The following is a 115,343-nucleotide window of genomic DNA, read 5'->3' as shown; positions in this document are numbered from 1 at the left end:
ATTTGGGATTGGAATATTGAGCGTGACCGTATTGTTGTACATCCAAACATGGCAACCCTTTTTGGTACTGAAATTCATAACCTCAATGGACCTATGCGCAACTGGATTTCAGCCTTGCACCATGATGATCGTGAACGCTTTCAAGCCGTATTAGATATCATTCTTAAAAATAAAAAAGGGCGCATTGATCAAATTTTTCGGCTTTCTTCCGGTGGTGGTTATTATCATTGGTTTTCTCTTCGTGCACGTCCGGCTATGCAAAAAGATGGGAAAATCACACGTGTCATTGGAACCATTGTCAATATTACTAACCACAAAAAATCCGAAGAACGCTTATTGCATGATGCAATCCACGACAGCTTAACCGGCCTTCCTAACCAACAAATTTTCTTCGATAGACTACAAAATTATACCTCTTTGGCGAAAGCAAATATCAAAATTAGACCGACTGTCTTTATGATTGATTTTGACAATTTTCGCCAAATTAATCGCAAATTAGGCATAGCAGTTGGGGATACTGTACTGCTTATAATCGCACGTCGTTTAAACCGTCTCATTAATTTTCAAGACACCTTATCGCGCCTTTCAGCAGACCGCTTTGCAATTATTTTACTCAGTGAAACTGAACCACAAAAAATTGCAGCATTTGCAGATCATTTGCACAAAACAATTTCAGCACCTATTTCACTTTCAGAAAACAAAATAATCCTTTCAACGTCTATCGGATTGGTTACATGGAGTGAAAGCCGATCGACGGCTAAAGATATTTTTAATGATAGTGAATTAGCGATGATTCGTGCAAAACAAATGGGTGGAAACCATATTGAACCTTTTCGTCCTAATTTTCGCACTTTGGGTCTCGAACATAATACTCTGGAGAAAGATGTTCATTATGCCATAAAACGTAATGAGATAAAAATCCTCTACCATCCTATTCTTAATTTATCAGACGGACATATTATTGGTTTTGAAACAATTGTAGAATGGCATCATCCCACTTATGGAAATTTAAATGTCTCTGATTTCATAAAAATCGTAGAAAACGAACAAATTGTTATGAATTTGTCACAATTTATCATCGATAATGCCATTATCGATCTTATAAATGTACAAGAAAAGTTTTCCCAACAATCTTTCTTTATTTCAATTAATTTACCAAGCGCAGAAATGATTCATCCTCGTTTTATCAGTCAATTGCGCGCCGCTTTGCTTCGTCATCCGCTCCACAAAGGACGTTTGATGATTGAAATATCTGAATTTGTCTTAAGAAATAATCCTGAACAATCAGCGCACTTTCTCGAACAAATTAAAACACTTGGAATGAATCTCGCACTCGATAATTTTGGAACAGGTTATTCGTCTCTGACCTATCTCGTACGTTATCCATTTGATATGGTTAAACTTGATCGTTCACTTATTTCAATCGACTCCCTTAAGAAGAAAATTGTTCTCAAGTCTATCATTAATATGGCAACAGATCTTAATTTGCAAATTATCGCAGAAGGTGTTGAAAATGAAAAAGAAGCGATCTTCCTCCGTCAAGAAGGCTGTAAATATGTTCAAAGCACACTTGTAACGAAACCGATTGCCATAGAAGAATTAATTACGCTCGTTCAGAGCCATTTCCCTTATAAAGTAAAAACATAAGGGATAAAATAACGTGTAAAGTTAAAAAGCTTAGAAAAAACTCTATGCATGTCCCATTTCAGAAGCAAGATAAGTTGGATCGATACCCATGCGTGTTAAACTTTTATCATACTTGCAGCTTAAATCGCTTTCAAAAAGAAAACTAGGTGATGTAGAACTGATTAGCCAACCATTTGTAGAAATTTCTGCCTCAAGTTGCCCCGCTTTCCATCCAGCATAACCTAATGCTACCAGTGCATGTTGCGGACCTTGTTCGCAACTGATCGCTTTTAATATATCAATTGTCGCAGTAAAACAGACCTTATCTGCAATAAAAACAGTTTCTTCACAAGCATAATCATCTGAATGAAGGACAAAACCACGCGAAGGATCAACAGGACCACCATAGCGAACTGGAAACTGTTTTATTGGTTCAGAAAGACTTTTTTTTTGGCCACTGTCTATGACTCCCAAGTGAAGCAAAAGCTCTGGAAAATCAATATGATGCAATTGATTGAGAATAATGCCCATCGCACCGGCATCAGAATGCGCGCAAATGTAAATAACAGAACGAATAAAGCGTTTGTCATTCATCCCAGGCATTGCTATGAGTAATTGTCCACCTAAAAAGCCATTACACCGCTTCATTAATTTGTTATTCTCCATAATTTACATGATAAAAGTTTGTTCATTTAGTACACTAGGAAAATAAAACTCCAATGAAAAAAAGTCATATATTTACAAATTTACAAAATATCGCAACTTTCTTTTATAAAAATCTTTTAGTTACTTTAAGCTTAACATTCATAGTTTTAGAATTACTTAACATTCCTGTAAATGCTCAAAAAGGACAAAAACTCCAGCTTTTCGCAACATCTTGGTATGAATCAGATGGTGGTCGTATCCGATTAGCGATCACCGAACCTTCTCTTTCTGGAATAAGAGAAGGCATTATTGAGATTGTGCTTAAACCAGGATGGAAAACTTACTGGCGTAATCCAGGTAATTCTGGCATGGCACCGTTTTTTAATTTCAACCAACAGGTTTCTTATGAAATCTTTTATCCTACCCCACAGCTTTTTGAAACAGAAAATGATTGGTCATTAGGCTATAAAGATAAAGTAATATTGCCCTTCAATCTTTCTGGTTCAAGCAAAAATTTAAGTGGTGCTTTCACTCTTGGATTATGTAATAAAATCTGTCTTCCATTTACTGTTAACTTTGATTTTTCGCCATCTGCTCTTAAAAATAAACATCTTCCTGCTTCCTTCTTAAAAAATGCCCAAGATTCTTTGCCCCGCATGATGCAGAATGCACTAAAAATAAGTGCCGAAAAAAATAACAGTACCCTTCTTATAAAAATACAAAATAACAACAAAACCACTCCTTCCTCTCTCTTTTTAGATGGAGGAGAAATGCAAATTGGAGCAGCAAAAAAAGTCAGTGATAACGCAGAATATACACTCTTCAGTGCTCCACTCTATTTCGCTCCAGAAGAAATAAACCAAAAAATTTTTTATACAGTTTCTTTTAAAGATTACGCCTTAAGTGGAACATTCATATTCCATACGCAGCCAACCCCTCTTGTGACTCCGTAATAAAAGAAAAAAGCTATCAAACAGCAATTATGCTGTAAAATGTCCATTTTCGCGATATTGAGTAATTGCTTTGCGAGCAAGGGCATCTGCGCGTTCATTTTCTGGATGTCCCGCATGCCCTTTTACCCAGTGCCATCTGACTGTATGACAAGAACAAGCATCCTCAAGAGCTTGCCATAGCTCCATATTTTTAACAGGCTTTTTTGATGCGGTGCGCCAATTATTCTTTTTCCAATCTTCAATCCACTTAGATATACCGTTACGCACATAAACTGAGTCTGTATAAAGGTCGACCAAACAGGGCTCTTTAAGCGCCTTTAATGCACAAATTGCCGCCATGATTTCCATTTGATTGTTTGTCGTATGGACCTTACCGCCATAAAGCTCACGTTCATGACCATTCCAGCGTAAAATTGCTCCCCATCCTCCAATTCCAGGGTTCCCTGAGCAAGCACCATCTGTATAAATTTCAACGACTTTTTGTTGAGTTGCCATAAAATTTAAAAACCTAATTCACTTAGCGAATTTACATTACTGAAAAAACAAAGCTTGTGCCAATACTCCCATGGATCTTTCTTAATAACAAAGCTATTAGGCGGTGTATTAAACCAATCATAAAGACGTGTGAGTAAGAAACGTAAAGACGCACCACGAGCTAACAAAACAATCTTGTCCAATTCTAAAGGGATCAATGGTCTTATTTTTTGATAATTTTCCAATAACTTACGTGCTTTGGCCAGATTATAGGAATGATCAGGCTCAAAGCACCAAGCATTTAAACAGATCGCTAAATCATAAGCAAAAAAGTCATTACAAGCAAAATAGAAATCTATCATCCCAGAAAGACGATGATTCACAAAAAAGACGTTATCATTAAATAAATCTGCATGGATAATGCCTATTGGTAAATTGAGCGGCCAATTTTCCTGTAAAAAAGCCAATTCAAACTCAATTTTTTGTCCAAATTCTTTTAATAATGCATCTTCTTTTGTTTGACAACGTTGCCACAATACCTGCCAATCCATAACAGAAAGAGTATTTTTACGACTGAGTGTAAAATCCTGTCCTGCTAAATGTAATTGTGCGAGCCCCGTCCCCACTTCACCACAATGATCTATAGTGGGCTGGCAGACCCACTCTCCTTCCAGAAAAGTAATAATAGCAGCAGGGCGTCCTGCTAATTCACAGATCATCATTCCATCATTTTGAATAACAGGTTGAGGACAAGGAATTCCACGCTGTCCTAAATGCTGCATCAAGCGACAAAAAAAAGGTAAATCATCTTTTGAAATACGTTTTTCATAAAGTGTTAAAATAAATCGCCCTTGTGTTGTCTCTAACATAAAATTAGAATTTTCAATCCCCTCCTCTATACCTTGATAAGACAAAAGTGACCCTATTGCATAACGTGTTAAAAACACTTTTAAATCATTTGAATGAATATCTGTATAAACGGCCATTATTCTGCTTTCGTTGTAGACATGTCTGTATTCTGATTTTCATTTTTTGCATTATTTGCTTGACCATTGACGAAAGCCATATCTTGAGACGTTAAAATGACGTCACGTAATTCGCGACTCACTAAAAATTTTTCCGTTTCTACCGCTGTTTCAGCTAATTCTATTGTGACATCATAACGCTCACGAAACGCTGAAATAATTTCATCAATAATAATTTCAGGAGCCGAAGCCCCTGCTGAAAGACTGACAATAGAAAGAGCTTTTAGGTTTTCAAAATTAATTTCATCAGCGCGCTGAACTAAAATAGCTTGCCGCGCACCAGACTTTTCGGCAACCTCTACTAAACGTCGTGAATTAGAAGAATTTGGCGCTCCAACAATCAAAAACAAATCACTCCCCTTTGCTGCTGCCTTAACCGCATCTTGTCGATTCGTTGTAGCATAGCAAATTGACTCAGCCGCTGGGGCCGCTAATGTAGGGAAACGTTGTTGTAATATATCGAGAATTCCTGCAGTATCTTCAACAGAAAGCGTTGTTTGTGTAACAAATCCTAATTTATCTGGATCATTGGGTTGGTAATGCAAAGCATCTTCTATCGTTTCAATAAGCGTCACAGCCCCTTCTTCAAGCTGTCCCATTGTCCCTATCACCTCAGGATGACCAGCATGACCAATCAATATAACATGACGACCATGACGTTGATGTCGTATCGCTTGTTTATGAACTTTCGAGACCAACGGACATGTTGCATCGAGATAAAACAAATTATAGCATCGTGCTTCTTCTGAAACAGATTTTGGTACACCATGAGCAGAAAAAACAACCGGTTGATTGCGATGTTCTTCTGGAATCTCATCAAGTTCTTCAACAAAAACGGCTCCCCGTTGTTGTAATCCCTCAACCACGTAGCGGTTGTGTACAATTTCATGACGAACATATACTGGAACACCATATTTTTTTAATGCAAGGAGAACAATCTGGATAGCACGATCAACCCCTGCACAAAATCCACGTGGACCACAAAGACGTATCGTTAAAGGGGGAAGTCCAGACATAAATCATCCTTAATCTCTACAGTTTTAGCTATATATTCAAACAACCTATCGTTATACACGAATAAGCAATGTAAAAAAACTGGCAATACCATCTTTTGCATAAGAACACACTCTATCGTGTTTTCTTACAATATGTTCTTGCAACAAAGCTCTTTTAAAATTTGTTCTTTCATTTTACGCGACTAAAGAGCGATAAAATACCAAACAAGAGATTCAATCAAAAGAACTCCAAAGATAGCTGCCAAATAAAGTAATGAAAAGAAAAACAGTTTTTTTGCCATCAAAATAGTTTCATTATGTGTATCAGCTTTCCACAAACGATAGGCAAAATAAACAAAGATAATGCTTAAAATTGTTGAAAAAATACCATAAAAAATTCCACCAAGACCAGTAAAGCAAGGAGCAGCTGCGCATAATGCCATCAAAATAGTATAAAATAAAATCTGTTTTTTTGTTGAATGTTCACCTCGTACATTAGGCATCATAGGGATACCTGCTGCCTCATAATCAAGAGATGAAAATAAAGAAAGAGACCAAAAATGAGGGGGGGTCCACATAAAAATGATTAAAAATAATAAAAAGCTATCAATACTCACTGTCCCTGTTGTCACGGCCCATCCAATCATTGGTGGAAAAGCCCCAGAAGCACCACCAATAACAATATTTTGTGGTGTGATACGCTTTAACCAAATTGTATAGATAACAACATAAAAGAAAATCGTAAACGCAAGAAAAAATGCCGCAAACCAATTAATGAAGCTCCCCATAACCAATACCGAAAGCATAGAAAGAACCATGCCAAAAATAAATGCTTTTCGGGAACTGATTTTACCCATAGGAATAGGACGCTTTTTGGTCCGTTCCATCACGGCATCAATGTCAGCATCATACCACATATTCAGTGCTCCCGCACCGCCACCACCGATAGCAATACATAAAATCGCTAAAAAACCATACAACGGATTGATAGAAACAGGCGATACAAGCAAACCAACCAGAGCCGTAAAGACCACAAGAGACATAACACGTGGCTTTAATAACGTGATATAATCACCAATACCGGATTTTGGTGGCGTTGATTTACCATTCACAACCGATAACTCTCCTGAAACTGACATTCCGCTCAAAGCCCTTTTCCATTTCTGTCATTCACAAACCAATATTATCTAGCGTATGGAAATGATCAATTAAGACCAATCGTATTTTTGAGAAAATATGAAATACCTCGTTCGCACGTATCCCCTAAAAATAGATGGAAATATTGGCAACAAAAATACATTTTTTCAATCAACATTCTCTCCTACATTACAAATGTATCATAAAAATATATCCTATGGATTAATATATTTGGGTAAATACTGATTTTGTGTTATAGTTTTTATGTGGGGAATTCATTTTTTTATGTAAATCTATGCATGGTTGTGTGTGTGTTGAGTCGGATAGGATTTTCTGTGATACTTCATAAATTACTCAAAAAAAGTTTTTTTATTGGTGCTGTTCTTTACACACTTTATAGTAGTTTTATCAATCATGCATTTGCACAAACACCCTATGCGCAAAATGTCCCTGCTCCACAAACCTATGGTGCATGGACAAAAGTTTGTACTCTACCGCCAGGTACACCTAACATGCAGTGTGAAGTTGTACAAAACGTTCATACACAAGGTCGTCATGATATTACCTTGCGCGTTACATTTTATAAACTTCCTAAAAAGCAAGGTGCTTTGATGCGTGTTTTTGTTCCGATTCGCGTTGAATTACGTCCTGGTGTTGGAATTAAAATTGACGATAAAAATATGGGCAGAATGGAATATCGTCGTTGTCTTGGTGATAATTGTGTTGCTGAAGCCTTTCTTAAAGAAGACATATTGCAGCTCTTTTTAAAAGGAAAAATGGCAACTTATTTTATTTTTACAACTCCTGAACAAGGGATTGGAGGTTTCGTTGACCTTCATGGTCTTGGCGACGCCTATGCAACCTTACCTACATGAATGAAATCGATACACTTTATACGATTAAAATCTCATCGTATATTTTGAAAGCTTCTTAAATTAGATTAATAAAAATCTTCTAAGTCCCCATAAAAATAGGATAATTCTTATGAAATCGCTGATTGATCATTTTGATATTACTTCCTCTAAAGTGCAATCACTTGTACAAGAAACGCTTCATCATGCTGATGACGGTGAGCTTTACCTTGAGTATACAGAAAGCGAAGCTCTTTTATTTGATAATGGACAGCTTAAAAACGGCTCTTTCCATCAAGATATGGGATTTGGTCTGCGTGTCGTTGCTGGAGAAGCTACCGGATATGCATATTCTAGTGAATTATCAGCTGCTGCACTCAAACGTGCCAGCGAAGCAGCTAAAGCTATTACCTATAATAATCATGCAGGGACTTATAGCATAGCACCTCAACAAACAAACAAGAGACTTTATCAACCGCATAATCCCCTTGATGCTCCATCATTTGAAGAAAAAAGTGCTCTTTTGCAAAAAATTGATGCCTATTTACGTGCTAAAAATGATAAATTGCATCAAGTGACTGCTTCTCTTTCCGGCTCGCTACAACATGTTGAAATTTTACGTGCAGATGGTTATTTGGTTCGTGATATTCGTCCCCTTGTGCGGCTTTCTATATCTGTAGTCGCAGCTGAAGGCAATCGACGTGAAAATGGTTTTTATGGATGTGGAGGGCGACAAGCATTTGACCAATTTATTCATGAAGACAATTGGAAAAAAGCTGCGGATGAAGCCTTACGTATGGCTTTAACAAATTTAGAAGCAGAAGCAGCACCTGCAGGATCTTTTGATGTTGTCTTAGCCAATGGATGGCCTGGCGTTATGCTCCATGAAGCCGTAGGTCATGGTTTAGAAGGTGACTTTAACCGTAAAAAAACATCCGCTTTTGCTGGACTTTTAGGACAACAAGTTGCGGCAAAAGGTGTTACAGTTGTTGATGATGGAACAATTCCACAATGCCGTGGTTCTCTCACTGTCGACGATGAGGGGACCCCTTCAGGATATAACGTTCTCATTGAAAATGGAAAGCTCGTTGGTTTTATGCAAGACAGGCTTAATGCACGGCTTATGGGAAGTAAATCAACTGGGAATGGACGGCGTGAATCTTATGCTCATGCACCAATGCCACGAATGACCAATACAATCATGCTAGGAGGAGATAAAACACCTGAAGAAATCCTTTCTTCACTCAAACATGGTATCTATGCTGTTTCATTTGGTGGAGGACAAGTTGATATTACTTCTGGAAAATTCGTCTTTGAATGTACTGAAGCATACCGAGTAGAAAATGGTAAAATTGTAGCACCAATCAAAGGCGCAACTCTTATTGGAAATGGACCGGATGCTATGAAACGTATTACAATGATTGGTAATGATAGTAAACTTGATAATGGTATCGGTCTCTGTGGAAAAGCTGGCCAAAATGTCCCTGTTGGTGTTGGTCAACCTCATCTTCGAATCAATAATATGACAATCGGTGGAACTGCGCTTATAAAGGAATAAGCGTTCTCATTCCTTCCCAATATTGCCTCCTTCTCGTCTATCACGACCACTTTGTGAGGGGGGGGTACAATGCGTTGATTTATAAAGATAATCTATCGTTTTTCATATTGAATTAGAACCTTGAATTCCATAAGATTCTCTCATTTCAAATCTGTTCCATGTTGAATCAATCAAAATCTTTCGTTTGTACGTTACAGGTGGGGGGAGTTATATGAATAAAAACTGTAAAAGACAGGACCAAAGATTCCTCTTATGTCCCCTCTCAAGTACCAAGAGTTGTAGAAACATTGAGAGATGGCAAATATAACACTAGCACCGGCTTGTTCAGATACATCTTCTTCGTAATACATTAGTCTTTTGTGTGGGATAATTTACCTTTTATATTTCATAATAAAAAAGTTTAAAATAAAAAACACTTTCTACATTCAGTGCTCTTAATTCAACGAGCAAAAGGTTATTATTATAGAGAAATTTTGGAGAGATTTTTATAATAATACTCAAGTAAACTTTTAAAAAAGTCTTCATGGCATTAAAAAATTTTAGGCTAAAGCTTCCAAGCTTTCTTTTTTTTCTTTTTGCTCAAAACAGCAACAATTTCGACATGTGGTGACCATAAAAATTGATCAATCGGTATGATTTTTTCTACTGTATACCCCCCTGCAACAAGAAGAGATAAATCACGAGCAAATGTAGTAGGATTACAGGAAATTGCCACAACACGTGATACTGTTGTCTTCGCTAATTCACGTACTTGTTGCTCTGCACCAACACGGGGAGGATCAAAAACAACACTCTCAAAACACTCAAGTTCCTTTACAGAAAGGGGATGTCGGAAAAGATCACGTTTTTCACAAGTGACCGTTTTTAAACCAGTTGCAAAACGTGCTGCTGTATTTAGATTTCTTAATGCATCTTCATTATCTTCTACTGCATGAACATTCATCTTTTTTGCCATACGCAAGGTAAATGTTCCTATCCCTGAAAACAAATCAACAGCATTCTTTGCTTTTTGTAAATGAGTCAAAATAATATTGCCCATTATATTTTCAGCTTCGCAAGTTGCTTGAAGAAAACCACCAGAAGGAAATTCAACACGGACATCTCCAAAGTAAATCTCTGGTTTTTCTCGTTCAACCAAAACTTCACCGTCAACAGATAAACGTATAATCCCATATGAAAGAGCAGCACTGATCATTTTCTGACGAAGTGATTCATGGTGTACAATGCAACCGCTTAAAGCAACATCTAAACCATTTTCAACACGTGTTATTGTAACATGAAACCGTTTGGCAGAGCTGCTTAGAAAAGCACAGAGCTCTCTAATATTATGCAACTGAGAAATAAGCTCTGGACGGCTTACTGGACATTCCTCAAGAGCTACAATCTCATGAGAGAGATAACGGTTAAAACCAACTTTTTGCCCCTGTGGGGTCATAGATGCTGTTAGAGTAATCCGCCGTCGGCTATAAGGTTTACATTCTATTAAAGGCGCAACAACATTATTAAGTCCATACTTTTTAAGCGCATCAACAACCAATTGTTGTTTCCATACGCGATAAGCATCCATATGCCAATGCTGAAGAGTACACCCTCCACATTCTCCAAAATGCTGACAAAGAGTATCAATGCGTTCTAATGATTTTTCTTTTAATGCTATACATGTTGCATATTTTCCATGAACAGTAATTTCAGCACACTCTCCTGGTAAAGTAAAAGGAACATAAACGAAGCCGTGAGACGTCCTAGAAGTACCATACCCATTTGCTCCGATATGGTCGATTATGACATTGTCACTCACTCTTGTTTTTCTCCGAATAGTAAATATTCCACGTTGCCATCACCACCTGTAATAGGGGAAGAAATTAAACCTTTTGCACTCCACCCTGTTTGTGTATTTAACCAAACAAAAAGCGCCTCAGCAGTTTCTTTAGCTATTGATGGATTTAATATTCCCCTCTTGCTAAAGTGTTTACGACCAACCTCAAACTGAGGCTTTACCAGTAAAACAGCTTGGGCACCCTTCTTGGCTAAAGACAAAACGGGAGGCAATGCAAGTTTGAGAGAAATAAAGCTAACATCTGAAACGATAAGATCAATTTTTCGCCCACCTAAATGTTTATGTTGAAAATCTCTAACATTCAAGCCTTCTAATAACGTTATAGCACTGTTGCCCAATAAACGTTTATCAAATTGATGATGCCCAACATCAACGGCAATTACATGAGCCGATCCACGCTCTAAGAGAACTTGTGTAAAACCACCTGTTGATGCACCAACATCAATGGCCGTCACTTTATCTGTTATAATCGGAAATGCATCAAGTGCAGCAATCAATTTTAACGCTGCCCGAGAAACATAATTCTGCGCTGGATCACAAACAGCAATCTCTGCATCATCAAAAACGATTTGCCCAGCTTTAAAAACGATTTCGCCGTTAACTTTAACAGTTTGACGCATAACAGCATCACGTGCGCGTGAACGTGTCGTAAAAAAGTTTTTTTCAACTAAGAGAATATCGAGCCTTTTTCTGGCAGCCATATCATACTCGAATTTTTTATCCTGTTCGAATCTCGCGGCCTAAAGCAGCAAAAACCGTGTTGACAATACCCATAGCATCAAGTCCGATACGTGAAAGAACTTTTTCTGGTGCACCATGATTCAAATACTCATCAGGAAGTTTTAGTGTACGAGCTTTTAAACCATGCTCTAAGAGCCCTTCTTGCGCTAAAAATTGTAATATGTGCGCTCCAAAACCACCGATTGCCCCTTCTTCAATTGTCACCAATACTTCATGCTCACGTGCCAAACGACACATCAAATCCTTATCTAAAGGTTTCGCAAACCGTGCATCTGCAACCGTTGTAGATAATCCTTCAGCCTCCAATGCATCAGCAGCTTGCAACACTTCTGACATCCGCGTTCCAAAACAAACCAAAGCGATCCTATTTCCTTCACGCAGAACACGCCCTTTTCCAATTTCTAATAACTCACCACGTTGCGGTAAATCTATACCAATGCCCTCACCACGTGGATAACGAAAAGAAATTGGTCCCTGATCATAAGCTGCAGCTGTACGCACCATATGCATCAGTTCAAGCTCATCAGAAGGTGCCATAACAACAAACCCAGGAAGAGTGGACAAAAAAACAATATCAAAACTTCCAGCATGTGTTGCACCATCTGCCCCCACAAAACCTGCACGGTCAATAGCAAAACGTACCGGTAATTTTTGAATTGATACATCATGAATAATTTGATCATAAGCACGCTGTAAAAAAGTAGAATAAATTGCAACAAAAGGCTTGTACCCTTCACAAGCAAGTCCTGCCGCAAAAGTTACGGCATGTTGCTCAGCGATACCAACATCAAACATTTTTTCAGGAAATTTTTTCGCAAAAGAATCAAGACCTGTCCCTGTTGGCATCGCTGCTGTTATGCCAACAATCTTATCATCATGGCGAGCTTCTTCTATTAAAGCTTTAGAAAATACCTTGGTATAGGGTAGAATATTACTTGATGCTTTAACCTGTTTTCCTGTCGTGACATCAAAACGATTAACACCATGATATTTATCAGGTGAGGCTTCTGCAGGTGGATATCCCTTTCCCTTATGTGTGACAACATGCACCAAAACAGGACCACTAGGATATTCACGAACATTTTTTAAAACAGGCAATAAATGCCCCAAATTGTGCCCATCTATGGGGCCAAGGTAATAAAAGCCAAGCTCATCAAATAAAGTTCCCCCAACCAAAAGTCCACGCGCAAATTCCTCTGAACGACGCGCCTTATCCAAAAAAAACTTTGGCAATTTTTCGCTCAACATCTTTACGCGTTCACGCAAATGACGATAAGAAGGACGAGATACTAATCGTGCAAGATGTGCACTCATAGCACCTGTAGGTGGTGCGATAGACATATCGTTATCATTAAGAACAACAATCAAGCGTGCATCCAAAGCACCAGCATTGTTCATTGCTTCATAAGCCATGCCCGCAGACATTGCACCATCACCGATGACAGCTATGATATTGCGTCTTGTCTCTGCTTTCAAAGCACTTGCCACCGCCATGCCAAGCCCCGCTGAAATAGAAGTAGACGAATGACCCGCTCCAAATGGATCATACACACTTTCTGAACGTTTTGTAAAACCTGATAATCCGCCCTCTTGACGTAATGTGCGAATTTTTTCTCTACGCCCCGTTAAAATCTTGTGTGGATAGGTTTGATGACCAACATCCCAAATAATCCTATCCTCTGGTGTATTAAAAATATAATGTAATGCAACAGTGAGCTCAACAACACCAAGTCCCGCCCCAAGATGACCACCTGTTACAGAAACCGCATCAATTGTTGCAGTCCGCAACTCATCAGCCAACTGTACCAAATCAGACTCAGGCAATGCCCGCAAATCTTGCGGAAAACAAATACGGTCAAGCAATGGTGTTAAGACCTGAGACAAAAAAAACCTTTCTATTATCTTAACTCAAGAAAACGAAACGATAAAAATATATCTTCTCTACTCTTATTTACAGTTTTGCATCTTTTTTACTGAAAAATGCTCTTTTCTATTTGAGATGAGCTATACTTTCCTCATTTTTTACTTATTTTATAAAAAAGAAATCAATCGATTTAATTTTCTATAAAAAAGGTTATTATATCTCCTCGTTTCACAATAAATATCCAAAATATTTAATATTATTTAGCATCAAGTGGTTCTACTCCTTCTGGAGAACCGTCTTCTGAAAGCTGTATTTTTTCAACTTTAGCTTCAGCAACTCTTAAGAGTTTTTCACAATGCTTTTTAAGCGCTTCACCGCGTTCATAAATATCAATGGATTGTTCCAAAGGCACATCGCCACGTTCCAAATTTTCGACAATAACTTCAAGTTGCTTAAGCGCTTGCTCAAAGCTTAAGGTCGTAATATCCCCCTCTTGTATCTCTTTTTTCATATGAACCTCAAAAAATATCTGTTCTAGATATACGAATTCCAAAACCTTCTAAACCTACATGATGATGCTCTTTAGCAGCATAAACAATAACAGAGCCTATTCCTAGATATTTTAAAATTTGTGATCCTAAACCAATTTTGCGCCATTCTTCTTCGCGTTCAATCGCCTGCACATGGTTTTCTGAACTGTCTCTTGCCATATTTTGAATATCAATAGTTGATTGCATAACAGATCCTTTACGCAAATAAATAAATACGCCACGTTTTTCTTTTTCCATCATACGCCGCATCACCACCATAATATCTGAAGATTGACAAAAAACGTCATTTATAATGTTTTCATGATGTAAATACACAGGAATATCCTCACCCTCACGGACATCACCAAAAACAATTGCAATATGCTGAACGGCTTCCCAAGGGAATTGATAACTTTGAACAATAGCGGGACCTACAGATGTTTCAATAGGCATTTCTCCAACATGCTTGATCAATATTTCCTTATGTTGGCGGTAAGCAATTAAATCTGCAACCGTTATCATATGTAACCGATGTTCTTGTGCAAATTTCATGATCTGATCGCCATGTTTAACGCTGCCATCATCATTGACCAACTCACCAATAACACCAACTGGTGGCAAACCAGCTAATTTACATAAATCAACAGCGGCCTCCGTGTGACCTGAACGCATGAGCACCCCCCCTTCATGCGCAATCAAAGGAAAAATATGTCCTGGACGGACAAAATCGTGAGCACCAGCATTTGGATTAGCAAGATTACGAACTGCCAATGTGCGGTCATGTGCAGAAATACCCGTTGTTATCCCATGTTTAAAATCCACAGTAACAGTAAATTGCGTCCCATGTGCAGAGTTATTATCTGGTACCATAGGAGCAAGATTAAACCGTTGTGCTTCTTTTTTTGGCATAGGTGTACACACAATACCTGTTGTGTGACGAAGAATAAACGCCATCTTTTCTTCTGTACAATACGCTGCAGCAACAGTTAAATCACCCTCATTTTCACGGTCATCATCATCTGTCACCACAACAATTTCACCGCGTTCAAAAGCTTTAAGTGCAGAAACAATTTTTTTTTCATCATACGCCATTGTTCACCTTTTCAATCACCCAATTTGACCGCGATGTCTTAGATAATGGTCAGCAATAGCACAAGCAACCATCGCTTCACCAACAGGAACGGCACGAATCCCAACACATGGATCATGACGTCCCTTCGTTATAACATCTATATCATGACCATCAACATCAATGGAGCGACGAGGCGTTAAAATTGATGAAGTAGGCTTTACAGCAAAACGTGCAACTATTGGCTGTCCACTCGATATTCCCCCTAAAATACCACCAGCATGATTGGATAAAAAAAGCGGTTTTCCATCATTTCCCATTCGCATTTCATCGGCATTTTCTTCTCCCCTCAGGCGGGCTGCCGCAAAACCATCACCAATTTCCACACCTTTTACCGCATTAATCGACATAAGTAACGATGCAATATCTTGATCAAGCTTTGCATAAATAGGGGCTCCTAAACCTGCCGGAACATTTTCTGCAACGATCTCAACAACCGCACCAACAGATGTTCCCTCTTTACGGAGTTTACTGATATAATCACTAAAAATGGGAACCATCTCTGCATCAGCTGTAAAAAAAGGATTATTATCAACCTCTGACCAATCCCACCGATCACGATTAATATTATGAGGACCAATTGCTATCACTGCTCCTCGTACAATCAAACCAGGAACGATTTTACGAGCAAATGCACCAGCTGCAACACGTGCTGCCGTCTCCCGTGCTGAAGCACGTCCCCCACCTCGAAAATCACGAATGCCATATTTAATATCATAAGTATAATCCGCATGTCCTGGACGATACTGATGAGCAATCGAGCTATAATCCTTCGAACGCTGATCTGTGTTTCGAATCAACAGAGAAATTGGTGTACCTGTCGTCACCAATGTTGTCCCATCGTCTTGAACAACAACTCCTGAAAGGACCTCTACTTCATCTGGTTCTCGGCGCTGCGTTGTATATTTTGATTGTCCTGGTTTGCGTTTATCAAGATAAGCTTGAACTTCTGCAAGAGTAAAAATAATTCCAGGTGGACAACCATCAATGACACAACCAAGAGCAGCACCATGACTTTCACCCCATGTTGTTACACGAAACAAATGACCAAATGTATTATGCGACATGAAAAAAGATCCGTTTCTCTGTCAAATATATACAACGACAACGTATGTTGTGTGCTATAAAAAAGGTAGCTCTTTGCTCCCAAATACTCTTAGCCACTTTAAAGTTGGTCAAATTACTGCTGTCCAATAAAATCCCATAAACCAAACTTTATTCTTTAACGACAGAAATGTCTGGTGCATCAACTGCTTTCATACCTATGATATTATAACCCGAATCGACATGATGGACTTCACCGGTAACAGAACGAGACAAATCTGAAAGAAAATAAAGCGCAGAATCACCAACCTCTTCAATTGTTACCGTACGACGTAATGGAGCATTATATTCATTCCATTTTAAAATATAACGAAAATCACCAATACCAGAAGCCGCTAACGTTTTAATTGGTCCAGCAGATATAGCATTAACACGAATATTTTGAGGACCTAAATCTACCGCTAAATATTTCACGCTCGCTTCAAGAGCTGCTTTGGCAACCCCCATTACATTATAATTGGGAACAACCTTTTCTGCACCATAATAGGTCAGTGTCAAGATTGACCCACCATCTGGCATCAATTTCTCTGCACGCTTCGTTAGAGCTGTTAGGGAATAAACGGAAATATTCATGGTCATCATAAAATTTGATTCGCTGATATCAATATAACGACCACTTAATTCGTCTTTATCAGAAAAACCAATAGCATGAACTAAAAAATCGAGTTTTCCCCATTTCTTCTCTATTTCTCTAAAGACCGTATCAATAGAGACACTGTCAGAAACATCACAATGTCCACAAACAAACCCCTTTAATTCTTCAGCCAAAGGCTCAACACGCTTTTTCATTGCTTCACCTTGATAGGTAAAAGCAAGCTCTGCCCCTGCGCTACTTGCCGCTTTAGCGATTCCCCAAGCGATGGAGCGATTATTGGCCAACCCCAAAATTAAACCACGCTTACCGTACAATAAACCATTACCCTTAGCCATCAGCACTGCCCCATTGTTACTTAAAATTAATATTATTCATCTGCCTATGACACAGGTCAACTTTTTCTTCAAGCAATTGGTTTAAAATCAAACAAAAACTACGCTTTTGTATATAAAAAATTTTAAAATTAATCTTGTTGCATTTGCAAAAACTGTTCTAGCGCGGCATTTTCACCTTCCGGCAACATAATGCGAACATGCACATAAAGATCATCTCTTGTACCATTTTTTAAACGAAGCCCTTTTCCTTTCAACCGTAAAACGCGATCAGAACTTGACCAAGCAGGAATCGTTAAAACCACACGTCCCTCCAACGTCTCAACTTCTTCTTTTGCTCCCAAAACAGCATGTTTAAGAGAAACTGGTAAATCAAGATGAAGTGCTCTTCCTTCAACCCGAAAACGAGGATGTTTTTGAATCTGAATGGTTATCAACGCATCTCCTGCTTGCCCGAGAGGTACCTCTTCTCCCTGACCTTTTAAACGAATAGTCTGTCCGTCTTCAATATAATCTGGAAGTTTAATTTTTAACTTTTTTCCATTTGGAAAAACAGCTTCCACCTTTTCTGCGCCAACCATCTGCTCTAATGTTATGGCAAGATTAGCACGAACATGTGCTCCTTGTTGGGGACGGTTATAGTGTGTGGAATTCGAAAAGCTACTACCTCCTCCAAACAGATCCCGAAAAATATCACTCGCATCAAAACCTGCACCACCTGAAGAGGAAAAATCAAATCCCTTTGCTCTTCCTGAAAAGGGATTTTGTTTATTGCTAAAATTTTCACCAGTACCATAAGCTTGATAAAGCGGTTTTCCTTCCATATCAATTTCACCGCGGTCAAATTGTGCCTTTTTATCCTTATCACCTATAATTTCATAAGCTTGATTAATTTCAGCAAATTTTTCTTTAGCCTTTGTATCATCTTTATTATGGTCTGGATGATACTTCTTTGCTAATCTTCTAAATGCCGATTTAATCTCTTGCGATTTTGCGGTACGTGCCACACCCAGAATCGTGTAGGGATCACGCATATTGCCCTCTTTTCAATTTTTTCGTTTTCAAAATATCAACTGATCCGTTGCTCAATATCCCTTATATCTTCATCAGTCTATTCTAGAGAATAATTTCTTCTTTCCTTTTTATATGTCTATCAATAAACTAAAATACCAGATAAAATGAGACATTTATTTAATATAGCTCATTGTAGCCTATGCTAAAGTAAAAATAATTAAACTACCATAGAAATACACAATAGCATTGGCTTTTTGATGATAAAGTAAATGAGAAAATGCCTCGCCCATGCTCACTGATATTTGGAGAAACTATGAGCAACAAAATACCAACAGATGATCATTTTATGAAAATGCAAAAACCTTTTGAACTTTTCGCAAAGTGGCTTGAAAAGGCAACGATAAGTGAAATAAATGATCCAAATGCTATGGCATTAGCAACAGTTGACGAAACAGGACTCCCTAATGTTCGTATGGTTCTCCTCAAAGACTACAGTCCCCAAGGCTTCGTCTTCTATACCAATTATGAAAGCTGTAAAGGACAAGAAATTTTAAAATCAATGAAAGCATCTTTAGGTTTTCATTGGAAATCGCTCCGTCGTCAGGTCCGAATTAGAGGAATTGTTGAAAAAGTAAGTCAACAGGAAGCCGATGCCTATTTCCAATCGCGACCACGTGGTAGTCGAATTGGTGCATGGGCATCTAAACAATCTCAACCTTTAGACAATCGTTTTGTGCTCGAAAAAGCAATTGCTCAATATACTGCGCGTTATGCTCTAGGCAATATTCCACGACCACCTTATTGGTCTGGGTTTCGTGTTAAACCCCTTTCTATAGAGTTCTGGTGCGATCGCCCATTTCGTTTACATGATCGTCTGCTTTTTACACGCGATTGTGTTGAACACAGCGATTGGAAAAGACAAAAACTTTATCCCTAATCCTTCAAACTTCATCGTTATAAAGATTTTTTCTTCCCAACAGTTAAACAAGTATTTTTTATTTGAAAAATTCTAAAAGAAGATGATTTATTTTATTTAAATAGAAGAAATTCATTTTCACTGTAATTCATTTTCACTGTAAAAGTTGATTGGTAATATTTTCTACTGTATTGCTTAAAACAGATTAGCAACAAGCTTATTTAAAAGAAAATACTGTATTCAGCAGAAACTATGATTTTAGCTAACTTATTTTTAGACCGCAGGATAAAATATCGTCCATATACCCCCACATACCAAACCAGCAAAAATCACAAAACCAATAAGCGAATTAGATTTGAAAAGCCTGAGGCATTGTGAACTGTCATCTATATCAATGACTTTAATTTGAATAAACATATGGATGCTTGCCACAAAAATCCCCAAAAAACTAAGAACAGGGACTCCAGCTAAATAAAATGCTAAACTAACGAACACCACAAAACCACCATACAAAAATACTAAAGCACGCTTGGTTCCTTTACCAAAGAGAAGGGCCGTAGAACGGACACCAACAGTAGCATCATCTTCTTTATCTTGATGTGCGTAGATTGTATCGTATCCTATGGTCCACAAGATTGATCCCACATAAAGCAAGATTGGTGCCCAGCTTAAACTTCCAAAGACAACAGCCCACCCCATTAATGCCCCCCAATTAAACGCAACGCCTAAAAAAAACTGCGGCCAATATGTTACGCGTTTCATAAAAGGATAAAATGCAACAGCTATCAATGACGAAATACCTAGAAAAAAACTAAACCTATTAAATTGTGATAAAACGACTAAACCAACCAAACATTGCATAAGTATAAAAACTCTTGCTTGAAACCGACTCACATGACCTGTCGGCAATGGGCGAGAACGTGTCCTTTCTACCTGAGCATCAATTTTATGGTCAATAAGATCATTCCAAGTACATCCTGCCCCTCGCATAGCAATAGATCCCAGAAAAAAAAGAAAAAGATACCAAACCCAGTGAAGAAACATTGATAAAAGAGTATCATAATGCATGTTATAAGAGAAAAAAGCCATTGTTGTTGACCAAAAACAAGGCCACATCAACAATTGCCATCCGATAGGCCGATCCCAACGCGCCAATTGCGCATAAAACCATAAAGAACAGGGAAGGAAATTGTAGACCCATTGTTTGGAAGATGCATCCATAACCCGTCCCTGACTCTCACAGGATTGAACATGCGCGATATTTTTATTTTTTTTCATCAAATGATTTACCTTTGGTCTTGCGATAGAGACATTTCATTCTTATGAGAAGGAGATGAGATTAATCATCTTTTATGAGAGGAGCAAGCAATGAATATTCTTCTTATTGGCTCAGGTGGACGAGAACATGCTTTAGCATGGAAAATAGCTGCATCACCACTGCTAACAAAGTTATATTGTGCTCCTGGAAACCCTGCAACAACAGAATTTGGTGAAAATATTAATTTAAACATTGATGACCATCCCCTTGTTATTGATTTTTGTAAAAAACATTCTATTGATCTTGTGATTGTAGGACCAGAAGCACCATTGGTTGCGGGTATAACAGACTCTCTTAATAGCGCTAACATCTGTGTATTTGGTCCTACTCAAAAAGCTGCTCAACTAGAAGGTTCTAAAGCTTTTACAAAAGATTTATGTCGTAAGAATAACATTCCTACAGGAAGTTACCAATGCTTTAATGATGCCTCTAAAGCTAAAGCTTACATTCATCAACAAGGTGTTCCCATTGTTATTAAAGCTGATGGCTTAGCAGCTGGCAAAGGTGTCGTGGTTGCAACAACTATGGAAGAAGCATTTAACGCAGTCGATGCCTGCTTCAAAAGTGCATTTGGAGATGCAGGAAACAAAATTGTTGTAGAATCTTTTCTTGAAGGTGAAGAAGCAAGCTTCTTCTGCCTTTGTGATGGTAAAGTTGCTCTTCCTTTTGGTTCTGCTCAAGACCATAAACGTGTAGGTGATGGCGATATTGGAGCAAACACCGGTGGTATGGGTGCTTATTCACCAGCGCCCATCATGACCCAAGAAATAGTGAATCGTACCCTCAAAGAAATTGTTGAACCAGCTTTAAAAAGCATGAAAGAAATGGGCGCCCCCTTTAAAGGTATTCTCTTCGTCGGATTAATGATAACGCAAAAAGGACCCGAATTAATTGAATTTAACGTACGATTCGGTGATCCTGAATGTCAAGTTTTAATGATGCGCCTCAAAGATGACATTTTGCCAATTTTTCTTGCTGCAGCTCAAGGAAAACTTGAAAATAAGCCTCTTCGGTGGTCTGAAAAAACTGCTCTCACCGTTGTTATGGCTGCCAATGGTTATCCAGACTCTCCCCAAAAAGGTACTGTTATCCGTAACGTTGATAAAGTAAACAATCTTCCCGATGTGAAAGTTTTTCAAGCTGGTACAGTATTGCGTGATGGAGAACTCATTGCAAATGGTGGACGTGTCCTCAACATAACAGCAACAGGAAAAACGATTACGCACGCACAAAAACGTGCTTATGAAGCTGTTGATTGTATTGATTGGCCAGAAGGTTTTGTTCGTCGTGATATCGGATGGAGAGCCATTGCGCGAGAAAACTAAATCCTTTGAATATTCTTTTTTCCGATTTGATTATTTTATATAAGAGCATGATACACAAATTTTCTTACTGTTTTACGTTGACCATAATTTTGAAAAAATGAGTGTGCTTTCCTTTGAACAATCAAATATTGTAAATAGGATATCTACTCATGATAAAATAGGAAATTTCTCTGAATATAACACTGTGATATAAACTGATCATTTTACTGTTGTATTTAATTTAAACGTATTTTCTCATCATCTTTATAAATACTTTCTTTCTTATAAAACCCTGAAGAAAAACATATATACTATCATTTCTCTTATTTATTGCGTTTTTTAATGAAATTCCGCTTTTACGAAAAATAAAATGCCAAAAAAAAGATACTGATGTTATTCACGTACAAATTCTTAAACAATATCTCTCATGCTCGTCACTCCCATTTTACGACACTACCTGCAAATAGTATAAATCCATTCTGCCATCTTTCTGAAATAAAGATAAAAACCGATACTATCATTGTATTTTCCAACTCCCAATATTACGATAACCCTTTCTATCTAAACGCTTTATCAGAGAGTGTTTACTCTTTTTTAATGATTTTTATCCACACTCTACCCCTTCTTATAACGTGCAAAAAAATGATTTTGATTATAGGAGAGAGATGAAGTAAGAATATTTTGCAATATTCAAAGCTCTCATTCAACATGGAGAAATGATTTATAAAAAAGTAAAAAACACTTCCAGCAATCTGCTCGTGTTTTAATGATGTGGCAAAAACCAAAAATTACACCGCCAAAAAAACGGTTTCTATTGTTATGAAAGCCGTTTTTACCTCTCCGAGAAAAGCGTTTAACATAACCGATTCCTGCTGCCAATGTATGGTGTCAAAAAACTCTCATTTACAATCATTGACTTCCTCTTTGCCTTAAAGAACCAAAAGTCACACCAAATCCCATCTGTAAACGTCCGGATTCTCATTGAGCGGGTTCCTCTTGGTTCCTACTCATATGCTTCACTTACACAAAGATCGACAAGCAAACTTAAGAATATTCGCCATGTCCTCTAAAAATACTTCATGTGTGAAGTTTACACGCCTTATATTACCGCCCCAAACAACGATGTTTTACGGCACAACAAGATAAATGCTTACGGTAGTACAAAAATGAATGCATATTAATATTACTGGAGTGCAATTCGATTCGCAATCACCAAACGCAAGCCTAACGGATTGCTATAACGAAGTAAAAAACGCTTTTGTTTAGAATGTGCTGTTGTACCAAAAAAACGATGTAAATCAGAACGATCTTTTACAACCAGAATGCGATTATCTTCATTGATCATAAGCATGGGGAGTCCATAAGTATCCGCCCATAATCGCCAATCCAGAAGAACATTATTCAAATCTCTGGAAACCAAAAGCGGTATACAAGCTTCCTCATCGGCATGAAGTAATTCTAATGCAACAGCTCTTTCTCCTGAACGCGTTTTCACGGTACGTGCTGCAATTCCTTGGAAATGATAAGGGGGTATTAAATGCGATAAGCTTGAAGGCATATCCGTTTTAAAAGAAACACCACGCTCATTTAACGAACAAATAACCTGATTACCCGTTTTGGATGAAAAATATGTCGTCGTTTGTGGCAAATGGCACGGATCTAACCGAAATTCAAGCACCGCTTTTGCCTGATTAAAGCATTGATTAGCCATATACATTATCCCAATTTATCTTAAATAACATACACCCTTTAGCAGCTTTTTCTCATTGGATTATTAAAAGTTTGAATAAAAAACAACTGGTTTCTTTTTTGGTTATTAAAATCTAAACAAAAATACATGATCACTATTCTTGAATTATAATACTTTTCCGGGATTCATTATCCCTAAAGGATCGAGCGTTTTTTTAATCCCTTGCATAATATCCAATGCGACAGGCGATTTAAAAGAACGAAGTTCTTCGCGCTTAAGCTGACCAATTCCATGCTCAGCAGAAAATGCACCTCTATAGTCCATCACTAAACTATGAATGCGATGATTCATTTTTGACCATAACTGCAAGAACACCATCGTATCAGCTCCTACAGGTTGTGTAATGTTATAATGTAAATTTCCATCGCCCATGTGTCCAAAACAAATCACCCGTGCTCCTGGAGCAATATCTTCAACAATAAGCGCTGCCTCAGCAATAAAATCAGGAATAGAAGCAAGTGGGACCGCAATATCATGCTTAATGGACCCTCCTGCTAACTTTTGTGCATAGGATATACTTTCACGCAACTGCCAAAAAAAATCTTGCTGTTTTAAAGATTGTGCAACAATTGCATCTTCTATCACCGCATTCTTTAAAGCTTCTTCTAAAATAATACTCAGTACTGATAACGCCTCATCATCGCCTTGCAATGATGAAATGTTCATTAATACATACCATTCATGCTTCCGCTGAAGAGGAGGCTTCTCACACATCTTATAATCTAAAGCCATTTGCAAACTGAGATTTCCCATGAGCTCAAAACCTGTCAACATCCCTCCTCCATATTTTTGAGCCAGAGATAAAAACTCTAAAGCCTTCGCCGGACTATATAATCCCACCAAAGCAACAGCTTTTCCTTTTATTTTTGGAAACATCTTCAAAACGGCTGCGGTTATAACACCTAATGTGCCTTCTGCACCAATAAAAAGATTTTTCAAATCGTAACCGCTATTATCTTTTTTAACAAAACGCAAATCATCTAAAATACGGCCATCCGGTAAAACAACTTCCAAACCAAGACAAAGATCACGCATATTGCCATAGGCTAAAACAGCTGTCCCTCCAGCATTCGACGAAAGATTTCCCCCTACTTGACAAGAACCTTCAGAAGCCAAAGAAAGAGGGAAAAAACGACCTGATTCATCCACTTTTTTCTGTAAATCCTGTAAAATAACACCTGCCTCTACAACAACAAAATTTCCCTCAAGATTTATAGTTCTAATCTTATTTAATCGTTCCATGGATAAAAGAACGCTCCCTCCTCTTTCATCTGGTTGTTGTCCCCCCACAAGCCCTGTATTTCCACCCTGTGGCACAATCGGTGTGCGTGTTTTGCTCGCTAGCTGCATAATCGATGAGACCTCTGCGCAAGAAGATGGACGTAAAAGTAAAGGTGTTTTTCCATGAAAAAGCCCACGCTCTTCAAGCAAATACGGTGCAATCAACGCTTGATCTGTTATAGCATGCTTAGCACCAACAATTTCTCTAAACCCCTCAATTAATTTCTGCTCCATGTTTGTTTCTCCTTTGGAGCCGCAGCCCGTATAAGACGATCATTGATCGCCTCCCCTAATCCGTATGATGGAATAGGTTCTACTGCGATACATCTCACTTTAAATGAATCTAATTCCTTCATATATTGAAATAAATGAAAGGCTGCCTCTTCCAACTTTCCATCTTCGCTAAGATTTAAAATAGAAACGGCATTTTCAGCCCCCATAACGCGCTTTGAACCAAATGCTAAAAGCGCTTCACCATTTTCCACCTTTTCTACATTCAAACGAATCGTAGCATTGGGAGCATAATGCGACTTTAACATCCCTGGAGCTTCAATCGCCGCCCTTTGATCTATCCGTTTTAAAGACTTCCCCACAATTTCTTCAATTTTATCAGCCGCAAGCCCCCCTGGACGCAAAAGATAAATATTTTCATCACAAATCTTAATAATCGTTGATTCAAGCCCTATTTTAGCAGGTCCTCCGTCCAATATCAAAGGAACAGATTCCCCCAAAGATGCAAAAACAGCCTCAGCTGAAGTAGGGCTAAGACGCCCCGACTGATTCGCACTAGGAGCAGCAAGTGGTCGGCCAAAATGTTGTACTACTTCCGCAAAACGACTGTCTGGAAAACGAACAGCCAAGGTATTCAAACCAGAGGTTGTTAAAGGATGAATATTATGCTGTTCCTTTAAAGGCAAAACCAATGTCAAAGGCCCTGGCCAAAATTCCTCCATTAATTGGCGTGAAAGAAAGTCAATTTTCACATAACGTTCCGCCATTTCGATGCCGCTGACATGCACAATAAGAGGATTAATTTGCGGACGACTCTTTGTAGAAAAAATAGAAGAAATTGCCCTCCCATTGGTTGCATCGCCCGCTAATCCATAAACAGTTTCCGTTGGTAATGCTACTAACTTCCCTTGTTTAAGAAGCGCTATTGCCTCTCTTATCGAAGCACTATTGAGTGGTAGAATCGTCATGACACACCATTTCTATAACACTCTTTTAGTGGTGCAAAACTATAACGATGTAATCCTATAATTGGTCCATATTTATCAAGAGCTGTACGATGCGCTAGTGTTGCATAACCTACATGCTTCTCTAAACCATACCCTTTATAAACTTGTCCTGCACACTCCATCATCCTGTCACGCGTTACTTTCGCAATAATAGATGCGGCTGCAATTGAAACCGAACGCTGATCGCCCTTAATCAACGCCATTGCAGGACAGGACAACTCAGAAGGAATATCACGTCCATCAACAAGGACATAGTGGGCTGGAATGGCTAACCCTATAATACAGCGACGCATTGCTTCTAAAGTTGCTTTTCTAATATTAGATTGATCAATTGTACGAGCACAAAGACTAGCGACTGAAACCGCTAATGCACTTTGCAAAATTTCATGATAAAGTCTATTTCGTTGGAGAAAAGAAAGTTTTTTTGAATCATTTAACCCATTAGGAATATGGTCTTTATCCAAGATAACTGCTGCCGTTACCACAGGTCCAGCGAGAGGCCCCCGTCCTACTTCATCAACACCTGCTATATGAAAAAAACCCTGTTTTTGCAAATCCAATTCGCACGAAAAATTTGGTTGAAGCGGAACATTAAACATCTTTGATAAATCACAATACAACAAACATACATCTATTTCTGTAGCCTGATCATTTTTTGCAAGCATTACAGTTTTAAATGGCTCTCCAAACATTATGCGAATTCTTGCACAAAAGATAAAAAAATACATTTCTTTGGTTACCCTCTTTCACTGTGTATAATAAAATCAGGACGAAATAAAAGCTTTTATATTTATTTATCAAATATTTCCTAAAGTCATGATAGGTTTTACAAACCAATTTGGGTGCATTGATTTGATAAAAAGAGCTGCTTGTTGCGCTGTTTGTTTATTTTTAAAAATGCCAAAGCAAGTTGCTCCCGTTCCAGATATACGGGAAAAAAGAGCCCCACATTCATCTAATACAGATAACACTTCAGCTAACTGAGGTGCTATTTTTAATGCAGAAGAAAAAAGATCATTACGCGTTTCTTGTAAAGCTTCAACCAATGAATCAACACTCTTTAAAGAATCTGTATTAATTTTTAAAGAAGGATTATGACGCTTCTCTAACGCTTTAAAAACAGTTTGTGTTGAAATCTCTTGTCCATGATTAACCAATACTATTGCAAGAGAACAGGCTCCTTTTAGTTGTATCATCTCTTGACCAATTCCTTTGACCAAAAGTGGCTGCTGATATTCTAATGCATAAAGGCACATGGGAACATCAGCACCAAGAACTAAGCTCATTTTTGCTAATTCTTGGTAAGAGCAATCAAGATTCCACTGTTGACGCAACATGCTTATAACCCCAGCTGCATCACCTGAGCCACCACCAATGCCTGAAGCAACAGGTAATGTTTTTACAAGCCGAAAAAAAGCAGGTTGAGCACATTCAGGAAAAGTCTTATGCATAAAATCCCGTGCGCGAATAACCAAATTATCTAAATGAGACACAAGGCCTTTTGCAAACGGTCCCGTCAAAACAAATTGATTATTTTCGCAAGGTGCATAGTGTAGACAATCACCGCTAAGACTAAAATAAACCAAACTTTCTATTAAATGATACCCATCAGAACGTTGCCCCACAACATGTAGAGCTAAATTCAATTTAATAGGTGTAAATAAATAGGAATGTCCTTGGAACGAAGCTTGTACATTTGATATCATATGACGTAATATTCACCTACATAGGGTTCTTTTACAAATTCCCCCTTTTATCCATACTTTTATTAGCACAAACCCTATAAACAGCTTGGAATATTCTTAATCGTTTTCTAAACAAACAATAAATATAAAGAGCACTCATACAAAATAAACGACATGTTCTCATTCGTATCATTTCAAGCCTTTTTTCTTCTAGAATCTGTTTTTAGATAACAATCCCTCTGGCTTGAATAATCCTTTCCATTACAAACCATAACGCTGCCAAAGTGCTCGCTCTTCTGCTGCCATCAATGCACTGTCAACGACTGTATAAACCGTATGTGCCGTCACTCCTGAAGGCGTTTTAGGTCCTAAGAAACTTTTTGGAGGCATAATAAGTCGAAGTTTTGCATCATTACCAAAGCGCTCCTTAATAACAGAACGTACATCATTCAATCCATCAACCAGACCAAGCTCAACGCTTTGTTTTCCACTCCAAAACATTCCTGTAAAGAGATTCGAATCATTTGATAATTTTTCAGCACGGCGTTCTTTAACCAAATCGATAAAAGTTTGATGCACTTCAAGTTGGAGAGATTTCAAATGCTCGATATCCGCCTTTTTTTCTGGCTGAAATGGATCTAATGTAACTTTGTTCTTTCCTGCTGTGTATACACGCCGTTCGATACCAATTTTCTTCAAAAGTTCCGGAAAACCAAAGGAAGCTGAAACCACTCCAATGGAACCAACAATTGAAGAAGGATCTGCAAAAATTTCATCCCCCGCACAAGCAATCATATAACCACCGGATGCTGCAATATCTTCAATAAACACAAGAACCTTTTTATTTTTTTCTTCTGCCAAGTCACGAATACGCTTGAAGATAAAACGCGATTGTACAGGTGAACCACCAGGAGAATTAATAATAAGTGCAACAGCCGGTGACTTTTTGTGTGCGAAAGCCTTCTCTAAAAGATTTGCACACCTACTGAGGGAAAGGGTACGAGATATAGACGCTGATGAATCCATAATTGCTCCTTGAAGGCGCACCACAGGAATTTCAAGTTTATCGGAAGAAAAACGACGTGGAATAAAACTTTTAATAAAATCCATCAAAACAAAATCTCCTTATAAATTAAGAACAATTAAATAGGAAAGGACAACAAAGAGGAAGAACGCGATAATATCCAAAAGCGCCAATCAATCCCCACATTACAAGCAGAAATATAATTTCACCCAAAGTCAAACCTCCCTAACAACAAAGTTTCGACTTTAAATAATAAACTAAAAAACACAAGATACTATTAGAAAAGTTCCCACAAGCTTATATATCCATTATTAATTGCATCAACTTGGGGTGAAAAAGTATGGTCATTACCTTCATGTATAACCAATGCCGGTAAAATAGATAAAGCTGCTCTGCTTCCTCGTTTTGCGTAAAATAAAAGACGAATTGCAGCTGTTTTCGCACGTGCATGCACAGGAATTATACAAATATCACCAAAACGCCCTTCTAAAGCACGCAAGATATCTGTCAGCGATTGTGGACGTGCAATGAGCCCTAAGTATCCACCTGGCTTAACAATGGCCGCTGCACTCCGCAACCAGTTATCAAACATCGCTTCAGACATAACATGTGCTTCAGATTTTTGTTTATCAGGTGTCTTGCGATCAGTAGGATTATTAAAAGGTGGATTCATAATCGCAAAATCAAAGCTATTATCTATCAAACCTGCTTTTATACGGGCATTCCCTTTGAAGGTAACATCTGCTTCTAGCAAACAAACTCGGCTAGCAAATTGTTCATTTTGTTTTAGCATAAGCGTTTTTTGAGCGTAAGATACCATAAAAGCTGAACGTTCAACTAAAGTAACATGAACTTTCAGACAACGCGAAGCAACAGCCAACCCTGCAGCTCCAGCACCTGCGCCTAAATCAACAACCTTGCCCTTTAAATTACTTGGAACCAAACTAGCCAATAACATCGCATCCATTCCAGAACGATGACCATATTTATGGGGTTGAACCAAATAAAATTTTCCGCGGTGAAAACTATCAATTGTTTCACCACTCTGATTCGTTGTTTTATCCATTTAAAAGCCTAATGTTCACCTTTATAAACTGCATTTTTGCCATTCAGCTGCTATTTTAAATTTTTTTATTATTTCATAACAACAAGATTACACTCACTAAAGAACATTTATTGCCAATAACATTCCAAGCTTACACTTCAAAGCGCCATCAAAAGCTTGAGTCAAACACAAACCCCCTTTATGCTAGTAAATAAAGTAAATTTTATATATGTCCATTGCAATACTCTAGGAGTAAACACATTGAGCGCAGCTATCAAACCAGAACAAATAAGAAATAATCAAATTTCTCTTCAATCTCTTGTCAATCTTACTCAAAAAGATATGGAGCGCGTAAATCAATTTATTCTCTCTATGGCAAAATCAGAGGTTGAGATGATCCCTGAAATTTCCAACCATCTTATTTCATCAGGTGGAAAGCGATTACGCCCAATGATTACGCTCGCTTCTGCTCATATGTTCGGTTATCAAAGTGACGGGCATATAAAACTCGCAACAGCTGTTGAATTTATGCATACAGCAACATTACTACACGATGATGTGATTGATGAAAGTAATTTGCGACGTGGAAAATCCACGGCACGGATGATTTGGGGGAATCAAGCAAGCGTACTTGTTGGTGATTTCCTGTTGGGTCAGGCTTTTAAAATGATGGTCGATGTCGGTTCCATAGAAGCGCTCTCTGTCCTAGCGAACGCTGCTGCAATTATTGCTGAAGGAGAAGTTATGCAACTTTCTGCTGCAAAAAATATCAAAACCAGCCCTTCAGACTATCTCAAAATCATCAATGCCAAAACAGCCGCACTTTTTTCAGCAGCCGCTGAAGTAGGACCGATTGTTGCTGGCTATGGACATAAAGAGCGTTCTTCATTACGTGAATATGGAACATCTTTAGGTTTAGCTTTCCAATTGATTGATGATGCACTTGACTATAGCGGTAGTGCTCAAAGCTTAGGAAAAAATATAGGGGATGATTTTAGAGAAGGAAAAATAACAATGCCTGTTATTATCGCATATGAACGTGGAAATATAGTAGAAAAAAATTTCTGGAAACAAGCACTTGAAGATGGCAATAACAATAATGAAGCCTTCGCATACGCGCAACACTTAATAGAAAAGTATGATAGTATCACAGATACAATAGAACAAGCACGCATCTACGGAAAACATGCAATTGATGCTCTTATTCCCATGAACGAAAATCTTGCTTACAATGCTCTCGTTGAGACTGTTGAATTTTGTATTGCGCGCGTAAACTGAATTCTTTGCAAGAATCGCAGTATTTCTCAATAAAGTAATGAGATATGATCTATAAACAACACCATCGATTGATTATCTTGAAAAGGATTAGCTCCATGTGCTCTGCAACGGTATCCCGAATTTTTACCCTCTTTATCGTGGGTATCATGCTGATGCCATTCCCCACCTACAGTAAAATAAGCACCGCAATTCATACAAGCTCATTTACAGGTGCTTATTTAGCTGGAAGGGTTGCAAATCATGAAAATAAAACAGAACTTGCTATCAATTACTTTAAACAAGCACTCGTTTATCAACCTGATAACATTGAAACACAAAAAGAGCTCCTTGAAGCTATGCTCTCGGTCGGAAACTTTAAAGAAGCTGTCCAACAAGCCCAAAAACTCAAAGAGCAAGATGTTATAACTCCCTTTGTTTCCTTAACTTTGTCAGTAGAAAGTCTCATCAAAAAAGACTATAAGAATGCCAATTTTCTTCTACAATCAAAAGAACCTCCGAAATCCAATAATCCAATACCTGAACTCATCGGTGCTTGGATTAAATTTGGATCTGGACAAAAATCTCAAGCAATCGCTGATCTTAAGAAACTCAAAGGTCCTGTCTGGTATGACCTTTTTATATCTTATCATCTAGCACTTATGAGCGACCTTGCAGAACAGCCAAAGGATGCAAAAAAATATTTCATTAAAGCACTTAGTAACAAACAGGGGACTCTTATCGCTCCTAATACCTATGAACGTATTATCATAGCCTATGCCTCATTCCAATTGCGCCATAATATGCGTAACCAAGCTCTTCAAACAATCCAACATGGCGAACAAATGTTGTCAGGTCGAGAAGTCCTTAAAAACTTTCGAGAAAAAATTGAAAAAAACTCTTTCTTAGAGAGAGTTATTAAAACACCTCAACAAGGAGCAGCCGAGGTATTATATAATTTTGGAACAGCCCTCAACCACAAAAACTCAGGGCGAATCGCACGTATTTTTAAGCAATTATCTTTCGCCTTATACCCTCAAAATGACGCAACACTGTTTCAGCTCGCACACATTTCTGCTAAATTGAGTGATCCTCATAAAGCAATTAAACTTTATCGCGCTTTATCCCCTAAATCTCCTTATTATAAAGATGGACAACTTCATCTTGCATTCCTTCTTGCCAATAACAATAATTACAAAGAAGCAATAAAATTACTCACATTGTTAAATGAAAAATTTCCCAATGATCGTAATATTTTGATAACGCTCGTTGCTTTTTATATGCAGGACAATAAATTTCTTGAGGCCATTAAAACTCTAGACACCGCTATTGCCCAGATAAAAAACTTTCAGCAGGACGATTGGAAACTCTTTTATCAGCGTGGTATTGCTTTTGAACGTTTAAAGCAATGGCCAAAAGCAGAAATTGATTTGAGAAAATCGCTTGAATTTTTTCCAAACCAGCCGCAGGTTCTTAATTATTTAGCCTATTCCCTTGTAGAACGTGGTGAGAAGCTTGAAGAATCGCTCCGTATGCTGCAAAAAGCTTCCGCTTTGCAAACTCACAACAGTCATATTCTCGATTCTTTAGGGTGGGCTTATTATAAGCTAAAAGAATATAATAAAGCAGTGCAAATATTAGAAAATGCTGTCAGATTACAACCTGAGGACCCAACACTGAATGATCATTTAGGTGATGCCTATTGGAAAGTTGGACGTAAACGTGAAGCAATCTTTCAATGGAACCACGCAATTGACGGAAAACCAGAAAATTCTGAACAAATTCAAGAAAAGTTGAAATTTGGTTTGCAATAAACGATGCTTAACCATAAACCACATGAAATAATAAACAGAGAAACTAAAATTACTTTGGTTTTTTGTTTAGTCCAATATAAAGAGTATAAAGCGTGAAACTGCCTGAACATCTTAACCCTAAACGTTCTTTTCAGGGACTAATCTTAACTTTGCAAAATTATTGGGCACACTATGGATGTGCAATTTTGCAACCTTACGATATGGAAGTCGGAGCTGGGACTTTTCATCCAGCAACAACATTACGCTCCCTAGGTCCACGCCCTTGGAAAGTTGCTTATGTCCAACCCTCCAGACGTCCAACAGATGGCCGATATGGTAAGAATCCAAATCGTTTACAACACTATTATCAATTCCAAGTGCTTCTCAAACCCTCTCCGCTCAATCTACAAGAACTTTATATAAAGTCGCTACAAGCTATCGGGCTTGATACAAAAATGCATGATATTCGCTTTGTTGAAGATGATTGGGAAAGTCCCACCCTTGGTGCTTGGGGGCTTGGATGGGAATGCTGGTGCGATGGGATGGAAGTCTCTCAATTTACTTATTTTCAACAAGTTTGTGGCATTGAATGCGCTCCAGTTTCAGGGGAACTCACATACGGTCTTGAGCGTCTAGCGATGTATATCCAAGGGGTTGATAACGTCTATGACCTTAACTTTAATGGTTTGGAGGGAGAAAACAAAATAAGTTATAGAGATATTTTTTTACAGGCAGAACAGGAATACTCATATTACAACTTCGAATTTGCTGATACAAAATTGCTACATCAGCATTTTATCGATGCAGAACGCGAATGCAGGGCACTTCTTGATGCTGGAAAACCAAATAAAGAAAATATATTACATCGCTGTGTTTTTCCTGCCTATGATCAATGTATTAAAGCGAGCCATATCTTTAATCTTTTGCAAGCACGTGGCGTTATTTCTGTAACCGAACGACAAAATTACATTCTTCGCGTTCGTGATCTCGCGCGCCGTTGTGGGGAAGCCTTCTTACTCACAGAAGCTGGACAAATATATACTGGAGAAGCCTAATGTCTGATCTTCTTCTTGAACTTTTCAGTGAAGAAATCCCCGCACGTATGCAACGAAAAGCTGCTGCTGATCTCAAAAAATCTGTTACAGATCAACTTGTGAATGCTGGATTGATCTATGAAGCTGCTCGTGAATATTGGACACCTCGTCGGCTAACATTGGACATACGCGGACTTTCCATACGCTCAAAAGATATCCATGAAGAACGAAGAGGTCCTAGTATAAAATCACCACAGCATGTAATTGATGGTTTTCTACGTGCAACAGGATTAAACGATATTTCTGAAGCACATATTGGACATGATGATAAAAAAGGTCATTTTTATATTGCTAAAATTGTTAAAAAAGGTCGAGCTGCAGAAGAAATTATTGCCGATATTTTACCGAATATTATCCGCAACTTTCCGTGGCCGAAATCTATGCGTTGGGGAAAAGATTCAGCACAAAGTGGTGCTCTGAAGTGGATTCGACCCTTACAAAACATTCTTTGCGTCTTCGGACCAGAAATTGGTGAAACACATGTTATTCCGTTTACAATTGGTTCTCTTAAAAGCAATAATTTAACTTATGGTCATCGTTTCTTAAGTGATGGAAAGCCATTTCAAGTGCGCCGCTTTGATGATTATGTTACTCAACTTGAAACCCATAAAGTCATTCTGGATGCCGAGAGACGAAAGAATATTATTTTAGCTGATGCCCAAAATCTCTGCTTTGCCAACGGTTTAGAACTGGTTCAAGACAATCCCCTCCTAGAAGAAGTTGCTGGTCTTGTTGAATGGCCTGTTATCCTGATAGGTGATTTTGACCAATCATTCCTTGATATTCCTCCAGAAATTATTCGCTTGACCATTCGAGCCAATCAAAAATGTTTTGTTACCCGTAAACAAGGAGAAAAAGTAAAACTTTCTCATCATTTTATTCTCGTTTCTAATATTCTTTCAAATGATGAAGGCAAAGAAATTTCAAAAGGAAATAGTAAGGTTGTCCGTGCCCGTCTTTCTGATGCACTTTATTTTTGGCAAACCGATCAGCGTGATTTGCCTGATATTCAACAATTAGAATCTTCTATAAAAAAATTTGATCTTGATATAAAAAAACCTCTCGATCAAAGAATGGCGCGACTTGATCATTTGAATGTAACTTTTCATGCTAAATTAGGTACGCAAGGTGCAAGAATAGAACGCATTGCTACACTCGCACAAGAAATTGCACCTTTGATACAGACAGATCCTCTTTTAGCAAAACGTGCAGCAATCCTTGCAAAAGCTGATTTGCAAACAGAAATTGTCGGAGAGTTTCCTGAACTACAAGGGGTTATGGGGCAAAAATATGCCCTTCTTCAAGAGGAAGATCCTCGCGTAGCTGTAGCAATTGAGGACCATTATAAACCTCAAGGACCAACAGATCGTCTTCCACAAGAACCGCTTGCTATAACCGTTATGCTCGCCGACAAAATTGACATGCTCGTTGGCTTTTGGCTCATTAATGAAAAACCAACGGGCTCAAAAGATCCCTATGCGTTAAGACGAGCAGCACTGGGAGTTATTAGGCTTGTACTTTCGCGAGATTGGAATATCAATCTTATGCCACTGTTTCAGTTAGCAATGAATCTTTTCTTACAACAAAAAAATAAATATGAAATCTCTCAAAGAGAAAATTCACAATTGCTGAATCTGCTTCCAGAAAAAACAGAATATATTTTATCAGACCTGTTATTCTTTTTTCATGACCGTTTGAAAATCTATCTAAAAGAGGAAGGTGCTCGTTACGATGCCCTTGAAGCCGTTTTAAATAAAGATTCTGATGATTTTTTATTGGTTGCACGTCGTGTCGAATCGCTTATCGCTTTTATCAATACCCATGATGGAATGAACTTTGTAGCCTCTGTAAAACGTACTGCCAATATTCTTGAAAATGAATTTCAAAAAAGCACAACAATAGCGAATGAAATTAATCCTGAGCTCTTTGTCGAGAAAGAAGAAAAGCAGCTCTATCGTGCAATCTGTGAAGTAGAAAAACAGGTTCTAGCTCCCATCAATGCGACAAATTTATCATTTGCACTCAGTGTGCTAGCGCCACTTGGAAAATTGATTGATATATTTTTCGAAAAGGTATTGGTGAATGATAAAAAACCCGATGTTCGTGCTAACCGTCTTGCTCTTCTCAAACGTATTCACATTATTACACAATCGATTGCGGACTTTTCAAAACTTGTCATTTAGAATCAAAATGTCCTATTAATTGATAAAAATAATGAAGATAAATTTTTCTTTTTTATGACTTTTATTAATTAATATTGAGAAAATTATGCAACCAAAGAGGACATTTTTTATCTCTCAAATATCATTAATTAAGATATGTTTTCATTTTGATAAATGATTCTTTCTCAAGAGACTCTTTAATAAGTTCATCTGCCTTGTTAGAATCTAATTCCTTTGCAATAAGGATACGTGCTGTAGAAATTGCCAAATCAATAGCCGATGAAGAAACCATGCGTATCGCATCCGCTTCTGCTTGAGCAATTTTTTGCTCTGCCAATTTATTGCGGTTTTTTACATATTCTTCTGCTTTTGTACGAGCCTCAGCAATAACAGATTCAACTTCATGTCTTGCTGCTGCAATAATTTCTTGCGCATCTTTTTCTGCTTCTGCATGTTTGCGTTGATATTCAGCCAATATTTCCTGTGCCTCTTCACGAAGACGCAGAGCCTCATCCAGCTCATCTTTGATACGCTTCGCGCGCGCATCAAGATGGTGTATAACCCTCTGTGGAATTCGGAAATAGACTAAAAGAGCTAAAAAAAGAACTAACCCAACAAATGCCCAAAAAGTATCAGTCATTTTTGTCTTCCTCAATAATCCGCAGTTTTAACAACTGAACGAACAGCCTCTTTGCTGATATCAACGTCAATCAATTTTTTCACAATTTCAAGAGCCACTTCTTCAGCGATAGAACCAACATTTTGCATCGCTTTATCCCGAATTTTTGCTATCTGTTTTTCAGCATCTGCGAGTTTTTTTTCTAAACTCTCTTCAATTTCTTTCCGTTCAAGCTCTGCTTTTTCTTTTAATTCTTCACTAGCTACCTGCGCTATAGCATGCGCTTTCAAACGCGCTTCTGCTAATTTCCGCTCATAAGTTTCAACAACAATGTCTGCTTCCTGCTTCATGCGCATTGCCTGATCTAAATCAGATGCGATTCGATCTCGCCGCGTTTCAATAACACCACCAATACGTGGTACAATTACACGAGAGATAAAAAGATAAAAAAGTCCGAAAGAAATCGCCAACCAGAAAAAATGCGAACCAAAATGTACAAAATCAAAAGGCGGAAACACGCGATTTGCATGCTCTGCCACCTTTTTAATATGTTCTATCGACGTTTCAGTGTTCTGTGCATAAGCGCTTGAAACAAACATCTTCTTTCATCCTTTAAATAGCTTATTAAAGCCCTCTATAACCGATGATAACTGACTGACATCTCTCTGGTTAAGAGCTAAAAGGGTAAATCTTTCCTCATGCAAGAACAGATATACCCTTTTGATGATGATTAAACCCCAAAAAGAAGTAGTAAAGCAATGAGCAGTGAAAAAATTCCCAAAGCTTCTGTTACAGCAAAACCAAAGACAAGACGTCCAAACTGACTATCCGCTGCTGATGGATTTCGTAATGCACCAGAAAGATAGCTACCAAAAATATTACCAAGTCCTAAAGCTGTTCCAGCCATACCAAAGCAAGCAAGACCAGCGCCAATATATTTTGCTGCAAGCACCATTTCCATGTTATTCTCCTTTAAAGCGAAATTGCATTATTCGACGGAAAACCGCCAGTTCTATTAATGTCCTGGATGAATTGCATCATTAAGATACATACAAGTTAAAACCGTAAAGACGTAAGCCTGAAGAAATGCGACCAAAAACTCAAGAGCAGTAATCGCTACAGTCATAATAAGCGGTAAAACCGAACCACCCACACCTACGAGTCCTACCCCAATCATTGAAACAACAAACCCAGAAAACACTTTGAGCGTAATATGACCAGCAAGCATATTCGCAAAAAGACGAAGAGAAAGACTAATTGGACGGGAGAGAAAAGAAATAATCTCAATCATTGTCACCAGAGGCAAAACCACAACAGGAACTCCACTGGGAACGAACAGTTTCAAAAAACTGACCCCATGCTTATAAAAGCCATAACCAATCACCGTCAAAATTACCACCATTGCTAACGAAAACGTGATCATGATCTGCGATGTAACCGTATAAAAATAAGGAAAAAGACCAATAAAGTTAGCAACCAAAATAAAAGTAAACAGAGAAAAAACTAAAGGAAAAAACTGCATTCCCTGTACACCAGATGATTCCCGCAGAGTCGATGCTACAAACTCATATGCCATTTCCGAAAGAGACTGCATCCGCGTTGGAACCAATCCACGACTTGATGATGAAATGAAGAGAAAAATAGAAGTTATAACAACCGTGAGAACTGTAAACAATGATACATTTGTAAACGATAAATCCATATTTCCTATGGAAATCTTAATCAGCCTTGAAACCTCAAACTGATGAATAGGATCTGGAGCGTGCGCTGTCACTTCAACCTCATTTATCGGACCTCTCATTGGCCCCTTTATCTTGTTTATCTTGGCGCAATACGCCTTTTTTTCCTAATTGACTGGAGGAAACATACCCCACAGACCGAAGAATACTCACTACACCAGCAGCAAATCCAAAGAAGAGAAAAAATACCAATCCCCAAGGATACGAACCTGCTAACTTATCAAACCCTAACCCTAAAATAACACCAACTATAACACTCGCCAGAAACTCACTGGAAAGCTTAATTGCATTTGCCATCCCTCCTTGTGATTTTTCTCGCTTATTCTTATGCTCCCGCTTCTTTAATGCCCGCTTGCGCACTAAAGCTACGCTTAAGTTCCTACTACGACATTCCAAATCCTCTGAATGAAGACACTCTCCTTGCTTTTCCTCTTCAGCCTCCTTACGGCTTATAACGGGTTTCTCGCCCATCGCCATCATTGGCTCCTTAATTAAAAAGCAAAGTAAGAATGCATTTCATAAAACCGTGTGCATCATATTGTTCCCGAATTTATTCGTCAAGATACTAAAAGAAATCTATCACAAATTATCGTATAAATTTTATTGTATAAATAACGTATTTTTTAATTTACATCTTTCTTAAAAAGATATTCTGAGCACCTAAACCGATTTCACGACAGCACCCGTGAATGTATAACGAAAAGTTCCCGTGAATGATATAAAACTCATAGAACAGCCACTTTTACGCTTAACAAAAGGTGTAAACTGATACCATCTTATTTTCCAGCTCCCAATGTTATATCAATTCTAGTTTTGAAAGAGAACATAGAAAGCTAAAAACAGTATGAGAGCGTTGTTTTGTTCCTTTTATTCAAATAAACTTGCACTTTTTATTTTATGAAAATGATTAATGGTTTTTATATGATCCTATTCGCAAAGTATTTTACATATGCCATCACAGAACCCATCACTCAATGAGCTTGAGGGTATTAAGAGAGGTTCCTTTAAATACGATAAATCTAAAATTTCAAATAGGTCAAGCCAATAGAACACAATAAAATTTAAATAAAATCACCATACTACTTTATACAATTTTAATCCACTTTTTTGAATTTCGCCCTTTACAATTGAATATCGGTAGATTCAGCAAATATTTTTGCTTTTTATTTAGACAAACTATCGTAAGCAAAAGCGCTTATTCATAATCTTTATTTTTATAAAACGATAATTTAATGCTTCTTTTCAAACGAGCATCATAATTGTATTTCCCTACCCTCATATTTGCATCTATTCTTGCATTTAAATAACCCATTAAGAGGATGATGTACTCTTTCTTAAATACTCCTTATTAAACTCTTCTCATAACATGCAAATAAATGATCTTTATCAAGATGAGAGAACTCTATTCAATAGCGCTCATGGTAAATGATTATCAATAAAATTAAAACTTTAGCAAATAAAAATTTTTTCTTTTATGAAAAGAACGATCATTGAAAAAACTTATTTTTAAGATTCTTAAGTATAGATTTCATCACTTAAAAAAATTAAAGAGTTATCATTTCTTTTTGGAACGTGTCGCAAAAGGATTATCAGAGGCTCGTAATGATATGCGAACGGGTATACCAGACATATCAAATGTTTCACGTAACCCATTGACAAGATAGCGCAAATACGACTGTGGCATACTTTTGGGGCGCGAGCAAGAAATCATAAATCCAGGAGGACGTGTCTTAACCTGTGTGATGTATTTAACCTTAAGTCGACGTCCAGAAACCGCAGGAGGTGGATGATGTGCAACAACAGTTCCAAGCCATTGGTTCAATTTAGCCGTCGAAATGCGACGATTCCATACACGGTGCATCATCATGACATTTTCCATCAGTTTATCAATCCCTTGACCATATTGTCCTGATAAAGGAACAGCTCTCAAACCACGAACTTGAGGAAGAAATCGCGCACATTTTTCATGCAAATCAATCAATGTGGTCTGACTATTTTCAATAAGGTCCCACTTATTGAAAGCAATAACTGGAACACGCCCTTCACGAATCACAAGATCAGCAATTTGTAAATCTTGCTTTTCAAAAGGTATCGTTGCATCAAAAACAATGACCACCACTTCTGCAAAACGAATAGCACGTAAAGTATCTGCAACAGATAGTTTTTCTAATTTTTCTTGAATTTTCGATTTTCGACGTAAACCTGCAGTATCAAAAAGTTTAATATGACGACCACGCCATTCCCAATCTACAGAAATAGAATCACGCGTAAGTCCTGCTTCTGGTCCTGTTAACAAGCGCTCTTGTTTCAACATACTATTGATAAGAGTGGATTTTCCTGTATTGGGACGCCCTGCAATTGCAATCCTAATGGGCTTACTTTCATCGTAAATAAGCTCTTCTTCTTCCAAATCGTTTACATCATCACCAACAGATGCAAGCTGTATCGTAATATCTTCTTCTTTGTTGTTGCCAAAAGCATGCTCTGACCCCACAGCATCTATAATTGCATCACGCAGATCACTAAGTCCCAAACCATGTTCAGCCGATATTAGGCACGGCTCCCCCAAACCTAATGACCACGCCTCATACTCTCCTCCTGTTGCCGCTCTTGACTCAGACTTATTAGCAACAAGCACAATTGGCTTTCCTGATTTGCGAACCAATGAAGCAAAATTTAAATCACTTGGTGTTATCCCGCTCTTTGCATCAAATACAAATAAAATAAGATTCGCTTCATCAATCGCAGCTTTTGTATGAGAACGCATACGCCCCTCAAGTGTATGATCACCTGCTTCTTCCAGCCCAGCCGTATCAATCACATCAAAACGTAGATCTTGAAGTTTTGCCGCATGAATACGTCGATCACGTGTTACACCAGGCTTATCATCAACCAAAGCCAATTTTTGCCCAACCAAACGATTAAATAGTGTTGACTTCCCAACATTGGGACGACCAACGATAGCAATGGTAAGGCTCATCGATTTATTCCTTATTTGCCTTGCCCTCAGCTTGTATCAGCTCAAGCATTATTCGAGCCCGATCTGTTATTTTTGAACCCAAAGCACCTTTTTCAGAAATTTTCTTAAAATAATAAACCGCCTCATCCATTTTATCCGCCTTATAAGCAGCTAAACCTAAAGCCTCTCTTGCAGACATATGCATAGGATCGGTATCACTTGTCATATCTTTGATACGCTTTTCAACATCAGCTAATGTCCCTGTATCAACTAGGATATAAGCCGCCCGAATTTTTGCAACTTTCTGCAAAATCTCTGGTGCTTTCTCATCCGCTGCAACAGAATCAAAAATCTCCACTGACTTAATAATGTCACCCTTCTCCATGAGTAAAGAAGCCTCACGTAAACGAGCAAGAAAAGGATACCCCCCAAAATGAGAGGTTTTAACAGTTTCTAATTGCTTTATCGCTTTATCAAAATGACGTGTATCCGCAAAATCAAGACTTTTTACAAATGCATCACCAATATAACCGGCTTTCTTTATTTGCTGATGATGGTAAATTTGATAAGCAACTATCATGAGTATAAAAAGAATAGCTGCTCCAATAATTGAAAAACCATACCGCCTCCAAAAAGCAAGCGCCTTTTCCTGACGAAATTCTGCATTCACTTCAGCAATAAAACTATCATACGACATATATCATACCTTGAAAAAAGTTACTTTCCCTGTGCTTTTACGCATAAATGGACAAAGATGGTAGTCCTAATTAACTAAAAATCTTTAAATTGCTCGTTTATTTATTTTAAATCAACATGTAGCCAAATCAATCGGATTTTTGCAACAGTCTTAATCGAAAATGATGTAACCGCCCTGTTTGCTCACATTACAGCTTTTATATATTGTTTTGAGTCTTATAAAAAATTCACTGTTTTAATATTTATCATGATTGCCTATCATCTCAAGCGGACTTTCTCCCCATTATATAGAGAGATAATCTTTTAAAGTCTTCAACGCAATCGTTGATAATATTGGATTATAGAATTATAATAGAAAAGACAATTCTTTTAAAAACTTGAACAAAAAATAAATTTCCACGAATACCTACTAAAACCAAATAGATGAATCTTATCTGTATCAAAAATACCGAAGTACCATAATAAAAGTGTGGTATAATTTCAAATCTTCAGTTAAAGCTCTTTATACAAAATGTATCCCTTCAACTTATCTTTATACGATTAACAACCTTTTGTAATTGATCCTTAAAGTTTCTAAAAATATCCTATTGTAGGGGCCAAACCCACATAAGCATTGGAACAGCAATAATAATGATCAACACCGCCAATGGAGCACCCAAACGTGGATAATCACTAAAACGATATCCTCCTGGTGCCATCACGAGCATATTACTTTGATGTCCAATAGGTGTAAGAAACTCACAGCCCGCACCAATTGCAACAGCCATCAAAAAAGCTTCAGGCTTATAATGTAGGGAATGAGCAAAACTTGACGCAATTGGTGCTACCATCATCACTGTTGCTGCATTATTCAAAAATGGCGTGACCAACATAGCTGTCACCAACATAAGTGCTAAGGCACCAGATGGCGGGAAAAATATTGCCAATTGGCTCAGCCATTGACCAATGAGATCCGTACATCCTGTTTTCTCTAACGCTTCACTTACTGGAATAAGAGCCGCTAATAGTACTAATATTTGGCCATCTAATGCCTGATACAGATCACGCGCGGGCAAAACGCGAAAGATAACCATTGCAGCAGCAGCAGAAAAAAAAGAAAACGCAACGGGAACAATATGAAAAGCTGTAAAAATAATTGCTATAAATAAAACAGCTAAAGAGATGAAACCATGTCGTAAATTTCCAAACACAATATTTCGTTTTGCTAGGGGCAGGCATTTCAATTCTCTTAATAAATTTGGAATAACTGCATCCTGTCCTTGCAAAACAATCACATCGCCAAGATGGAAAATAATATCATCAAGTCTTCCCCGCACCCTTTCATGTTGACGACTTAATGCAAGCAAATTTACATTATAGTGATCAAATAGGGAAAACTCTTTCGCACTAATACCAATAAGAGGTGAATTATGGGTGATGACTGCTTCAATAATATCGATGTCACTGTCCTTATCACCTGCAGCAATAGTTCGCCCCTTAGAAAACTCTAAACGAGCAGAGTTCATCACGCTATCTAACCCTGTATGCGACCCTTCCAGCAAAATAATATCATTTTCAGACAAAACAAAATCTGGTAACGGTGAAATAGATACTTTGTTTCTGATGATTTGAATCACCATAACGTCACCACTTGATGGCTTAACCAAATCAACAATATTTTTCCCTATAATCGGTGAATTTATTGGAATACGCACTTCTGCAACATAATTACGAATATCAATGGCATCATCAAATGATACACCTGAACGCACACGTACAGGCAAAAGCCAATAAAAAAAGACTAAATATACAACACCAGCCGCCGCAATAACCGCACCAACTGGTGTAAAATCAAACATAGTAAAAGGTGTTCCTGCTAAACGTTCTTGCATCGCTGAAATAACAACATTGGGAGATGTTCCTATCTGTGTCATAAGCCCCCCCAACAAAGAACCAAAGGCCATGGGCATCAAAAAGACAGAAGGAGAAACCTGAGACCGACGTGCAAACTGAAAAGCTATCGGAAGCATAATAGCCAAAGCACCAATATTTTTAACAAACATTGATAATACGACAACAGAAAGAACTAAAAAGGCTAATTGAAGACGCACAGATTTCACGTCTGGCCATATCCGTTGAATAATAAATTCCATTATACCAGAGCGCGATACGGCCGTACTGACAACAAACACACTCCCCACGATAATAACAATATCATTACTAAAACCGCTAAAAGCTTCCTTCGGACTGACAAGACCAAGAGCACAAGCTATTAATAACGTACAAATAGCAACAAGATCATAACGAAATCGATCCCAAATAAAAACAACCATCATGAGACCAATGATCGAAAAAGCCATTATTTGATTTTCTGTCATAACACTCACCTCTCCCCATTAAATTATAATGCACAAAAACATATTTTTTATGTTTTAAATATTCCTATAAACAGCAGCAAGATAAAAACAGACATCGGAATATTTTAGGATAATTTTAAAATGATAAAAAATTATGATGCGCATAAACTTACCTCTCCTTATTATGCGTTATTATGCGTTCTTTTCTATAAAGAGCTAAACTCAAAGAAAATTGATAAAAGTTGATAAAGCTCTATTGCAAAAAAGATGAGAATAACTCTAATATAGAGAGTAGATAATTGTTGAAACTGGTACACGCTATATTTAAACCTTTGTCGTTGCTTAAAAGAATTTATCTTCACTCTCAATTCAAAGAGTGATAAAAATGAAAGAAGAAAGAATGCTCAATCTTAATAGTGGGTATCAAAGTAACCTCAGATATTGGCTCACTTGCATTATTGGATTTGTTGCTATTTTGGCAATTATAATTGTTGGTGGATTTTATATCGCAAAACCCTATCTTGACAGTTTTGTAAAACAAGAAATAGCCCGTCGTGGCATAAAAGCCCGAACATCTGAAGTAAGCATTCTAGGTAGAGTCAATTTGAAGAATGTGACATTACCTGTTCCAGCTGGTACATCACTTAGAATTGGTGCCATTTCTGCCCGTCCTCCCCTTTCCTTTATTCCCGGAACTTTTACATTTTATAATGTTGATTTAAAGCATAATAATATTCATGTGCAAATTCCCCAAATTTCTCTTCGGAGTGTATCCTTAAAAGAAAAAGATAGAACGATAACATCACGGCTTTTACAATCAATGATGCGTATTGAGCTTTCCTCAATTATTGCTCCCAATATACAACTTTCTATAGAAAATAAAAACAACCGAATAGAAACGGTTGAAGTCAAGAATTTCCAGCTTTCTGATTTTAAAAATGGCCATATCCATTCAGTTAGTATTAAAAATATGGATCTTAAAACAGTTGCAGTAAATGGTGCCAAACAGATGCAGCTTATGGCTAAAAGTGATACAATAAAAGCCCATGATATCGACATCAACTATGCCTATTCTATCATTTTTGGAAAAAACAATGCTCTCAACCAAGGTAAAACCGTCACTGGCCCCATTTCTCTGAATAATGTAAGTGTCGATGTTTTAGAAGAAGCGGAAAAAAGCAGTTCTTTCTTCCTCGGACAGTTTAAAACATCTGGTTTAAAAATGAAGCCGCTTGAACAAACTCCTGAAAAATTGATCAAAGCTTATCTTAATGCAAGAAAAGAGAATAATAAAATCGCTGAAAAAATAGCACAAAATGGTCTTCTTCTAAACATACTGCTCGCCATTACCTCAGCGGATGCCAAAATTGATAATATCACCGTTGATATACCGCAGTTGAAAGCAACACTCGAATCACTCCAATTTAAACCAACCTTGTGGAAACAACCTATCCCCAAAAAGCTTTTTCTTTCTCTCAATAACCTTTCTGTTTTACCTAAAAAAATGAATGAAAAAGACTTAGAGTTCTTCAAAAATCTGAACTTTGAGCGCTTTGACATTTCAGGAAAAATTGATATTTCTTACGATGAAAAAAAACGTATGCTCCTTCTTGATGCAATGTCTTTCAATATGAGAGACGTTGGATCTGGGAACATATCAGCTAAGGTTATTGATGTTGATGAAAAGCTTTTTTCTGGTCAGAAAAATATAATGATTGCTGCGTCTCAAGACCTTGGCATCAATGAAATTGATATACAATATACGGATGCAGGTTTCATTGATAAGCTTTTTTCTTATCTTGCGCAAAATCTTAATGACAGCCAACATGATCTAAAAAAGGAACTTTATGACGATTTCTATCTAATGATGACGCAGACCCCAAAAGTTCTGCTAAAAAATCATGACGAAGCAGAAAAAATTTCAAAATCCTTAGGAGAATTTGCTAAAAATCCACAAACATTGATCGTTAAAATTAAAGCAAAAGACAATAAAGGTCTCGCAATAGTTGATCTCGAATCTGCTCTACAAAATGATCTATCTAAGGCTTTAAGCAAAGTACATCTCACTATTAAAAATGAAGCGTCGCGTTAAACATTTTGTGCTTTAAATATGATGATTTTGTCTATAAATTAAGAACTTTATTCCTCTTTTTGCTTTTATATGATACAGAAGGTATCATACAAAGTCATTTACACAGAGAATATAGAATCTAAAATTGTCGATGCTTGGAGTTGTTCATGTCTGATTTATCTTCAAATCGCCTGCCTAATCGCGCTTCTCGTGTCACCAATCAAGCGCTTTCTGCGATCGAGCGTTTTCTCCATATTGAAGCTCTTAGTGGTATTGTTCTTTTATTAGCTGCTGCTGCTGCACTTATTTTTGCCAATTCTAAATATGCTGCTTTCTATGAATCTTTTTGGCATACACCTCTTGGCTTTAATTTGGGTCATTTCACTCTTTCATGGGATTTACATTTCTGGGTTAATGATGCTCTTATGACTATTTTCTTTCTCGTCGCAGGAATGGAAATTCGACGCGAAATTCATGAAGGTGCTCTTGCCGATTTTAGACAAGCAATCTTACCAATTGTTGCCGCAATAGGAGGCGTTTGTGTTCCCGCAATTATTTACTTTATCTTCAACTTTAACGAGGGGCATATACGCGGTTGGGCTGTGCCAACAGCAACAGATATTGCCTTTGCTCTAGGTATTCTTGCTCTTCTTGGAAAAAAAATTCCTTCTAATCTTCATATTATTCTTCTATCATTAGCGATTATTGATGATATTATCGCTGTTCTTATTATTGCTTTTTTCTACTCAACAAACATTGATCCTAGCGGTTTAATGATTGCAGGAGCAGGTATTGCTTTGGTGCTATTTTTTCAGTGGATCGGACTTGCATCAGCATGGCTTTACATTTTACCTGGTGCAATCATCTGGTGGGGTTTAATGGTAACAGGTGTTCACCCATCACTTGCTGGTGTAATCTTAGGAATGATGACTCCCGCTCTTCCTACCCGTACTCTTGTGGCGCCACTCACCATGCTCAGTAACGCTATGCAAATTCTTCAAGAAAAAAATACAAAAACAGATCTGCATCATATTTCAACCGCATTGAAAAAAATGCGCAAAGGACAACGGGCCATGATTGCTCCAGTAACACGCGTTCAAAAAGCGTTGCATCCATGGGTTGCATACGGTATCATGCCGGTCTTTGCCTTCGCAAATGCAGGAGTAAGTTTTGCAAACTTTGATCTTTCTTCTGACAAATCATTCTTGATTGTTTTGGGTGTTGTCATTGGTCTTTTCGTTGGTAAGCCTCTTGGTATTATCACAGCCAGTTATATAGCCGTAAAATCAGGGCTATGCCGCCTACCCCCTCATATGACATGGACAGGTGTTTTACTCATTGGTTTTTTAGCAGGAATTGGCTTTACAATGTCTATCTTTGTTTCAATGCTCGCTTTTAAAGATATTATTCTGCTTGATGCTGCAAAAATTGGGGTCCTTTGTGGCTCTGGTTTATCTGCTCTTATCGGTCTGGGATATGGATTTATTTATATTAAGCGCAATAAAGGAATTTCTCATAGTTCCTAACAAACTAACTGAAAATACATTTTTATGCAAAACTCTTAAAAAGTGATTTTGCTCATTTGTTGGATTCGGACAATATTTAATGTGAAATCCGTTGTCTCACCTCATCTTTACACTTATGAAGGAGAAAACTAATATCATCATACTATTTACTAGTCTCTAATGTCGCAACACCTTTGACACTTAAGAAGATTCATAAGAAATATTTTTATTCCTTTCTTCAATAATCTTTTATTCATACACTAACTCCAATCGTGATATACACAAGAATGATTTTAATTGTTTCAATATAAAAGGCTTCGTGGTTTCAGAGAAGCGGCCTTTCGTCGGGAAGTTATTCACTATAAAGAAAAATTTAATTATTATAAATCAATATCTTATCTTTAATTATACGAAACAGATAAGAATAAGCAAAATTCCGTAATCAGTTAAGTAATTCCATGGCTTATTTTTTCCCAATAAACCACCCTCCTCGTTACTGATTATTGCCGGTATTCTAAAAACTTTAATTTTTATCTTCTTAAAAGGCACATTATTTTTTGGTAAAAATATTCGATTTATAATGATACTTTATCATTATAAATCTTGAATGGACTCCAAATATCGTAAGATTTGCTCATTTCAAATCTGTACATGATCAATCAATCAAGACTATTCCCTTACACGTCACCAGCCAAGGAGGAATATGGAGTCACATTATTTGAAGAAAGAAATAAGAATGCTTCATATCAACACAAGAGCTGTTCAACACGAAAACTAAAAATAAAATGATGACGACCAACTGACACCTTTGATCTAAGTAAAGGAGATGGTCCCCAATAAATTTTACGTTACGCCATCCACAAGCGCCGTAATGGGCTTGGGGAGAAATATTTATTTAAAACAAGCGCGTAAATTGGCAATATAATAGCGTTTTGTTTTACGTGAAAGGCATATACGATTTAAATAACGCAATAAACAAAACGTGAATCAATATATAATATCCATTATTTCAAAGATATTTCTGTCAATATCTTTGAAAGTTGTAAAGCAGAATTAAAAGGAAGTTGTAAAATGGAAACTGGTTTTCACTTTTATGGCTTCATATTCTCCCCCAATTAGGTTTTATCTCCATTTCAGAGGTTCCCCCAACAAGTATACGCAACACCCTTGTTCCTATCTGGCATACAAAAACAGGAGTTGCTCGTAGTCCCCTTATCCGTCTCAATATATATATCATCAAACGTGCATCTGCGCTGACATTAGATATTGATACAGGTAACAAAAAACAAAAGATTTATTGGGAATAACAACGTCATAAAATCACTACTCGATTGACAATGGAGAGAAAAAATATCCTCGTTTTTTATCATAGACACATCACTTGTCTCCCTCCATGAAAGAATTAAACTTGAAGCATTCTTCCATAGGGAGCGCTCTAGTTTACGTAATTAACTCTCGGGAAAAAAGAAAACCCTAGTCATTTAGACTATTCTAAAACATACGATCAGTGGAAAAATAAAGCATATATATCGTTGCACTCCCCTTTTCCCGCTCTTAGTTGATATTTATTTTCTTTTTGTTTACAGAGTTAGCTCTATATTTCTTGATACCATAAAATAATCTTTACAGATAATTTAAAAAACAATATTTCCGAGACTTTCGAATTATACAACGCCACATTAAATACAATAAGAGTAAAATAATATTTATAAAAATATCTTTATTGGGAATAAGTGTATTAATTACTGCACTTTGATAACATATCTTATATTCACTTCAAATGGATATCCCCATTCGAATGCATTATGCTATTAAAAAGTAATTACAAAACAAGAGAATACGTTTCACATTCATATACTGAATAAAAACAAATTGTGAGAAAAAATATTTAACAAAATTAGAATAATAAAAATGGCTATATTTCTTACAAGAAGAGTTTTACTTACAAAAACAACCATTTGAAAAATATGTAAATATGATAAGAAACTAGCACGATATACGGCACAAACGAAAGAATGTATTTCATGCGTGAGTGGCAGTATGACAAAGAAAATACTTGTAATAGAGTAGTTAAGGGAAGAAAGTTAACCTAAAGAACATATAGAGGTATCGAAAACTCTGAAAATCTTAGTCATAATTCAAAAAAAGATAAATAGACATGAGAAAAAATTTAAGTAATGAAATCATGAAAGCAGCACACTATAACATTATCATTTAATTTTGATCTATCGTTACATGATTTTATGAAAAGTGCTTCTGAAGAGCTATAAGCCGTAAACGCATAAGATATAGTAATTCTACAACTTATAGCGCAACATAAATATTGTCTATAGAGATATATTTTTATTGCCTCATAATACGGAAAAAAATAAATTTACAAGATACACATAAAGCTATAAACAACCATTTGAGACAAGCTAAATATCTCTAGGAAATACATCTTCGATTCTATTTTTGATAATTCCGTCACTAATCCAATGAGCTCAAATTTCTCTAAGATTTATAATATTAAATCTGTATTCACAAGGCTGTCCCTCATGTCACATGCATCCTTTGAATAAACGCAGTGCCATTGTTCCTTATTCTATTAAAGCTTATTGTGAAGACTTCACTATCCCTCTCTATAGGCTTTAAAACGTTTATAGACGGCATATTTTATATCCCTTCTTAAACATTTTTTACCTAAACATCTTTCTCTTGTCATGTATAAGCAACCATTTTTAAATTCATCATGAACAAGTTTAAAATGAGAGAGTTTTGCTGTATTAAATATTCTATTTAAGTTAAAAATATAAATTGTCCTTAACAAAAATTATTAATATATATTAAAGCTTTATGTTATTGAAACTTTGTTAAAACTAAAAAATGCTCATCCCTTATCAAGTGCATAAACAGCATGTAATGTTCTAACCGCAAGTTCAGTGTAAGCACTATCAATCAAAATAGAAATTTTAATTTCTGAGGTCGTAATTGCTTGAATGTTAATACCCTTTTCAGCCAAAGCCTTAAATGCTGTAGCGGCAACACCTGCATGGCTACGCATTCCAATACCAATCACAGATACCTTGGCAAGATCACTTTCAAATTGGAGAACATCAAATCCAATTTCTTTGCGATTCTTCTCAAGTAGTGCAACGGCTTTTTCTACATCTGATGATGGTACAGTAAAAGTCATATCAGTTTTTGAGCCATCTTCAGAAATATTTTGCACAATCATATCAACATTAATGCGCTCTTCAGCCAAGGGACCAAAAATTGCTGCCGAAATCCCTGGACGATCGGCAAGCCGACGAAGGGAAATTTGCGCTTCATCCTTAGCAAAAGCAATACCAGTAACATTTTGTTGTTCCACGATTTCATCCTCATCGCAAATAAGTGTTCCAGAAGAACTCATTGGATCCTCCATGCCTAACGCATCAGGATCCTCAAAACTTGAACGCACAAAGGTACGAACCTTATGAACCATTGCCAATTCAACAGAACGAACCTGTAAAACCTTTGCACCAAGAGAAGCCATTTCCAGCATTTCTTCAAAAGCTACTTTTGGTAAACGACGCGCTTTCGGTTCTATACGTGGATCCGTTGTATAAACACCATCTACATCCGTATAAATATCACAGCGATCAGCTTGTACAGCCGCGGCTATAGCAACAGCACTTGTATCTGATCCCCCACGCCCTAAGGTAGAAATCCGGTTATCTGGAGCTAACCCTTGAAAACCAGCAATAACGGCAACCTGACCTTCCTGAAAACACTCGATTAAAAAAGATCCATCAATATCAGTAATACGTGCACGTCCATGCGCATTGTCTGTATGAATAGGAATTTGCCAACCAAGCCATGAACGTGCATTCACACCCATTTCTTGAAGTGTCAAAGCCAACAAACCTGAAGTAACCTGTTCACCAGAAGCAACCACAACATCATATTCACGAGCATCTCTATGCTTGGAGGAAGCATCACACGTCCACTGAACAAGCTCATTGGTTTTACCAGCCATCGCAGATACGACAACGGCAACCTCATTGCCTGCATCAATCTCTCTTTTGACATGCCGTGCAACATTATGAATACATTCAATATTTGCTACAGATGTTCCACCGAATTTCATGACAATGCGCGCCATTAATAACACTCTTACCTTTACATCTTTTATCTCAAACGGTAATGAGAATTAGATGCTGTATCAACTAACCATTTTCTCGACATAGCGAATATCTATCATTTGTGCAAGTTTCATTATGATTATATTAATTTCTCTTGACTTTGTATAAAATCTACTGGACTTGATCATTAAAAATAAAAGGCAGGCAACATGATAGATGAAACACAAACAACTATTGATCAAAGTGAAATTGATCATTTTTCACGTATTGCTACAGAATGGTGGAATCCACAAGGAAAATTTCGACCTCTTCACCAATTTAACCCAACACGCCTTGCTTACATCAGAGAAAAAATCTGTTTAGAGTTTAATCGTGACCCTTGTTCATTTACGCCCTTTGATAATTTGAAAATTCTTGATATTGGCTGTGGAGGAGGCTTGTTATGTGAACCAATGGCACGTCTTGGCGCTATGGTCGTAGGCGTTGATGCTGCACAAACAAATATTGAAGTCGCAAAAACCCATGCAGCTCAAAATGATCTTTCCATTGATTACCGCACGATGACAGCAGAAGCTCTTGCCAATGAAGGAGAAAAATTTGATATCATCCTTAATATGGAAGTTGTTGAACATGTCGCTGATGTTAATCTCTTCATAGAAGCTACAGCAAAAATGTTGAAACCACAAGGGTTAATGTTTGTCTCAACACTCAACCGCACGTGGAAATCATGGGGGCTTGCTATTGTAGGCGCTGAATATATTCTACGTTGGCTTCCTAAAGGAACACATGATTATAAAAAATTCCTAAAACCTCTAGAACTTAAAAATTTCTTATCAAAAAACGCCCTAACTATCATTGATGAGATAGGGATTACTTATAACCCATTAAACGACAGCTGGAATCGCTCAAAAGACATGAGCGTTAACTATCTCCTTCTCGCAAAACGGTCTTAAGGATATGTAATTTACAAATATTATACGCCTTGTAATAAAGAATTGAGCTTTCCCTCAGCCTCTAAAGCATAAAGATCATCACAACCGCCAACGTGATAATCACCTATAAAAATTTGTGGAAATGTATTACGTCCATTTGCACGCTGTACCATTTCTTGGCGAAGGGATGTGGAAGCATCAATATCTGTATACTTTACGCCTTTTTTATTAAGCAAATCACGTGCTTTTGTGCAATAAGGGCAGTTAGGGCGTGTATAAATTATTATCTCTTTCATAGTATTATCCTCCAATATTTTTTAATAATATTCACTTTAAATTCCTCTTACGAGGAGGGAAAAATAGAATCTTCTTTGAGAACACGCGAAAATGTTAGCACATCAACCTGTCGCGCACCTGCATATTTTAATGCAGCAGCTGCTGCTGTAACTGTTGCACCTGTTGTAAATACATCATCAATCAGCAAAACAGAACATCCTTTGAGATATTTTTTAACCTTATGCGAAACCTTAAAAGCATTTTTTACGTTAAGTTTTCTCTCTCTCGAAGAAAGACTAACCTGCGGACGGGTATGCCGACAACGAACAAGCCAACTCGGTTTTAAAAGCTTTTTTTGTGATGCTGCAATATAACGCGCAAGCTCAGCAGATTGATTATAACGTCTCTCCCAAAAACGACGAAAATGCAATGGAATGGGAATAATAACATCACAATCATCAATAACCTCGCGTCCAGCAAACATCATCCAGTTGGCCATAAATGATGCCAATTCTATATGATCACCATATTTTAAGCGCGTTACTAAAGCTCGTGCAAGCCCTTTATGAACAATAGCAGAACGGACACGTGAAAAAGGATGAGAATTACGAAGCGCTTCACCACTGAGAAAACCATCCCCCATATCACAAACAAAGGGAGTCCCCATAACAGGACAATAAGGTTTAGTGATAAATTGAAGGTCTTTCCAACATTCGGAGCAAATCGTGCCATAAGTAGAAACATTTTGCTTACATCCAGGACAAATTGGTGGATAAAGCACCGTTTTCAAGCGTTCAATGAACTTACTTAGTATATCCCCACTACTTAACGCCGCTTCTCGAAAATACAACATTATAAATTTAGGCTTTTACAAGTTTCCCTCAGAACAAAAGTTCCTTTGTATTTCCTCAATTTATAATTTTAATTCCTTTAAAAATTCTTACCTTCTATAAATTTATTTTTCTTTTATATTATAAACTTGACAGAGCTTGCACAAATAATGAACCTTTTCAAAATATATTCTTTCATAGATCGAAAGTGTTCCACAATATGTCGCATCCTTTAATTTTTGATCATAACCGCATTGAACAATTCCGAAAACGTGCCTTTCAAAAAGCAAAAAAAGGATACGACTTTTTACTCTCTCACATGGCAGAAGATCTCTATAAACGTCTTAGCACTGTTGATCGCCTCTTTACATTAGCTCTCGATTTACACAGCCATACAGACCTTGCTGCGCAAGCTTTAATGAAATCTGGAAAAGTTTGTTCCATAGAACGTATTGAGACCAATACGCTTTATCAAAGCCATGATAAAAAATTTCATTTACGTCATCGGGAATTTCTTGATTTACCTCAAAGTTACTGTGACCTTATTGTTTCACTTCTTTCATTACAATTGACCAATGATACCCCTGGTGTTCTAAGCCAGATAAAAAACACCCTTAAACCAGATGGCTTATTTCTTGCTGTTATGGCAGGAGCTGGTACATTAAGAGAATTGCGCGAAAGCCTTCTGCAAGCTGAAAGTGAAATTTATGGTGGAGCAAGCCCTAGGATCTATCCTTTTGCCGACATTCGTGATGCAGGCGCTCTTTTACAGCGTGTTGGCTTTGCCCTGCCTGTAGCAGACGTTGAAGATATCACAATACGTTATAATACAATGTTTGATCTTATGCACGATCTTAAAGCTATGGGAATGCAAAATGCACTCATCAATCGTTCACGACGCCCTGTATCCAAACGTTTTTTTCTCCGCGCAGCTGAAATCTATGCACAACGATTTAGTGATCCTGATGGACGTATTCGTGCACATTTTTCTTTCATCTGGCTCTCTGGTTGGGCTCCTCATCCCAATCAACAAAAACCCTTACAACCTGGTTCAGCGCAAATATCTCTTACAGATATTTTACAACCCCAAAAAACATAACCTAAAATCATTTTTTAAAAATACTTTTATCTGTTGTCTGTAACATTTGACTGGTGATCGTTCCAGCTATCATTGAATCGCTCACGTTTAGGGCGGTCCGTCCCATATCAATTAGCGGTTCGATAGAGATAAGTACAGCAACCAAAGTAACAGGAAGCCCCATAATTGGTAACACAATCAATGCAGCGAAAATAGCGCCTCCCCCCACACCAGCAACACCAATAGAACTCAATGTCACAACCCCAATAAGCGTAGCAATCCAAGTAGGATCAAGAGGGTTAATACCCATAGATGGTGCAATCATGGTCGCAAGCATCGCTGGATAAAGACCAGCACAACCATTTTGTCCAATTGTTGCCCCAAAAGAAGCTGCAAAACTCGCAATGGGTTGTGGTACACCTATCCACTGTGTTTGCGCTTCAATATTCAAAGGAATACTTGCAGCACTTGAACGACTGCTAAAAGCAAATGTTAAAACAGGTAAAACCTTTTTGAAAAAACGAAAGGGATTAACCCCAGAAATACCAAGCAATACACCATGAATTCCAAAAATTAAAATAATACCGACATAAGAGGCAATGACAAAAACCAGTAAATTTAAAATATCTGCAATACGCGATATTGCTCCTACTTTCGTCATAAGTGCAAAAATACCATAAGGCGTCAAAGCAATCACAATACGGACTAACCGCATAATCCAAGCTTGTCCCACTTGAATAAATAAAAGCGCTTTTTCTCCTTTTTCTGGCTCATCTTTCTTTAAAAGAAGAACCGCTGCACCTAAAAATGACGCAAAAATAACAACACTGATAATTGACGTACGTTTAGCCCCACTCAACTCAGCAAATGGATTTTTAGGAATCATAGACAAAATCATCTTTGGTATATTCATATCTCCAAGTTTAGAAATATGACCTTCAAGAATAGCAGAAACATTTTGCCCTTCATGCACTAAACCATCGGCTGTTAATCCAAAAAAATTAATCACAAGAACACCAACCAATGCTGAAAGAGCCGTTGTAAAAAGCAATATTGAAATTGTTATTATACTCATCTTTCCAACAGCATAAACAGAATGTAAATGAGCAACTGCTGAAACAATAGAGATAAAAACCAGTGGCATAACAATCATTTGCAACAATAAGATATAGCCCTCACCAACAATGTTAAACCATTCAACGGATTTCAATAAAGTGCTTTCACCCTCTCCATAAATAAACTGCAAAACACTTCCAAAAATCAAGCCAAGGATAAGCCCTAGCATAACACGTAGTGAAAGACTCCATTGCATTCTCTTACTTTGAGAAACAAACAATAAAAAAATAACAAATAGAAATAAATTGACGAAAAAATTAAATGTCATTGTCTATGCTCACTTACTATTGTTATGATTGACGTCAATAATCTGCATAATTCAAAATCAATGCATGATATTTAAAATTAACATAAAGCTTACTAGGCTTTTACAAAATCATTATTTTTTTAATTTATAGATTAAAAGAGAATTTTTTATCTACTAATAACTGTTTAAAGAAAATAAATAAAATTATGTTCCTATTCTTTAAATTTATGCTCTCATAAAATAGTTAAAAAAGAGAAATATAAACAACATTCATTGCATCTTAATACCGAACAATTCCAGCATATCTTATCCTATCAATATCCTTACCTCTCTCTTTTGCTATTTGAACTGAAGCGAGCTTTTCAAGAAAGGATGAATTAACAATCGAACATTCATGATTTTTCTAGAAAATACCTTTCATAGATTCTTTCTTTGCTTTCAATGAACGCTTTTTTATTTTTCGATTTTTTTTATAGTCATAAAAAAAGACTTTAAAAGCCACAATGCCTATTGAACGACAATACATTGATTTATAATAAATAATTTACTATTTTGCATATTAAATGAGAGTCCCGAATAACGTAAGATTCTCTCATTTCAAACCTGTTTATCTTGAATCAATCAAAATCATTTTCTTGCACGTCACAAGCAGAGCTGGCGTGTGGATAAAAAATGTATAAGAAAGGTGTAGAAATACCTCTTATGAAACGTCTTAATGCAAGAGCTGTCGCAACATTGGAGGACGGAGCTTGGGCAGAAAATATAAATAATATGATTGCTTTTTATAATAGCGCAGTAAAACGTTTTAACGATACATATCTATATGCTGATCGAACAACACGTGTACGTGCCGTAGATAATTTTATCACTTTAGATATAAAGTTGTAGTTATAATGTTAAGCAAGAACTAATAAGAGGAAGGGTTTTTGAATTTGAAAAGACATGCCTCATGCAAAGTTCGTATCGTTCTTTTACACGACTATGGCTTTATTATAATCGTATCTTCAATGACGGAGTTTATCAGATACCACATGTATTCCCTATGGGGCAAGCAGTAGAAAATAGAGTCATAGAAATTACAAGCATAGGAGCACGAAGCGGTTTTTCTGTGTTGATAGCTAAGAATTTACCTAATCTAGATGCAATAGATACAGGCCAATGCTTTCCACGGTATCTTTATAAAAATGTTGAATCTTCTATAACTGATCATGATGAGAAACAATCCCATTTGTTTACAAATTCAATAAAGGAAAGAAAAACATCTGGTTTACAGAGGCGTGATGCCATCACTGATAAAGGATTAGCGCATTTTAAGCTGCTTATCCTAGTGAGACCATAACTAAAGATGATCTATTCTATTACGCTTACGGATTATTGCATTCAAAAGATTACCGTACTCGCTATGCTCATAATTTATGAAAAATTTATGCAAAGAATTGCCTCGTATCCCTTGTGTAAAAAGCGCTGAAGATTTCTGGATATTGTGACAACAGAGTGTGAATTTGATCACTTGCACATGAATTATGAAAGTGTGGAGCCTTATCTTGTGACCTTTAAAAAAGGGTAATCCAAAACTGACTGACATCTCTAATCCCGAAAAGTTTTATTACGTGACAGAAATGAAATTCGCAAAAATTAAAAATAGTAAGGAAAAGGATAAATCTACTTTATTTACAACAGCAATATCATCATGACAGACATCCTTCTTGAAGCTTATGAGTATATCGTTAATGGCAACCCCACTCTTGAATGGGTTATGGAGCGTCAATGTGTAAAGACAGATAAAAAGAGTGGCATTGTTAATGATGCCAATCGCTATGCTCTTGGAACCATTAGTAACCCTGCTTATCCATTAGAGTTGTTTCAAAGGATCATACTATAAATTTAGAAACAATGAAAATTATTAAGAAACTACCAAAATTAGAAGTGTGAGAAACCGAATAGACTTATGAGGTTAACACACCTCATAAAGGTCTCTTGTGTATTGCTTTAAAACGGCAGTCTATAACTTTAATCATCTTATTAAGTTTATTACCTACAATCTTAAAAGGATAGCTTATCATGCGTTATTCTAAAAAAGAAGCTTTGCACTTTTAAACACTGTTATTTGGATTGCTTTTAAAAGATTATATCGTAATCTAAAATGATAGCTTTATTGTTTTGAAAAACTCTGTTGAAAAAGAGCTTTATGTATTCATTTTACTTATAGATTTTGAAGGTGTCTAAAATCCTAAAAATCTTCAAAAATCTCAAAACTAATAACCATAATGGTCTTAATAGCATTTTTTATGACTAGAACCTATCTTTTGAAATGGCTTTAAAGAATCACATGCTTTTCATAAGATTTAATCACTCACTAAAATGATCTATTTTGTCGGTTCAATTTACTGACAGAAAACTGACAAAAATGACAAAAGTCTATTAAAAGGGAGTTTGCTGACCTCTATAATTATCAGTCTCTCTTTAGATGTTTTTATAAAAGGCAATAAAGCGCATTATCATCTTTATCATTTATCTTATGAAAATGAAAAATGGTGCCATGACTATAAAAATATAATAGCTATAGAGCATGCGTGAAAAAAGCAAGTTTTCATAATCACAATGCAAATGAACGCGTTGGTTATAAAGAGCGCGGTGCCTATTAAAGTTGTTCAAATTAGAGCCCCTTATAAACAAAATCTACAAAAATCATTAAAATCATTTAGTAAAAAACTGATACGTTATAAAGCTAAAAATACGCATGATGAGAGCGTTTATAAATATTATTAATGTTATAGATAATAAATAACGCAATTGTTTAATAAATTCCACAATATATCTTTAAAATACATAATAAAAAATAATCAAGTAATAAGCATATAAACAATATTTACACATAATATATTTAAAAAATATAAAATTATAAAATATTTATTTACAATAAATACGTATCGTGTTACATAAATTCTAGATATATTATTTTATATGTTACGAAAAAGCCTTTTCCATACCTTTAAAATACTGATTGTCTTTTATGCTTTTGTTAGTATATGAGTACTTTGTCGGGTGTAGCTATGCCATACAATACCCTTTTATGGGAAATGCAACGCCACTCGTAATCTACATATCATTCAATATAATTTGAAACACAATACCAACAAAAATATCACATATACCATTGATATAACCAAATTAAATGATATCAACCGTCGTAATAGCCCCTATTCAATACCGGCCTATTTATCGAAGATAAGGAGTTAAATCACTCATGAAACGTACCGTAACATTTATTGTTTTATCTTCTCTATTGATCATTTTGTTTGCTGTATTAATATCACTTGGATATACTAAAGTGAATGATCTGAATCCGTACAACGAACTTTATCAGTCATACCTAAAATAACAACTATAGAAATTCAGAATATCGCTACAAAAAGGAAATAGCAAAAGAATAAATTATCTGTATAGAGAAAATGATACCCTGTAATTTTCCTACCCGTTTTAGAAATACATCTATTGCCTTCATGCTGACTGTATAACTATATCGTATAATGGTACAAAAAGGTATAAGAATCCCCTTGAGATCTAGCTACTAAAAAATGGAAGAAGAAAAATTTAAAAGCGCACTAGATATGTTTAGCTAACAAAAAAGTTTTTGTTGCCCGTCTCTGCAAAAACTGAAATTTTTTATTTTTATTCCATACTTTACTCTTGTAACAACAGAATAACACATATTGATATAATATAATCAAATACATGGAGTGAGAATAATAACTGTAAAGAAAAATATCTCAAATGCTGTTTTTCTCATGCATAAAAATTCAATTTATTAATATTTAATGATGTAATTAACACCTTAATTCTATATATTATAATCTCTATTTCTATCTCTTTACATAATATATTTCTTTTTTATATAAAAATAAATTTGAGTTATACATACACAGATCTATCGGCATTTTTTCTACTGTCTTTTTAGCTTACTGAACGATTGATATCGTAATTTTTGTATAATAAAATGCTCTTTCATATAAGCATCGTACATTGAATTATAATAACGGACTATTAAACGCAAATTATATTTTTTATCCCTTTTAAAAGTGAAAAATATTATTTTCAGACCTATTCATAAGTGGGATGAGCTATGTGAATAAAAAATGTTTGATAATAAGCTTAAGTATATCTTTTATGAGCTATCTTTAGCACAAAGGCACAACATTAAGATTACGGAAATATCGTGATATTATTGGGTATAAAAATCACACTGCCCAAGAGATTTTTGTATTGTACCCTTTATGAGAAATGTTAAAAGAAAGGCAGGATATGCTCTCTAGAGCAAATGAGTGAATGAGCCACCACGGTGATATGCATTTTTTAAAAAGTAGGAAGTCTCTTTTCTTCAAATTTAATAGGCACATTCTAAAAATAAAGGTTCTACAGATTCATTCCAAATAGAATAGTAATAAGACAAAAATTTTTCAGCATCTGTTTGTCCCATTGCAACAACCTCTTCTAAAGGATTAAGAAAATTTGTTTCATCAAAACCATTCGTATCATACTGTTTGCGATTTTTTAAGCCTTTGCGGGCAATAGCAAGAGCTTGTCGTGCTAACTCTAAAAGAATAGTTTGACGAAAAGGAGTTTTTAACCCTTCTTTAGGAACGCGTTGGCGCACATCTAAAACTTCTTCAAAACACCAATCTTTTGTCAAAGCTTCTGCCTCATTAAGTGCTTCCCTATCATAAAGAAGCCCGACCCAAAAAGCCGACAACGCACAAATGCGCTTCCAAGAACCGCAATCAGCTCCTCTCATTTCTAAAAATCTTTTTAAGCGGACTTCAGGAAATAACGTTGATAAGTGATTAATCCAATCTCCCATGTTTGGAATTGAATTTGCAACTTGTCCTTTTAATGCTCCATTCATAAACTGACGAAATGTTATATGTGTACAATCATAATAACGACCATCACGCACAACAAAATACATTGGAACATCAAGAGCCCATTCAACATAATCAGCAAAACCAAAACGCTCAGAAAATATAAAGGGAAGAACGCCTGTCCTCTGATTATCCGTATTACGCCAAATTTCAGAACGCCACGACAAAAAGCCATTTGGGCGTCCTTCTGTAAAAGGTGAACTTGCAAATAATGCTGTTGCAATGGACTGTAACTTCATAGATACTTGCATTTTTCGCCGCATATCACTTTCAGATGAAAAATCAAGATTAACCTGAACTGTTGATGTGCGATACATCATATTAAGACCATTATGCCCCACTTTAGGCATATAATCAGTCATAATCTGATAACGTGATTTAGGCATTCGCGGCGTTTCAGCTAAAGTCCACTTTGGACTAGCTCCAAGACCTAGAAAACCTATACCCAATGGTTCTGCAATTTTTTTGAGAAGAGTTAAATGCTCCATCAACTCGTGATATGTATGGCCTACTGATTTTAATGGTGCACCAGATAATTCAAATTGTCCTCCAGGTTCCAAAGAAATGGCTCCCTGATCAACTGATCCTACAAGCCCAATAATATTCTCTTCATCTAAAATAGGTTTCCATCCTAAGGCGCTTTGCATCCTCTCTAAAAGCGCTTGGATTCCCCTCTCTCCTTCATAAGGAACAGGGTGAAAACCATCTTTATAAAACGGAAACTTTTCATGTTCTGTACCGATACGCCAATCATCTTCTGCTTTATACCCCCCTTGGAAATAGCTAACCAAGGAATCTAAGTTATAAATTTCACTTTCATCAGTTATATCAAGCGCCATAACTTATCGTATCCTATCATTGGTATCATCATCTTAAATGAACTGTTTAGAATGATTTTACAGATTTCTCAATCCATTGCCCAATCCCCCACGGTAGCATTAAGAAGAGCCAAAGCAGCAACAGCGGCAGTGTCAGCGCGTAAAATACGCGGACCTAATGATATTGGAACTACAAAAGGATGTTTTTTTAAAAAGCTCCGCTCTTCTTCACTAAAGCCACCTTCTGGTCCAATAAGAATACCAGGTGTTGTAACGTCACGCTTTTTAAAAGAAGGTAATGGATTATGCGATTTATGCTCTTCATCACAAAAAAATAAAGGCTGTGTCTCATCCCACCGTACTAAAAGTTCTGCTAATGATAGAGCAGATACGCATTCAGGGAGAGATAAAATGCCACACTGTTCAGAAGCTTCAATAACATTGGCTTCCATACGCGCCATATTGATACGCGTAACCTGCGTATGATGCGTTATAACAGGCTGCAAAGTCGATACCCCCATTTCAACAGCTTTCTGCACCATATAATCCAACCGAGCGTTTTTGAGTGGAGCAAAGCAATAAATAAGATTGGAATGCGTCGTTTGTAATCTTTCTTGATGGATAAGTTGAACCACAACAAATTTTTTCTTAACAATGATAAGTTTAGCAAGCCACTCACCATCCTGTCCATTAAAAAGTAAAATTTCTGCTCCTTCTTTCATACGCAGAACGTGCACAAGATAAGAAGCTTGTGCCCCCTCTATCTTTATTTCTTCATTCAAAGCCAATGTCTGTCGTATAAATAATCTTTTAAGTTTATAATTTATGCGCATAAAAATTTTGCCAATGCTCACTATCGTCATCGAAAAAACAAAGAAAAATATATAGCAAAAAGAAAAAATTATATCTATAGAACTATAATATATTAAAGAAATATAGAGTTTTTTTAGCTTTATGAGATAATAATAGGAACTTATAGATCCTTAAGTGATTCTACTTTCATAAAAGTTTAAATAATGCACCATTCATCTTTGCATTCAGTCATTGATGCATCCGTGGAGGAAAAATATGTCTGCTAAAAAAGCTACAATTATTACGATTACAACCCTCTTAGCCTTTATTTTGATTACAGTGGGAATTGGTTCTGTTGGAGCAGATGGGAAGCATACAATTACCAAAGATGGTTATGGTATTTCTTCTGGGATTCAGTAAGCACTGGCCGACATCCCCCTTAAAAATTTAATGTTTTTTAGAAACTTTTATAAGATTTGCATCAATATTATGAATTTCTTGTATTTGAAAGATTCCATAAGAAGGATTTTTATTCCTCTCTTCAATCATTTATCTATATCAACCACACTTATGACGGAGAGAACGATTTTTACTGCTTCACCACGAACGGATTTAAAATGAGAAAATCTTCCGATAGAGTGGGACCTCTGATTTAAATTAAAAGACAATTTTAAGTTGCAAAAAGACGAATTACTATTATAAGATGGAGTGCTATATAGATAAAAAACAATTCTCAATCTGCGTCAATGTCTTTTGTAACCCAAAAATTACCATGGTTTTGCCCTTTAGAGCGTAGAGAAAATGTAAAAGGCCATGCAAGGCTATTAGCGAGACATTGGACATCTTTACATAAAGTTTCTGATCTATAATTTTTGCGTAGTTGTGCCTGTAATATCAATTCATTCTGCTTCCCTTGTGCAATAGCAGTTGCAACGGTTCCTTGAATGGATAAGCTCAAGTCTTCTGTACGCATTAATGACTCTGTCACCTTCATCATACCTTCTGAAAAGCTTGTCTGAATATCCCAGTGATCAAATGTTGTTGAAAAAGTATCATTAGTCATTAAAAGAAATTGTTGTTTATTTAAAAGTCTTGTTTGTAATTCATTCAAATCATATCCTAAGAGCCGACCAGAAGACATCTTCAGTGTTAATTCACCCTGCATTTGCGTAAAAATTTCTCGCCAAGAATCAGCAAGTGTTCGTATCGTTGCAGTAAAATTCGTTTTGCTTTGTATAAATGGAATAAATCCCAAGGTTTCTAAAGTCTCCTGCATATCAATAGAAGCACCTGAAATATTTCCTCCTATCCGCACTTTCTGTCCAGCTGGCGTAACTTCAATATTACTTTGCACGGATCCACCAAAAATATTCGCATGTCCAAGATCAAAAATACCATGCCCATTTCTTATTTGTATTGCAGCAGCTAAATTTGTGAGGGAAATATTTCCTATTTTAGCTTGTGGCGCAGAAAGTCGTATATCCACGCCAATACGATCAAAAATTGTCATATCAAAGAAGGAATTTTTCTTTTTACCTGAAAAAAACATTGAACCCAAGAGGCTAAGATCTAGGTTATCAAAGGCTAACGAGCCCATAACATTTGGTACATAATCTTGAAAATCGAGTTTTAAAGCTCCTCGCGCATTGGCTTTCCCCATCGTAAATGTAACATTGTTCATTTGAATATGCATTGGCTGCGCTAAAAAATGAGATTCCCATACAATGGGTATTTTAAATTTATGTCCCCAAAACTGATTTCCACCAACCCAAGACAATGTCTGATTCCATCCCGGAGAACGCATCGATACTTTTCCGTCAAAAATATAATATTCAGATAACCGAGCCTTTCCTGTAAAAGTTATTCCCCCACGTACAGAATTGAGACTTGCCCTAATATGACTTTTTCCTCCTGCAAGAAGCAGCAATGCTTGAGAAGCATCAATTGATAACTTTGTAAATTCTCCGCGCCAACGCGCATCTGCACGTAACCGTACTTCCTGAGTCGATTCCGGCCAATGTAAAGTCGCATTTAATCCTGTTATTTTTTCTGCCATCCCCGAAAAACTATCGTGATACACAAGAACACCATTTTTAATGACAATCCGCCCAAAAGGTTGTTTTAAAAGGTGCTCTATCTCTGGATGTTCAGGATTATGTTTTAATATTTCACGCGTATTGCGTATTGCCAACCCTAATGCACCTTGTGAGCGAGAAAACCGATCAAAAAAATCTGCTATTGTTTTAACAGGCTTTTCCATAACAAATTGAGGACGCATAATCCGCGTCTCTGAAAAAGAAACATGTCCCCAAAGAAGATCGACGACAGAAAGATCAACTTCTATTGATTCAGCTTCCATTAATGGCGCAACATCATCCATTTTTGATGTTAAAGTAACGCCAGAAAGAAATGCTTTAGGATAAGGAAAAAGATGTAACCGCGGTGGATCACGCAATTGCACATTGTAACCGGTCCATACACTCAAATCCTGCGCTAAACGAATACGAATCGCATCTGTAGAGATAAGATAAGGTAAAACGAGAATCCCCACTCCAAATAAAAAGATAATTGTAATAAAAATTCCGCTCAAAAATTTTATTATTCTGATGCGCACAATATCCCTCTATATTTATCCCCCTATAACAGATTAAAAACAAACTTAAATGATCATAAAAAGTTTTTATAACCCTATAATTCACTATATCCACTTTGTATCTTCATTATTTTTGTTCTTTATCCAAAATTTATTCAAACAGCAATGTTGCTGCTTCTTTATAAAGCAATTATTTAAAAGTCTTCAAAACTATAAATCCACAACATTATAAAACCATTCTTACTGTTCTCATATGAATATTGCTATAAAAGTCTATCGTATTATTAGAAAATGCTTTACAAAAAAACAAACAGCCTTACCGAAAGGATCTCTGAATGAATAATATTATCGACGGAAAAAAACTTGCTGAAGAGATTATTGTGAAAGTTAAGGCCGAAACAACAAAGCTCCGCCACCACTATAATATACAACCTAGTATCGCTGTTATTATCGTTGGAGATGATCCCGCAAGTCAAGTATATGTCACCTCAAAAAATAAAAAAGCCGAAGAATGTGGATTTCTTTCAATCAAACATGTCGTTTCCAAAGAAACGCAAGAAAAAGAACTCCTTCAACTTATTGCAACATTAAATTCTGATCCAAAAATTCATGGTATTTTGGTACAGTTGCCTCTCCCTGCTCATATGAATACAAATCGCATAACACAAGCCGTTGCTTTCCAAAAAGATGTTGATGGTTTTCATTATATTAATGTAGGAAAACTCGCGGCAAATGCACTTGAAGATGCGATTATTCCCTGCACACCAGCTGGTGCCATGATGATGATTGAACGACACTGTGGGCAAGATTTATCTGGACTTGATGCTGTCGTTGTTGGACGCTCTAATATTGTTGGAAAACCTATGGCTGCCCTTTTAACAGCAGCCAATGCCACTGTGACAATTGCCCATAGTCGTACCCGTGACCTTGATGATGTGTGTCGAAGCGCTGATATTTTAGTCGCAGCTGTAGGCCGCCCACAAATGATTAAAAAAGACTGGATAAAAAATGGTGCAATTGTTATTGATGTTGGTATTAACCGCGTTGCTGCACCAGAAAAAGGTGTAGGGAAAACACGTCTTGTTGGTGATGTCGATTTTGAAAACGTAAAAGAAAAAGCTGCTGCGATTACCCCTGTTCCAGGAGGCGTTGGACCAATGACAATTGCCATGCTTATGGTTAATACACTCAAAGCCGCCGCGCGATCACACAATCTGCCTATACCAAAATTCTAAGAATTGTAACAATTCCTTGTATATGGTTTTATTGTACATGATTAAGCTTGTTTATTTTTGCATTTTTCATGTCATAAAAACAGATGCCCCTTGATCTGCACGATTAACGGATTGACGAAAAACATGAAAAAGTTCGCGTCCAACACCATGTTCGTTTTTTGAAAGATCAGGAGGTATGATTTTTCGCGCGTTAAATTTTGCTAAATCCTCCAAAAGAGTTAGTTTACCCTCATGAGCATCAAGAAAAACAATATCACCATCCTGCAAACGTGCAATGGGGCCATTATCCATTGCTTCCGGTGTCACATGAATGGCAGCAGGAATTTTTCCTGACGCCCCTGACATACGCCCATCGGTTATCAATGCTACCTTTTGACCGCGATCTTGTAAAACGCCTAAAATGGTCGTTAATTTATGAAGCTCTGGCATACCATTGGCTTTTGGTCCTTGATAGCGAATGACAGCGATAAAATCTTTATCATACAACACTCCAGATTTAAAAGATTTTTGTAGTTCCTCTTGATCATTAAAAACAAAGACTGGTGCTTTAATCTGCCAATACTCTGGTTTAACAGAGGAAACTTTTATAATAGCTGTTCCCAAATCTCCCGATAAAACACGAAGACCACCGTCAGGCTGAAATGGCTTTCTCCACCCTGCTAACACCTTATGATCACCACTTTCCTTGAGAGCCGCTTCACGCACCACATGACCATCAGCAGAAAGCTTTGCTTCAATTGCATAAGCAGTGAGATCTTTACCAAAAACCGTAGAAACATCTTCATGTACTAAACCTGCCTCGATAAGCTCGCGAATAATAAATCCCATCCCCCCAGCAGCATAAAAATGATTGATATCCGCTAAACCATTAGGATAAATGCGCGCTAAAAGAGGCACAGCAGATGAAATTTCTGCAATATCATGCCATGTCAATTTAATACCGCAAACAGCAGCTATAGCAATCAAATGAATCGTATGATTGGTAGAACCTCCTGTTGCATTTAATCCTACAATGGCATTTACAAAAGAACGCTCATCAATGATCATACCAAGTGGCCTATAATGATCACCAAGATCTGTCATTTCAAGTACACGTTTCGTGGCTTCTTTTGTTAAAGCATCACGCAACGGTGTATTCGCATTAACAAAAGAAGCTCCCGGCATATGAAGCCCCATCATCTCCAGTATCACCTGATTAGAGTTAGCTGTTCCATAAAATGTACATGTTCCTGGTCCATGATAAGAACGTGCTTCTGATGCTAGAAGTGTTTGGCGATCTATTTTATTTTCCGCGTAAAGTTGACGTATCTTCGCTTTTTCATCATTACCTTGACCACTTGTCATAGGACCAGCTGGTATAAAAATTCCTGGTAAATGACCAAATGTTAGTGCACCAATCAATAAACCTGGTACAATTTTATCACACACCCCAAGATACAATGCTGCATCAAAGACATCGTGTGATAAGCTTATAGCTGTCGCCATTGCAATTACTTCACGCGAAAAAAGGGAAAGCTCCATCCCCGCATTTCCCTGCGTAACACCATCGCACATCGCGGGAACACCACCTGCAACCTGTGCAACACCACCAACCATACGGGCCGACTCTTTAATTAAGTGAGGAAATTTTTCAAAAGGTTGATGAGCTGAAAGTAAATCGTTATATGCCGTGATAATGCCAATATTCCCAACGATATTTCCCTTCAAACGCTCTTTATCTATTGCACCACAAGCAGCAAAACCATGAGCCTGATTGGCACATCCTAAAAAACTTCGTTTGGGGCGATGAACTTGTGCTTTCGTAATACGATCTAAGTAAATTTCTCGTGTTGATCGAGAACGTTCATAAATCCTTCGTGTAACTGTGGCAATTGTCTTGGAAAGTGCCATATTCCCCTCCCTCTTTCATTGTTGCTTCCCCTCATTCATTGAGAGAGATTACGTTTTTATTCACCTTGTCTCTCATATTCTAATTCACTTATTTCATTATCTGCAGGCGACCAATAAACCTGCACAAGATGAGGGGAATTACGCAAAACTGCCCGAATAGGCATTTCTATTTCAGATCCATCCTGACAAGCTTTTTCAAAACAATCGCGTTTCTGAAAACCTTCGATATGGAGAATAATACAACGAGACTGCATAATAACTGGCAAAGTTAGTGAGAGTCTTGGCTCAACAGCACTCTTAGCATGAAGGGGCAAAACAAGTGCTTGTGTTCGCAGATCAAGCGCTTGCTTTAAACGATCAGCATCAGGAAAAAAAGAAGCCGTATGTCCATCACCCCCCATTCCTAAAACAACAACATCAAAGGGTTTAGGCAAAGTATTAATACGACTCGCCGCTGAAAAAGCAGCAAGTTCAGCAGTAATCGCTTTATGATAAAGCCCTACAAAACGCGCTTTTTCGGCAAAATTTTGTAACAAATGACACCGTACCATATGCTCATTTGAACGTTCATCGTGTGTAGGAACGAAACGTTCATCGACCAAAGTGATAATGATATTTTGCCAATCAATATCCGCTTTTGACAAATAATGAAAAAACAATTCTGGTGTTTTACCACCAGACACCGCTAAAACTGCTCTCTTACGCTCAAGAACAGATACACTAAGTTCTGCGGCTACTCGATCTGCTAATGCCAAGGCTAAAGTCTGAGGGGTTTCAAAATCTAAACGGTCAATATTCATTCTATACATACTTATTGCTCTAAACTAAATTGTTCCATATACGCCCATCACGTTCCATGAGAATCGTCGAAGCAGATGGCCCCCACGAACCAGCGCTATAACTGTGAAAAGGCTGTTTTATTGCTTCCCATCCCTTAATGATTGGATCAATCCAACGCCAAGCAGCCTCAACTTCATCGCGACGCATAAACAGCGTTTGATCTCCACGAATAACATCCATTAATAAACGTTCATAAGCATCAGGATTACGTTCAGAAAATGCGGAAGCAAAACTCATATCTAATGGAATGTGACGAAACCGCATACCGCCATAACTTGGATCCTTAATCATCAACCATTGTTTCACACCCTCATCAGGTTGGAGACGAATCACAAGCCGATTAGAAAAAATTTCATCTAAATCCACATTAAAAATATTATGAGGAATAGGTTTAAAAACCACAACAATTTCAGACATTCGCGTAAACATGCGCTTACCTGTTCGTAAATAAAAAGGCGTATTAGCCCAACGCCAGTTATCAATCTTAACCTTAAGCGCTACAAATGTTTCACTCTTACTCACTCTTCCCAGATCATCGAAATAAGACTCTACAGATATACCATTTGATAGACCAGAAAGATACTGCCCACGTACAGTATGCTGTCCTACATTATGTACATCAAGCGGTGTTAAAGAATGTAAAATTTTAAGTTTTTCATCGCGCACAGCATTAGCACTGTTGGTAAATGGTATTTCCATCGCAACCAAACAAAGTAATTGCAGCATATGGTTTTGGACCATATCCCGTAGAGCACCAGTGCTTTCATAATATTCTGTACGCCCCTCTAACCCTAAAGATTCAGCAACGGTTATTTGAACATGATCAATATAGTTGGAGTTCCATAGCGGTTCATAAAGTGTATTAACAAACCGCAATGCCATTAAATTTTGAACAGTTTCCTTCCCAAGATAATGATCAATACGAAAGATCTGCTCTTCATTAAAGACGCTTGCAAATGCATCATTAAGTGAAACAGCTGTTTTTACATCGCAACCAATTGGTTTTTCAATGATAATCCGTGTTTGTGGTGTCACCAAATCATTTTTTCCCAACTTCATCGCAATATCAGCAAAAAGTGACGAACTAACAGCCAAATAAAAAGCTCGAATATTCGCTGAATCTCGTGACAGAAGGAGAGCTAAATCCTCCCACCCTCGATTTGAGGAAGCATCAACAGAAACATAGCTTAAACGTGCAAGAAAACGATTGAGTTCTGTTGAATTGAGATCTTTTGGATGGATATGTTTTTCTAAAGAAGTGCGGACAAAATTTTGATATTCTTCATGACTTAAGGGAGTGCGGGAAGCCCCAATAATACGTGTTGGCTCACTGAATTGACCAACACACTGACAATGATACAAAGCCGGCAAAAGCTTGCGCGACGCCAAATCACCATTGCCACCAAAAACAATACAATCAAAAGAAGAAACTGGAATAATTTTATGCACCATGAACTTGTTTATTTTTCTATTCGATTATGAAATCCCATATCACTTATAAAAGCTTCGCTCATTAAAGCAAACAGATACTAAAGAAGCCATTAATTTGCTTCATTTCAAGCAATGTTTCCATCAAAAACGATCCATTAAAGAAAACCAACGCATTGCTAAAAATATAAGCGGATAACGCAAAACTCTTCCCCCCGGAAAAGATGAAATCTTCAAGTCTTGGAAATAGGAAAAACGTTCATATTTTCCAGTCAACCATTCTGCGTATAATTTTCCTATGAAAGGAGCCAGCATAACGCCATGCCCTGAATAACCACCACAATAAGTCATCCTTGAGAAAAGTTGTCGAACATAGGGCATGCGCTCAACTGTAATGGCAACCGTTGCTCCCCAACAATGGCTTAAATTGATAGAGTGTAATTGAGGATAAACTTCAGCAATTTGCCGTTTTATACGTTCATCTAAATTTAAAGGATGTTTATTATCATAACTTTCTACGCCACCAAATAAGAGACGATTATCAACGCTTTTGCGAAAATAGCGAACCATAAAACGGGAATCATCAACCGATTCCCCGCCTGCGAGAATTGAACTGTGCTTTGGTAATGGGTCCGTTGCTCCAATATAAGAACGAATAGAAACAATATTTTTTTCAATAAAACGCTCCAGACCAAGTTTATACCCATTTGTTGCAAGTAACACATGCTCTGCTGTTACACTGCCTTTTTCTGTTATCACTTTCCAATGGGCTCCCGTGCGCCTTACGGTCGTTACTTGTGACTTCTCATAAAGCTTAGCACCAACATCTTTAGCTTTTTTTGCCAATCCAATAATCAATTTTAAGGGATTTATATGGCCGGTATCCGCATCATAAATACCACCACAATAAAAAGACGATCCAAGTCGCCTAGATGTTTCTGCCCTATCCATAAAAGTAAGCGCATGATAGCCATAACGCTGCATCACCTCAATATGCCGTTGATAAGAGAGAAGCTCACGCCTTTTATGTGTCACAGAAAGCTGTCCTCCTATCAAATCACACGAACAATTAGGCATCGCGCATAAAGATAAAATATCTCTTTTAGCTTCTTCTGCTAAATCAAACAGAGCCTTACTTCGCTCAAAACCATACTTTTTTTCTAATGTTTCTACCCATTGCCGTTGTCCTGTTCCCAGCTGTCCACCATTGCGCCCTGAAGCACCATCACCAAAACGTGATGCTTCAAATAAAACAACATCTACTCCAGCCTTGACTAAATGATAAGCAGCCGACAGACCCGTAAATCCGCCTCCAATAATGACCACATCACACTGTCTGTTTTCACAAAAAGAAGGATAAGAGGGACGTTCTTTTAAAGTATCTTCATACCAAGAAATTCCTGGAGAAATTGAATTATAATCAATCATCGTCATAAAATTTAAACATTCAGCAGAAGATATTCACGCTCCCACGGACTAATTACTTCCATGAAAGTTTCAAACTCTTGTCGTTTGATTGCAGCATAAGTACTGACAAACACATCCCCTAAAATAGCACGTATCGCTGTATCTTGTTCAAACAAATTGACTGCCTCAATGAGTCCACGCGGTAACTCAATATTATCAGCGTTTACATTATTTGTTGCTGGCTCATCCGGCTCAATTTTTTGTTGCAAACCAATAAGACCACACGCTAGAGAAGCTGCAAGGGCTAAATAGGGATTCGCATCTGATGAAGGAAGTCTATTCTCAACACGCCGCGCTTGAGGAGCAGAACGGGGAACTCGAAAAGCTGTAGTACGATTATCATATCCCCATCTCAAATTAACAGGAGCCGAATTATCAGGGACAAGACGTCGATAAGAATTCACATAAGGCGCAAGCATCACAAGTACCCCTGGCATATGTTTTTGCAATCCACCAATAAAATGGCGAAAACAGATACTTTCTTCACCATTTTCCTGTGTAAAAATATTCATACCGGTTTTCTTATCAACAACCGATTGGTGAATATGCATAGCAGAACCCGGCTGCCCTTGAATGGGTTTTGCCATAAAAGTTGCATACATATTATGTTTTAGTGCAGCTTCACGAATTGTTCGTTTAAACATAAAAACTTGATCCGCTAATTCAATAGGATCACCATGACGTAAATTGATTTCAAACTGACCTGCTCCTTCTTCATGAATGAGGGTATCAATTTCCAATCCTTGTGCCTCTGAAAAATGATAAATATCATCAATCAAATCATCAAATTCATTCACACCGGCAATGGAATACCCCTGTCCACCACCAATTGAACGCCCAGAACGACCAACCGGTGGAACTAACGGATAATCAGGATCGGGATTTTTTTGTACCAAATAAAACTCAATTTCTGGTGAAACAACAGGGCTTAAACCCATTTTTGTGTAAAAATGAACTACCGTTCGTAAAACATTGCGTGGTGTGTAATCCACAACCTGACCATTTTGATACACAAGATCACAAATCACCTGTGCTGTGGGAGCATCTTCCCATGGAACAATGCTTAACGTAGAAAGATCAGGCTCAAGGCGTAAATCACCATCTGCTTTAGGATATTCAAAACCATGACCATCTTCAGGATAATCCCCTGAAATTGTTGCCATAAAAACTGCTGAAGGCAATGCCAATGATGTTTCCGATGTAAATTTTTTAGAAAGCATCATCTTGCCCCGTGGTACCCCTGCTTGATCAGGCGTAATACATTCAATATCCTCTACCTTACGGAAAGCAAGCCATTGTGAAACTTGTTCCCAATTGCGCACACCACGTAAACTTTTGAGAAAACGAGAGACAGGTTTAAAATTTTTACTTTTCGTTTGTTTACCATTTTTTACAGCCATAACATACCAACTTTACAAACAATCAAGTTCTATTCTTATAGTATCAGCCCCTGCATAAACGACACGAAAAAAAATTATCAACTGATATTTTTGAAGAATACTATAAGATCTATCAAGGTAAAAGAACTTTACGCTCAACAAGCTATCCTATCACCATAGTGAAAAAGTTGATATTACACGCGATACATCGGTGCGAACCTTCTTCTTATATAAAACAGCGAGAAATACCATATTGTACGTAACCTAATTCCGATTCAAATAATCATATATAAGCAAACATTGGCGAGAATAATAAAGGTGAGATATTTAATTTCCTTTTGGTTGTAGTAATGCTTAATTAAAAGAAAAGAAACTTTTCTTTTAATATGAAGCAAGTTTTGTAACTCTATTGTTATCCACATAGAAGTAAACACCCTAGGATGGTGAGTAGCCTTTACAGCTAGTGCTTACAAACACTCACCCCGCCGTAATATGCGTAAATGTATTTTCAGGACAAGACATACGCTTAGCATTTCCGACATGAAACTTAACCATCCCCTGCATAATAGAGCTATCAACCTTGTTCTGAGCGGATACTTATAGACTCTGCACTTATATCAATTCCCACCGCTTGACATTGCACTTCGCACACAATATTTAGGGCTGAAAATACAGTAGAGCATACCAAATCCAATAGATAGGATTTTTTGCTAATTGCGCCATGCGGGATCCAACATTTGATAGTCTCCAGCCCACTAGGAGGTTTGTTATTTATATCTAAAAAGCCAAAAAATCAGGATATGAGAACACAATAATATCAATTTCCTTTGAACTAACATCCTTCATCGTCGATCTTCCACCATCGTAAAATCTTTTTTGTATCAGTTGCTTTCATATACTTTGACTTATGATCTAGTGATACTGTGCATATTGAGTACACATCCCCAGAGCCCAGATTGTAATTAAGTTCGTACCATTCTGCTCTTTTATAGAGCTAATATTTGAAAATAAATAACCATAATCTTCAGATATAATACGCCTAGGTTCAATAATTACCGTAAGCTTATATAAATCACAACCCAATTGTGATAATGCCTCATAAATTTTACGAGGGTATTCGTCATTGACCGTCACGGCATCGCAAAACGCTGTGGAAATCGGATATCCCCCGCCTAGACTGATAAAACTTTTTTGATCCTTCAATGCGTAAATATCCTTTCCAGCCTTAGTTAAGGTGGATACTATTAACTCAGTCGAATTCAAATTAGAGCCCACATGCAAAGGCACCCTATTAAGCCTAGTCCTATTGGATTCTAGCAAAGATAATGCGGCACGTAACTCCGCCGCAGTCATACCAAAACGCGATCTATCCCCGTTTGCCAGTACATGGTACGATCTCAATGAGATTTTAGGTAATATGTCAAAATGGCGGGCAAGAGTGATGATGTCATGTAATTCGATAATATTATCACACTGGACATTTATATGTTTTCTAATAGATAATTCTATCTCTTCTCGAAGTTTTACAGGGATATTAAAAAATATATCTCTACCTTTAAAACCATCTTTTTGCGCTAATGATATTTCATAACCAGACGCAAATTCCAAGTCCCAGCAACATAACAATGATGCCCCGCACGTCCATTAAAATACCCTGCTTTTTCTCGCCCTAGGCATTCATAGCCCGACCACGTAAAACAGGATACCAATTACAATATCAGACCATAAGGCTGCAAGAGAAAGTTCTTTTATATTTTTATCTTTAGATTGCCTCTTAAACAAGCTAGCCTGTTCATATAGTAAGTTATATGTATAATACATATAACTTCTACAAAAGGAGGATTCATTATGTTCCGTGAAAATCTTTGGTAATACACTCGGGTGATTGGATCACCAGTCGCCCGTCAATAATATAGTGCAAGTTAAGAAATTGGGGGAGGTAAGCTATGCAACTCGTGGATCATCCTTTTGTGAAGTTCGATCAACTCAAGCCGATTTACGACTTCACATATCCGTTATTTTGCACTATTTTAAATGAATTTTACGATTACATAGACTTTAATAAACTAGCGCAAAGTAAGCAGATTCCACAAGCGCGTACCATTTCTCTTTATTTGCATATTCCCTTTTGCGAAACCATCTGTTCCTTCTGTCCCTTTCAGAAAGGGGCCTACAAGCACGTTAAGCAAATCGAATCTTATATGTCAGCGCTTACCACAGAGATCAGAACCAAAGGAAATTTCATTCGCTCGCTTAGAGGGCCCATCCGCAGCATCTATATAGGGGGCGGCACACCGTCGCTTTTGTCCGCAGATAATATCCGACACATCGGAAAAGTATTGCATGGCGAATTTGAGCTCTCTTCCTTAACCGAGTTTACACTGGAAAGCGAACCGAAGAGCGTCACACGTGATAAACTTTATGCTGCCCGTGAGATCGGCGTTAACCGGATCAGCTTCGGTATACAGAGTTTCATTGAGCGTTTCCGATCATTGTTTAACCTCACCTCAACACGTGAACAAATCAACAATACCGTGGCTTGGTCACAAGAGATCATTGGACATGTCGGTTTCGACCTACTATATGGCATGCACAGCCAGCAAGCCGAAAAACTATTATACGATTTGAAGCAAGCCAGCGAGATTCATCCTGAAACAATCAACCTCTATGCAATCAACAATCTGGCTATCACGTCGCAACTGCATAAGTCTTACGCACAAAAAGGGCTAAAGCCATCCAGCCTACAGCATCGACAGATGCTTCGCTTATTTAGCGACATTGTTATGCGCAGCTGCAGCTATGCGCCGTGTAATGGGCATTCCTATATCAAAATTGCCAATAACACTCCTCTAACGCTCGCTAAAACGAGTTCAGCTAATTATTTCCGCTATCACAAATATTTGCATGGTTATCATGACGATTATGTGGTTGGCTTCGGGGCGTCAGCACTGTCGGTTCTCGGCTCACTCGTCACACGAACCAATCCCTGTCGAAGCGGATACATTACCGACATACAACTTAAAGGCAAATCCAAAGTATACTACAATTGGGTATCAGCGGAGCAACAAGCCTCCAAGGCTTTGTGTATGCGGCTACCTTATAACGGTTATGCCAAAAAAGAAAGAATTGACTGGACCGCACTCCCCTCTTTCGTTTACAATAACCTACAACAGCTCATAGGTGCAGGTCTCATCGCAGAAAGTGATAACAATCTCCAGCTGACTCAGCGTGGTTGGCAATGGTATTCCAACCTTATGTATTTTCTTCTACCTCAGGCAGATGGGAATATCTTGGACGGCTATGTCTCAAACATGCTGAATACAACCGCCGTACTTGATGGACCTGCGGAAATCTGTGTGGCATCTTAAGGAGAAAAGAATGTTCACTCCTTTTGCCAATAAGAACATACGCTATTTTTGCCTAACCGTTAGTCTGCTCGCCTTACTCAGCGGTGCTTTGCGCACTGCCATCCCGCTATTAGCAAGACAATCTGGATATGGCGTAGTCGGAGTAAGTTGGGCGCAAGGTCTCTTCTCATTAGCGTGGCCAATTTTCGGAATCCTTGCAGGCACTTTACTTGATCGCTGCGACAAAATAAAACTTGCCACCTCGGCTCTCCTCATCTTCATGCTACTGCATATTGTACTGTTCGTACTGCTCATGATACAGATTGCTCCAGCCGAACAAATTTTCTTCTATGCAACCATTGCTGGATTCATCGTCGTTTCTGCCGAAGCTTATATAATGACGATTCCACCACTTATCATGGAGGGAGAGCGATTGATGACCTTCTACTCAATTGTCTTGTTTTTAGATTTCGGGGTCTCCTATTTTCTTGCCCCTGTCATAACAAGCAGCATTTTAGCGCATAGCACACTGCTATTTCTTGGCCTGTTAATCGTGCTTTTTATCACATTGATTTTTACCGCTCGCCATACTGTTCCGACATCGCCAACACCTGATAAAGAAAACATCACTTTTCGTTATATCATTGCCGGCTTTCGTTTTATTTTTTCAAATCGGCATCTTACCTCCCTTACATTACTCACATTCTTTCTATCGGTAGTATTTGGAGCATTCCTAACCTCGTTCATCTTCTTCGTTACCGACGGTCGGTATCTGGGCCTACATAGCAGCCAATATGGCGTGATGTTTGCAGCCTACGCGCTTGGTACAATGGCAGGTGCCCTATTTGCACCACATATACGCTATGCACCGGTGCGCCTAGCTGTTCTCACTGACGGTTTAGGGACGGTTATCTTGCTGCTGGTTCCAGCCTTTTCAAAAAGTGCTGTCGTCGTATGGGGCGTCACCTTTATCGCTGGCGTTGGAGCAAGCTTATGGTTTATTGGTGTTACCGCCTTCAGGCAGCGCCTCACACCAAAGCAACTTCTCGGGCGAGCTAATTCTGCTTTTCGAGTGATCGGCTATGCTGGAACGCCGGTCGGAAGCTTTTTGGTCGGCGTCTTTGGTTCTTTTATATCATTGCAGTTTGCTGCCACCTTTATCGCTGGACTACTATTGGTGGCTATCGCGATAACGCTTCCTTTTCTTTGGCAGGCTGATCATATAGACACACCCAACCCTGCCACAAGGTAACAGCTGCCTTTTAAAAAAGACACGGTCAAAAAAGGCACATATACCCTATTACGCAATCGATTGATCTGTTCTTTGGACGAGGAAATTATCACCGTAATGGCTGATAGAGCCAGCGGCACTAATGGAAGCAGCCAAACAAGCGTTAAAGGCAAAATAGCCCCTTTACGTTGCATTGGGCGATGATCTCAACGCCTATATGAAGAATGCAGAGAGCTTATAGCGTACGGAGCGCAATTCTTAACTAAAAACTCCACCCTAGCAATGCCCACTTATACTCCAATTAATCCGTCACCCGCTGGACATCAAATGCCTCACCCCTTTACTGCTCCTCAAAATACATTTTGCTGCACTTACGCGCCGTATTCTTCCTTTGTAATTAAAAGAGCAGCCCTCCTTTCCTAATTTAGGATCTCTGCCTACACAACGCAGCAACAGATGCGGCCATATATGCAATCACGCCTTAGGACCTGCATAGTAGAAAGCTTAGTTCGAGAGATTCATAAAGCCTATATCCCAATAAATTTGCCACCCAATCCACCTTTTAAAATGGCGGCTTTATATAAACCGTTAGAGCAAGCTATGAAATCCTTAGGTGTATTAGAAATAATTGGCGTTTTTTACCTCAGACCAATGTTGATTGACTTTTACTCGTGCATATACGCAAGCGGTGCTACTCTTTTCTCAGATAGAAAGGACATAATCGTTACCATCTGACCTATTATTGTTTGAAAATAAAGAAAAAGTATCAGTGTGACTGATGATATTGAAGAGCTATCTCATTATGTGGCTGTACTTAATTACGACATTGGGAAGCTAGACACGCAATCACCCATTTCTGCGCGCCTTCTGCATAATATTCATAAGATTTTATTACGCGGTACGTCCAAAAGCCTTGGCGAATTTCGCAAAGCACAAAATTGGCTTGGCGGTACGCAACTAAAGACAGCGTCATTCGTGCCGCCCACTCCTACCACAGCCCCCCACACTCTCTACCACCATCCCCCGCTTAGAATCGCGCCAACTCATTACCAGAGCCTCGTTAAACACCACACCAGTATCAAGGGCGGTAAAATGCGCCTTGCCGCATTTAATCTTCAGCATTTCTTTAAGGCGCAAATCAAACTCGCTATTCGTTCCTTTTGTTTCCAGTACAAAATAAAGCTTTTGCGCGCCATCTCACTCTAAAACACCCCCAAATCCGGCGTGTAAAAGCCTATGAGCGTCACGATTTTAAAGCTCCTTGGCAATTTAAAAAATAATTTTACTTCGGAGGCATTATCATTAATTTTGCGCAAATTCTTTCTCAATATTACTCTTATAAACCACATGATCATTACACTCTTCTCACTCACCAGAGCTGTACGCTCTAAATTCACCAAAAGTTAGCTACTTGCAAAACATTCTTGCACACTATAGTCTTGGCCAGCTAGTTTTAAATATTTAATACCAGCAATAGTAAGATTGACATACGCTTTATCGAGGATTTCCTCCGCGCACTCTAAAAAAGCTTGCGTTTTTTTTTGCAAAATCTAATACGCGCCCACTATTTAACAAAACATCAATATCACAAGCTTCTTGATATGCTCGTTCGCGATATTTCTGGCTAATAGCCGCACAATCATTTGGCGCATTCAAATCGGTAAGCATCTCTACTAAAAACGATGGACAGCTCTTAATTTCGACTCAATCCATATAAGGTGACCCACACACTATTTTTTCCTTTGTCTTTATGTAAGTCATAGGCAAGTCCCTATTCAACAGTATCTTCACTTTCAAACCTTCTCGTCTTTTATTAACTTTTTATCAGCATAAAGCCAAGCCAAATTAAACGGGATAATTAAACATATACAAAGCAAGGTGAAACAAAAAGCTGCTTCTATACAAACATTGTTTGCCAACCAACCAATCAGCACAAGCGCTAAAATACCAAAAATACGTGCAAGAAAACTAACAATGGATAAAACCGTATTTGCATTCTTTTGTTGAATATGTTTAAAAAATTCTGCTTCAAACTGCGTTACGGGGACAGAAAAAAAACTGTGAAATATGGTGAATAAAATAATGGGGGCCCAACTGTTTGCAACGAGAAGCAGAACAAGCATAACAACAGCACTCAGGACTAGTGAGTACAAAGTTATCGCCATAGGAGCGTATTTTTGCATAAGATATTTAATTACAAAGCGATTAAATAAGTATTTTACGAGAGTATAAGACACAAAGCACAGGCCAAGAATAAGAATTTTAGTCTTTTCTGTTGCATTGTCTAATACTCCTGTTTGTCCCAAAATAAAAGGTTGCCAAAAATGAAATATTGGCTGCAATGCAGCAACAATAAAACCACATATCAATATATAATATAACCCGATTTTTGAGGTAACTAAATAAGCAAAAGCTTCTGTTGCATGCAACAAAGAACCTGAGTCTATTGGCTGACTATCCGAAACGGATGCAATACCTATCCCCGTCACCCGACTAAACAAGAATACAAGTACGAGAAATCCGAAAGAACAAAAATAATATGCCGACTGATAATTATCCATACACAAAACAATAAGAACACCTAGCGCACCAGCAACCGTATTCATGAATGCCGTTAGTTCCCGCTTATAGGCGTTTACTTGGTGGTAAATCAAACGACCCTTGTAACCACTGCCGTCGATTAAGCCTTTAATCCATGTGCTATCAGCGCCAGAACATAAAGCAAAGCCTAAAGCATAAATAATTTCTGCCGGAATTAAGACAGAAAGATTAGGCGCGTAGATACATAAAAAGAAGAAGAGCGAAAAAAAGAAACATGATAAGATAACATTTTGTTTAACGCCGATTTTATCTCCTAAAATCCCACAAGGCACTTCAAAAATACAAATAGCTACGCTAAACACAATTTGCAATAAAGCTAACTGTGTTATGCTAACACCCATAGACAAGAAAAAAAAAGCATGGAAGGAACCTGTAATCAGCCGAACCCCGCTCATTGCCGCACAGCCATAGAGCAACTTTTTAACTTCATAATTTATCGTCATTAATATATCCAAAAGCTATAAAGCTGCCAGCTTTATATATTCTAAAACCTCAATTCAGAAGGGAGCTTCGAGCAGCCATTTTCTGCTCACTTGCTCGGGCTTTGAGCGCAGTAACATCACCCCGCTTAATTTGATTTTTTCAGTTGTTTATACATATTTTTAGTTTTCATAACTTTACCTCCTGTATTAGAAGTGTGGATTATAGCTACCTTTTGTCGATTTATTATCTTGATATAAAAAGCTTTGCTCTCTTCCCCGCGCTCACGTTAAGTATTTCATGCACCAATCATTCTGCAACAACCACCGCAGCACTTGGAAACTCATGCGCCGCTTCGGGCAAAGTACGCTTATATTCACGCCAATTTGTCACCGGCTGGTCGTTAAATGCAACGCTCGTTTGCAGTGCAGCAAAATGCGCTTTGCCGCATTTAATTTTCAGCATTTCTTTAAGGCGCAAATCAAACTCGCTGTTTGCCCCTTTTGTTTCCAGCACAAAGTAAAGCTTTTGTTCGCCATCCCGCTCTAAAAAGACCGCCCAATCAGGCGTATAAGAACCAATGGGAGTGGCTATTTTAAAACTTCTTGGCAGTTTAAAAAACAATCTGACTTCAGGATCATTTTCAAGACTTTGTGCAAACTCTTTCTCCACACTGCTTTCATAAACCACATGATCATACACACTCTTCTCACTCACAACAGCTGTACGCTCTAAATTTGCCACAAGTTCTTCACTGGTAAAAAGCTCTTGCACACTATATTCTTTCCCGACCAGCTTTAAATATTTAATGCCATCAATTGTAAGATTAACATGGGTTTTATTGAGTATTTCTTCTATGCGCTCTAAAAAAGCTTGTGGATTTTTCACAAACTCATGCTCACGACCACTCTTTGTCAAAATACCAATAATTGTCTTTGCGGTTAATTTCAACTTTAAGGTCAGATAATGTACAATGTTCGGCAGTGCACACAAACTATAATCAAGCGTACTCTGCTTTAATAACTGCTCTTCGTAGGTCACACCAGCACTATCCAGTTCTATCTCTGCTGTCTGATAAACCAAATGCGCGGGCGCAACTGGCGCCATTTTTTTCACTGCATCCACTGCTTTGGCAACAAACTCTGTACGATCAAGCTTTGCACGATAAGTGGTTTTTTTATTGATCTTCTCCCACAAGGACAAAAACTCGGGCGAAGCCACTGTTTGCTTTTTAAGCTTAACCCGCACCTCGCGCGCAGCATTACGAATAATCGGCATGGCTTGGATCGCCTCTAGCGCCTGCAGCACAGCCTGCTTTTGCCCTTTACTAAAACGTTCACTTAAATCCAACGCTCCAGTCGCCCATTGCGCTTTTAATGTATCTGTGATTTTTCCTGCTGATGTAAGCAAGGCTTTTTCACGCAACTCAACCAATATATCAGCAGCCTCTTGCAAAGACAGAATCTTTGTTTCCGTCACAGCTGTCATATAAATCAGATCTTGCAGCGTCTCAACATTAATAAGTGCGCCTGAATCAATTTTTTTCATAATTTCTTGACGTAATTCGCGTGGCATTTCCTCCGCCCCTATAGCTTCAAATTCGCTCGCCACTAAATCCTGATCTACTTTAACCATACCCGCCTCGTCAATCAAATCTTTTGCAACAAGCGTTTTAATAATTTTTTGTGCTTGTGGCACTTCCACTTTAGCGGCTGCATATTTTACATCTTCATAAATACGGCCAACCAACTCCTCCATCTGCAATGTACCAAATTTATAACCAATATCCGCCTCTAATTCTTTTTGCAATGTACTCACAAACTCAGCAAAGCTTTCATTCACCATGACATGCAGCACATTTATATTTTTATCTTCCACCCGCTCACCTTGTTGGTTTACACACAAACGCAAACCGCGACCAATCTTTTGCCGCGCGGTAAAATTCGATTTTTGCTCAATCAACATACACACTTGAAACACATTCGGATTATCCCAGCCTTCTCTTAATGCCGAATGCGAAAAGATAAAACGCAAGGGGCATGCAAAAGATAATAACCACTCCTTATCGCGCATAATCGTGTTATAAGTGTCATCATCAGCTTGGCTGTCGCCCTTTGTATCCTTATACACGCCTTTCTTGTCTTGCGAGAAATAACCGCCGTGTACGTTTCGAACATTTTGCGCAAACTTAGTTCGCAAGGAGGCATATTTCTTTTTCGCCAACAGCTCTTCATAACATTCTTCAAACATACGCTCATAAAGTGCTGGCTCTTCATCATTGCTACGATATTTAGCCACCTCATCAATAAAAAAAAGTGATAAAACTTTAATCCCTAAAGGCGCAAGCCGCAATTCTTTATCTAAATGTGTTTCTATAGTGCGATAAATTTGCGCGCGTTTAAGCTCTACTATATTCACATCACCAAGCGCGTGGCCAAACTTGACAATTTCAGTATCAGAAAACTCAACGGCTTCATCCCCCGCCATGCAATTGATACCCGAAACAATATAACCCCTATAAAGCTCACGCCCGCCCGTAACGCGATACAGATCATCGCCTTGTCTCACTGTAACTGTTTTGCGGCTCACAGTGCCATTCTTTCCCGCAATATCCAACTCTAAGCGCGCCTTAAAGCCATGTTTGTGTGATACGGATTTCAAGGCAATATAGGGACGGTTAAAATCTTGCTCTATCTGATTAGAAGAGACACAAATTTGCTTTACCAGTCCTTTTTGATAAGCATCAACTGGTGTTAAACGATATAAAAGATTAATCTCATCTTTATGCGTGGCACTATAGCGAAAAACACAAAGCGGGTTAAGGCTTGCAATAGCCTCCTTCGCTTTTGCTGTATTATCCACCGATTGCGGTTCATCTATGATCACAATCGGATTTGTGTCTTGGATATAGCGCATAGCACTTTCGCCATTCAGTCTATCTTGCGGAAGGTTGATAATATTTTCTGCTTTTTTAAATGCATCAATATTGATAATCATAATTTCAATATTGGTAGAGCTTGCAAATTGGCGAATTTGCGAAAGATCTTTTGAATTATAAATAAAATAACGATAGGGCAGATTATCAAACTCTGCTTGAAAATGCTCCCTTGTTACCTGAAGTGATTTATATACCCCTTCGCGAATAGCAACACTTGGTACGACAATAATAAATTTGGTAAAGCCATAGCGTTGATTTAACTCAAAAATCGTCTTGCTGTAAACATAAGTTTTGCCTGTTCCCGTTTCCATCTCAATAGAAAACTGCTTTTGCTCTAGCGTCTTACTCGCCAAGAGTTTATTGTTCTGTTGCACCTCTTGTAAATTTGCTAATATGCTTTCATCACTAATTAATAATTGATTACCATAACCAAATTCATTTAACGCTAATTGTCCTTGTTCTGAATGCAAGAAAATAGAAGAATTCCGTCGTGGTTGGCCTTTAAATAAATCAATGACGCTTTTAACCGCATCATTTTGAAATTCTTGTTGTTTAAATTTAAGTTTCATATCGCCGCCCCAATCGTCTCTCTATAGTTTAAATTTTATCAAAACTTACTTCATTGTCTTTAAAGATAAAGTCGCAATTAATAAGCGCCTCATCACTTTTAAAGGCCGCATCAAGCGCTACGATTTTTACGGGCAAATACTTTATCATCTCTTCCGCATCTTCGGGTTCAAAGGGCGGGTCTATGGCTATAATTACCAAGACATCGCCTTCGCTCTCGCCTATATAATAGAATTTTTTGCCATTGATTGGTAAAGAATAAATTTTAAAATCCAGTGGCCAACCATATTTAAGTATGATTTCGAAGATAATATCTTGATGAGAGCGCTCGGGATTCACCCCCTGCAAAATATGATCCAAGCGCATTTGCAATTGTTCTTTAACATCAAGTGCATTCGGATCAATCGGGCTATCGTCCCATATGGAAAAGTTGGAACTATCGAGCTCTAGAACGCGAAATCCGGTGTCTAGAGGCTGCTCACTTGTGAGTTCTGCTTCATGCTTTTGCTTGATTTGTGCACCAGCGCGGCGAATACGTTCAATACCTATATCGCAGATAGTTTTATAACCAGCTTTATAAGCTTCGCTCTTCTCATCACATAATTCAGGCAATTGCACCATAATGAATTTGCGATTACCACCATCTTCGGCATTCAAAGCCATCACTGCATGCGCCGTTGTACTAGAACCAGCAAAAAAATCGAAAATGATGTCGTTGTCACTGGTCGTCTGTTCAATCAATTGCTTTATAAGACTCACACCCTTGGGATGATCAAAAAATTGGCCGCCTAAAAGTTCTCGTAATTGTTTGGTCGCTATAAAATTCATATCTGTTTCAAGCATTGTACTAAATGGTTTAGTTTGAGATTTAACTTCTGTTTGATGACGTTTATAAGTAGGCGTACCTTGTCCGTTTTTTGGGAAGATCACCTTGCCTTCTTTGATGATGTTTGCCATTCGTCCTTTTTCATAAGCCCATACACGATTGGGATTACACTGGTAAACTACACCCGTTTGTGGATCAGTAATCGGGTAATTAAGATTTGGCCGCTCTGATGCTGTTTTATTGCATGTCAAATTATCAGCCATCCAAGGCCCGCGCGGGTCATTATCGGGGTTGGTATAATTTGCAAAACTCTTTTGTACTCCACTAAAAACAGTGTGCCTGCGACTATAACACAAAATGTAATCATGGTCTGTACTTACATTGTTTTGCGCATCATTAGCACCAGTGCGTTTCCTCCACACCAGCTGCGCAACAAAATTCTCTTCGCCAAACACTTCATCACATACTTTGCGCAAATTATGAACTTCATGATCATCTATTGAGATAAAAATCACCCCATCGTCACGCAATAAAGTCTGTGCCAAACGCAAGCGCGGATAGATCATATTGAGCCACGCAGTGTGAAACCGCCCCATTGTCTCAGGGTTCGATTTTGTCGTTTGGCTCGTCACTTCCTTATATCGCGCCAATGGGTCTTTAAAATCATCACCATAGATAAAATCATTACCCGTATTATAGGGCGGGTCTATATAGATCATCTTCACTTGGCCAAAATAAGCCCGCTGGATAAGTTTTAACACTTCAAGATTATCGCCCTTAATATAAAGATTATGTGTATTATCAAAGTTTACGCTCTCCTCGCGCTTCGGGCGCAATGTCGCAAATGAAGGCTTTTGAGCAAGCTTTAAACTTGCTCCTTTGCCCTTCCATTCAAATTTGAACTTCTCAAAATCATTATCAATATATTCGCCGCATAGATTAAGAAGCTGATCTATATTGAGCTTTCCCTCAGCAAAACATTGCGGAAAGGCTGCTTTTAACTTTTCTATGTCTGGATTAACTGGACTTTGACTCATGCCCTCTATTTTATCTTCACCTGCTATTATACTCATCTTTGCGCTTCTCCGTTACGCTTAGTATAAAATATGTCTATGAATATTTCTTTTTACTTACGCAAGTCAGCTAGATCAATTCGCATTACCACATGCGGCGATTTTATATTTTTTCTTGTGTGCTATTATGGCACTTATAAACATTATCAGTAAGCTTATCAATTGTCACAAACACATCCAAAATATGTCTATATTTTAGCATTGTCATATTTCTGACAAATCGAAGAGCTGTATCGTCAATTTGACGACATGCCACCATGGGTAATTTAAAAATTGCGTCACATGTGGCTTGGTCAAGCACATACAAGTACTATCACTGTCAATTAAAACATAAATTTCTTCATCATTTATTTCGACGCAATAAAAACCAATTTCACAAGAGATTATATCAGCATCCACTTCTAGTTCTCCCTTGTCCGTGCAAGCAAGATTTGTTAAAATACCTTTTACGGAGAGTAAGAACACCCTCAAACGCCCGACAGCATGTTGAAAATCCTCCCCATGCCATAAAACGCTTTACCTTTATAGGTCTTATACTGTGCGCCAGATTCATAATAAAATATAGCTCTTATCATTTTGTCCCTGAATAATTTATGTTGCCTTATCAATCATATAATTAGGCTCATGTGCAAACCATGCTTTTATAATCTGCCATAGGAATGTATTAATCTCTTGCACTCGCTCCTTAAATATATTGCGGCATGATTTTTACATTATCAGCAACGTTGGTATTAATTGCCAACCTTCATGACAATAAGCTTTAACAAAGCTTTCGCCTGCTTCTTTTTGTCGTCCAGTGAGCTAAACTCTTGCTCTAAGCCTTCTTCGGTGAATTTACGTCTATATATAGCGCCGCGTATTGATTTTATCGCTTGTTTAAGCACTTTTCTTGTCCCCTGTCATCCTCTCATCCACGCCTTAAAAGGACAAAAAATAAATGGCCATTCCAATTGATGTCGGTAATATGCTTGGCAATAGCTTTCAAGCTTTTGTAAATCTTTCCCTCATATTGATAGCCTTTTGGCACCACAAGCACATGATGCGTTTAGCCTAAATAATCGTCACTGAAATAAGTGTGTCATAAGGCTTTGGACTCCTGCATTGACGTATACTTTACAGTGGCTATTTCTTGCTCTAATTGCTTACAACTCATTGTCTAATCCTCTCAACACATGAATGTTCTATTTCCTCGATTAGTCAGAAATAGTGTGTGTTCACAAAGTTAGACCAAAATGCAATTATGTCGAAAAATAACCAACGCTCAGCGCAAAAAAACAATTTATTCTTTTGCATTGGATAGCTCAACCCCCTCCACGCTTAGAACCAATAAACCTAAGCTTATTGATCACGTTTTTCTGTATACCTCAATCGATCAAACACAATTTAAATAAACTCCTCAATAATGACGGTATCTGCTAACTATACACCTAAGCTTGTTACTGCTATAAGTCTACCGCGCACCCAAAACGAGAAATTTATATCCTATTGAAAAAAATAATAAATTTAGAAGATCCCTTCTTAAACGAAGTCTCGACTAAATAAGATGGTTTGGGTATTTTTAGCAAAAAGAGAAAAAAATTCACTGTCTCAAGGAACTTGAGCTACGTTATCGATCATATGCAAAAAAGGCTGAGAAGTGCAGATTTCTTAAAGAAACAAAAGAAATGAGAATAGTTTTATAAAGGAAAACGGTACTGCACGCGATACATCGGTGCTAACGTTCTCTTTAAAAACACACAGATAATTACAACCAGCTTCAAAAAACAGCCTTACCAATGAAGTACTCGCTAGAGGGTTGCGTGCACAACACAATAATGACACACTGATTCCCGCAAGCGTGCTTCACATATTGTACACGTAGCCTGTACAGAGTCTGCCGCTCCTAAATACTCAGACGTAATGCTACTGGATCGTACAGTGACCGCAGTTGCACCCTTAAACACCGGTTCCTACCCCATATCATAATGCTTGACAAAAGCATCATGCCATCATAGCAACCGCTTTGCGTAGGGGTTCCACAACATAGTTCTACAAATTGTTGACGCATTGCCAAGCTAACAGTTTTCTTGCCCACCTACGCCAATGAGACCATCACTATCCTCTTTTTGAATCGTAAAACAAAATGATTTCCCATGAGCGATAAACCATCTGCTCAAAGTTCAGCTAGCTCAAACTCATAGCATTCTAAACCTTTAGGCTCGCTCTTCCCCCAAGGGGGCATAGTCAGATATATCACTTCCCTCACCTATTCACGCGCTGGGATAAAAAAATCTGAAACTACGAGGCAACGCTGCATTTGTATGCAGCGTTGTTGTTAGGAATAAGCTTCTATTGAGATAGTTCTAATGGGAAGCACCCACAGCTAATGGTATAGGGATTAATTTGAATTCTTTCGAAATGCTATATATAAATTTAATGTGCTGCCCCAAAACACACCACCAGTGAACCCACTTAAAAGACCAAAAAGAAGGTTAAAATCAAATGCATATCTCAAATCATGTTCAATCTTGAGAAAAGCAATCAATGTGAATTTGATGACAAAAGCGATAAGAATAAATGTCAGCGTCAACCGCGTACCAGGCAGAATAATTAAATCCGTTCCCTCTTTGATTTTTAAACGCGGAGTGGCATGCCAGAGCAACCAGCCAACGCCAACGCCGATCATCAGCCCCGCCAACATTGAGATTGCTCCCCAGCGCGGGAACACCAGCTGGTTAATCACATCGCTTGCGCCCAAAAAAAGAAAGATTATCGGCAATAGAAAAAGGCGGTAAACCTTCATTTCCCTATCTTTCAATGCGATTATTCCCCTCGCGATGAGAAAAATAAGTAAAATCCAGGCCCATAAAGGGGTTCCAGTCAGAATGTTAAACAATGACATATTATGCTCCATGATGTTTGACGCGATAAAAATATTGTATGATGTTAGGAAGATATTTAGAAAAAAGAATACCAACACAAATTAAACTCATAGTGACCAACCAAATCTGGGGGGTCCATGCAAAAAAAGCCACTAGAAGACCATTGGCAAAAAAGATGATTACCCAAATCCATGTAATATATTTATTGATGAGATAAAAGAGGATATGTTTGCGTTTTTCTTCAGAAACACCAGCAGGAGCATAAAAAATGGTAAAGGGTTTCTTTACCAGCAAGCTCATCAATGAAACCAGAGCAAGTGACAGATAGCAAAAAACTGTGGGGTATTTCAGTAAAAGTGTAGACCATCCAGCGAAATAATTAACAAACAGGACAATAAATGTCAGAATGTTCGTAATCATCACGGGTTCTCCCTGTCGGATAATTTTAATATTCAGAGCAATAATGAACAATAAAAGCACAGTCAAGATGAGAGAGCGTTCGACCAGAGTTAAAACGTTTCCATTGATAACCCAGGAGTAAATACTCCACGGAAGAAAAGAGATTATTATGTTAAACATGGCGCATCCTCCTTTTTATATTTGATAGAAAACTTACCGCAAGTGCTTCGTTTTTTAGTTTCCGTATGAATATAAAAAACGCCACCCAGTTCACACTTTGTATCCTGTTTAATGGTCAACTGATAGGTATCTCTCGGATAAACTGCTTCAATGAACTTTACTTTTTTCAGCGCAACAGATGCGATATTTTTCGCCCTACCCTGCGTGGACAAAGCCAGAACCATCTCAATCAATAGTGAACCAGGACATACGGCGCGGGAGGGGAAATGTTCCTCAAAAAGCGGGTGATGCGCATTAAAGGAAAAAGTACAAGAATCTCCGGTTACGGAGGAAATCTTACATAAATCGCCTAGTAATGGAAGAGCGGCTTTCTCAGAACACGAGCTAAGGAAGCAGACCTTACTGACCATGATGATTGCCTGCGCAATAACGGCCCTGCCATTGCCGTATGGGCTGACCTTACAGTGAATACGGTAGGCCTCATTAATGCGTTCAATATGTCCTTCAACGCGCAACCGATCGCTATCAAAATGGGCGGTAGAGAAAAACTGTTCAACCATAACAGGGAGATAGCGATAAGTAAGATCCGAGTTTTTAGCCACCACGGTGGCGAATCGAACTGAAAACTGATGCAAGGCTTCGAGTAACAAGCCCTGTTTCAAATAGTTATGGGCTAAATCCCAGTGAGAAATATCGATTTGCCCGCAAGCACGCATCGGTGCGGTTAAAGTGATACTCTGACATATACCCAAGAAATTTGGCTCGGTGCGATGCTTCATAGCCATGATTGGGGGACCTTTTTATATTTTTCTCTTAAATCCTTTGATGATAAACCGAAGGAATGGCACTAAACCGCGCTTGATAGTGCGCGAGAAATATCGGCATATGACAAACGAAAAAAGCCAACAATCCCAGCTCAGAAGCAGCCCCATGTTTGCTCATGATGCTTGCAATTAGAAAATCGACATTGGGTTGCAGTCCTGTATTGTCCAAAATAGATCGCGCAAGCGAACTGAAGGGGCGCATAGGCGCCTGAAAGCGTAAAAAAAAAGAAATCAACCCGGACATCCCGTTGCATAATCGGATGACCAAACCTTGGCCAGGGTTTGTTTTTGCAATAATGCGTTACCACCGCCTCAAGATTCCCAGCTTCAATCTCATGGAGGACACTAGAAAGTCGCATGATAGCATATTTGCAAACTCCCATATGCGCGTGGCCAGTGGCACACCCTCCCCCCAATTAGTGCAGAAATGACGTCGCTCTTGGTACTGGACGCGTTACGTCGGTGCTAACCTTCTCTATTTTTTTGCAGAACAGAAAGCGCGTATCAGGCTCTCTAGCCATACTTAGAGTACGCAAAGTTATTCATCACTCTACAACACTTTAAGCGCGCAATTTTATGTTTTGTATTAAAGGATTTTTGCTTTCAAAATATACGAACAACATCACACAAAGTAGAATAAACAAGCTGCCCCCAACATTAAACCAAACCTTCTCTGTAACCAGCACTGTTGCACCGAAACAGTTAACAATAGCGTGGACAAAAAAAGGCGCACACGCATAAAATTTAGAGCGCGTAACAACACCACGATACGCCAAGCATGTATTGAAAATATGCATGAGTATGACGCTTATCAAAGCACACAAAAAAATACTCGCTTGCGTCCAGGAATAAAAAATTACATACTCATTGGCTAATAAGCTAGATCGAATAGGCCAACCATTATAAACAAGGAAAGGCCCTAGCGCCTTATGAACTAATTCGCATAAACCCCAGCCTATGCCAATATTCAGCGGCAAACGCCACAACAAACTAGGCGAGCACCGATAAAACTTAGTAACTAACCAACGACGCATAGCTTCTTCTGCTACAACAAAAAAAACCGAAAATGTTAAAAATAAAAAAACAAGCGCCAGCCCCTGCTCTGCACGACTCTTGGTTTCAACAATACTCATCATATAAAGCGTTTTTATTACAGATTGCTCCCAAAAAGCAATAAACCCGCCAGCAATGCAGCTAGCAACAAACCATCCCACAGCACCAGCGACAACCAATTTGAACTTCAGAAAATGATGAAACACACATAGAAGAAAAACAACGCCAAGCACTTGCAGTAAACGTAAGGCATCAAGTTTATGTTCTGTTTCCGAGTAACGCCATACTAACAGAACAATCACCCCAAAAACTATGCCGCTCAACAGCACATTTATCCAACTAAATGTAGAGCGAAAAAAATTATAAATGACAGCGCCATAAATAAGGCCTGCGAGAAGCGAAGTAATAAATAAAACCAACATTATTATGCCCCCTCATTTACTAAAGCGTAACTGCTATTTTTCTTCATGGATAATCTGTCTTGCACAAAATCATAAATTTGCCGCATAAGAGCAAACATAAGAATAGTAGCGATTGTATAATGCCCAATTGCAAGAAGTTCTGGCTCAGCGGCCCGCCATGAAAAGCGCGCCCAAGCCGCCAAGCATTGTAAAAGCAGGATAAGAACAAAAAAACGCCATTTCTTGTCAAGGCAAACCACAAGCATTAAAAAAGTTGATAAAAGATTCAGACCTATAATAAACGTATAATATATTACCGTCTCAAGTAAAAAAAGTAAGGCGTCCCTATCAAGACTAAAAGCCCCTTTTAGGATTTTCACAGTTTCTGGTAGAGATGTAAGCAGTGCAAGCCCTATAGCAGCCCCCCAAATCCCCATTCCCACGCCCAGTGCTGCCTCTACACCATTGCCATTATCTTCTGCCACCCAATGAGAGAGCAAAAAAAACTGCATAATCGCCATGCCTATAGGGAATAGACCAACAGCAAAAACAATATTAGGCGTACTATAAGCAGAAAAATCAAAAATCAAACTGCCTATCATACGCATAAAGCCGTATAGAAAAAAAATCAAAAGCACATAACAACCAGCGCTTGCCCCAATAATCGCCTTCGTGCCTTTAAACGTTTTAACCAAAGAGAGTAACCAGCGGTACCCCAATATAAGCGAAAGCGCCAAAACATAATAAGGAAAATAACTCGTAGCGCCATAAACATAAAGAAAAACAAGACACAAAACAACGAGCAAGAAAACCAAATGTTCAACCAATGTTTTTTTCTTCATCAAAGGGAAAATAATCAGCACCAGACAAAAAACGGCGCCGATAACAGATAATGTCAATTTGTCAAGCATTATTGCAAGCCTCAAAAATAGAATTTATTAATATTGCATAGCCTGAAGAAATGTCAAACATAAACAAAAGACCAACCGCAAAATGAATTACAAAAGGCAGATAGGAATAGACCTTGCGCTTATCTTGGAAACCAAGATACATAAAACGCGTATTTATAACATGCATCAATACAATCATGCCCGCGGCAATAAGATAGCTGATCGCTTGTGGACAAGATTCAAATGCGACATAGCCCACCATTTGTGGCGCCCTATCAACACGGTAATTCAAGTAAAGAAAAAGAGCTGGGAGGGTCTTATAGCATAAGTCTAGAACACCCCAGCCCAGCCCAAAATAAAGGACCTCACGCGCAGCTAATTCTGACTTATATACGCGAAGCAACCACAAACGCAAAAGCTCCGCAGTTAAAACTGATATCAAAAGGATAAAAAAGGGATAGTTTGCAGCAACCAAACTCATGTAATGCACCACCTGCTGCTGGCTATTATTAGCAGCAGACAAAGCAGGCAATGGCAACAAAGAGCTCAAATATACAAAACCTGCCCCAATACACAAGGCAGCAACTGCACCACAGAATCCAAGAACTAAATATTTATATAAGTAGTGCTCGTACAGAATTAAAAGCATGCCAAGATAACATACCAAAAGCAAAGATAAGTCTGTAAGCCCACTTTCACTATGTGGATAAGCGAAGATGATAGCGCAGGAAAGGCCAGCTAGCCCCCCCAAAATGACGCGCTCGCCCAACAAGCCATTGTTTTTAAGGAGACGAGGGCTGGAACTTATCCCAAAACTAAGCAGCATTCCAAAAATTAAGTCAGACATATAATTTCCTTAAAGCGCCTTGCCCTCCCAAGCATACCAAGATATTATTGCGGGAGAAAAACTCCCTGCTAAGAGGCTGATAGTGTACCCCTTAGCAAGGCCTTTACCTTGTTAAAAAAGCCAGGTCAAACAACAATTTCACCACTTAGAGCGAGCACAATCCCAACCAGCTTTAGCAATACCCGCGGCTGCGCCACGGGACCCCGCCTACTATTGCTCCAGAAACTGCCCCTCCTGGGTTGGCTGCTCTAGGCTTTAGGATAACCCAAAGAACTATAGCCTCCTGTCTTCTCACTCAGTTTTCTTTTTAAACGGGTTAATCACGCTAAGCTTCACATTCTTTGATTTAATGTAACGCGCGTACACATAAACAACAAACATCAAACAAATCCAATTTCTAACCATTCTATAGTCATCATCTGTATGAACAAACGCTACATAATAAGAAACAAAGAGGCTAAAAAACAGCTCTGCAAGAACATCAAGGACCAACCAATAATATTTCTTTGTAGTAACAAAGAGAACCATCAAAAATGTCAAAAAAACTTGGCCCGTTAGAATAGCAAAACCAAACACCGCATAATCAAACATTTTTTTCACTGCCTCCCTGTTTGCAAAACCTATCTGTTGATAGATTTCTCGAAGGTCTGATAAAAGCAGTGATGACACAAAAAAGATGCCTATGGCAAACCCACAGCCAATACAAATGCTTAAATCTAGCACTGACATAGATTTTTCCTTCAAAGCTTTAGCAATTAGGACATAGCGAGCCCCCCCTATCATCAACGGAATAATGAAAAGCAGATAAATATAGCTCGAAAGCTGCAGATCAAAAAAATCTAACAGAACGTCATCACTCATAACAATAAAACCAGCTGCGATGAAAAAAATGGGGCAACTTGCGATAATGGCCAAACTAAAGCATTTTATATTGTTTACTATATTGGGTATAAATTCAATGCAAAAAGAAAGAAAGAACATAATTATAGCAACATGAGAAGATGTTATCGGCACACTGACTATATACTCAAAATACTCAAAGGCATAAATGAGAGGAGGAATAACCAATGCCGCCACTATGAATGCAACTATGTTCTCCCTGCCTAACATGCTTTTTCCATTAATAGCAATAGTTTTGAGGAATAGATACAACATGCCAAACCACAGACAAAAATAAACGAGCACTATACTAAACTCGCCCATAGCTCCTCCTGTGTAATATTCTAAACATAAAGGTGGCACCTTTTACAGTACCACCATTCTAGGCTTTAGGATAACCCAAAGAACTACATCAAAAGTGCATCAACATCCCACCACCTGAATTAGCAAAAGATTGACCCAACAACTGTGTGCCACACTGGGCAGCAGCCACACCATAACCAGCATAACCGCCTATGGTGTCTCCGAATTCATTGCCTACAGCTTGCCCAAAGCTTGCTACGGCCATGCCAGTCATAGGATTACGCCCCGCTGCCCATCCTAGGAAAAAACCACTCGCAAGGCCAACCTTACCACCATGCTTGCTACCAAACGCACTACCAGAGTTATATTTGCTACTAAAATTATCGGCACTGCAATAATCGTGCGAACGACTTGAACTTCCCATTTATTTTCTCCAATTTAGTGTATAGATAACCCCCCCCAAGGTTACTTATGTCCCCGCGCCAGAATGGCCTACCCATAATCAACCACCGAAACACCCCTGGAGATATGAATGCACTTTCATGCAAGTTCGCATTTATAATATATAGTTGACAAAATCAAGGGTATTGTGTCAAAAATATGTCATATTTTAGTAAATTTATGCTTACTTACTTATTTTATGTGTTTAAACTTAATGGTTTATATTATGAGCAATAATAATGAAAGTCGAATAAGATTCTCTTAGTTTACAAAATATACTAAAAGTATATAAATATACTGATAGAGATATTTATTGTTGCAATTGCAATCAGAATTATAGATTTAGTTAACCCGTTTATATTTCAAGCGATTATTGATCGTATCATTCCGTTTTGGGCAAAATTTGAGGAAAATCATCCGCGCAAGGTCTCTGCTCCGTGACGGCTCACACGCAAAAAATCCCGCCAAGCACGGCTTTTAACCGCCTCACAAAACGCCAAAAATAAGAATTAGAAAAGTTGTAACAAGATAAATGGTACGGTTGGTGGGATTTGAACCTACGACCTCTGGTGCCACAAACCAGCGCTCTAACCAACTGAGCTACAACCGCATAAAAAGAAAATGTATCATAACTGTTCACGATTTCGTAAACATTTATTCTTATGCTTATGTGACATAAGGAAAATCAACAAAGTTTGCAAGCCCCTTTAAAAAAATCTCGCAATTTTTTGTGAAGAAAAAAGCGTTTTTACAAAGGAAATTTTGCCCAACGCTCAAGACTGTGATCACGATAGCCTTTTATGTTATCAACACCGTCTTGTTGCATCATCTGCAAAATCTCTTGCAGAATAGTTATAGCAAGATTTGGACCTTCATAAACCATCCCACTATATAATTGAATTAAATCTGCACCAGCTTTTACTTTTTCCAAAGCGGTTTGTGCGTCCTTTACACCGCCAACACCAATAATGGCAATCTCCTTCCCTAATTTTTGACGCATTTTTGCAAGCACAATGGTAGAACGCTCAAAAAGTGGACGTCCAGAAAGCCCCCCCTCTTCATTACTGAGGTAACTATTGCTAAGACCTTGGCGTGAAAGAGTTGTATTGGAAACAATCAGTCCATCAAAATCAGAAAGTTTTATTTCTTCTGCAATATCATCCAATTCTTTCTCTGATAAATCTGGAGCAATTTTTAAAAAAATGGGAATGGAAAATCCATGCTTTTTCTCTTGCTCCTTTCGCGCTTGCGAAACTGCACTCAACAAAAGATGCAAACTGTCACGGGACTGTAAATCACGTAAACCTGGTGTATTAGGAGAAGAAATATTAACCGTAAAATAATCAGCAACATCATAAAAATGAGCAATACCAACAGTATAATCATCAATCTTATCGACCGTATCCTTATTGGCTCCAATGTTAACTCCTACAACACCAGTTTTTTTACACGCGCGCAATCTGTTGTAAACAACTTGATGTCCGTCATTATTAAAGCCCATTCTATTAATAATCGCTTCATCTTCTTTTAAACGAAAAAGCCGTGGTTTAGGATTTCCAATCTGAGGCTTTGGTGTCACTGTCCCAATTTCAGTAAAACCAAATCCTAAACGAAAAATACCATCCACAACCTCTGCATTTTTATCAAACCCCGCTGCGAGACCAATAAAATTTTCAAACTCAAGCCCAGCAACAGTTACACACAAACGTTTATCGATAACCTTTTGACAGCCATTTAATCCACTTTTCAGCCCGAGAATCGCTAAACAGTGTGCTTGCTCTGGATCCAACATAAATAAGGCAGAACGGCCAATACAACGAAACAAACTCATCAATCCTTCTCCACAACATAAAAATAATCCATCGCACCTCACCTATATCTTTTAACACAAAAGATCACCAATCAAAGAGAGCATATTATCCAAATAATATTCCCCTTCTAGAAGAAAATTTATCACATAATAGCCATACATGTTTATATTGATGTATACTGTGTAAAAAAATTTTATTCTTAAAAAACGTTTTTCTTTTTCGACATTTTTCAAAGATTAAAACGTGAATCCTAATCTTATAAAATGCAGCATGAATTGAAACATCAATGGCTCTTCACTATAGCCATGGTTTTGTGACATCTCATGCAGACAAGCTCATAATTCTCTTAAAAATGCACGCAAATTATCCCTATTCCCAAAGTTCCTTTGTGTAATATTGTTTCCAATAGAAACAGAGCTTGCTCTATAAAGCTATTTTTTCCTAGCATTTATAGAATACATGGTTCATAAAATTATCTAAATTCATACTATTGTTGCGCTATTTATTAGCAACAGGATATTCAATCATTTGTACTCTATTGATAAATTTTTGAAGAAACTGCATTGTTTGCTTTGCCATTTCTGATGCGCTAAATACAATTTTGCATCTATAAGTGCTCTGTCTAAAATATAGTTTAAGTAATGACAGTTGATCATTGAACTCCCACCTATCATACCAACGATTTCCAAACCAAAATGATCTTGCAAACCCTAGAGCTCTGCTATTTATAAACTAATACAATCTTCCAGTAGATGAAATGTGTTTCTTCCATCAGAATTATCGCCATTTTAGCTCATGCACCCCAGTAAAAATAGCTTTTAGATAAGCCATAATGCCCTCCTCCTAATTGCTATTATCGCTTACTGAATTAAGAGGAATTAAATTATAAGTTTTCTCCTGCCTCATCTATCTATTTCTTCCATCAGTGCTGAAATATATTTTTTATTTCCAAATTCTCTTTTTATAACAATACGTTATACCAATATATGCACTTCATCTGAGAAGCGTCCTGATAGCTCAACTTTCAACGCTGCTCATTTTGTGGTATTCTGTAAAAATCTTTCTTTTTAATGTTATCATAAAAATCTTGAGGCAATTATATAAATTAAGCTACGGTTTTCTACTTTCTGTTGAAAAAAGCAGATATAGTTTTTATCAAAAAAGCTTTTCTCTCAGAAATGTTCTATGTACATTCAAATAGAGCCCTAATGCTCTTTATTAAGCCTTATAAAGTTCTTTGAAAATAATATTAATATTGTAATATAATCCTAAAAATAAAATCTGCCCTTTCCTTTTTCATCAAAAGCGGTAAGTAAATTACCGTATATCGCTTACATAAAGGGGAAAACGCAATGCTGAAAGAATTCAAAGAATTTGCCCTAAAAGGTAATATGATTGATCTTGCTATCGGTGTGATTATAGGGGGCGCTTTTGGTAGCTTGGTCAACTCAATTGTCAATGATATTTTTATGCCAATCATTGGACTGATTACAGGTGGAATTGATTTTTCTAATATGTTTATTCAACTTGCTGGCGAAAAACAAGCAACATTGAGTGCCGCCAAAGCAGCTGGAGCAACCATTAGCTATGGACACTTTATTACTTTACTTATCAATTTTCTCATTATTGCTTGGGTTCTTTTTTTATTCGTTAAAGCTATGAATAAAATCCGTAGAAAAGAAGAAGAAAGCCCAAAAAAAACGTCTTCAGAAGAACAACTTTTAACAGAAATTAGAGATATTTTGGCTAAGAAAAAATAATTTTATGCAAGATTTACATCATGGAACACGAGGAAAAAACATTTCCACAGTTGTTCCATGATTGGGTTTTGAGAACAATAAAAATTGTCCCCCTCTTTCTTCCACCATTGCTTTACACATTGGGAGTCCTAAACCTGTTCCTATAAAAGCGCTATCACCAGATCGGCCATCTTTGCGCTCTACTTGACCATAAGGTTTCAGTGCCTGTACAATCTCTTCTTCGTTCATCCCTATACCATTATCACTCACTGAAATTTTTACACGTTCTTTTCTATAAGAAACGTGAACAATGATCTGTCCACCCAAAGGTGTAAAACGAATAGCATTGGAAAGAAGATTCCATATAATCTGGCGAAACACTTGTTGTGATACAGGAATAAATGGAACGTGAGGTGGAGCAACAATGCGCATGATAATGCCGTTCTGATTGGCTTGAGTTTCAAGAAAAGCTATCGTCGCACGTAAACAAGATATCACATCAAATGTTTCAGAAATAATGGAAGAATCAATCTGGTTATTGGAACCAGAATAATTTATCTTCGAGCACTCTAGTAATTGATTAATCAGCAATAATATATGTTTTCCAGAGGAAATAATATCGCGTAAATATCCACGATAGCGCTCATTTTCTATCGAACCAAAACGGCCTTCTCTCATAATTTCTGCAAAACCAATAAGAGCATTCAAAGGTGTTCGTATTTCATGAACAACCCCAACAATTTTATCCTCTTCTGCTTTTTTTCCTCCTGATGGAACTGTTTGTGTCCTATCACGCAACATAATAGCATAATTGCCTTGCTGTGCCAAAAATACAATCGTTATCAAAACGGTTATATTTTTATGATTTTTCGTCATTAAATCAGCTGTTTCTCTGCGATTTAAAACCTGATTTTTCCCCTCCACACGGATTGATTTAAAATATTTTTCAACGAAAAATCGGCTTTGCAAAGTAAATAATGAAGAGAGTGGCTGTCCTCGTAGTTCATTTATTTCATAACCCATCAATGCTAAGGCTGCCCTACTTGCTGATTGAATAAAGCCCTCTTCATCCAACCATAAAACACCATCTGTTGCTGTATCCAACAATGATAAAACTGCTGCGGGCTCTTTTACGAGAGCTTGTTCTATAGCATTTACCGGCAATGTTTGTGTATATGGTAACTGAATAGCTGTTTCTTCAACTAATTTTTTTTCTTTTACCGATGAATTCAATTCATCACGTAATTTCTCTGCAATTTCATGAAAAGCTGAACGTTCTATCTCCGTAAGACATGGCATTTCTGTTTCCAGCTTTTCATCTCTTTTTTCTTGGACTTTTTTTCGTATTTTTAAAATACCAAAGCCACGAAACCCCTTAAGCTGCTTTTTAACATCAAAAATTGGCAAAGCCGACAACTCAACATCAAGCCATTGTAAGCAACCATCAACAGGCCATTGAACAATCTCTTTACTCCAAGGCATAGCAGCTTCAATAAAATGACTGAGAACCAGATATCGATCATCATTAAATTGATGAGCAAGCTCACGAAAGCTACATCCTAAAATAGAGGAAGAGAGAGGACCAACAACTTCAGCTAGCTCTTTTGAGACTTCACAAAATAAACCATTATGATCGATTTCCCACGTAAAAGGCCGAGGCAAAAGCTCTGGTGTAAAACGAAAAGCTTCTTGCTGACATTTTAATTCATTTGTATTTAACTTCAATTCATCTGCTTTTAATGGCATAACTAAAACTAAAAAGTGTTGGATTTACTCTCAAATGAATAATGCTAATTTGTTTACAATTACCTGTTCTGGTTAAAATAACTTGATATCTCATATCAATTGTCTGTAGCAAAATTTTGACTGTTTCATCAACAAAACAAGAATAAAAAGAATCCTCCAACTCCTGTTGCTTATTCACCCATTATTGTAACAAATCTTGTTACAATAATGGTAACATCTCCCTCGCATAAATAGTACTCAAAAAGAATACACTTATTTTACGCATTCATGTGCCTGTTTTAAAAAGATATCTCCCAAGCTCCCCAAGCTTATTTTACGACGGCATCCGTAAATGGTATAATGTAAAGTCCCCCATAACAGATAGCAAGGCATTGTACATTACATTTTTATGCTTATAAAATAGCTGGTTAAAACCATCATTATACTAATTTTAACCCCTAATGTTGTTACCAATAGTTCTTGGCATTTGAAGGCGTTCATAAGCAGCATTTTTATTTCTTTTTTTTTACTTTTTTACCCCTACATTATTATGATACGCAAGAAAATCGTTTTATTTGTTTCAACAGAAACAGATTTGAAATGAAAAAAAATTACGATATTTGAAATTTTTATTCAATATTTACAATGATAAATTATCATTATAAATCAATAAATCGCATTATAAAAATAGAAATAAAAATTTCTTTTTCACATAAAGTTTCTCGTAAGAACACCTTTCTTGTGCCAATAATATCAAATGATGACAAATTTAGTATAGTGCTTTAAAGCACCCAATGCAATAAAACTTGCATATTGGATACTCTTCTTATGATGCTCTCCATAATTCCCAAAAGACCTTTCTTTCATCAGAACCGCTATAGAAGAGAAAACAAAAATTATCTGTTCTCATATAAAGATTTGTTTAATTTCTTTACATTCCAGATCATCTAGAAATGTTAAAAATATCTCCCCTTTTGGTATCAGCAGTCAAAAGATCGCTTTTGCTTTATTACTCTCCACTCAATTTTTTAATATTATTATAAAAATAAATACATGGTCACATCTGCTTTGAAAAAATAAAACAAGCATTCGCTATTTAAATAATAACTGTCAAACATTTTAAAAATCGCATATTTTAAATCGCACATTTTAATGTGCTTTTTTATTTCCCTGCATTGAGTAAAATTTCACGTTTTCCCACATGATTAGCGGCTCCAACAATGCCTTTTTCTTCCATCCGCTCAACAAGAGAAGCTGCTTTATTATAGCCGATTGAAAGTCGGCGCTGAATATAAGATGTTGAACATTTTTTATCACGCATAACAATCTTTACAGCTTGATTATAAAGCTCCTCTCCCTCTTCATCAAAATTTTCTTCCTCAGAAACTTCAACCGTTGAATCGGCAGAAGCATCCTCTTTGTTATCGTCTTCGTTATCTGTGACGGTTGCTAAATAATCAGGTTTTCCTTGCAGTTTAAGATGTGCAACAATAGATTCAACTTCTTCATCAGAGACAAAAGGTCCATGAACGCGTACAATACGCCCCCCACCTGCCATATGAAGCATATCTCCTTGACCTAAAAGCGTTTCAGCACCTTGTTCACCTAGGATCGTACGACTGTCAATTTTTGATGTCACTTGAAAAGAAATGCGGGTAGGAAAGTTCGCTTTAATTGTCCCTGTGATAACATCAACAGAAGGGCGCTGCGTTGCCATAATAAGATGAATACCAGCCGCACGCGCCATTTGTGCTAAGCGCTGAATGGCATTCTCTATTTCTTTCCCTGCCACCATCATGAGATCAGCCATCTCATCAACAATCACAACAATATAAGGAAGCTGCGTAAGATCCATGGCTTCTTCATGATAAAGCATTTCCCCTGTTTCCTTATCAAAACCCGACTGTACAGTACACATGATCGTTTCACCTTTTTGAGCCGCAAGTGCAACGCGTGCATTAAAACCATCGATATTACGTACACCTAACTTAGCCATTTTGCGATAACGCTCTTCCATTTCACGAACCGCCCATTTTAAAGCTGTTACCGCTTTTTTAGGATCTGTTACAACAGGTGTTAAAAGATGTGGAATGCCATCATAAACAGAGAGCTCTAGCATTTTAGGATCAACCATGATCAAACGACACTGTTTTGGTGTCATACGATAAAGAATCGACAAAATCATTGTATTAATTGCTACAGACTTGCCTGATCCTGTTGTTCCTGCAACCAATAAATGAGGCATTTTTGCTAATTCTACAATGACCGGCTCACCACTAATCCCTTTCCCCAAAGCAAGAGCAAGTTTAAATTCACTTTCACGAAAAGAACGTGTTTGAATTAATTCCCGTAGATAAACGGTTTCACGAACCGCATTGGGTAACTCAATCCCTATAACATTCCGTCCAGGAATAACAGCAACGCGTGTAGAAATAGCAGACATAGAACGCGCAATATCATCAGAAAGATTAATAACGCGCGATGACTTTACACCCGCAGCAGGCTCAAATTCATACATTGTAACCACTGGCCCTGGATGTACATGGATAACTTCACCCTTAATGCCAAAATCTTCCAAAACACTTTCCAAAAACCCAGCACCGCGTTCCAATGTTTCCTGAGGAATCATCGTACCTTCATGAAAAACAGGTTCCTGTAATAAATTGATCGGAGGAAACTCATAAGCATCACTGTAAATAGATTGAATATTTTGCATAAAAGCAGAATCATAATTGCTTAATGGCACGCGGGCAGATTGCAATATTTTCGTTTTACCGTTTGCTTGCATCACAGACAAATCTTTTAAATTTGGTGTGACATTCTTTGTTATGCAATCAACAATATTATTGGTTTTTTTCGTCTCTATACTAGATTCAGCGTCGCTTAGTGCCTCAATATCGTTTAACGCCCTTGCATTACTTAACGTATGAGCGGAATCTTCAACAGAAAGCTTAGAATGACATTCTTTAGTAATATCATTATTTGTATGCATTAAATCAGAAATTTGCTCAACGCCTCGCATCCTTTCCGCTGGAGATTCCGATGTAATGGAATCATAGAGTTGCGGAAAGCGGTATTCGAGAACACGGTAAAGAGCAGTTATTGACTCATCAAAGACAGAAGGAATATCGGATGTAATTTTATTTGTCGTGTCAATCGATGTTTGATCCTCTTTTGAAGTTTGAGTATCCATATGTTCAAATATCAAAGATACGCATTCAAAAAATGCATCATCGGAAAGATGCCAAGCAGGATTCATTTTTTGTAGCACATTTTCTACTTGTAATTTATGCTCTTGTTTACCCTCCTCAAGAGGGATATTTTCTGATGGTATACGAGTAACTTGTCGTGACAACTGCTTCAAAACTGTTGAATGACAAACCGACGTTTTATTTTCTATTGATTGAGGATTAATGACTTTTTTTGTCGATGAAACGCTTGTTGTTTTCTTGTTACAACGTACAATATCTGTATCTGTATCTGTAATTTTTTTTTGATCTTGCTTCGTAAAAATTTTAAACTGCTTTGCAAAAACTGGATCTGTTTCTATACGACGACGCAAAATCTCAACTTCTGGGGTTCGCGTGAAACGGACATTTTTTCCGAGGGTAAATGCCTTTTTCCATACTTCCGGATAAGGAAATATCTCAGTAATCTTAACAGATAAATCTTCTCTTGATGCACCTTTCGTACCATCATCAGAAAAAGAAGACGTAGAAATAGATTTTGTTTTCGAATTATGCATGGCACCCAACAAATTTATAGCAATGAGAAAAATAACCTTTTCAAAAAGAATTCGTAGAAACTATCATACGAAGGTTAATAACCTTTTGCTGATGGTTACTTTTTAATGAAAAAAATAATGCCATAATGCATATTCATAATCTCCCTTCTGCGTATTTACGATATAAATTGCCTAGTTTATGGTGTCATAGAGCTCGTATTTCATTTGTTTTAAAGAAAACTTCATGATAAAAAAGCTTCAAGAAAATTGTCTATAGCTCTCTTTCTCTCCCATTTCATAAAAGCAATTAGTCCCAATAATACAAATGGGTATATAAGCATTGCTCTGTTGAATTCTCCATGCTCAATTATCATGATACAATCTAATTTCTCGCGTTTTTATAAGATTACCCTTGTTATCCTCGTTTAAAACGGCTTAGACTAAGATAATCATAATTAAATAAACACAAATAAAAAAAAGGGAGTGAATTATGTTTAATAAACGGAAATTTTATATCAATGGTCTATGGGATGACCCAAGCACTCCTCACGATTTTGACGTCATTAATCCATCAACAGAAGAGGCTTGTGCTGTCATTAGCCTTGGAAGTACAGAAGATGCCGATAAAGCAATTAACGCGGCTAAAGAAGCGTTTCAAAAATGGAAAACAACGTCACCAAGTGAGCGTCTTGGGTTCGTTGAAAAAATTCTAAATATCTATGAAAAACGTTCTAAAGACATGGCAAAAACCATTTCAATGGAAATGGGAGCACCGATTGATATGGCACTTAATGCGCAAACCGCAACTGGCAGTTCCCACATTCGCAATTTTATCGAAGCTTATAAAGAGTTCTCGTTCCAAGAAACTTTAATAAAGGGAAATGAGCAAGCAATTCTTCACTACGACCCTATCGGCGTCGTAGGATTAATTACGCCATGGAATTGGCCCATGAATCAAGTAACTCTTAAAGTTATCCCTGCTCTCTTGGCTGGCTGTACCATGGTATTAAAGCCCTCTGAAATTGCGCCTCTTTCTGCTATGCTTTTTGCTGAATTTTTAGATGAAGCCGCGCTCCCTGCCGGTGTTTTTAATTTAATCAATGGTGATGGTGAAACTGTCGGCTCTTACCTCTCAGCACATCCAGATCTAGAAATGATTAGCTTTACTGGTTCAACTAGAGCAGGAAAAGATATTTCTAAAAATGCTAGCGCTACTTTAAAAAGAGTCTGTCTAGAACTTGGGGGAAAAGGAGCGAATATTATCTTTTCTGATGCCGACTCAGATGCTATTCAACGTGGTGTGCGACATTGCTTTTATAATAGTGGACAAAGCTGTAATGCACCGACTCGTATGCTTGTGGAACAAAGCATCTATGACAAAGCCATAAAAATAGCTAAAGATATTGCAGAAACAACAAAAGTAGGACCAAATTGCCAAGAAGGAAATCATATTGGTCCCGTCGTTTCAAAAAAACAATATGATAAAATTCAAGATCTTATCCAATCGGGAATTGATGATGGTGCAACTCTTGTTGCAGGCGGAACTGGTTTACCAAGAGGAATTGAACGCGGTTATTATGTCCGTCCAACAGTCTTTGCTGATGTAAAACCTCATATGCGTATTTTCAAAGAAGAAATCTTTGGTCCAGTTCTCTCGATTCTTGCTTTTAATACAGAAGAAGAAGCTGTCGCTTTAACGAATGACACTGAGTATGGTCTTACAAACTATATTCAATCACAAGATCGCAACAAATGTCGTCGTATTGCGGCACAAGTACGCTCTGGTATGGTAGAAGTTAACGGACATGGATTACCCAGTGGAAGCTATTTTGGAGGTGTAAAATTTTCTGGACGCGCCCGTGAAGGGGGACATTGGGGAATTAAAGAATTCCTCGATAGTAAAGCAATTTCGTACTGGTAAAATCTTATTAAAAACTTAATAGGAATCGTATGGTAATACAAAAAATAACGGATGAAGGTGCTCTTGGGCAACGTCTTGATCAGTGGCTAGCAAAACAATATCATAATGTGTTCTCACGTTCACGTTTGCAAACCCTCATCCGTGAAGGCTATCTTAAAATTGATGGTCAATTCATAAAAGAACCAAAAACAAAATTAAGACCTAAGCAAATAATTGAATTGGCAATGCCTGACCTTCGTGATGCAGAACCTAGTGCTGAAGCTATTGCATTGGACATCCTTTTTGAAGATGATCATATCATTGTTATTAACAAACCAGCAGGTCTTGTTGTTCATCCTGGCAATGGAAATTGGACCGGTACGTTGGTTAATGCCCTTATCTATCACTGCGGTAATAGTTTATCTGGTATAGGTGGTGTTAAACGCCCCGGCATTGTCCATCGTCTCGATAAAAATACAAGTGGTGTTATGGTTGTTGCAAAAAATGATCTGGCTCATAAAAGTCTCAGTGCTCAATTTTCTGATCATGGACGTACCTGTGCATTAGACCGACGCTATCATGCCTTGATTTGGGGGACACCTCACCGCAATGTTTGGACAATTGATGCATCACTTGGCCGTTCGCCCCACAACCGAACAAAGCAAGCTGTTATCCATAAGCAAAACCCTTATGCTCGTCATGCTGTTACACATTTTTCTTTGCTAGAAAAATATGGCTCTCATGCAAACTCAACATCTTTTGCTAGCCTTCTGGAATGTCGCTTGGAAACTGGACGCACCCATCAAATCCGTGTTCATATGGCTCATATTGGGCATCCACTCATAGGCGATACAGTTTATGGAAACGCTTTTAAAACAAAATCAAACGCATTCAACCCCACTATTAGAAATGCAATCGATCAATTCAACAGACAGGCACTTCATGCCGCAAGTCTCACTTTTGAACACCCTTCTACCGGTAAAGTTATGTCGTTTTCCGCACCACTACCTCAAGATATGGCTAAACTTATTAAGCATTTTAAAAAAATGAATTGAAACTTTTCTCCTTCTCAAGATTTCACAATAAAATATCTTTTTTTGAACAAAATTGAAAAATATGCTAAAGTGAATGTGCACAGGTATTACTATCTGAAACATAGAATTTGCCTTATCAGGGAATTCAGACAAAAGGAGGGTGCTATTATGGCCCATATGAATTTGTTATCAGTAACCACAAGCGATGGCGGATTAAACCGTTATTTGGAAGAAGTACGTCGTTTTCCAATGCTTGATCCAAAAGAAGAATATATGTTAGCTCAACGTTACCGTGAGCATAATGATTTAAAAGCAGCGCATAGGCTAGTAACCAGTCATTTGCGTCTTGTAGCTAAAATCGCGATGGGATATCGCGGCTATGGACTCCCCATTGGGGAAGTCATTTCAGAAGGCAATGTTGGACTCATGCAAGCTGTTAAGCGTTTTGAGCCAGAACGTGGTTTTCGTCTTGCAACCTATGCAATATGGTGGATTAAAGCATCAATCCAAGAATATGTATTGCGGTCTTGGAGTTTGGTGAAGATGGGGACAACAGCTAATCAAAAGCGCTTGTTTTTTAACCTTCGTAAATTAAAAAGTAAACTTCAAGCACTTGATAACGGTGATCTCAATGCAGAACAAGTAAAAGAAATTGCAACTCAGTTGAATGTCTCAGAAGATGAAGTTATATCAATGAACCGCCGACTTGGTGGTGACACTTCACTCAACGCACCCCTTCGTACAAAAGAAGGGGAAAACAGCGAGTTGCAAGATTGGTTGGTGGATGAATCTAACGATCAAGAACAAGTTTTAATTGAAAAAAGTGAATTGGAGAATCGTCGTTCCATGCTTATAAATGCCATGGACAATCTCAATGAACGTGAAAAACGTATATTCAAAGCACGTCGTTTAAACGATATACCATTAACTCTAGAAGAACTCTCTGGTGAATTTAACATTAGTCGAGAACGAGTAAGGCAAATTGAAATGCGTGCATTTGAAAAAGTGCAAAATTCTATCAGAGATTCCGCTTTATCTCAAAGTCAAATATAAGACTCTAGAATTAGGTATGAAGCCAATTGTTTGCGCATTTTTAAAGTAGAAATGAGAAAAGCGTATGTTGGCTTTGTACTTGTAAATTAGTCTGTAGAATCCTTTGAGTTATAGTATACAATTTTATTGAGCGTGTTTGATATAACTAATAAAAATCAATATCGAGAAATAACCTTTTATTTTATTTGCATCTATGTTTTATTTTTCTGATCAAGAACTGTTAACTTATCTTGTTGTGCAAGCCATTGTCCAATAACTTTATTGAAAATAGACTCACCTGTTGGCCCTTTTGCAAAAGTTAATTCATTTATACGTCCGTTTTTATCCGTTAACACTAAACGCACCCAATCTAATTCTCGCATCAATTGCAAATTTCGATCAAGAAATGGATGATTACCACTCAATGCAACAAGAAAAAAATCATCGTTAATTTTTGTAGAAATAGTTCTTACTAAAGGCTGCCCAATAGATTGTTCACTTGCTTTAAAGGTTAATGCTTGAACACTGCTTATAGCTTTACCTGAGAATTTATCAGAAAGAATAAAAATAAGATCCATAATATATGCAGCAGGAAATGACCGATCGGTATTGCGACGTAAAATTAACCGTAATGATAGCCCTTCATCAGGAATTGTTATATCACCTTGTATGGCTGTTTCTTCTGGAGCCCCCTTCACATAAGACTCCTTTATAAGCGTCCAGCGAACACTTCCGGTTGCTATCTTTTCTGCATCATAATTTGTACGTGCTTGATAAAAAACAGCTTCACCTAATTTATCAAGCGATTGCAAATTGCTGGAAACAACGGTTGAGATTCCTTCTTCATCCGAAGAATCTGTCGCTTGTTTTAAACCGACATCAATTTCACTCCCATCCTCTAATAAACGTTGTGTTAACTTTCTCTTAACCGAAAGTGCCTTTGGTACTTCGTGAGAAACTTGAAGATTTTCTCCTAACACTTGATGATCATTTGATACAAATACACGCCCACCAATAAAAAAAATACCAATAGTAAAAACAGCAAAACTAACAATAGAAACAGCACTTATCACAATACGCCTTTGCACCAATGATTTATTAGCACGACGTAAAGCCTGAGAAAAAATATGCGAAACAATATGAGGATTATCTTCTTGCGACGAAGAAATCTTTAACTCACAGCTATTAACATGCTGAGAAGGTACATCAGCCTCCATATTAACAGGCTCTGCATCTGGTATATCTGATACCCAAGGCTCATCAAATAACTTGCTATCCTTTGGATGTGTAACAAAATCCTGCTTTCTTTTTATGTCTACCACTGAAAATTCATTATTCTTTTGTAATATAGTTTTTTTTGTATATTTCTTATCTTCATTTACATTTGTGGAATCCCACCCAATAACTGAAGAAAGCAACTTCTTTTCAACTGCTAAATATTCTTCTTCAACAGTTGCAATAGCACTCTGAAGAATCTTTCTTTGTTCATCTGCTATTGCTTGTGGTATTTTTGCTGTTACAAATTGATATTCTAGTGTTTCGATAGCCCGTTTATAAATCCGCTTACGCACTTGTGGTGTAACATTATTTTGTGCATTAATTGCCTTTTTTAAGATTCCAACGAAATCTACCATTTCCTCTATAATCTCTCTTAAACTAAGCAAAGAAACCCTAGCACTCAGGCTAAAACAGCTTTATTTTAGGCTCATAAGTTTATTGTCATTTATATTGGTACAACTATTGTCATAGTGTAAAATGAATATGAAAAATAAACAATGTCATTTTACACCTTTCTTTCACGCACTCTTAAAAACTCTTTTTGTTAAAAGATATAGAAGTGAACAAAAGATCTATATGGAAGCCTAAAAATAATAATCAATTTGCAAAAGGATCTGTAATAAGAATAGTATCTTCACGTTCTGGACTCGTAGATAATAAAGCCACTTTTGTGTTAATCAGTTCTTCAATATAGCGTATATATTTAACAGCCTGCATTGGTAAATCTTCCCACCTCAATGCATGGGCTGTTTTTTCCTTCCAACCTTCTAATGTTTCATAAATAGGCTTCACACGGGCTTGGGCTCCCATGGAAGAAGGTAAATAATCAATCCTTCTACCATCAAGCTCGTAACCAATACAAACTTTTATTTCATCCAAACCATCCAAAACATCAAGTTTTGTCAATGCTATACCTTGAACACCGCAAACTACTACCATCTGACGGACTAAGACAGCATCAAACCAACCACATCGACGCTTTCGACCCGTTACAACACCAAATTCATGCCCACGCACTCCCAGAAATTCACCAATATCATTTATCTGCTCTGTAGGAAAAGGTCCTTCTCCAACACGTGTGGTATACGCTTTTGTAATACCCAAAACATAATGAATTGCACTAGGTCCCATCCCTGAACCTGTACATGCCTGCCCAGCAACCGTATTCGATGATGTTACGTACGGATAAGTCCCAAAATCATTATCGAGTAAAGCACCTTGCGCACCTTCAAAAAGAATGTGTTTCCCTCCTCGATAACCTTCATCTAAAAGACGCCACGTACAATCCATAAAGGGCAAAACTTTATCCGCAACTTGCATCAATTCATCATAAAGCGCTTGAGAATCAATCTCTACAACACCCATCCCACGACGCAAAGCATTATGATGCCTCAAAAGCCGCTCAATCTTAGCCATAAGTGTATCTTTTTCTGCTAAATCCATCACTCGGATAGCACGACGTCCCACCTTATCTTCATAAGCCGGTCCAATACCACGCTTTGTTGTACCAATCTTTAAACCAGATAAACCGCTTTCTCGAATTGCATCAAGATCACGATGCAAAGAAAGAATCAAAGGAGCATTTTCAGCAATACGTAAAATTTCCGGTGTGATTTTCACGCCCTGATCACGTAGCTTTTTTAACTCTGCTACAAAATGATGGGGATCAACTACAACACCATTCCCAATAATTGATAACTTCCCACGAACTAGACCCGATGGTAAAAGTGATAATTTATAACTAACTCCATCAATAACCAATGTGTGGCCAGCATTATGCCCCCCCTGATATCTCACCACGATATCTGCTCGCTCAGACAACCAATCTACAATTTTACCTTTGCCTTCATCACCCCATTGTGTACCGACAACAACTACATTGGCCATAACTTTCTCCGTCGTGTTTAGTCAAAAAAACCAGCATTCAAAAACAAACACTTCTTTATAACGAAACCTTAGAGCAAGTGCGACTCCTCATTTCAGATTTTTCTCAATCTTCAAGTTATTAAATTTTCAAATTTTAACGATAAGCAAATACCAAAATATTTTAAATCTGTCATTTTTGCTACAAAAAGTAAAAAAATAGAGATTTTAATTTGTGCGTATCCAACACCTGACAGAGCATTTATTCCTCCTCTTAATCTTTTACAATTCATGTAATATTTAGAGGCTGTTTGTCTGATACAAGAATACGAAAGATCATCATAATCTCTCGTATCCTTTTTCTGTTTAAAAACACCCTGTGAAAATCACCAGTAATTATTTAAAGCTGTGCTTTTTCAAATTGGAACGCCCACTCAAGCCATTGTGTTAAAATTTCAAGATCGGAAGCCTCAATTGTTATACCCGCCCAAATTCGAAGCCCCGGAGGAGCATCGCGATACGAACCAATATCATAAGCAACTCCTTCCTCATCAAGACGTTTCACAACCGCTTTTATGAAAGATACTCGCTTTTCCGTATCCAAAGCAGTAATCACTGGATCCACAATATCTAAACAAATAGCGGTGTTAGAACGCACTTCAGGATCTTTTGCCAAATATTCTAGCCATGGTGTTTTGCGAACAAAAGCATCAAGTACAGAAAAGTTTTTCTCCACCCGTGCTCTTAATGCCGCTGCACCTCCTAGAGATTTTGCCCACTTCAACCCATCAAGAAAATCCTCAACACAAAGCATAGAAGGTGTATTGATTATCTTTCCTTTAAAAATATCTTCGTTCAATTTTCCATTCTTTGTCATATAGAAAAGTTGAGGCATAGGCCAAGCTGGAACATAATTCTCAAGCCTCTCAACAGCACGAGGACTTAAAATCACCATACCATGCGCAGCCTCACCTCCCAAAACTTTCTGCCATGAAAAAGTAACAACATCTAATTTTGAAAAATCAAGATATTGCGCAAAAGCTGCAGATGTTGCATCACAAATGGTCAATCCAGCCCGCTTATGGGGAATGAAATCTGCATTAGGAATACGCACACCAGAAGTGGTCCCATTCCATGTAAAAACAACATCACGATCAAAGTCAAGTTGTGTTAAATCTGGTATTTCACCATAAGGAGCTTCAAAACGACGCACATCAGAAAGCTTTAATTGCTCGACAACATCTTTATTCCACCCAAATCCAAAACTTTCCCACGCCGCCATATCAATGCCACGCTCACCTAATAGAGACCATAGAGCAGCCTCAACAGCACCGGTATCTGAACCTGGCATAATTCCTATACGATGATCAGAAGGAACCTCAAGAATCTCACGGGTTAAATTAATAACTTCAGCAAGTTTTAATTCTGCTTCTCTAGATCTATGTGAACGCCCAACTAATGCATTTTTAAGAACATCAAGAGTCCAACCAGGCCGTTTGCTACAAGGACCTGAAGAAAAATTAGTATTATTGGGACGACTGCTTGGTTTTTGTAACATTATCATTATTTCTCCCCTTTTAGATGTTTTTTTCTTTATAAAGAAAAACAAATTATTATAAAGACTAATCAATAATCTTTTTAGAAAAAAGTCAAAAATATTTTCTATTATTTCGTATGCTTAAAATTCACTGAAACTTTATTAAAAAAACTTTCTTAATCATGCTTCTCGATTGATTCTTTTAATTTTTTGTATCATCACCACGATAAGACATTATTCTACTAACAATACACTAACACGTCCAATATGCCTATCAAATTTATTTTATGATAAAGATTCATTGATAAGTCTCTAGAATAGGGAGATAAACTTATTAAAAAATCAATTATTTTTCTTTTGATGACTGGACAGAGAAAATTTTAATGTTATAACCGCAAGCGCTTTATATTTTTTATGAAGCATGCCCAGATAGCTCAGTTGGTAGAGCAGCGGACTGAAAATCCGCGTGTCCGTGGTTCGAATCCGCGTCTGGGCACCACTTTTTATTTTTCCTTATTTAGTATCTTGTTTTATTATATTTTTAAAACATGATGGATTCGTAAATAAAGGTTAGGGAATAGGATTTTGTGACATGCTTCTCAATTATTGCGAATCAGTTTTTTAAAGGGCATAATCAACTTCTTAATTAAGTAAATCTGAATGCGTACCTGTCCTATCAAAATGGATACGCTTTTCATCAACTATATAAATTAATAACCAATCGGGTTCTATATGAAGATCTCGACGAGGCTTCTAGTTTCCTTGTAATGTATGATCATTTAAAATAGATAGCAATTGCTTCTTATGAATTAGAAGTTGCATCACTCCTGTGAACTTTCGCATATCTTTTCCACGCTTTTTTGCTCATTTTACATCCTTTTTAAACTTTCCTGAATAACTCACTGAACGCATAATCAGATATCCAGTTGCTTAATCAAATCAGCAATATTTTCAGCATAAAAAAACATCTTCATTGCTATCGCTTTTATGAAAAATTTCAAGCGTTTCTTTATTGAGTATCTTATTATTTTCAACGTACACACAAATAAGATCACGTAAAATTTGAGATGCTGGACGGTGTTTTATTTCAGCTATAGCCATAAATGCGCTTTTTAGATTCATATCTACTTTAGCTGCTATAAGTCACTTTTTTCACTCATAATATTTCCTCTTTAAGAATTTTAATGATTAACATTATTTAGCTTAGTTAAAACATTTAACTTAGTTAAACATAGTGTTACTTATCATTAATATTAATTTCTTTTCTTAAAGAAAAAGTTTTTCAACTTTTTGTTAGCCACTTTTTGAGGTGTGAGAAGATACTTTCTAGAGTATCCATAAAGCGGGCAAAATCGATAATAAACACAAAGACAATGAAGGCAATCAATTTCATGATGCGTGACATCATCTTTAAGCCTTGATAGGTCTCTATCATCTCATGAAGGAGCTGTTGTTCTTTTTCTGTAAGACCTTT

General features: G+C 37.6%; 89 protein-coding genes, 2 tRNA genes and 2 pseudogenes (1 of these 93 running past the window's edge). 24 read left to right on the top strand and 69 right to left on the bottom strand.

Translation table 11 applies throughout. The features are described 5' to 3' along the window. Positions 1–1,647 carry the 3' portion of an EAL domain-containing protein gene (locus ACFIKB_RS03620; RefSeq protein ID WP_375652846.1) on the top strand. 1,239 nt of this gene lie to the left of the window's left edge, so only the last 1,647 of its 2,886 coding nucleotides appear in the window; its start codon lies off the left edge, out of view; it ends in the stop codon at positions 1,645–1,647. 42 nt (positions 1,648–1,689) lie between these two features. On the opposite strand, the gene ACFIKB_RS03615 is transcribed toward ACFIKB_RS03620, so the two are convergent. Further along, positions 1,690–2,274, bottom strand: coding sequence for a YqgE/AlgH family protein (locus tag ACFIKB_RS03615; protein WP_012754832.1), 585 nt, complete (start codon positions 2,272–2,274; stop codon positions 1,690–1,692). Positions 2,275–2,345: 71 nt separating this feature from the next. Between ACFIKB_RS03615 and ACFIKB_RS03610 the strand changes: the two genes are divergently transcribed. Continuing rightward, positions 2,346–3,224 carry a protein-disulfide reductase DsbD domain-containing protein gene (locus ACFIKB_RS03610; RefSeq protein WP_375635764.1) on the top strand — a complete coding sequence of 293 codons (879 nt, stop codon included), beginning with the start codon at positions 2,346–2,348 and terminating at the stop codon, positions 3,222–3,224. A gap of 27 nt (positions 3,225–3,251) precedes the next feature. Here the strand turns inward: ACFIKB_RS03610 and rnhA are convergent, their stop codons facing one another. The 4 genes from rnhA to cyoE all read right to left on the bottom strand — a co-directional run bounded on the left by rnhA (position 3,252) and on the right by cyoE (position 6,857). Beyond that, positions 3,252–3,719 (bottom strand): ribonuclease HI, encoded by a 468-nt coding sequence (gene rnhA / locus ACFIKB_RS03605; protein WP_375635765.1) that lies wholly within the window; start codon positions 3,717–3,719, stop codon positions 3,252–3,254. Between the two features lie 5 nt (positions 3,720–3,724). Beyond that, positions 3,725–4,684 carry a homoserine kinase gene (locus ACFIKB_RS03600; protein WP_375652844.1) on the bottom strand — a complete coding sequence of 320 codons (960 nt, stop codon included), beginning with the start codon at positions 4,682–4,684 and terminating at the stop codon, positions 3,725–3,727. Continuing rightward, on the bottom strand, positions 4,684–5,739 hold the full coding sequence (gene ispH, locus ACFIKB_RS03595) for a 4-hydroxy-3-methylbut-2-enyl diphosphate reductase (RefSeq protein ID WP_375635767.1): 1,056 nt from the start codon (positions 5,737–5,739) through the stop codon (positions 4,684–4,686). The genes ACFIKB_RS03600 and ispH overlap by 1 nt, the downstream gene beginning before the upstream one ends. A 182-nt stretch (positions 5,740–5,921) precedes the next feature. Then, positions 5,922–6,857, bottom strand: a complete 936-nt coding sequence (cyoE, locus tag ACFIKB_RS03590; RefSeq protein WP_375652858.1) for a heme o synthase — start codon at positions 6,855–6,857, stop codon at positions 5,922–5,924. Between the two features lie 297 nt (positions 6,858–7,154). On the opposite strand from cyoE, the gene ACFIKB_RS03585 reads away from it, so the two are divergent. Then, the gene (locus ACFIKB_RS03585) at positions 7,155–7,730 is read left to right on the top strand and encodes an invasion associated locus B family protein (RefSeq protein ID WP_375635769.1); all 576 of its coding nucleotides are present in this window, start codon (positions 7,155–7,157) and stop codon (positions 7,728–7,730) included. A gap of 109 nt (positions 7,731–7,839) precedes the next feature. Continuing rightward, entirely contained in the window at positions 7,840–9,264 is a 1,425-nt protein-coding gene (gene tldD, locus ACFIKB_RS03580) for a metalloprotease TldD (RefSeq protein WP_375635770.1), read from the top strand. A gap of 544 nt (positions 9,265–9,808) precedes the next feature. Here tldD and ACFIKB_RS03575 read toward each other — a convergent pair. From ACFIKB_RS03575 to ACFIKB_RS03540, 8 genes are all read right to left on the bottom strand, one after another. Beyond that, positions 9,809–11,062, bottom strand: coding sequence for a class I SAM-dependent RNA methyltransferase (locus tag ACFIKB_RS03575; protein ID WP_375635771.1), 1,254 nt, complete (start codon positions 11,060–11,062; stop codon positions 9,809–9,811). Further along, positions 11,059–11,802 carry a TlyA family RNA methyltransferase gene (locus ACFIKB_RS03570; RefSeq protein ID WP_375652843.1) on the bottom strand — a complete coding sequence of 248 codons (744 nt, stop codon included), beginning with the start codon at positions 11,800–11,802 and terminating at the stop codon, positions 11,059–11,061. Before ACFIKB_RS03570 ends, ACFIKB_RS03575 begins: the two co-directional genes overlap by 4 nt. Positions 11,803–11,818: 16 nt before the next feature. After that, positions 11,819–13,726 carry a 1-deoxy-D-xylulose-5-phosphate synthase gene (gene dxs, locus ACFIKB_RS03565; RefSeq protein ID WP_375638694.1) on the bottom strand — a complete coding sequence of 636 codons (1,908 nt, stop codon included), beginning with the start codon at positions 13,724–13,726 and terminating at the stop codon, positions 11,819–11,821. Positions 13,727–13,962: 236 nt separating this feature from the next. After that, the gene (locus ACFIKB_RS03560; RefSeq protein ID WP_273787907.1) at positions 13,963–14,217 is read right to left on the bottom strand and encodes an exodeoxyribonuclease VII small subunit; all 255 of its coding nucleotides are present in this window, start codon (positions 14,215–14,217) and stop codon (positions 13,963–13,965) included. A gap of 7 nt (positions 14,218–14,224) precedes the next feature. Beyond that, positions 14,225–15,328, bottom strand: a complete 1,104-nt coding sequence (ribB, locus tag ACFIKB_RS03555; protein ID WP_375652842.1) for a 3,4-dihydroxy-2-butanone-4-phosphate synthase — start codon at positions 15,326–15,328, stop codon at positions 14,225–14,227. A 15-nt stretch (positions 15,329–15,343) separates the two neighbouring features. Beyond that, on the bottom strand, positions 15,344–16,432 hold the full coding sequence (gene aroC / locus ACFIKB_RS03550; RefSeq protein ID WP_375644563.1) for a chorismate synthase: 1,089 nt from the start codon (positions 16,430–16,432) through the stop codon (positions 15,344–15,346). Between the two features lie 148 nt (positions 16,433–16,580). After that, positions 16,581–17,399, bottom strand: coding sequence for an enoyl-ACP reductase FabI (fabI, locus tag ACFIKB_RS03545; protein ID WP_273787904.1), 819 nt, complete (start codon positions 17,397–17,399; stop codon positions 16,581–16,583). A gap of 128 nt (positions 17,400–17,527) precedes the next feature. Further along, positions 17,528–18,430 carry a DnaJ C-terminal domain-containing protein gene (locus ACFIKB_RS03540; RefSeq protein WP_012754817.1) on the bottom strand — a complete coding sequence of 301 codons (903 nt, stop codon included), beginning with the start codon at positions 18,428–18,430 and terminating at the stop codon, positions 17,528–17,530. 293 nt (positions 18,431–18,723) lie between these two features. On the opposite strand from ACFIKB_RS03540, the gene pdxH reads away from it, so the two are divergent. Further along, on the top strand, positions 18,724–19,347 hold the full coding sequence (gene pdxH / locus ACFIKB_RS03535) for a pyridoxamine 5'-phosphate oxidase (RefSeq protein WP_375652840.1): 624 nt from the start codon (positions 18,724–18,726) through the stop codon (positions 19,345–19,347). A 252-nt stretch (positions 19,348–19,599) separates the two neighbouring features. Here the strand turns inward: pdxH and ubiA are convergent, their stop codons facing one another. Next, a complete protein-coding gene (ubiA, locus tag ACFIKB_RS03530; protein ID WP_375635778.1) occupies positions 19,600–20,604 on the bottom strand; it encodes a 4-hydroxybenzoate octaprenyltransferase in 1,005 nt (334 codons plus the stop codon). Positions 20,605–20,694: 90 nt separating this feature from the next. Here ubiA and purD point away from each other — a divergent pair, with 90 nt between their 5' ends. After that, positions 20,695–21,969: a phosphoribosylamine--glycine ligase gene (purD, locus tag ACFIKB_RS03525; RefSeq protein ID WP_375635779.1), complete on the top strand. Its 1,275-nt coding sequence runs from the start codon at positions 20,695–20,697 to the stop codon at positions 21,967–21,969. 1,162 nt (positions 21,970–23,131) lie between these two features. Here purD and ACFIKB_RS03520 read toward each other — a convergent pair. The 7 genes from ACFIKB_RS03520 to ACFIKB_RS03490 all read right to left on the bottom strand — a co-directional run bounded on the left by ACFIKB_RS03520 (position 23,132) and on the right by ACFIKB_RS03490 (position 29,992). Then, entirely contained in the window at positions 23,132–23,659 is a 528-nt protein-coding gene (locus ACFIKB_RS03520) for a DUF6101 family protein (RefSeq protein ID WP_012754813.1), read from the bottom strand. 144 nt (positions 23,660–23,803) lie between these two features. Then, on the bottom strand, positions 23,804–25,213 hold the full coding sequence (locus ACFIKB_RS03515; protein WP_375644562.1) for an FAD-binding oxidoreductase: 1,410 nt from the start codon (positions 25,211–25,213) through the stop codon (positions 23,804–23,806). Then, positions 25,198–26,178 (bottom strand): L-threonylcarbamoyladenylate synthase, encoded by a 981-nt coding sequence (locus ACFIKB_RS03510; protein ID WP_375635781.1) that lies wholly within the window; start codon positions 26,176–26,178, stop codon positions 25,198–25,200. Before ACFIKB_RS03510 ends, ACFIKB_RS03515 begins: the two co-directional genes overlap by 16 nt. Next, positions 26,175–26,816, bottom strand: a complete 642-nt coding sequence (locus ACFIKB_RS03505; protein ID WP_375635838.1) for a ribonuclease HII — start codon at positions 26,814–26,816, stop codon at positions 26,175–26,177. Before ACFIKB_RS03505 ends, ACFIKB_RS03510 begins: the two co-directional genes overlap by 4 nt. A 198-nt stretch (positions 26,817–27,014) precedes the next feature. Then, positions 27,015–27,923, bottom strand: a complete 909-nt coding sequence (locus ACFIKB_RS03500; protein ID WP_375635782.1) for a 4-(cytidine 5'-diphospho)-2-C-methyl-D-erythritol kinase — start codon at positions 27,921–27,923, stop codon at positions 27,015–27,017. Between the two features lie 240 nt (positions 27,924–28,163). Continuing rightward, on the bottom strand, positions 28,164–29,012 hold the full coding sequence (locus tag ACFIKB_RS03495; RefSeq protein WP_375635783.1) for a S49 family peptidase: 849 nt from the start codon (positions 29,010–29,012) through the stop codon (positions 28,164–28,166). A 191-nt stretch (positions 29,013–29,203) separates the two neighbouring features. Continuing rightward, positions 29,204–29,992 (bottom strand): tRNA1(Val) (adenine(37)-N6)-methyltransferase, encoded by a 789-nt coding sequence (locus tag ACFIKB_RS03490; protein ID WP_375635784.1) that lies wholly within the window; start codon positions 29,990–29,992, stop codon positions 29,204–29,206. 180 nt (positions 29,993–30,172) lie between these two features. On the opposite strand from ACFIKB_RS03490, the gene ACFIKB_RS03485 reads away from it, so the two are divergent. The 4 genes from ACFIKB_RS03485 to glyS all read left to right on the top strand — a co-directional run bounded on the left by ACFIKB_RS03485 (position 30,173) and on the right by glyS (position 36,295). Next, the gene (locus ACFIKB_RS03485) at positions 30,173–31,249 is read left to right on the top strand and encodes a polyprenyl synthetase family protein (RefSeq protein WP_375644561.1); all 1,077 of its coding nucleotides are present in this window, start codon (positions 30,173–30,175) and stop codon (positions 31,247–31,249) included. A gap of 95 nt (positions 31,250–31,344) precedes the next feature. Then, positions 31,345–33,039: a tetratricopeptide repeat protein gene (locus ACFIKB_RS03480; protein ID WP_375635786.1), complete on the top strand. Its 1,695-nt coding sequence runs from the start codon at positions 31,345–31,347 to the stop codon at positions 33,037–33,039. A gap of 92 nt (positions 33,040–33,131) precedes the next feature. Further along, positions 33,132–34,073 (top strand): glycine--tRNA ligase subunit alpha, encoded by a 942-nt coding sequence (locus ACFIKB_RS03475; protein ID WP_375652839.1) that lies wholly within the window; start codon positions 33,132–33,134, stop codon positions 34,071–34,073. Continuing rightward, positions 34,073–36,295, top strand: a complete 2,223-nt coding sequence (glyS, locus tag ACFIKB_RS03470; protein ID WP_375652838.1) for a glycine--tRNA ligase subunit beta — start codon at positions 34,073–34,075, stop codon at positions 36,293–36,295. The genes ACFIKB_RS03475 and glyS overlap by 1 nt, the downstream gene beginning before the upstream one ends. A gap of 124 nt (positions 36,296–36,419) precedes the next feature. Here the strand turns inward: glyS and ACFIKB_RS03465 are convergent, their stop codons facing one another. The 8 genes from ACFIKB_RS03465 to ACFIKB_RS03430 all read right to left on the bottom strand — a co-directional run bounded on the left by ACFIKB_RS03465 (position 36,420) and on the right by ACFIKB_RS03430 (position 44,644). Beyond that, entirely contained in the window at positions 36,420–36,914 is a 495-nt protein-coding gene (locus ACFIKB_RS03465) for a F0F1 ATP synthase subunit B (protein WP_375638709.1), read from the bottom strand. Between the two features lie 11 nt (positions 36,915–36,925). After that, positions 36,926–37,492 (bottom strand): F0F1 ATP synthase subunit B, encoded by a 567-nt coding sequence (locus ACFIKB_RS03460; RefSeq protein ID WP_012754801.1) that lies wholly within the window; start codon positions 37,490–37,492, stop codon positions 36,926–36,928. A 131-nt stretch (positions 37,493–37,623) separates the two neighbouring features. Further along, on the bottom strand, positions 37,624–37,854 hold the full coding sequence (locus ACFIKB_RS03455; protein WP_005773968.1) for a F0F1 ATP synthase subunit C: 231 nt from the start codon (positions 37,852–37,854) through the stop codon (positions 37,624–37,626). Between the two features lie 54 nt (positions 37,855–37,908). Next, the gene (locus ACFIKB_RS03450) at positions 37,909–38,667 is read right to left on the bottom strand and encodes a F0F1 ATP synthase subunit A (RefSeq protein WP_375638781.1); all 759 of its coding nucleotides are present in this window, start codon (positions 38,665–38,667) and stop codon (positions 37,909–37,911) included. A gap of 7 nt (positions 38,668–38,674) precedes the next feature. Continuing rightward, positions 38,675–39,109, bottom strand: a complete 435-nt coding sequence (locus ACFIKB_RS03445) for an AtpZ/AtpI family protein (protein WP_375638711.1) — start codon at positions 39,107–39,109, stop codon at positions 38,675–38,677. 1,078 nt (positions 39,110–40,187) lie between these two features. Next, positions 40,188–41,612 carry a ribosome biogenesis GTPase Der gene (der, locus tag ACFIKB_RS03440; RefSeq protein WP_375638713.1) on the bottom strand — a complete coding sequence of 475 codons (1,425 nt, stop codon included), beginning with the start codon at positions 41,610–41,612 and terminating at the stop codon, positions 40,188–40,190. 4 nt (positions 41,613–41,616) lie between these two features. Beyond that, a complete protein-coding gene (locus ACFIKB_RS03435) occupies positions 41,617–42,288 on the bottom strand; it encodes a tetratricopeptide repeat protein (RefSeq protein ID WP_012754797.1) in 672 nt (223 codons plus the stop codon). 583 nt (positions 42,289–42,871) lie between these two features. Next, positions 42,872–44,644, bottom strand: coding sequence for an SLC13 family permease (locus tag ACFIKB_RS03430; protein WP_375652837.1), 1,773 nt, complete (start codon positions 44,642–44,644; stop codon positions 42,872–42,874). Positions 44,645–45,008: 364 nt separating this feature from the next. Here ACFIKB_RS03430 and ACFIKB_RS03425 point away from each other — a divergent pair, with 364 nt between their 5' ends. Continuing rightward, entirely contained in the window at positions 45,009–46,715 is a 1,707-nt protein-coding gene (locus tag ACFIKB_RS03425; RefSeq protein WP_375652836.1) for a hypothetical protein, read from the top strand. A 146-nt stretch (positions 46,716–46,861) separates the two neighbouring features. Then, the gene (nhaA, locus tag ACFIKB_RS03420) at positions 46,862–48,220 is read left to right on the top strand and encodes a Na+/H+ antiporter NhaA (RefSeq protein ID WP_375652834.1); all 1,359 of its coding nucleotides are present in this window, start codon (positions 46,862–46,864) and stop codon (positions 48,218–48,220) included. A 2,848-nt stretch (positions 48,221–51,068) separates the two neighbouring features. Here the strand turns inward: nhaA and ACFIKB_RS03415 are convergent. Next, a complete protein-coding gene (locus ACFIKB_RS03415) occupies positions 51,069–52,325 on the bottom strand; it encodes an aspartate kinase (RefSeq protein ID WP_012754793.1) in 1,257 nt (418 codons plus the stop codon). A gap of 189 nt (positions 52,326–52,514) precedes the next feature. On the opposite strand from ACFIKB_RS03415, the gene ubiG reads away from it, so the two are divergent. Beyond that, the gene (gene ubiG, locus ACFIKB_RS03410) at positions 52,515–53,258 is read left to right on the top strand and encodes a bifunctional 2-polyprenyl-6-hydroxyphenol methylase/3-demethylubiquinol 3-O-methyltransferase UbiG (protein ID WP_375652833.1); all 744 of its coding nucleotides are present in this window, start codon (positions 52,515–52,517) and stop codon (positions 53,256–53,258) included. Between the two features lie 20 nt (positions 53,259–53,278). On the opposite strand, the gene grxC is transcribed toward ubiG, so the two are convergent. Both grxC and ACFIKB_RS03400 read right to left on the bottom strand, forming a co-directional pair. Continuing rightward, on the bottom strand, positions 53,279–53,533 hold the full coding sequence (gene grxC / locus ACFIKB_RS03405) for a glutaredoxin 3 (RefSeq protein ID WP_273787883.1): 255 nt from the start codon (positions 53,531–53,533) through the stop codon (positions 53,279–53,281). Positions 53,534–53,580: 47 nt separating this feature from the next. Next, positions 53,581–54,366, bottom strand: a complete 786-nt coding sequence (locus ACFIKB_RS03400; protein ID WP_012754790.1) for a ComF family protein — start codon at positions 54,364–54,366, stop codon at positions 53,581–53,583. A gap of 197 nt (positions 54,367–54,563) precedes the next feature. On the opposite strand from ACFIKB_RS03400, the gene ACFIKB_RS03395 reads away from it, so the two are divergent. After that, positions 54,564–55,442 carry a methyltransferase gene (locus tag ACFIKB_RS03395; protein WP_375647192.1) on the top strand — a complete coding sequence of 293 codons (879 nt, stop codon included), beginning with the start codon at positions 54,564–54,566 and terminating at the stop codon, positions 55,440–55,442. 7 nt (positions 55,443–55,449) lie between these two features. Here the strand turns inward: ACFIKB_RS03395 and ACFIKB_RS03390 are convergent, their stop codons facing one another. After that, positions 55,450–56,805, bottom strand: a complete 1,356-nt coding sequence (locus ACFIKB_RS03390; RefSeq protein WP_012754788.1) for an L-cystine transporter — start codon at positions 56,803–56,805, stop codon at positions 55,450–55,452. Positions 56,806–57,537: 732 nt separating this feature from the next. On the opposite strand from ACFIKB_RS03390, the pseudogene ACFIKB_RS03385 reads away from it, so the two are divergent. Further along, positions 57,538–58,716 (top strand): annotated as a pseudogene (locus ACFIKB_RS03385) (type ISP restriction/modification enzyme); the annotation flags it as partial. Positions 58,717–61,168: 2,452 nt separating this feature from the next. Here the strand turns inward: ACFIKB_RS03385 and ACFIKB_RS03380 are convergent. Together ACFIKB_RS03380 and ACFIKB_RS03375 are read right to left on the bottom strand one after the other, a co-directional pair. Then, positions 61,169–62,542, bottom strand: coding sequence for a glutamate--cysteine ligase (locus ACFIKB_RS03380; protein WP_375635796.1), 1,374 nt, complete (start codon positions 62,540–62,542; stop codon positions 61,169–61,171). A 68-nt stretch (positions 62,543–62,610) separates the two neighbouring features. Further along, positions 62,611–63,354: a 16S rRNA (uracil(1498)-N(3))-methyltransferase gene (locus tag ACFIKB_RS03375; RefSeq protein WP_375635797.1), complete on the bottom strand. Its 744-nt coding sequence runs from the start codon at positions 63,352–63,354 to the stop codon at positions 62,611–62,613. Positions 63,355–63,589: 235 nt separating this feature from the next. Between ACFIKB_RS03375 and ACFIKB_RS03370 the strand changes: the two genes are divergently transcribed. Further along, positions 63,590–63,733 (top strand): hypothetical protein, encoded by a 144-nt coding sequence (locus ACFIKB_RS03370; protein ID WP_012754785.1) that lies wholly within the window; start codon positions 63,590–63,592, stop codon positions 63,731–63,733. Positions 63,734–64,046: 313 nt separating this feature from the next. On the opposite strand, the gene ACFIKB_RS03365 is transcribed toward ACFIKB_RS03370, so the two are convergent. Continuing rightward, positions 64,047–65,927, bottom strand: a complete 1,881-nt coding sequence (locus ACFIKB_RS03365) for an AsmA family protein (RefSeq protein WP_375652831.1) — start codon at positions 65,925–65,927, stop codon at positions 64,047–64,049. 314 nt (positions 65,928–66,241) lie between these two features. Between ACFIKB_RS03365 and folD the strand changes: the two genes are divergently transcribed. Further along, a complete protein-coding gene (gene folD / locus ACFIKB_RS03360) occupies positions 66,242–67,141 on the top strand; it encodes a bifunctional methylenetetrahydrofolate dehydrogenase/methenyltetrahydrofolate cyclohydrolase FolD (protein ID WP_375652830.1) in 900 nt (299 codons plus the stop codon). Between the two features lie 66 nt (positions 67,142–67,207). Here the strand turns inward: folD and edd are convergent, their stop codons facing one another. The 6 genes from edd to ACFIKB_RS03330 form a co-directional block, all read right to left on the bottom strand. Then, the gene (gene edd, locus ACFIKB_RS03355; RefSeq protein ID WP_375635800.1) at positions 67,208–69,031 is read right to left on the bottom strand and encodes a phosphogluconate dehydratase; all 1,824 of its coding nucleotides are present in this window, start codon (positions 69,029–69,031) and stop codon (positions 67,208–67,210) included. A gap of 56 nt (positions 69,032–69,087) precedes the next feature. Beyond that, positions 69,088–69,840, bottom strand: coding sequence for a 6-phosphogluconolactonase (gene pgl, locus ACFIKB_RS03350; RefSeq protein ID WP_012754781.1), 753 nt, complete (start codon positions 69,838–69,840; stop codon positions 69,088–69,090). A gap of 10 nt (positions 69,841–69,850) precedes the next feature. Continuing rightward, entirely contained in the window at positions 69,851–71,323 is a 1,473-nt protein-coding gene (gene zwf / locus ACFIKB_RS03345) for a glucose-6-phosphate dehydrogenase (RefSeq protein ID WP_375652829.1), read from the bottom strand. Positions 71,324–71,443: 120 nt separating this feature from the next. Beyond that, complete coding sequence (locus ACFIKB_RS03340) at positions 71,444–72,727, bottom strand: NAD(P)/FAD-dependent oxidoreductase (RefSeq protein ID WP_375644610.1); 1,284 nt, start codon at positions 72,725–72,727, stop codon at positions 71,444–71,446. A gap of 11 nt (positions 72,728–72,738) precedes the next feature. After that, on the bottom strand, positions 72,739–74,166 hold the full coding sequence (locus ACFIKB_RS03335; protein ID WP_375635802.1) for a glutamine synthetase family protein: 1,428 nt from the start codon (positions 74,164–74,166) through the stop codon (positions 72,739–72,741). 891 nt (positions 74,167–75,057) lie between these two features. Further along, entirely contained in the window at positions 75,058–75,753 is a 696-nt protein-coding gene (locus ACFIKB_RS03330) for a hypothetical protein (RefSeq protein WP_375635803.1), read from the bottom strand. 338 nt (positions 75,754–76,091) lie between these two features. Between ACFIKB_RS03330 and ACFIKB_RS03325 the strand changes: the two genes are divergently transcribed. Then, complete coding sequence (locus ACFIKB_RS03325) at positions 76,092–77,513, top strand: coproporphyrinogen-III oxidase family protein (RefSeq protein WP_375644555.1); 1,422 nt, start codon at positions 76,092–76,094, stop codon at positions 77,511–77,513. A gap of 10 nt (positions 77,514–77,523) precedes the next feature. Next, positions 77,524–78,744, top strand: coding sequence for an MFS transporter (locus ACFIKB_RS03320; protein WP_375652828.1), 1,221 nt, complete (start codon positions 77,524–77,526; stop codon positions 78,742–78,744). Positions 78,745–79,537: 793 nt separating this feature from the next. On the opposite strand, the gene ACFIKB_RS03315 is transcribed toward ACFIKB_RS03320, so the two are convergent. The 19 genes from ACFIKB_RS03315 to ACFIKB_RS03225 all read right to left on the bottom strand — a co-directional run bounded on the left by ACFIKB_RS03315 (position 79,538) and on the right by ACFIKB_RS03225 (position 98,057). Continuing rightward, on the bottom strand, positions 79,538–79,696 hold the full coding sequence (locus tag ACFIKB_RS03315; RefSeq protein ID WP_375652827.1) for a hypothetical protein: 159 nt from the start codon (positions 79,694–79,696) through the stop codon (positions 79,538–79,540). Then, positions 79,693–79,860, bottom strand: coding sequence for a hypothetical protein (locus ACFIKB_RS03310; protein WP_375652826.1), 168 nt, complete (start codon positions 79,858–79,860; stop codon positions 79,693–79,695). Before ACFIKB_RS03310 ends, ACFIKB_RS03315 begins: the two co-directional genes overlap by 4 nt. Positions 79,861–79,925: 65 nt before the next feature. Then, positions 79,926–80,072, bottom strand: a complete 147-nt coding sequence (locus tag ACFIKB_RS03305) for a hypothetical protein (RefSeq protein WP_375652857.1) — start codon at positions 80,070–80,072, stop codon at positions 79,926–79,928. Positions 80,073–80,217: 145 nt separating this feature from the next. Further along, entirely contained in the window at positions 80,218–80,379 is a 162-nt protein-coding gene (locus ACFIKB_RS03300) for a hypothetical protein (protein WP_375647182.1), read from the bottom strand. A gap of 137 nt (positions 80,380–80,516) precedes the next feature. Then, a complete protein-coding gene (locus tag ACFIKB_RS03295; protein ID WP_375652824.1) occupies positions 80,517–81,767 on the bottom strand; it encodes an MFS transporter in 1,251 nt (416 codons plus the stop codon). 286 nt (positions 81,768–82,053) lie between these two features. Next, on the bottom strand, positions 82,054–85,251 hold the full coding sequence (locus ACFIKB_RS03290) for a DEAD/DEAH box helicase family protein (RefSeq protein WP_375652823.1): 3,198 nt from the start codon (positions 85,249–85,251) through the stop codon (positions 82,054–82,056). Between the two features lie 28 nt (positions 85,252–85,279). Continuing rightward, on the bottom strand, positions 85,280–87,148 hold the full coding sequence (locus ACFIKB_RS03285; RefSeq protein WP_375652822.1) for a site-specific DNA-methyltransferase: 1,869 nt from the start codon (positions 87,146–87,148) through the stop codon (positions 85,280–85,282). 907 nt (positions 87,149–88,055) lie between these two features. Continuing rightward, positions 88,056–88,184: a DUF2924 domain-containing protein gene (locus ACFIKB_RS03280; protein ID WP_375635809.1), complete on the bottom strand. Its 129-nt coding sequence runs from the start codon at positions 88,182–88,184 to the stop codon at positions 88,056–88,058. 1,341 nt (positions 88,185–89,525) lie between these two features. Beyond that, on the bottom strand, positions 89,526–90,029 hold the full coding sequence (locus tag ACFIKB_RS03275; RefSeq protein WP_375635811.1) for a hypothetical protein: 504 nt from the start codon (positions 90,027–90,029) through the stop codon (positions 89,526–89,528). Between the two features lies 1 nt (position 90,030). Continuing rightward, positions 90,031–90,429 carry a hypothetical protein gene (locus tag ACFIKB_RS03270; RefSeq protein WP_375652821.1) on the bottom strand — a complete coding sequence of 133 codons (399 nt, stop codon included), beginning with the start codon at positions 90,427–90,429 and terminating at the stop codon, positions 90,031–90,033. Positions 90,430–90,575: 146 nt separating this feature from the next. Beyond that, entirely contained in the window at positions 90,576–91,373 is a 798-nt protein-coding gene (locus ACFIKB_RS03265) for a beta-hydroxyacyl-ACP dehydratase (RefSeq protein ID WP_375635813.1), read from the bottom strand. Positions 91,374–91,401: 28 nt separating this feature from the next. Then, positions 91,402–91,656, bottom strand: coding sequence for a hypothetical protein (locus ACFIKB_RS03260; RefSeq protein WP_375644552.1), 255 nt, complete (start codon positions 91,654–91,656; stop codon positions 91,402–91,404). A gap of 316 nt (positions 91,657–91,972) precedes the next feature. Continuing rightward, on the bottom strand, positions 91,973–92,887 hold the full coding sequence (locus tag ACFIKB_RS03255) for a hypothetical protein (protein ID WP_375635815.1): 915 nt from the start codon (positions 92,885–92,887) through the stop codon (positions 91,973–91,975). 2 nt (positions 92,888–92,889) lie between these two features. After that, positions 92,890–93,777: a hypothetical protein gene (locus ACFIKB_RS03250; RefSeq protein ID WP_375635816.1), complete on the bottom strand. Its 888-nt coding sequence runs from the start codon at positions 93,775–93,777 to the stop codon at positions 92,890–92,892. Then, a complete protein-coding gene (locus ACFIKB_RS03245; protein ID WP_375635817.1) occupies positions 93,770–94,603 on the bottom strand; it encodes a hypothetical protein in 834 nt (277 codons plus the stop codon). The genes ACFIKB_RS03250 and ACFIKB_RS03245 overlap by 8 nt, the downstream gene beginning before the upstream one ends. 291 nt (positions 94,604–94,894) lie before the next feature. After that, the gene (locus tag ACFIKB_RS03240) at positions 94,895–95,806 is read right to left on the bottom strand and encodes a hypothetical protein (protein ID WP_375652819.1); all 912 of its coding nucleotides are present in this window, start codon (positions 95,804–95,806) and stop codon (positions 94,895–94,897) included. An 88-nt stretch (positions 95,807–95,894) separates the two neighbouring features. Beyond that, positions 95,895–96,209 carry a hypothetical protein gene (locus ACFIKB_RS03235; protein WP_375635819.1) on the bottom strand — a complete coding sequence of 105 codons (315 nt, stop codon included), beginning with the start codon at positions 96,207–96,209 and terminating at the stop codon, positions 95,895–95,897. Between the two features lie 550 nt (positions 96,210–96,759). Continuing rightward, positions 96,760–96,836, bottom strand: a tRNA-His gene (locus ACFIKB_RS03230). Positions 96,837–96,974: 138 nt separating this feature from the next. Next, entirely contained in the window at positions 96,975–98,057 is a 1,083-nt protein-coding gene (locus ACFIKB_RS03225) for a quinone-dependent dihydroorotate dehydrogenase (protein WP_375652818.1), read from the bottom strand. 1,332 nt (positions 98,058–99,389) lie between these two features. Between ACFIKB_RS03225 and mscL the strand changes: the two genes are divergently transcribed. After that, a complete protein-coding gene (mscL, locus tag ACFIKB_RS03220; RefSeq protein WP_375652817.1) occupies positions 99,390–99,797 on the top strand; it encodes a large conductance mechanosensitive channel protein MscL in 408 nt (135 codons plus the stop codon). Between the two features lie 18 nt (positions 99,798–99,815). Here the strand turns inward: mscL and ACFIKB_RS03215 are convergent, their stop codons facing one another. After that, positions 99,816–101,522 carry an ATP-binding protein gene (locus ACFIKB_RS03215; RefSeq protein WP_375635821.1) on the bottom strand — a complete coding sequence of 569 codons (1,707 nt, stop codon included), beginning with the start codon at positions 101,520–101,522 and terminating at the stop codon, positions 99,816–99,818. A gap of 1,141 nt (positions 101,523–102,663) precedes the next feature. Further along, positions 102,664–105,246, bottom strand: coding sequence for a DNA translocase FtsK (locus ACFIKB_RS03210; RefSeq protein WP_375652815.1), 2,583 nt, complete (start codon positions 105,244–105,246; stop codon positions 102,664–102,666). 469 nt (positions 105,247–105,715) lie between these two features. On the opposite strand from ACFIKB_RS03210, the gene ACFIKB_RS03205 reads away from it, so the two are divergent. The 3 genes from ACFIKB_RS03205 (at position 105,716) to rpoH (ending at position 109,212) form a co-directional block, all read left to right on the top strand. Then, the gene (locus tag ACFIKB_RS03205) at positions 105,716–107,146 is read left to right on the top strand and encodes an aldehyde dehydrogenase family protein (protein ID WP_375652814.1); all 1,431 of its coding nucleotides are present in this window, start codon (positions 105,716–105,718) and stop codon (positions 107,144–107,146) included. Between the two features lie 29 nt (positions 107,147–107,175). After that, complete coding sequence (locus tag ACFIKB_RS03200) at positions 107,176–108,180, top strand: RluA family pseudouridine synthase (protein WP_375635824.1); 1,005 nt, start codon at positions 107,176–107,178, stop codon at positions 108,178–108,180. Positions 108,181–108,327: 147 nt separating this feature from the next. Continuing rightward, positions 108,328–109,212, top strand: a complete 885-nt coding sequence (rpoH, locus tag ACFIKB_RS03195; RefSeq protein ID WP_375635825.1) for an RNA polymerase sigma factor RpoH — start codon at positions 108,328–108,330, stop codon at positions 109,210–109,212. Between the two features lie 191 nt (positions 109,213–109,403). Here the strand turns inward: rpoH and ACFIKB_RS03190 are convergent, their stop codons facing one another. From ACFIKB_RS03190 to ACFIKB_RS03180, 3 genes are all read right to left on the bottom strand, one after another. Continuing rightward, entirely contained in the window at positions 109,404–110,825 is a 1,422-nt protein-coding gene (locus ACFIKB_RS03190; RefSeq protein ID WP_375635826.1) for a hypothetical protein, read from the bottom strand. A gap of 241 nt (positions 110,826–111,066) precedes the next feature. Beyond that, the gene (locus ACFIKB_RS03185) at positions 111,067–112,356 is read right to left on the bottom strand and encodes an adenylosuccinate synthase (RefSeq protein WP_375635827.1); all 1,290 of its coding nucleotides are present in this window, start codon (positions 112,354–112,356) and stop codon (positions 111,067–111,069) included. Between the two features lie 376 nt (positions 112,357–112,732). Next, the gene (locus ACFIKB_RS03180) at positions 112,733–113,896 is read right to left on the bottom strand and encodes a phosphoserine transaminase (protein ID WP_375635828.1); all 1,164 of its coding nucleotides are present in this window, start codon (positions 113,894–113,896) and stop codon (positions 112,733–112,735) included. 396 nt (positions 113,897–114,292) lie between these two features. Here ACFIKB_RS03180 and ACFIKB_RS03175 point away from each other — a divergent pair. After that, a tRNA-Phe gene (locus tag ACFIKB_RS03175) sits at positions 114,293–114,368 on the top strand. A gap of 143 nt (positions 114,369–114,511) precedes the next feature. Here ACFIKB_RS03175 and ACFIKB_RS03170 read toward each other — a convergent pair. From ACFIKB_RS03170 to ACFIKB_RS03160, 3 genes and pseudogenes are all read right to left on the bottom strand, one after another. Next, a pseudogene (locus ACFIKB_RS03170) lies at positions 114,512–114,604 on the bottom strand (type II toxin-antitoxin system YafQ family toxin); the annotation flags it as partial. A gap of 216 nt (positions 114,605–114,820) precedes the next feature. After that, the gene (locus ACFIKB_RS03165) at positions 114,821–114,970 is read right to left on the bottom strand and encodes a hypothetical protein (RefSeq protein ID WP_375635829.1); all 150 of its coding nucleotides are present in this window, start codon (positions 114,968–114,970) and stop codon (positions 114,821–114,823) included. 181 nt (positions 114,971–115,151) lie between these two features. Next, positions 115,152–115,343: hypothetical protein (locus tag ACFIKB_RS03160; RefSeq protein WP_375652813.1), on the bottom strand; the 192-nt coding region annotated here is incomplete at its 5' end.

Source organism: Bartonella sp. MR110HLJHH, assembly GCF_042194225.1.
GTDB classification, from domain to species: Bacteria; Pseudomonadota; Alphaproteobacteria; order Rhizobiales; family Rhizobiaceae; genus Bartonella; species Bartonella grahamii.
The sequence above is the reverse complement of the archived record's forward strand: the minus strand, read 5'-3'. Positions and strand labels throughout refer to the sequence as shown.

What these genes read in the sequence shown, in the direction of transcription:
- ACFIKB_RS03615 (WP_012754832.1), bottom strand. Translation starts at nt 2,274, where the DNA reads ATGAAGCGGTGTAATGGCTTTTTAGGTGGACAATTACTCATAGCAATG.
- ACFIKB_RS03610 (WP_375635764.1), top strand. Translation starts at nt 2,346, where the DNA reads ATGAAAAAAAGTCATATATTTACAAATTTACAAAATATCGCAACTTTC.
- rnhA (WP_375635765.1), bottom strand. Translation starts at nt 3,719, where the DNA reads ATGGCAACTCAACAAAAAGTCGTTGAAATTTATACAGATGGTGCTTGC.
- ACFIKB_RS03600 (WP_375652844.1), bottom strand. Translation starts at nt 4,684, where the DNA reads ATGGCCGTTTATACAGATATTCATTCAAATGATTTAAAAGTGTTTTTA.
- ispH (WP_375635767.1), bottom strand. Translation starts at nt 5,739, where the DNA reads ATGTCTGGACTTCCCCCTTTAACGATACGTCTTTGTGGTCCACGTGGA.
- cyoE (WP_375652858.1), bottom strand. Translation starts at nt 6,857, where the DNA reads ATGTCAGTTTCAGGAGAGTTATCGGTTGTGAATGGTAAATCAACGCCA.
- ACFIKB_RS03585 (WP_375635769.1), top strand. Translation starts at nt 7,155, where the DNA reads ATGGTTGTGTGTGTGTTGAGTCGGATAGGATTTTCTGTGATACTTCAT.
- tldD (WP_375635770.1), top strand. Translation starts at nt 7,840, where the DNA reads ATGAAATCGCTGATTGATCATTTTGATATTACTTCCTCTAAAGTGCAA.
- ACFIKB_RS03570 (WP_375652843.1), bottom strand. Translation starts at nt 11,802, where the DNA reads ATGGCTGCCAGAAAAAGGCTCGATATTCTCTTAGTTGAAAAAAACTTT.
- ACFIKB_RS03560 (WP_273787907.1), bottom strand. Translation starts at nt 14,217, where the DNA reads ATGAAAAAAGAGATACAAGAGGGGGATATTACGACCTTAAGCTTTGAG.
- ribB (WP_375652842.1), bottom strand. Translation starts at nt 15,328, where the DNA reads ATGGCGTATGATGAAAAAAAAATTGTTTCTGCACTTAAAGCTTTTGAA.
- aroC (WP_375644563.1), bottom strand. Translation starts at nt 16,432, where the DNA reads ATGTCGCATAATACATTTGGTCATTTGTTTCGTGTAACAACATGGGGT.
- fabI (WP_273787904.1), bottom strand. Translation starts at nt 17,399, where the DNA reads ATGGCTAAGGGTAATGGTTTATTGTACGGTAAGCGTGGTTTAATTTTG.
- ACFIKB_RS03540 (WP_012754817.1), bottom strand. Translation starts at nt 18,430, where the DNA reads ATGCGTGATCCCTACACGATTCTGGGTGTGGCACGTACCGCAAAATCG.
- pdxH (WP_375652840.1), top strand. Translation starts at nt 18,724, where the DNA reads ATGAGCAACAAAATACCAACAGATGATCATTTTATGAAAATGCAAAAA.
- ubiA (WP_375635778.1), bottom strand. Translation starts at nt 20,604, where the DNA reads ATGAAAAAAAATAAAAATATCGCGCATGTTCAATCCTGTGAGAGTCAG.
- purD (WP_375635779.1), top strand. Translation starts at nt 20,695, where the DNA reads ATGAATATTCTTCTTATTGGCTCAGGTGGACGAGAACATGCTTTAGCA.
- ACFIKB_RS03520 (WP_012754813.1), bottom strand. Translation starts at nt 23,659, where the DNA reads ATGGCTAATCAATGCTTTAATCAGGCAAAAGCGGTGCTTGAATTTCGG.
- ACFIKB_RS03515 (WP_375644562.1), bottom strand. Translation starts at nt 25,213, where the DNA reads ATGGAGCAGAAATTAATTGAGGGGTTTAGAGAAATTGTTGGTGCTAAG.
- ACFIKB_RS03510 (WP_375635781.1), bottom strand. Translation starts at nt 26,178, where the DNA reads ATGACGATTCTACCACTCAATAGTGCTTCGATAAGAGAGGCAATAGCG.
- ACFIKB_RS03505 (WP_375635838.1), bottom strand. Translation starts at nt 26,816, where the DNA reads ATGTTTAATGTTCCGCTTCAACCAAATTTTTCGTGCGAATTGGATTTG.
- ACFIKB_RS03500 (WP_375635782.1), bottom strand. Translation starts at nt 27,923, where the DNA reads ATGATATCAAATGTACAAGCTTCGTTCCAAGGACATTCCTATTTATTT.
- ACFIKB_RS03495 (WP_375635783.1), bottom strand. Translation starts at nt 29,012, where the DNA reads ATGGATTTTATTAAAAGTTTTATTCCACGTCGTTTTTCTTCCGATAAA.
- ACFIKB_RS03490 (WP_375635784.1), bottom strand. Translation starts at nt 29,992, where the DNA reads ATGGATAAAACAACGAATCAGAGTGGTGAAACAATTGATAGTTTTCAC.
- ACFIKB_RS03485 (WP_375644561.1), top strand. Translation starts at nt 30,173, where the DNA reads ATGCTAGTAAATAAAGTAAATTTTATATATGTCCATTGCAATACTCTA.
- ACFIKB_RS03480 (WP_375635786.1), top strand. Translation starts at nt 31,345, where the DNA reads ATGTGCTCTGCAACGGTATCCCGAATTTTTACCCTCTTTATCGTGGGT.
- glyS (WP_375652838.1), top strand. Translation starts at nt 34,073, where the DNA reads ATGTCTGATCTTCTTCTTGAACTTTTCAGTGAAGAAATCCCCGCACGT.
- ACFIKB_RS03465 (WP_375638709.1), bottom strand. Translation starts at nt 36,914, where the DNA reads ATGACTGATACTTTTTGGGCATTTGTTGGGTTAGTTCTTTTTTTAGCT.
- ACFIKB_RS03460 (WP_012754801.1), bottom strand. Translation starts at nt 37,492, where the DNA reads ATGTTTGTTTCAAGCGCTTATGCACAGAACACTGAAACGTCGATAGAA.
- ACFIKB_RS03455 (WP_005773968.1), bottom strand. Translation starts at nt 37,854, where the DNA reads ATGGAAATGGTGCTTGCAGCAAAATATATTGGCGCTGGTCTTGCTTGC.
- ACFIKB_RS03445 (WP_375638711.1), bottom strand. Translation starts at nt 39,109, where the DNA reads ATGGCGATGGGCGAGAAACCCGTTATAAGCCGTAAGGAGGCTGAAGAG.
- der (WP_375638713.1), bottom strand. Translation starts at nt 41,612, where the DNA reads ATGAGCCTTACCATTGCTATCGTTGGTCGTCCCAATGTTGGGAAGTCA.
- ACFIKB_RS03435 (WP_012754797.1), bottom strand. Translation starts at nt 42,288, where the DNA reads ATGTCGTATGATAGTTTTATTGCTGAAGTGAATGCAGAATTTCGTCAG.
- ACFIKB_RS03430 (WP_375652837.1), bottom strand. Translation starts at nt 44,644, where the DNA reads ATGACAGAAAATCAAATAATGGCTTTTTCGATCATTGGTCTCATGATG.
- ACFIKB_RS03425 (WP_375652836.1), top strand. Translation starts at nt 45,009, where the DNA reads ATGAAAGAAGAAAGAATGCTCAATCTTAATAGTGGGTATCAAAGTAAC.
- nhaA (WP_375652834.1), top strand. Translation starts at nt 46,862, where the DNA reads ATGTCTGATTTATCTTCAAATCGCCTGCCTAATCGCGCTTCTCGTGTC.
- ACFIKB_RS03415 (WP_012754793.1), bottom strand. Translation starts at nt 52,325, where the DNA reads ATGGCGCGCATTGTCATGAAATTCGGTGGAACATCTGTAGCAAATATT.
- ubiG (WP_375652833.1), top strand. Translation starts at nt 52,515, where the DNA reads ATGATAGATGAAACACAAACAACTATTGATCAAAGTGAAATTGATCAT.
- grxC (WP_273787883.1), bottom strand. Translation starts at nt 53,533, where the DNA reads ATGAAAGAGATAATAATTTATACACGCCCTAACTGCCCTTATTGCACA.
- ACFIKB_RS03400 (WP_012754790.1), bottom strand. Translation starts at nt 54,366, where the DNA reads ATGTTGTATTTTCGAGAAGCGGCGTTAAGTAGTGGGGATATACTAAGT.
- ACFIKB_RS03395 (WP_375647192.1), top strand. Translation starts at nt 54,564, where the DNA reads ATGTCGCATCCTTTAATTTTTGATCATAACCGCATTGAACAATTCCGA.
- ACFIKB_RS03390 (WP_012754788.1), bottom strand. Translation starts at nt 56,805, where the DNA reads ATGACATTTAATTTTTTCGTCAATTTATTTCTATTTGTTATTTTTTTA.
- ACFIKB_RS03380 (WP_375635796.1), bottom strand. Translation starts at nt 62,542, where the DNA reads ATGGCGCTTGATATAACTGATGAAAGTGAAATTTATAACTTAGATTCC.
- ACFIKB_RS03375 (WP_375635797.1), bottom strand. Translation starts at nt 63,354, where the DNA reads ATGCGCATAAATTATAAACTTAAAAGATTATTTATACGACAGACATTG.
- ACFIKB_RS03370 (WP_012754785.1), top strand. Translation starts at nt 63,590, where the DNA reads ATGTCTGCTAAAAAAGCTACAATTATTACGATTACAACCCTCTTAGCC.
- folD (WP_375652830.1), top strand. Translation starts at nt 66,242, where the DNA reads ATGAATAATATTATCGACGGAAAAAAACTTGCTGAAGAGATTATTGTG.
- edd (WP_375635800.1), bottom strand. Translation starts at nt 69,031, where the DNA reads ATGGCACTTTCCAAGACAATTGCCACAGTTACACGAAGGATTTATGAA.
- pgl (WP_012754781.1), bottom strand. Translation starts at nt 69,840, where the DNA reads ATGTATAGAATGAATATTGACCGTTTAGATTTTGAAACCCCTCAGACT.
- zwf (WP_375652829.1), bottom strand. Translation starts at nt 71,323, where the DNA reads ATGGTGCATAAAATTATTCCAGTTTCTTCTTTTGATTGTATTGTTTTT.
- ACFIKB_RS03340 (WP_375644610.1), bottom strand. Translation starts at nt 72,727, where the DNA reads ATGATTGATTATAATTCAATTTCTCCAGGAATTTCTTGGTATGAAGAT.
- ACFIKB_RS03335 (WP_375635802.1), bottom strand. Translation starts at nt 74,166, where the DNA reads ATGGCTGTAAAAAATGGTAAACAAACGAAAAGTAAAAATTTTAAACCT.
- ACFIKB_RS03325 (WP_375644555.1), top strand. Translation starts at nt 76,092, where the DNA reads ATGCAACTCGTGGATCATCCTTTTGTGAAGTTCGATCAACTCAAGCCG.
- ACFIKB_RS03320 (WP_375652828.1), top strand. Translation starts at nt 77,524, where the DNA reads ATGTTCACTCCTTTTGCCAATAAGAACATACGCTATTTTTGCCTAACC.
- ACFIKB_RS03315 (WP_375652827.1), bottom strand. Translation starts at nt 79,696, where the DNA reads ATGACGCTGTCTTTAGTTGCGTACCGCCAAGCCAATTTTGTGCTTTGC.
- ACFIKB_RS03305 (WP_375652857.1), bottom strand. Translation starts at nt 80,072, where the DNA reads ATGTGGTTTATAAGAGTAATATTGAGAAAGAATTTGCGCAAAATTAAT.
- ACFIKB_RS03295 (WP_375652824.1), bottom strand. Translation starts at nt 81,767, where the DNA reads ATGACGATAAATTATGAAGTTAAAAAGTTGCTCTATGGCTGTGCGGCA.
- ACFIKB_RS03290 (WP_375652823.1), bottom strand. Translation starts at nt 85,251, where the DNA reads ATGAAACTTAAATTTAAACAACAAGAATTTCAAAATGATGCGGTTAAA.
- ACFIKB_RS03285 (WP_375652822.1), bottom strand. Translation starts at nt 87,148, where the DNA reads ATGAGTATAATAGCAGGTGAAGATAAAATAGAGGGCATGAGTCAAAGT.
- ACFIKB_RS03275 (WP_375635811.1), bottom strand. Translation starts at nt 90,029, where the DNA reads ATGTCATTGTTTAACATTCTGACTGGAACCCCTTTATGGGCCTGGATT.
- ACFIKB_RS03270 (WP_375652821.1), bottom strand. Translation starts at nt 90,429, where the DNA reads ATGATTACGAACATTCTGACATTTATTGTCCTGTTTGTTAATTATTTC.
- ACFIKB_RS03265 (WP_375635813.1), bottom strand. Translation starts at nt 91,373, where the DNA reads ATGGCTATGAAGCATCGCACCGAGCCAAATTTCTTGGGTATATGTCAG.
- ACFIKB_RS03260 (WP_375644552.1), bottom strand. Translation starts at nt 91,656, where the DNA reads ATGTCCGGGTTGATTTCTTTTTTTTTACGCTTTCAGGCGCCTATGCGC.
- ACFIKB_RS03255 (WP_375635815.1), bottom strand. Translation starts at nt 92,887, where the DNA reads ATGTTGGTTTTATTTATTACTTCGCTTCTCGCAGGCCTTATTTATGGC.
- ACFIKB_RS03250 (WP_375635816.1), bottom strand. Translation starts at nt 93,777, where the DNA reads ATGCTTGACAAATTGACATTATCTGTTATCGGCGCCGTTTTTTGTCTG.
- ACFIKB_RS03245 (WP_375635817.1), bottom strand. Translation starts at nt 94,603, where the DNA reads ATGTCTGACTTAATTTTTGGAATGCTGCTTAGTTTTGGGATAAGTTCC.
- ACFIKB_RS03240 (WP_375652819.1), bottom strand. Translation starts at nt 95,806, where the DNA reads ATGGGCGAGTTTAGTATAGTGCTCGTTTATTTTTGTCTGTGGTTTGGC.
- ACFIKB_RS03235 (WP_375635819.1), bottom strand. Translation starts at nt 96,209, where the DNA reads ATGGGAAGTTCAAGTCGTTCGCACGATTATTGCAGTGCCGATAATTTT.
- ACFIKB_RS03225 (WP_375652818.1), bottom strand. Translation starts at nt 98,057, where the DNA reads ATGAGTTTGTTTCGTTGTATTGGCCGTTCTGCCTTATTTATGTTGGAT.
- mscL (WP_375652817.1), top strand. Translation starts at nt 99,390, where the DNA reads ATGCTGAAAGAATTCAAAGAATTTGCCCTAAAAGGTAATATGATTGAT.
- ACFIKB_RS03215 (WP_375635821.1), bottom strand. Translation starts at nt 101,522, where the DNA reads ATGCCATTAAAAGCAGATGAATTGAAGTTAAATACAAATGAATTAAAA.
- ACFIKB_RS03210 (WP_375652815.1), bottom strand. Translation starts at nt 105,246, where the DNA reads ATGCATAATTCGAAAACAAAATCTATTTCTACGTCTTCTTTTTCTGAT.
- ACFIKB_RS03205 (WP_375652814.1), top strand. Translation starts at nt 105,716, where the DNA reads ATGTTTAATAAACGGAAATTTTATATCAATGGTCTATGGGATGACCCA.
- ACFIKB_RS03200 (WP_375635824.1), top strand. Translation starts at nt 107,176, where the DNA reads ATGGTAATACAAAAAATAACGGATGAAGGTGCTCTTGGGCAACGTCTT.
- rpoH (WP_375635825.1), top strand. Translation starts at nt 108,328, where the DNA reads ATGGCCCATATGAATTTGTTATCAGTAACCACAAGCGATGGCGGATTA.
- ACFIKB_RS03190 (WP_375635826.1), bottom strand. Translation starts at nt 110,825, where the DNA reads ATGGTAGATTTCGTTGGAATCTTAAAAAAGGCAATTAATGCACAAAAT.
- ACFIKB_RS03185 (WP_375635827.1), bottom strand. Translation starts at nt 112,356, where the DNA reads ATGGCCAATGTAGTTGTTGTCGGTACACAATGGGGTGATGAAGGCAAA.
- ACFIKB_RS03180 (WP_375635828.1), bottom strand. Translation starts at nt 113,896, where the DNA reads ATGATAATGTTACAAAAACCAAGCAGTCGTCCCAATAATACTAATTTT.
- ACFIKB_RS03165 (WP_375635829.1), bottom strand. Translation starts at nt 114,970, where the DNA reads ATGGCTATAGCTGAAATAAAACACCGTCCAGCATCTCAAATTTTACGT.